This is a genomic window from Streptomyces albireticuli (assembly GCF_002192455.1).
In the GTDB taxonomy this organism is placed as follows: domain Bacteria; phylum Actinomycetota; class Actinomycetes; order Streptomycetales; family Streptomycetaceae; genus Streptomyces; species Streptomyces albireticuli_B.
The window spans coordinates 7,272,133-7,387,475 of record NZ_CP021744.1 but is presented as its reverse complement, the minus strand read 5'-3'; the positions used below and the strand labels follow the sequence as shown (position 1 = coordinate 7,387,475).

86 protein-coding genes, 6 pseudogenes and 2 riboswitches (2 of these 94 only partly in view) are annotated in these 115,343 nt (G+C 74.7%); of the genes and pseudogenes, 45 read left to right on the top strand and 47 right to left on the bottom strand.

From position 1 onward, the window contains the following. Positions 1-2,345: the 5' portion of a lanthionine synthetase LanC family protein gene (locus SMD11_RS31700; RefSeq protein ID WP_234366256.1), read on the bottom strand. Its footprint begins 697 nt before the window's first position; the window shows 2,345 of its 3,042 coding nt (coding positions 1-2,345); the start codon lies at positions 2,343-2,345; its stop codon lies beyond the left edge, outside the window. A 264-nt stretch (positions 2,346-2,609) separates the two neighbouring features. On the opposite strand from SMD11_RS31700, the gene SMD11_RS31695 reads away from it, so the two are divergent. Beyond that, a complete protein-coding gene (locus SMD11_RS31695) occupies positions 2,610-3,506 on the top strand; it encodes a trypsin-like serine peptidase (RefSeq protein ID WP_087929710.1) in 897 nt (298 codons plus the stop codon). Positions 3,507-3,659: 153 nt separating this feature from the next. Here the strand turns inward: SMD11_RS31695 and SMD11_RS31690 are convergent, their stop codons facing one another. Then, complete coding sequence (locus tag SMD11_RS31690; RefSeq protein WP_087929709.1) at positions 3,660-4,862, bottom strand: hypothetical protein; 1,203 nt, start codon at positions 4,860-4,862, stop codon at positions 3,660-3,662. A gap of 201 nt (positions 4,863-5,063) precedes the next feature. On the opposite strand from SMD11_RS31690, the gene SMD11_RS31685 reads away from it, so the two are divergent. From SMD11_RS31685 to SMD11_RS31675, 3 genes are all read left to right on the top strand, one after another. Beyond that, positions 5,064-5,873: a 3-keto-5-aminohexanoate cleavage protein gene (locus tag SMD11_RS31685; protein WP_087930851.1), complete on the top strand. Its 810-nt coding sequence runs from the start codon at positions 5,064-5,066 to the stop codon at positions 5,871-5,873. A gap of 74 nt (positions 5,874-5,947) precedes the next feature. Next, a complete protein-coding gene (locus tag SMD11_RS31680) occupies positions 5,948-6,406 on the top strand; it encodes a winged helix-turn-helix transcriptional regulator (protein WP_372478736.1) in 459 nt (152 codons plus the stop codon). 170 nt (positions 6,407-6,576) lie between these two features. Next, complete coding sequence (locus tag SMD11_RS31675) at positions 6,577-6,783, top strand: hypothetical protein (protein ID WP_087929708.1); 207 nt, start codon at positions 6,577-6,579, stop codon at positions 6,781-6,783. A 52-nt stretch (positions 6,784-6,835) separates the two neighbouring features. Here SMD11_RS31675 and SMD11_RS31670 read toward each other — a convergent pair whose 3' ends face one another. Then, on the bottom strand, positions 6,836-7,579 hold the full coding sequence (locus SMD11_RS31670; RefSeq protein WP_087929707.1) for a hypothetical protein: 744 nt from the start codon (positions 7,577-7,579) through the stop codon (positions 6,836-6,838). 424 nt (positions 7,580-8,003) lie between these two features. On the opposite strand from SMD11_RS31670, the gene SMD11_RS31665 reads away from it, so the two are divergent. Beyond that, complete coding sequence (locus SMD11_RS31665) at positions 8,004-8,465, top strand: nucleoside deaminase (RefSeq protein ID WP_234366255.1); 462 nt, start codon at positions 8,004-8,006, stop codon at positions 8,463-8,465. A 5-nt stretch (positions 8,466-8,470) separates the two neighbouring features. On the opposite strand, the gene SMD11_RS31660 is transcribed toward SMD11_RS31665, so the two are convergent. Next, positions 8,471-9,304, bottom strand: coding sequence for an ATP-grasp domain-containing protein (locus SMD11_RS31660; protein ID WP_087930849.1), 834 nt, complete (start codon positions 9,302-9,304; stop codon positions 8,471-8,473). Positions 9,305-9,324: 20 nt separating this feature from the next. After that, positions 9,325-10,221, bottom strand: coding sequence for an ATP-grasp domain-containing protein (locus SMD11_RS31655; protein WP_087929705.1), 897 nt, complete (start codon positions 10,219-10,221; stop codon positions 9,325-9,327). A 310-nt stretch (positions 10,222-10,531) separates the two neighbouring features. On the opposite strand from SMD11_RS31655, the gene SMD11_RS31650 reads away from it, so the two are divergent. After that, positions 10,532-11,020, top strand: a complete 489-nt coding sequence (locus SMD11_RS31650; protein ID WP_087929704.1) for a glutathione peroxidase — start codon at positions 10,532-10,534, stop codon at positions 11,018-11,020. A gap of 199 nt (positions 11,021-11,219) precedes the next feature. Then, positions 11,220-13,699, top strand: a pseudogene (locus SMD11_RS31645) (SpoIIE family protein phosphatase). A 27-nt stretch (positions 13,700-13,726) separates the two neighbouring features. Here the strand turns inward: SMD11_RS31645 and SMD11_RS31640 are convergent. The 3 genes from SMD11_RS31640 to SMD11_RS31630 all read right to left on the bottom strand — a co-directional run bounded on the left by SMD11_RS31640 (position 13,727) and on the right by SMD11_RS31630 (position 18,368). Next, complete coding sequence (locus tag SMD11_RS31640; protein ID WP_087929703.1) at positions 13,727-15,349, bottom strand: alpha/beta hydrolase; 1,623 nt, start codon at positions 15,347-15,349, stop codon at positions 13,727-13,729. A 22-nt stretch (positions 15,350-15,371) separates the two neighbouring features. Further along, positions 15,372-16,820, bottom strand: coding sequence for an MFS transporter (locus SMD11_RS31635; RefSeq protein ID WP_087929702.1), 1,449 nt, complete (start codon positions 16,818-16,820; stop codon positions 15,372-15,374). A gap of 87 nt (positions 16,821-16,907) precedes the next feature. Continuing rightward, entirely contained in the window at positions 16,908-18,368 is a 1,461-nt protein-coding gene (locus tag SMD11_RS31630; RefSeq protein ID WP_087929701.1) for an MFS transporter, read from the bottom strand. 165 nt (positions 18,369-18,533) lie between these two features. On the opposite strand from SMD11_RS31630, the gene SMD11_RS31625 reads away from it, so the two are divergent. Next, the gene (locus SMD11_RS31625; protein WP_087929700.1) at positions 18,534-18,965 is read left to right on the top strand and encodes a winged helix-turn-helix transcriptional regulator; all 432 of its coding nucleotides are present in this window, start codon (positions 18,534-18,536) and stop codon (positions 18,963-18,965) included. 37 nt (positions 18,966-19,002) lie between these two features. Here SMD11_RS31625 and SMD11_RS31620 read toward each other — a convergent pair whose 3' ends face one another. The 3 genes from SMD11_RS31620 to SMD11_RS31610 form a co-directional block, all read right to left on the bottom strand. After that, complete coding sequence (locus SMD11_RS31620; RefSeq protein ID WP_234366254.1) at positions 19,003-20,286, bottom strand: sensor histidine kinase; 1,284 nt, start codon at positions 20,284-20,286, stop codon at positions 19,003-19,005. Further along, entirely contained in the window at positions 20,283-21,023 is a 741-nt protein-coding gene (locus SMD11_RS31615) for a hypothetical protein (protein WP_087929699.1), read from the bottom strand. The genes SMD11_RS31620 and SMD11_RS31615 overlap by 4 nt, the downstream gene beginning before the upstream one ends. Positions 21,024-21,319: 296 nt before the next feature. After that, positions 21,320-21,682 (bottom strand): DUF937 domain-containing protein, encoded by a 363-nt coding sequence (locus SMD11_RS31610; protein WP_087929698.1) that lies wholly within the window; start codon positions 21,680-21,682, stop codon positions 21,320-21,322. 205 nt (positions 21,683-21,887) lie between these two features. On the opposite strand from SMD11_RS31610, the gene SMD11_RS31605 reads away from it, so the two are divergent. The 3 genes and pseudogenes from SMD11_RS31605 to SMD11_RS37405 form a co-directional block, all read left to right on the top strand. Next, entirely contained in the window at positions 21,888-24,164 is a 2,277-nt protein-coding gene (locus tag SMD11_RS31605) for a terpene synthase family protein (RefSeq protein WP_087929697.1), read from the top strand. 151 nt (positions 24,165-24,315) lie between these two features. Further along, on the top strand, positions 24,316-25,422 hold the full coding sequence (locus tag SMD11_RS31600; protein ID WP_087929696.1) for a MerR family transcriptional regulator: 1,107 nt from the start codon (positions 24,316-24,318) through the stop codon (positions 25,420-25,422). A 210-nt stretch (positions 25,423-25,632) separates the two neighbouring features. After that, a pseudogene (locus SMD11_RS37405) lies at positions 25,633-25,734 on the top strand (hypothetical protein); the annotation flags it as partial. Positions 25,735-25,833: 99 nt separating this feature from the next. Here SMD11_RS37405 and SMD11_RS31595 read toward each other — a convergent pair. Continuing rightward, complete coding sequence (locus SMD11_RS31595; RefSeq protein ID WP_087929695.1) at positions 25,834-26,211, bottom strand: hypothetical protein; 378 nt, start codon at positions 26,209-26,211, stop codon at positions 25,834-25,836. Between the two features lie 309 nt (positions 26,212-26,520). Beyond that, positions 26,521-27,084: a CGNR zinc finger domain-containing protein gene (locus tag SMD11_RS31590; RefSeq protein WP_087929694.1), complete on the bottom strand. Its 564-nt coding sequence runs from the start codon at positions 27,082-27,084 to the stop codon at positions 26,521-26,523. 99 nt (positions 27,085-27,183) lie between these two features. Here SMD11_RS31590 and SMD11_RS31585 point away from each other — a divergent pair, with 99 nt between their 5' ends. Beyond that, a complete protein-coding gene (locus tag SMD11_RS31585; RefSeq protein WP_087929693.1) occupies positions 27,184-28,110 on the top strand; it encodes a phosphotriesterase family protein in 927 nt (308 codons plus the stop codon). A gap of 41 nt (positions 28,111-28,151) precedes the next feature. Here SMD11_RS31585 and SMD11_RS31580 read toward each other — a convergent pair whose 3' ends face one another. The 5 genes from SMD11_RS31580 to SMD11_RS31560 are packed head-to-tail and all read right to left on the bottom strand — an operon-like array spanning position 28,152 to position 35,527. Continuing rightward, a complete protein-coding gene (locus tag SMD11_RS31580; protein ID WP_087929692.1) occupies positions 28,152-30,680 on the bottom strand; it encodes an aldehyde dehydrogenase family protein in 2,529 nt (842 codons plus the stop codon). Next, the gene (locus tag SMD11_RS31575) at positions 30,677-31,834 is read right to left on the bottom strand and encodes an acyl-protein synthase (RefSeq protein WP_087929691.1); all 1,158 of its coding nucleotides are present in this window, start codon (positions 31,832-31,834) and stop codon (positions 30,677-30,679) included. The genes SMD11_RS31580 and SMD11_RS31575 overlap by 4 nt, the downstream gene beginning before the upstream one ends. Next, entirely contained in the window at positions 31,831-32,967 is a 1,137-nt protein-coding gene (locus SMD11_RS31570; RefSeq protein ID WP_087929690.1) for a GNAT family N-acetyltransferase, read from the bottom strand. The genes SMD11_RS31575 and SMD11_RS31570 overlap by 4 nt, the downstream gene beginning before the upstream one ends. After that, positions 32,964-34,259 carry an MFS transporter gene (locus SMD11_RS31565; protein ID WP_087929689.1) on the bottom strand — a complete coding sequence of 432 codons (1,296 nt, stop codon included), beginning with the start codon at positions 34,257-34,259 and terminating at the stop codon, positions 32,964-32,966. Before SMD11_RS31565 ends, SMD11_RS31570 begins: the two co-directional genes overlap by 4 nt. Continuing rightward, positions 34,256-35,527, bottom strand: a complete 1,272-nt coding sequence (locus SMD11_RS31560; protein WP_087929688.1) for a phenylacetate--CoA ligase family protein — start codon at positions 35,525-35,527, stop codon at positions 34,256-34,258. The genes SMD11_RS31565 and SMD11_RS31560 overlap by 4 nt, the downstream gene beginning before the upstream one ends. 677 nt (positions 35,528-36,204) lie before the next feature. Here SMD11_RS31560 and SMD11_RS31555 point away from each other — a divergent pair. Further along, on the top strand, positions 36,205-40,122 hold the full coding sequence (locus SMD11_RS31555; RefSeq protein WP_199843996.1) for a type I polyketide synthase: 3,918 nt from the start codon (positions 36,205-36,207) through the stop codon (positions 40,120-40,122). Between the two features lie 194 nt (positions 40,123-40,316). Here SMD11_RS31555 and SMD11_RS35610 read toward each other — a convergent pair whose 3' ends face one another. Further along, positions 40,317-40,682: a DUF6233 domain-containing protein gene (locus SMD11_RS35610; protein WP_159395415.1), complete on the bottom strand. Its 366-nt coding sequence runs from the start codon at positions 40,680-40,682 to the stop codon at positions 40,317-40,319. Between the two features lie 313 nt (positions 40,683-40,995). Here SMD11_RS35610 and SMD11_RS31545 point away from each other — a divergent pair, with 313 nt between their 5' ends. Continuing rightward, entirely contained in the window at positions 40,996-41,697 is a 702-nt protein-coding gene (locus tag SMD11_RS31545) for an SAM-dependent methyltransferase (RefSeq protein ID WP_159395414.1), read from the top strand. Beyond that, complete coding sequence (locus SMD11_RS31540) at positions 41,694-42,440, top strand: class I SAM-dependent methyltransferase (protein ID WP_234366253.1); 747 nt, start codon at positions 41,694-41,696, stop codon at positions 42,438-42,440. The genes SMD11_RS31545 and SMD11_RS31540 overlap by 4 nt, the downstream gene beginning before the upstream one ends. A 92-nt stretch (positions 42,441-42,532) precedes the next feature. On the opposite strand, the gene SMD11_RS31535 is transcribed toward SMD11_RS31540, so the two are convergent. Further along, entirely contained in the window at positions 42,533-43,183 is a 651-nt protein-coding gene (locus SMD11_RS31535; RefSeq protein WP_159395413.1) for an NAD(P)H-dependent oxidoreductase, read from the bottom strand. Between the two features lie 32 nt (positions 43,184-43,215). Then, on the bottom strand, positions 43,216-44,697 hold the full coding sequence (locus SMD11_RS31530; protein WP_234366252.1) for an MFS transporter: 1,482 nt from the start codon (positions 44,695-44,697) through the stop codon (positions 43,216-43,218). 109 nt (positions 44,698-44,806) lie between these two features. Between SMD11_RS31530 and SMD11_RS31525 the strand changes: the two genes are divergently transcribed. Continuing rightward, the gene (locus tag SMD11_RS31525; protein ID WP_087929684.1) at positions 44,807-45,463 is read left to right on the top strand and encodes a TetR/AcrR family transcriptional regulator; all 657 of its coding nucleotides are present in this window, start codon (positions 44,807-44,809) and stop codon (positions 45,461-45,463) included. Positions 45,464-45,713: 250 nt separating this feature from the next. Next, the gene (locus SMD11_RS31520) at positions 45,714-47,006 is read left to right on the top strand and encodes a wax ester/triacylglycerol synthase domain-containing protein (protein ID WP_159395412.1); all 1,293 of its coding nucleotides are present in this window, start codon (positions 45,714-45,716) and stop codon (positions 47,004-47,006) included. A 35-nt stretch (positions 47,007-47,041) separates the two neighbouring features. Here the strand turns inward: SMD11_RS31520 and SMD11_RS31515 are convergent, their stop codons facing one another. Next, positions 47,042-48,007 carry an isopenicillin N synthase family dioxygenase gene (locus SMD11_RS31515; RefSeq protein WP_087929682.1) on the bottom strand — a complete coding sequence of 322 codons (966 nt, stop codon included), beginning with the start codon at positions 48,005-48,007 and terminating at the stop codon, positions 47,042-47,044. A gap of 7 nt (positions 48,008-48,014) precedes the next feature. After that, a complete protein-coding gene (locus SMD11_RS31510; RefSeq protein ID WP_087929681.1) occupies positions 48,015-48,734 on the bottom strand; it encodes an MBL fold metallo-hydrolase in 720 nt (239 codons plus the stop codon). 593 nt (positions 48,735-49,327) lie between these two features. Between SMD11_RS31510 and SMD11_RS31505 the strand changes: the two genes are divergently transcribed. From SMD11_RS31505 to SMD11_RS31490, 4 genes are all read left to right on the top strand, one after another. Then, positions 49,328-49,711 (top strand): hypothetical protein, encoded by a 384-nt coding sequence (locus tag SMD11_RS31505; protein WP_087929680.1) that lies wholly within the window; start codon positions 49,328-49,330, stop codon positions 49,709-49,711. Continuing rightward, complete coding sequence (locus SMD11_RS31500) at positions 49,708-50,628, top strand: transcriptional regulator (protein ID WP_234366251.1); 921 nt, start codon at positions 49,708-49,710, stop codon at positions 50,626-50,628. The genes SMD11_RS31505 and SMD11_RS31500 overlap by 4 nt, the downstream gene beginning before the upstream one ends. A 91-nt stretch (positions 50,629-50,719) precedes the next feature. Beyond that, positions 50,720-51,112 carry a roadblock/LC7 domain-containing protein gene (locus SMD11_RS31495; protein WP_234366250.1) on the top strand — a complete coding sequence of 131 codons (393 nt, stop codon included), beginning with the start codon at positions 50,720-50,722 and terminating at the stop codon, positions 51,110-51,112. Between the two features lie 82 nt (positions 51,113-51,194). Then, positions 51,195-51,569, top strand: a complete 375-nt coding sequence (locus tag SMD11_RS31490; protein ID WP_087929679.1) for a hypothetical protein — start codon at positions 51,195-51,197, stop codon at positions 51,567-51,569. 27 nt (positions 51,570-51,596) lie between these two features. On the opposite strand, the gene SMD11_RS31485 is transcribed toward SMD11_RS31490, so the two are convergent. The 4 genes from SMD11_RS31485 to SMD11_RS31470 form a co-directional block, all read right to left on the bottom strand. Next, positions 51,597-53,408, bottom strand: coding sequence for an ABC transporter ATP-binding protein (locus SMD11_RS31485; protein WP_234366502.1), 1,812 nt, complete (start codon positions 53,406-53,408; stop codon positions 51,597-51,599). A 287-nt stretch (positions 53,409-53,695) separates the two neighbouring features. Continuing rightward, positions 53,696-54,514, bottom strand: a complete 819-nt coding sequence (locus tag SMD11_RS35605; RefSeq protein WP_087929677.1) for a hypothetical protein — start codon at positions 54,512-54,514, stop codon at positions 53,696-53,698. Between the two features lie 32 nt (positions 54,515-54,546). Beyond that, positions 54,547-59,136, bottom strand: a complete 4,590-nt coding sequence (locus SMD11_RS31475) for a tetratricopeptide repeat protein (protein ID WP_087929676.1) — start codon at positions 59,134-59,136, stop codon at positions 54,547-54,549. Positions 59,137-59,142: 6 nt separating this feature from the next. Further along, a complete protein-coding gene (locus SMD11_RS31470; protein ID WP_087929675.1) occupies positions 59,143-59,469 on the bottom strand; it encodes a CU044_2847 family protein in 327 nt (108 codons plus the stop codon). A gap of 263 nt (positions 59,470-59,732) precedes the next feature. Between SMD11_RS31470 and SMD11_RS31465 the strand changes: the two genes are divergently transcribed. Together SMD11_RS31465 and SMD11_RS31460 are read left to right on the top strand one after the other, a co-directional pair. Further along, positions 59,733-60,824 carry a hypothetical protein gene (locus SMD11_RS31465; protein WP_087929674.1) on the top strand — a complete coding sequence of 364 codons (1,092 nt, stop codon included), beginning with the start codon at positions 59,733-59,735 and terminating at the stop codon, positions 60,822-60,824. Between the two features lie 600 nt (positions 60,825-61,424). Further along, complete coding sequence (locus SMD11_RS31460; RefSeq protein WP_087929673.1) at positions 61,425-62,225, top strand: hypothetical protein; 801 nt, start codon at positions 61,425-61,427, stop codon at positions 62,223-62,225. A 334-nt stretch (positions 62,226-62,559) separates the two neighbouring features. Here the strand turns inward: SMD11_RS31460 and SMD11_RS31455 are convergent, their stop codons facing one another. The 6 genes from SMD11_RS31455 to SMD11_RS31430 all read right to left on the bottom strand — a co-directional run bounded on the left by SMD11_RS31455 (position 62,560) and on the right by SMD11_RS31430 (position 71,862). Further along, positions 62,560-64,509, bottom strand: a complete 1,950-nt coding sequence (locus tag SMD11_RS31455) for an Hsp70 family protein (protein ID WP_159395411.1) — start codon at positions 64,507-64,509, stop codon at positions 62,560-62,562. Then, positions 64,502-65,317 (bottom strand): hypothetical protein, encoded by an 816-nt coding sequence (locus SMD11_RS31450; RefSeq protein ID WP_087929671.1) that lies wholly within the window; start codon positions 65,315-65,317, stop codon positions 64,502-64,504. Before SMD11_RS31450 ends, SMD11_RS31455 begins: the two co-directional genes overlap by 8 nt. 81 nt (positions 65,318-65,398) lie before the next feature. Then, positions 65,399-67,234 (bottom strand): WD40 repeat domain-containing protein, encoded by a 1,836-nt coding sequence (locus SMD11_RS31445; RefSeq protein WP_087929670.1) that lies wholly within the window; start codon positions 67,232-67,234, stop codon positions 65,399-65,401. After that, a complete protein-coding gene (locus SMD11_RS36935; RefSeq protein ID WP_087929669.1) occupies positions 67,221-69,776 on the bottom strand; it encodes an AAA family ATPase in 2,556 nt (851 codons plus the stop codon). The genes SMD11_RS31445 and SMD11_RS36935 overlap by 14 nt, the downstream gene beginning before the upstream one ends. Positions 69,777-69,793: 17 nt before the next feature. Then, positions 69,794-71,173 carry a hypothetical protein gene (locus SMD11_RS31435; RefSeq protein ID WP_087929668.1) on the bottom strand — a complete coding sequence of 460 codons (1,380 nt, stop codon included), beginning with the start codon at positions 71,171-71,173 and terminating at the stop codon, positions 69,794-69,796. Beyond that, positions 71,170-71,862, bottom strand: coding sequence for a 4Fe-4S single cluster domain-containing protein (locus SMD11_RS31430; RefSeq protein WP_087929667.1), 693 nt, complete (start codon positions 71,860-71,862; stop codon positions 71,170-71,172). The genes SMD11_RS31435 and SMD11_RS31430 overlap by 4 nt, the downstream gene beginning before the upstream one ends. Positions 71,863-72,396: 534 nt before the next feature. On the opposite strand from SMD11_RS31430, the gene SMD11_RS31425 reads away from it, so the two are divergent. The 5 genes from SMD11_RS31425 to SMD11_RS31410 all read left to right on the top strand — a co-directional run bounded on the left by SMD11_RS31425 (position 72,397) and on the right by SMD11_RS31410 (position 78,975). Next, positions 72,397-73,704: a hypothetical protein gene (locus tag SMD11_RS31425; RefSeq protein WP_087929666.1), complete on the top strand. Its 1,308-nt coding sequence runs from the start codon at positions 72,397-72,399 to the stop codon at positions 73,702-73,704. 225 nt (positions 73,705-73,929) lie between these two features. Continuing rightward, positions 73,930-76,179: a HelD family protein gene (locus SMD11_RS31420; RefSeq protein WP_087929665.1), complete on the top strand. Its 2,250-nt coding sequence runs from the start codon at positions 73,930-73,932 to the stop codon at positions 76,177-76,179. A gap of 124 nt (positions 76,180-76,303) precedes the next feature. Next, positions 76,304-77,677 carry an OFA family MFS transporter gene (locus SMD11_RS31415; RefSeq protein ID WP_087929664.1) on the top strand — a complete coding sequence of 458 codons (1,374 nt, stop codon included), beginning with the start codon at positions 76,304-76,306 and terminating at the stop codon, positions 77,675-77,677. After that, complete coding sequence (locus SMD11_RS37400; RefSeq protein WP_418952497.1) at positions 77,674-77,787, top strand: MFS transporter small subunit; 114 nt, start codon at positions 77,674-77,676, stop codon at positions 77,785-77,787. Before SMD11_RS31415 ends, SMD11_RS37400 begins: the two co-directional genes overlap by 4 nt. A 24-nt stretch (positions 77,788-77,811) precedes the next feature. Then, positions 77,812-78,975 carry a CaiB/BaiF CoA transferase family protein gene (locus tag SMD11_RS31410; protein WP_087929663.1) on the top strand — a complete coding sequence of 388 codons (1,164 nt, stop codon included), beginning with the start codon at positions 77,812-77,814 and terminating at the stop codon, positions 78,973-78,975. Between the two features lie 177 nt (positions 78,976-79,152). On the opposite strand, the gene SMD11_RS31405 is transcribed toward SMD11_RS31410, so the two are convergent. From SMD11_RS31405 to SMD11_RS31390, 4 genes are all read right to left on the bottom strand, one after another. Next, on the bottom strand, positions 79,153-80,568 hold the full coding sequence (locus SMD11_RS31405; RefSeq protein ID WP_087929662.1) for a hypothetical protein: 1,416 nt from the start codon (positions 80,566-80,568) through the stop codon (positions 79,153-79,155). Between the two features lie 62 nt (positions 80,569-80,630). Continuing rightward, positions 80,631-81,767, bottom strand: a complete 1,137-nt coding sequence (locus SMD11_RS31400; protein ID WP_087929661.1) for a bifunctional 2-methylcitrate synthase/citrate synthase — start codon at positions 81,765-81,767, stop codon at positions 80,631-80,633. A gap of 18 nt (positions 81,768-81,785) precedes the next feature. Continuing rightward, positions 81,786-82,691 (bottom strand): methylisocitrate lyase, encoded by a 906-nt coding sequence (prpB, locus tag SMD11_RS31395; protein ID WP_087929660.1) that lies wholly within the window; start codon positions 82,689-82,691, stop codon positions 81,786-81,788. Next, positions 82,691-84,214: an MmgE/PrpD family protein gene (locus SMD11_RS31390; protein ID WP_087929659.1), complete on the bottom strand. Its 1,524-nt coding sequence runs from the start codon at positions 84,212-84,214 to the stop codon at positions 82,691-82,693. Before SMD11_RS31390 ends, prpB begins: the two co-directional genes overlap by 1 nt. A 207-nt stretch (positions 84,215-84,421) precedes the next feature. Between SMD11_RS31390 and SMD11_RS31385 the strand changes: the two genes are divergently transcribed. Continuing rightward, on the top strand, positions 84,422-85,882 hold the full coding sequence (locus SMD11_RS31385; RefSeq protein WP_087929658.1) for a short-chain fatty acyl-CoA regulator family protein: 1,461 nt from the start codon (positions 84,422-84,424) through the stop codon (positions 85,880-85,882). A gap of 85 nt (positions 85,883-85,967) precedes the next feature. Here the strand turns inward: SMD11_RS31385 and SMD11_RS31380 are convergent, their stop codons facing one another. The 5 genes and pseudogenes from SMD11_RS31380 to SMD11_RS31360 form a co-directional block, all read right to left on the bottom strand. Further along, positions 85,968-86,741 carry an enoyl-CoA hydratase gene (locus SMD11_RS31380; protein WP_087929657.1) on the bottom strand — a complete coding sequence of 258 codons (774 nt, stop codon included), beginning with the start codon at positions 86,739-86,741 and terminating at the stop codon, positions 85,968-85,970. Then, the gene (mmsB, locus tag SMD11_RS31375; protein ID WP_418952496.1) at positions 86,738-87,667 is read right to left on the bottom strand and encodes a 3-hydroxyisobutyrate dehydrogenase; all 930 of its coding nucleotides are present in this window, start codon (positions 87,665-87,667) and stop codon (positions 86,738-86,740) included. Before mmsB ends, SMD11_RS31380 begins: the two co-directional genes overlap by 4 nt. After that, entirely contained in the window at positions 87,664-88,755 is a 1,092-nt protein-coding gene (locus tag SMD11_RS31370; RefSeq protein WP_087929656.1) for an enoyl-CoA hydratase/isomerase family protein, read from the bottom strand. Before SMD11_RS31370 ends, mmsB begins: the two co-directional genes overlap by 4 nt. Beyond that, positions 88,752-89,905, bottom strand: a pseudogene (locus SMD11_RS31365) (acyl-CoA dehydrogenase family protein). The gene SMD11_RS31370 and the pseudogene SMD11_RS31365 overlap by 4 nt, the downstream one beginning before the upstream one ends. Continuing rightward, positions 89,902-90,117 (bottom strand): annotated as a pseudogene (locus SMD11_RS31360) (aldehyde dehydrogenase family protein); the annotation flags it as partial. The pseudogenes SMD11_RS31360 and SMD11_RS31365, both read right to left, overlap by 4 nt. Positions 90,118-90,315: 198 nt before the next feature. Here SMD11_RS31360 and SMD11_RS36670 point away from each other — a divergent pair. Beyond that, positions 90,316-90,873, top strand: a pseudogene (locus tag SMD11_RS36670) (RNA-guided endonuclease InsQ/TnpB family protein); the annotation flags it as partial. An 8-nt stretch (positions 90,874-90,881) separates the two neighbouring features. Here the strand turns inward: SMD11_RS36670 and SMD11_RS31350 are convergent. Continuing rightward, the gene (locus SMD11_RS31350; protein WP_087928233.1) at positions 90,882-91,631 is read right to left on the bottom strand and encodes a transposase family protein; all 750 of its coding nucleotides are present in this window, start codon (positions 91,629-91,631) and stop codon (positions 90,882-90,884) included. A 116-nt stretch (positions 91,632-91,747) separates the two neighbouring features. Between SMD11_RS31350 and SMD11_RS31345 the strand changes: the two are divergent. From SMD11_RS31345 to metE, 5 genes and pseudogenes are all read left to right on the top strand, one after another. After that, positions 91,748-92,374: pseudogene (locus SMD11_RS31345) on the top strand (RNA-guided endonuclease InsQ/TnpB family protein); the annotation flags it as partial. Positions 92,375-92,429: 55 nt separating this feature from the next. Continuing rightward, positions 92,430-92,616, bottom strand: a riboswitch (cobalamin riboswitch). A gap of 216 nt (positions 92,617-92,832) precedes the next feature. Next, positions 92,833-94,116, top strand: a complete 1,284-nt coding sequence (gene aceA, locus SMD11_RS31340; protein WP_087929655.1) for an isocitrate lyase — start codon at positions 92,833-92,835, stop codon at positions 94,114-94,116. A 296-nt stretch (positions 94,117-94,412) separates the two neighbouring features. Next, positions 94,413-95,999: a malate synthase A gene (gene aceB / locus SMD11_RS31335; RefSeq protein ID WP_087929654.1), complete on the top strand. Its 1,587-nt coding sequence runs from the start codon at positions 94,413-94,415 to the stop codon at positions 95,997-95,999. Further along, on the top strand, positions 95,996-96,865 hold the full coding sequence (locus SMD11_RS31330; RefSeq protein WP_087929653.1) for a 3-hydroxybutyryl-CoA dehydrogenase: 870 nt from the start codon (positions 95,996-95,998) through the stop codon (positions 96,863-96,865). Before aceB ends, SMD11_RS31330 begins: the two co-directional genes overlap by 4 nt. A gap of 167 nt (positions 96,866-97,032) precedes the next feature. Continuing rightward, positions 97,033-97,217: riboswitch (cobalamin riboswitch) on the top strand. A 183-nt stretch (positions 97,218-97,400) separates the two neighbouring features. Then, positions 97,401-99,722 (top strand): 5-methyltetrahydropteroyltriglutamate--homocysteine S-methyltransferase, encoded by a 2,322-nt coding sequence (gene metE, locus SMD11_RS31325; RefSeq protein ID WP_087929652.1) that lies wholly within the window; start codon positions 97,401-97,403, stop codon positions 99,720-99,722. 262 nt (positions 99,723-99,984) lie between these two features. On the opposite strand, the gene SMD11_RS31320 is transcribed toward metE, so the two are convergent. The 3 genes from SMD11_RS31320 to SMD11_RS31310 form a co-directional block, all read right to left on the bottom strand. After that, positions 99,985-100,842, bottom strand: coding sequence for a GNAT family N-acetyltransferase (locus SMD11_RS31320; RefSeq protein WP_087929651.1), 858 nt, complete (start codon positions 100,840-100,842; stop codon positions 99,985-99,987). Between the two features lie 104 nt (positions 100,843-100,946). Further along, positions 100,947-102,398 (bottom strand): amino acid permease, encoded by a 1,452-nt coding sequence (locus SMD11_RS31315; protein WP_087930841.1) that lies wholly within the window; start codon positions 102,396-102,398, stop codon positions 100,947-100,949. 233 nt (positions 102,399-102,631) lie between these two features. Next, complete coding sequence (locus SMD11_RS31310) at positions 102,632-103,588, bottom strand: hypothetical protein (protein WP_199843995.1); 957 nt, start codon at positions 103,586-103,588, stop codon at positions 102,632-102,634. A 385-nt stretch (positions 103,589-103,973) separates the two neighbouring features. Between SMD11_RS31310 and SMD11_RS31305 the strand changes: the two genes are divergently transcribed. The 10 genes from SMD11_RS31305 (at position 103,974) to SMD11_RS31260 (ending at position 114,134) form a co-directional block, all read left to right on the top strand. Next, positions 103,974-104,180: a type II toxin-antitoxin system VapB family antitoxin gene (locus tag SMD11_RS31305; RefSeq protein WP_087929649.1), complete on the top strand. Its 207-nt coding sequence runs from the start codon at positions 103,974-103,976 to the stop codon at positions 104,178-104,180. Between the two features lie 49 nt (positions 104,181-104,229). Continuing rightward, entirely contained in the window at positions 104,230-105,210 is a 981-nt protein-coding gene (locus tag SMD11_RS31300; protein ID WP_234366249.1) for an endonuclease/exonuclease/phosphatase family protein, read from the top strand. A 1,206-nt stretch (positions 105,211-106,416) separates the two neighbouring features. Continuing rightward, positions 106,417-106,983 (top strand): MauE/DoxX family redox-associated membrane protein, encoded by a 567-nt coding sequence (locus tag SMD11_RS31295; protein ID WP_087929648.1) that lies wholly within the window; start codon positions 106,417-106,419, stop codon positions 106,981-106,983. 71 nt (positions 106,984-107,054) lie between these two features. After that, on the top strand, positions 107,055-107,606 hold the full coding sequence (locus SMD11_RS31290; RefSeq protein WP_087929647.1) for a TlpA family protein disulfide reductase: 552 nt from the start codon (positions 107,055-107,057) through the stop codon (positions 107,604-107,606). After that, on the top strand, positions 107,603-109,537 hold the full coding sequence (locus SMD11_RS31285; protein WP_087929646.1) for an ABC transporter ATP-binding protein: 1,935 nt from the start codon (positions 107,603-107,605) through the stop codon (positions 109,535-109,537). The genes SMD11_RS31290 and SMD11_RS31285 overlap by 4 nt, the downstream gene beginning before the upstream one ends. Before the next feature lie 31 nt (positions 109,538-109,568). Next, a complete protein-coding gene (locus tag SMD11_RS31280) occupies positions 109,569-110,066 on the top strand; it encodes a S26 family signal peptidase (RefSeq protein ID WP_234366248.1) in 498 nt (165 codons plus the stop codon). A 46-nt stretch (positions 110,067-110,112) separates the two neighbouring features. Continuing rightward, entirely contained in the window at positions 110,113-110,874 is a 762-nt protein-coding gene (locus SMD11_RS31275; protein ID WP_087929645.1) for a class I SAM-dependent methyltransferase, read from the top strand. 130 nt (positions 110,875-111,004) lie between these two features. After that, positions 111,005-111,853 (top strand): hypothetical protein, encoded by an 849-nt coding sequence (locus tag SMD11_RS31270; RefSeq protein WP_087929644.1) that lies wholly within the window; start codon positions 111,005-111,007, stop codon positions 111,851-111,853. 27 nt (positions 111,854-111,880) lie between these two features. Beyond that, a complete protein-coding gene (locus SMD11_RS31265; RefSeq protein WP_087929643.1) occupies positions 111,881-113,731 on the top strand; it encodes a hypothetical protein in 1,851 nt (616 codons plus the stop codon). A 7-nt stretch (positions 113,732-113,738) separates the two neighbouring features. Continuing rightward, complete coding sequence (locus SMD11_RS31260; protein ID WP_087929642.1) at positions 113,739-114,134, top strand: DUF5955 family protein; 396 nt, start codon at positions 113,739-113,741, stop codon at positions 114,132-114,134. 303 nt (positions 114,135-114,437) lie between these two features. On the opposite strand, the gene SMD11_RS31255 is transcribed toward SMD11_RS31260, so the two are convergent. Beyond that, a protein-coding gene (locus SMD11_RS31255) for an aminotransferase class I/II-fold pyridoxal phosphate-dependent enzyme (protein WP_087929641.1) crosses the window boundary here: on the bottom strand, positions 114,438-115,343 show its 3' portion. Its footprint extends 570 nt past the window's final position; only the last 906 of its 1,476 coding nucleotides appear in the window; its start codon lies beyond the right edge, outside the window; the stop codon is at positions 114,438-114,440.

The following is a 115,343-nucleotide window of genomic DNA, read 5'->3' as shown; positions in this document are numbered from 1 at the left end:
GCGACGCCGTGGCCGAAGCCGTACGAGGCGGAGCCCGCCAGCTCGGCGCGGTGGCCGGGGCCGAGCGGCCAGTCCACGCCACGGGCGCCCGGCCGGGTGGTGAGGCGCAGCAACCGGTCCGCGCACTCCGACGCCCGGTCGGCGAAGCGCGGGTCGCCCGTGGTCCGCCAGAGGCGGAGCTGCGCGAGACCGGCGCCGGCGAGGCCGTGGCAGATGTCGGGGTTGTGCCAGTCGAGGGGGATCCGCAGCGCGTACTCCCGGGCCCGCTCGGCCAGCGCGCGGTCGCCGAGGGTGCGCGCGGCGTCGTGCAGCGCCCAGACGGCGCCGGAGCGGCCGAAGTAGAGGCCGGGCAGGATCCGGCTGGGCAGGGTGAGCCGCTCGTCCAGCCAGTGGGCGGCGGTCCGCAGCACGGGCCCGGCCTCGGGGTGCGCGCCGGAGCGGACCGCCCGGTCGAGCACGGCCAGCACACCGGCGGCGCCCAGTTGGACGTTGCAGGGGTCGCCGTACGGGAGGGAGCGGGGCGGCTGCCACAGGTACTCGCCGGAGGGCGTGAGGGTCGCGGCGAGGTGGGCGAGGCCGTCGTGGAGCAGGCGGTGGAGCCGGGCGGGGGTGTGACCGGTGGCGGGTGGTGGTGCGGCTGGTTCCGGGCACGCGGCCGCCCCTGGTGCGGCGGGGCCGGTCCGTACGGCTGGGCCCGCGTGCATGGTCGGGCCGACGTTTACGGCCGGATCGGCGTTCACGACCGGACCAGCGCATACGACCGGCTCGGAACGTACCACCGGTTCCACCTGTAAGGCCGCTTCGGTACGTTCCACCCGCTCAGCCCCCTCCTCTCGTACGACCGCCTCGGCTCTCAGGAAAGCCGCCGCCTTCTCCAGCGGCCAGCGGGCCGGCGCGTCCGCCGTGAGGCCGAGGACGAGCGGCGCCAGTGCGCGCAGCGATGGGCAGTCCGGTGCGGCGGCCTCGACGAGCGCGGCGAGCCGTTCGCCGGCCGGGCGTCTCGGGGGCGTGTCCGCGGCGAGGACCGGGTTGATGCCGGAGGTGGCGTGGAGGAGGGTGGCGCCGAGGCTGAAGCAGTCGGCTTCGGGGCCGGGCGCGGGAGGCGGGACGCCGCTGTCGCGGCCGGGGTCACGGAGGGATTCGGGTACGGGCCTTCCGGCGGCCGGGCGGCCGGCCGCCGGGACGCCACCGAGGTCCTCGGACACGGCGGCGCCGTCCGGGCACTCCGCCGCCGCGCCGGCGTCGCGGTCCTCGGCCACGACGAGGCCGTCGAGGTGTTCGAGGTGCTCCGGTGCCGTGAAACCCGGGGTGCCCGCCGGGGCCGCCCGGCCGCCGAAGCGGACCGCGCACTCCAGGTCGACGAGTACGGGCGCGCCGTCGGGCGTCATCATCACGTTGCTCGGCTTGAGGTCGCGCACCACGAAACCCGCCGCGTGCACGTCCCCGAGGAGGCCGGTGAGGTCGCGGGCGAGGCGCCAGGCCACCGGCACGGGTAATCGTCCGCCGTGGCGGGCCGCCCGCTCGGCGGCCCATTCGTGCAGGGGCGCGCCGTCGATCAGGTCCTCCGCCAGGAAGACGTGCCCGGCCGCCTCGAACACCTCGCGGACGGCCGGGGTGACACCGAGCGGTGCGAGCCGGGCCAGGACGTCCGCCTCGTGGCGCAGCGCGTCCCGGGCGTCGCCGCCCCGGCCCGCGGCGATGTGCGGGCGCGCCTCCTTGAGCAGGACGCCGGTGCCGGTCCGCCGGTCGTGCGCCCGGTAGACGCCGCCCCGGTTGGAGTGCCGTACCGCCTCGCGGACGAGGTAGCGGCCGGCGAGGAGCACGGGGTCGCCGCGGCGCCGGGAGGGGCCCGGGCGTACGGGCGGGGGGAAGGGCGGCGGGGCCCAGGCGGGCGGCGAGAACCAGGGGTTGCGCTCGTCGGTGACGAACGTCCCGTCGGGGGCTCTCAGCCGGCCCGCGTAGAAGCCCTCGTCGTCGAGCTCGCGCGGCCGGGCGAAGCATCCGTAGCGGTAGTGGACGAGGCTGTCCGGCCGGTAGCGCCGGTCGGAGAGGATGGCGGGGCCGGTGAGGCCGAGGGTGGCGCGGTGGAGGGTGGCGGCGAGCTCGCGCAGCTGATCGTCGTCGTCGGGGTAGGCGGTGAGGAACTTTCCCGACTGGGGCCGTGGGGCGCGTACGGAGGTGAGTTCGGCGAGGACGCGGGGCGAGGCGGCGAACTTGAAGGCGCAGGCGTGGGCCACGAGGACGGGGACCGCGCGCTCCAGCACGTGCGGGGCGGAGTCGGGCGTCGCGGAGAGGTGGAGCTTCCAGCCTTGCTGCCGGCGCGCGTAGTGCGGCGGGGTGACCACGCACCAGGTGTCACCGTCCCGGAGTGTCCATGGCGGCTCCTCACCCTCGACACATCTCTGTGTGATCGCCCGATAACTCGTTGCCACGGATGCAGCATGGCACCCCCGCGCACCGGAGGCGAGGGCAGGTGTCGGACAGCCGTCGCCGCGCGGTGTGCGCGGGCGCGGGCAACCCCGCCGTCCGGGGCACCGTCTCCCCCGGGTGGAACACGTCTTCCCCAGGCGTGTACTGACGCCCCTTCACATAAGGAGGAACACCCTCGTATGCGTGGTTCGATACTGCTCCGCAGGCTGTCCGCCGTCGCTCTCGCCTCGCTGGCGGCGGTCGGTGCGGCGCCCTCCTTGGCCACGGCCGCCGCACCCGCCTCCCCGGCCCCTGAGGTGGCCGAGGTGACGTACACGGCGAAGGAGCGGAAGGACGCGCTGGCCTACTGGACGGCGGCGCGGATGAGGAAGGTGAGCGAGAGCGTGGACCTGGGCCCCACGGGGCCGTTGACGAAGGAGTGGCGGGGCGCGCCGGTGAAGACGGTCGGCCGGCTCTTCTTCGTCAACGCGGACGGTGCCGACACCTGGTGCACGGCCACGGCGGTGAAGAGCGGCAACCGCTCCGTCGTGATGGCCGCCGGTCACTGCGTGCGGCGGGGCGCCTCCCCCTTCAACACCTACATGGACCTCGTCTTCGTGCCCGGCTACGCCAAGGGCTCCCGGCCGTACGGGGCCTTCCCGGTGCGGGCCACGGTGACGCCGAAGTCCTGGGCCGAGGAGTCGCGGACCGACATCGCGGCGCTGACCGTGGACCCGGTCGGCGGCAGGCGTCTGACGGACGTGGTCGGCGGCCAGCCTGTGGGCTTCGACCGGGCGCCCGCCGGCGCGGTGACGTCCTTCGGCTACCCCGCGACGCACCCGCAGCGCGGCGAGGAGCTGCTCCACTGCTCGGGCCCGGCCGAGGCCGCCCCGGACGACGAGTGGCGGATGCCGTGCGACATGTCGGGCGGCGCGAGCGGCGGTCCGTGGCTCGCGGACTTCGACGCGAGGAGCGGTCTCGGCACGCTGGTGTCGGTCAACAGCCACGGTGACGCGCTGGACGGCAGCACGACGATGTCCGGCCCGGCGCTGGGGGCGGCGGCGCGGCAGGTGTACGAACGGGCGCAGCGGGTCTGAGCCGTTCCGCGGGATCCACGGCCGCCGGGGCCACGTGCCGGAGGATCCGGGCCCGGGGCCCGTCCGGCCAGGCCACCGGCGAGGAGGGCCGGCCTTCGTGGGAAGAGAGCCGGTCCTCGCCGGAGGGCGGTCAGCCCTCGCGAGAAGACGGGGTCAGTCCTCGTAGTTCGTGAGGACGCAGCCCTTCACCACCGCCTTCTCCAGGCGGTACCCCTCCGGCGCGGTGAAGCCCGGCCGGCAGTTCAGGTGGAGGAACTGCTGCTGGTACAGGCCGTGCCGGGAGGCCTGGTCATTGGTCTCGACGGCGATGTCGGTGCCGATGAGCACCTTGCTGCGGGTGGCCCTGATCCGGCCGTTCTCCTTGAGCTCCGCCAGCTGGGCGGCCTTCTCCCGGTTCTGGAAGGCGAGCATGTCGTGGACGGTGTCGAGCCAGACCAGGCCGTGGGCGCGGCGGGCGCCGCCGGGCTCGCCGCAGATGCCGCGCTCGCGGACGCCCCACGCCTTGTGGTCGCCCTCGACGGCGGGCAGGTAGTCGATGGAGCGGATGGACACGGTCTCGGGGTCGGTGGTGAAGCGGGAGCAGTCGACGCTGTGCTCGACGAGCTTCCTGAGCCCGGTGAGGCTGCCCGCCGAGGGCAGGCCGAGGCTCGCGCCCGGGGCGCGGCTCGGCAGGGGCCGCGCGGACTCGCCGCGTTCCTTGCCCTCTTCCTCCGGGGTCTGGTGGTTGACGCTGCCCTTGCCGTCGTCGCTGTTGACGAAGTCGCTGAGGACGCAGTGTTCGACGAGCGCCTTCTCCTTCTTGTAGCCCTTGGGGACCCCGAAACCGGCGTTGCAGGTGAGGATCCGCAGCCCGGACTCGGCGAGGGCCACGGCCGTCTCCGTCCGGCTGGGGACGACCACCAGGTTCCCGCCGACGAAGACCCTGCTGAACAGGCCGTACGTGGGCTCGTCCGCCCGGTTCCGGTCCATGACGCGCTGCTTGTACGCCTCCTGGAAGGCCTTCATGTCCGAGGTCAGGTAGAGGGTGATGCCCTCGCGCCCGTCCCGGTCGGCGCACACGCCCCGCTCGGTCACGGACCAGGCGCCGACGGCCGTCAGGGGCGTGCGGGGCAGGCGCTTGTCCTCGGGGCTCGCGCTCATGTTCTCGCAGGGGGCGTACTGCTGGACGTACTTCTGCGCCTCGGCGAGGGTGCTGACCTCGGTCGGGCCGGGCAGGGCGCCGGGGCCGCGCGGGGGTGCCGTGGCCGCGCCCGCCGCGCCGCCCCGGCCGCCCTCCCGCTCGCCGTCCTCGCACGCCGTGAGGGTGGCGAGCGCCGTAAGTACCGCCGCCGTGGCGAGTATTCGCTTGATGCGCATGTGGTGCTTTCGTCGGTGGGGAAGCCGCCCCGCGCGAGACCCGGGCCAGCATGTCGTGCGCATGCTAATGCGCGATCAGGAGCGGTGTGCGCGCACCGCCGCGCGGACGGCCCCCGCTCCCACATCGGGTCCACGAGTCCACGGGAGGCGCCCCGGGCCGCCGGTGGGCGGTTGTCAGTGCCACCTGCCACCATGATCATCATGTTGCAGGTTTGCCTGAACGGCTCCCGAAACCGGGTCGACCACCCGGCCCTCCCCGTCGCGGCCGCCGAGCTCGCCGAGGCGGCGCGCGCCGCGGTGGCCGCCGGCGCGGAGGACGTCCATCTGCACCCCCGGTCGGCCGGCGGCGCCGGCACCCTCGACCCCGGCGCCGTCGCCGAGGCGCTGCTGGCCGTACGGGCCGCCGTGCCCGGTGTGCCCGTCGGCGTCACCACGTCCGCCCGGACCGCGCCCGACGCGCGGCGGCGGGCCGAGCTGGTGCGGGCCTGGCCGGTCCTGCCCGACCACGCCTCGGTCGACTGGCACACGGACGGCGCCGATCTGGTGGCCCGCGCCCTGTGGGAGCGGGGCGTCGGCATCGAGGCCGTCATCCGCTCCGGCACGGACGCCCTGGACCGCTTCCGCACCTCCCCCTTCGCCGGCCGGATCCTGCGCGTCCGCGCCGAGGTCGCCGACACCGAGCCGCTGACGGCCCTGGCGTCCGCCACCGCCCTGCTGCGCGCGCTCCGGCCGGGGCTCAAGGCGCCCGTACTGCTGCACGGCGAGGACGGCGGCGCCTGGCCCGTGCTGCGCCGGGCGACCGCGCTCGGGCTCGACCGGCGGGTCGGCATGGAGGACGTGACGCACACGCCGGACGGCCGCCCCGCCGCGGACAACGCCGCGCTCGTCCGGGCCGCGCTCGCCGTTCCCGGCGTGAACAGGCCCTACGCGCGCGGCCCCCGGCCGCTGGCGTGGTCGGCGCCGCGCGCCTCGCGCTTCACCTGGGACGCCGGGCGGAAGTGCGGCGTGTAGCCGGGAGACACGGGTTGGAATCCTGGATTCACCTTGTCCCCAAGGGTTGGGGATGCAAAACGGGCTGCTTTACGATGGGGGCCATGACGACATCGCGCCCCTGTTCGATCGCCGACGCGCTCGGCGTGGTCGGCGAGAAGTACTCCCTGCTGGTGCTGCGCGAGGTCTTCTTCGGCGTCCGGCGCTTCGACGCCATCGCGCGGAACACCGGAGCCCCCCGCGACATCCTCGCCTCCCGGCTGCGCCGCCTGGTCGAGGCGGGCGTGCTGGAGAAGGTGCCGTACAACGAACGCCCGGCGCGCTTCGAGTACTGCCCGACGCCCTCCGGGTACGACCTGCGGCCGGTCCTCCTCATGCTGATGCGCTGGGGCGACCGTCATCTCGCGGAGCTGGCGCCGACCGTCTTCGAGCACTCCTGCGGCTCCGACCTCGACCCCGCCGTCGTCTGCCGGTGCTGCGGCGAGGAGATCGACAGCGCCTCCATCACACCCCGCTTCCAGGTCCCGGGCTGGACGGTCGAGGGCGCGGCCTGAGGCCCTCGCCGCCGCCACCCGACACCCCGTCACCAGCCGTCGCCACGGCCACTCCCGGCGCGCCGACCGGCGTGGACGGCGGGTAAGACGGGCCTTCCCGCCCGGCGCCGACCGGCCGGTTCTCCCCTAGACTTGAGGCATTCCGTGCGCCAGGTCATCCGGGGGCTGTCGTGAGCGTGTTCGCCGAGGCGATGCGGCAGCGGGTACGTGACGCGCGGGCCGCGCTGGCCCTGGCGCGCGCGGAGGGTGACGCCTACGGCACGGCCGTGGCGGCGGACGAGCTGGACGACGCCCTGCGGACGGCGCTCCGGCACGGCGTGGACCCCGACGCTCCGGAATCCCCCGACGGCGGCGAGGCGTCAGCCGGTCGCGCGTAGCCCACGCCCGGCGCTGCCGGTTCAGAGGTCGTTGCCCACGCGCGATGCCCGCTCACCAGCCCACCGCCAGCGTCAGCAGGAGGGCGACGAGGCCGCAGAAGCCGTAGCCGAGGTAACGGTGCGCGCGGACGGGGGCCGGCCCGCGCACGGCCCCGCCGAGCCGGTCCAGGGCGGCGATCAGGGGCCGGTTGAGGCGGTGTTCGATCCGATCGGGGACGCGCCGCCGGAAGCGCACCCGTCCGACGAGGCGGGTGGACGGGCGTGACGTCGCCGCCTTGCCCGGGTGCGAGGACGTGGCCGAAGACGCGCTGGAGGGGCTCGGCGAAGGAGGTCGCGGTGTACGCCGTCCGGGCCGTGGGGCGCCACCCCCGCGGTCCCACAGCTTGCGGCCGCGGCGCGCGGCGACGCGGACGAGGGCGAGGGCCGCGAGGAGCCCCACGGCGAGGGCGCCGGCGGCCGGCACCGGGCGGGGGTGCGGCATGGTGGCCACCGTGCGCCGCTGCGGCTCGGACGTGTTCCGGGTCACCGGGCCGGTGACCGGGGCGACGTCGGCGTGGCGCGGTGAGGTCAGCATGGCGGCGGCCACCGTGCACCGCGGCAGCCCGGACGTGTTCCGGGTCACCGGGCCGGTGACAAGGGCGACGTCGGCGTGGCGTGATGACGCGGCGAGCCGCGCTCCGTACCGCTCCGCGTCGTGGACGGGGCCGAAGGCCGCGGCGGTCCCGGTCTCGCGGCCGTCGCACGAGCCGGCGTCCACGCACCGGACCTGTACCGGGCCGCCGAGCGCGGCGGCCACGCGCGGGCGTCCCCCGGCCGGGCACGGCGGGGCGTCCTCCGCCGTGCCCGGCCGGTGTCACGGATCGTGCGCGGCAGGCTCATGCGGTCTCCTCCGCCCGGCGGCGTGCGGCCTCGCGAAGGTGCGGCGGCCGTCTCCCGCCGTCACAGCGCGGCATCGCGCCAGGAGACGGCCGCCGGTCGGTGCAGCCCTGTCGTCGAGGACCGGTCTGTGTGGTGAACGGGCCGCCGGGGCGACGGGTTACGCGAAGATCTCCTTAGCATGACATGACGGACTTGTGTGGCGGTTGGGTCGAATCCAGGTACCGCGTACGGCCGTCCCTGCGAGCGGCCCGGGGCGCCGGGAGCGGGCGAACGGCCCGTGGTGGGACCTCCCGGCCGGTTCCCGACGGGCGAGGCGGCCCGGGAGGGGGCAGCATCTCCCCATGACAGATCTCCCCATGACGGATGCTGCACGAGGGATGCTGCGGGTCGCCCTGGAGCAGGCCCGCACCGGGCTCGCCGAAGGAGGGATCCCGATCGGCGCCGCCCTGTTCACGCTGGACGGGCGGCTGCTCGGCGCCGGGCGCAACAGGCGGGTGCAGGACGACGATCCCGCCACGCACGCCGAGACCGCCGCGTTCCGGGCGGCGGGACGGCGGACGGGCTACGGCGGCACCGTGATGGTGACGACGCTGTCGCCGTGCTGGTACTGCTCCGGACTGATCCGCCAGTTCGGCATCGGCCATGTGGTGATCGGCGAGGCCACGACATTCTCCGGCGCCCACGAGTGGCTGGCGGACGCCGGTGTCCATCTGCTGGTCCTCGACGACGAGGAGTGCGCGGAGCTGATGCGCGGGTTCGTCCGCGACCGTCCCGAGCTGTGGCGGGAGGACATCGGCGCCTGAGCGGCTCAGACGGCGACCGGCACCCGCGGGGCGTGGGCGCCCCCGGCCGTGCGCAGGGCGAGGGCGGCCAGCGCCTCGGGGGCGCCCTCCCTCCCGCGGATGCCGGGGAAGGCGTTGACGTCGACGATCAGCGGCCGGCCGGCCACGTCGAGGAGGTCGACGCCGTACACGTCCAGGGCGAAGGCCTCGCCGGCGCCCCGCACGGCGTCCAGCCAGGACGCGGGCAGGTCGCCGGCGGTGAGCGGCCGGGTCCCGCCGGGTACGGGGGTGGCCAGCTCGGAGCGGCGGAGACCGGCGAAGACGCGGTCCCCGACGACCCAGAGCTTGTGGTCCCAGCCGCTGTTCGCGGAGAACGGCTGGACGACCACCGGCTCGTCGGCCCAGCGCCCGGCCAGCGCCCGCAGCGCGGCCGCGTCGTCGGCGCGGGCCACCAGGTCGTGGCGGCGGCTGTGGCGGCTCTTGACGACCACGGGGTACGCCGGGGCGCCTCGGTCCAGGAGGTGCGCGAGCGTGGGCGCCGTGTCGGTCGTGACGAACGGGAGCCCGGCCCGCAGGGCGGTCTCCGCCATGGCGGTGCGGTCCTGGACGAGCGCGGTGGCGGCCGCCGAGTTCAGCACGGGCGCGCCGAGCTCCTCCAGGCGCCGGGCGTGGGCGAGGGCCCGCGGGGTGCGGGTCTTGAGCAGGTAGACGTCGGCGAGGCCCTGGGGCGCGAGCGCCGGGTCCGGTGTCCCGGGGTCGTCGGGGTCCTGCCACTCCACCTGGTGGCGCGGGGTCAGCAGGGCGGTGGCGGCGGCCAGCAGCGGGTGGTCCGGGGCGGGCGTCAGCAGGCAGATCCTCATGCGGTCGGTCACACGCTCGCTCACGCGGCGCCGCCGACCGGGGCGGCCGTCCGGTCCGGCGCGAAGGGGGCCGGGCCCGGTGCGGTCGCGGCCGCGCCGGCGCGGGTCGGGCCGGCGTCGGCCAGCCGCAGGATCGCCCACGCCACCCGGGCCACGGCGTCGGGCACCTGACGGAAGCTCGGGAAGTCGTTGACGTCCACGAGCACGGGCCCGTCCGGGCCGCGCACGATGTCCAGTCCGTACAGGTCGAGGCCGAAGACGGCGCCGACCTCGGTGGCGATGGCCGCCACCTCGGCGGTGAGCGGCACCTGGCGCTCACGGACCGGCTGCCCGGGGTGCAGCAGGGAGCAGCGCTCGGTCGCGTAGAGCTCGCCGTCGACGCAGTACACCTTGAGGTCGACGCCGGAGTTGGGCACGTAGGGCTGGGCTATCAGCATGCCGCCCATGCCCTCCTCGCCGGCGGTGGGCAGCCGGTCCGGGGACGGCACCAGGCGGACGGCCCGCCCGGAGCTGCCGTCGGCGGGCTTGACGACCAGTGGGTACGCGGCGTCGGGTATCTCCGCGAACTCCTCGGGCCGGGCGGCGGCGTAGGTGACGGGCACCGGCAGGCCGTGGTGTTCCGCGATGACCGCGGCCAGCGCCTTGTCGCGCACCCCGCGGATCGACCGGGCGTCGTTGACGGTGGTCAGGCCGACGTTCGCGGCGGCCTCCAGGAGGGTGAGGCCGGGTCCGCCGGACACCGTCTTGAGCACCCACGCGTCGTGTTCGCCCGCCCGCACGGTCTCCGAAAGCTTCAGGAGCGAGCCCCCGGGGCGGAGCACGTCCACCCGGTGACCCCATGCGGAGAGTTGGCGGATGACGTCCACCGGCATGCCGTCGTGCCGGTACTGCTCCTCCACCAGGAAGCAGATTCTCATTGGTGCATCCTCGTAATCCCCGGACGTCCGCCGATCCCGTCCGGCAGAACTGTGACGGCTCAGGATGTCATGGGCACCAGGGCCGGATCGCCCATGACTGTCTCAATTCCGTAGCAACTCGATCGTAAGTAGTTGGAATTTCTCCGTATCCGACCGACTGGTGCCGGTGTCAGGGGATCTGCGGTACGGCTCATTCACGAGGGTCACCCCACCGGAAACGCGCGGGAAGAGCGGGCCCACCGGGACGGTTGACGAGAACGCGCACGCGTCATGAGCGCGTGTCATCCCATTTCCGCCCGAGGAGTTCCCCATGAGTCTGTACGACATTCCGCTGCGCACCCTCTCCGGCGAGCCCGCTTCCCTGGCCGACCACCGCGGCAAGGCGCTGCTGGTGGTGAACGTGGCGTCCAAGTGCGGGCTCACCCCGCAGTACGAGGGGCTGGAGCGGCTCCAGCAGCGCTACGCCGCGCGCGGCTTCACCGTGCTCGGCTTCCCCAGCAACCAGTTCGCGGGGCAGGAGCCGGGCTCGGCCGAGGAGATCGCGGCCTTCTGCTCGGCGACGTACGGCGTCAGCTTCCCGCTGTTCGAGAAGGCGGACGTCAACGGCGACGGCCGCCACCCGCTGTACACCGAGCTGACGCGGACGCGGGACGCGGCGGGCGAGGCCGGTGACGTCCAGTGGAACTTCGAGAAGTTCCTGCTCTCCCCGGAGGGCGAGATCGTGGGCCGGTTCCGCCCGCGCGTGGAGCCCGAGGCGGACGAGGTCGTCCGGGCCATCGAGGCACAGCTGCCCGCCTGACCTGGCACGGAGCATCCCGGTGACGCGACTGACCAGCGGTCATTCGCGCCACCGGGACGCCCCCGGCGCACGGCCTTGCCCAGCCGACGCGTGGGCGGTCATACCGGTGGGAAAGATAATGAAGGGGGACGGAGGAGACAGCCGGAACGGAGACGGCGGCGGACGGCCCGCCGCGCACCGAGAACCGAGATGAGCGCCGATGGACGCCTATGCCGACCCCCCTGCCCCCGCGGCGGCGGTCCCGGTCGCCGCCGTCGACGCGGCCGGCGCCGTCACCCTCTGGAGCCCCGCCGCCCGGCAGTGGCTCGGCTGGTCCCCCGACGAGATCGTCGGCCGCCCCGCCGCCGGCCTGCTGGCCGCCCCGCTGCCCGGCCCGGCCCGTACCGCCCTGGTCCGGCACCAGGAGTGGAGCGGCACCGTCCGGGCCCGTCACCGGGGTGGCGACACCGTACGGATCCCCGTGCGCGCCTGCCCGTGCCGCAGCGGCCCGGACACCGTGCTGTGGCTGCTCCTGGCCCCCGCGCCGGACGGTCGCGACCCCCGGGCGGAACCGGCTGATCCGCTCCGGGAATGGGCGTACACCCAGTCCCCCATCGCGGCCTCCGTCTACGACCACGAGAATCGTCTCGCGGGCGCCAACGACGAAATGATCCGTATCTCCGGCCGCCCGGAGAGGGAGATTCTGGGGCTGCGCCTCGCGGAGATCCACCCCGGCCCGCCGTTCGAGGAATTCGGCCGGATGATGGACGAGGTCCTGCGCACCGGCGAGCCCATCCGCACGGACGCCTATTTCCGGGCGCCCGGCGAATCCCGCGAACGCGCCTGGGCCTCCTTCTTCACCCCGCTCAAGGACGCCGCGGGCACGGTGCGCGGGGTGTCCCTCGCGGCACTCGACCGCACCGAGCAGTACTGGGCCCGGAAACGGCTGGCGCTGGTGAACGACGCGGGGGCGCGGATCGGCACCACCTTGGACGTGACCCGCACCGCCGAGGAGCTGACGGAGGTCACCACCGGCGGTTTCGCCGACTTCACCGGCGTCGACCTCCTGGAGTCCGTCGCCCAGGGCGACGAACCCCGCCGCGACGACGACACGGGCGCCGCCACGCTGCGCCGCGCCGCCGCCCGCCGCTCCTCCGGCGCCCCCGTGACGGGCGCGGCCGGCCCGGGCGCCGCGCACACCTATCCGCCGCACTCGCCACCGGCCCGCGCCCTGGCCTCCGGCCTGCCGTGCCTGCGCCACGCCGACGACCCGGCGCTGCGCGCCTGGCTGGCGGGCACCCCCGCGCTCCCCGACGACGTCCTGGCCCGGGGCGTCTGGTCCGTCCTCGCCGTGCCGCTGAGCGCGCGCGGCACCGTGCTCGGGGTGGTCACGTTCGTCCTCCACCGGGGCCCCGGCGCGGTCGGCGCGTTCGACCCCGCCGAGGGCGCCGACGCGGGCTTCGACGCCGACGACGTGCTGCTCGCCGAGGAGATCGCCGCCCGGGCCGGCACCTGCCTCGACAACGCCCGGCGGTACGCCCTGGAGCGCGAGGTCGCGCTCACCCTCCAGCGCAACCTGCTGCCCAGCCGGCTGCCCGAACAGGGCGCGGTCGAGGTCACCTCCCGGTATCTGCCCGCCGGCTCCCAGGCCGGCATCGGCGGCGACTGGTTCGACGTGATCCCGCTGTCCGGGGCCCGCGTCGCGCTCGTCGTCGGCGACGTCGTGGGCCACGGCCTCCAGGCCTCCGCCGTCATGGGCCGGCTGCGCGCCGCCCTGCGCACCCTCGCCGACCTCGACCTGGCGCCCGACGAGCTCCTCACCCATCTGGACGACCTGGTGATCCAGCTGGCGCAGGACCAGGCGGTGGAGGCCGCGGGACCCGGCGCGCACGCCGTCCGGGAGACGGGCGCGACCTGCCTGTACGTGGTGTACGACCCGGTGTCCCGGCGGTGCGTCATGGCCCGGGCGGGCCATCCGGCGCCCCTGCTGGTCACCCCGAGGGCGCCGCCCGCTATCTGGACATCCCGAGCGGTCCCCCGCTCGGCCTGGGCGGGCTGCCCTTCGAGTCCGCCGAGCTGGAGCTGCCGGAGGGCAGCCTGCTGGCGCTCTACACCGACGGGCTCGTCGAGGGGCGCGACCACGACATCGGCGCCGGCCTGGAGACGCTGCGCGGGACCCTGTCCGGGCCGGCCGCGCCGCTGGAGTCCACCTGTGACGCCGTGCTCGCCGCGCTGCTGCCCGACCGGGCGGAGCGGCCCGCCGACGACATCGCGCTGCTGCTCGCCCGCACCCGCTCCCTGGGCTCCGCGCACGTCCGCGACTGGGAGCTGCCCGCCGACCGGGCCGCCGTCGCCGACGCCCGCAAGCGCGCCTCGGAACAGCTGGCCGCGTGGGGGCTGGAGGAGCTGTCGTTCACCACCGAACTGGTCGTCAGCGAGCTGGTGACCAACGCCGTGCGGTACGCCTACGCGCCCATCCGGCTGCGGCTGATCCGCGACGTCGCCGCGCTGATCTGCGAGGTGTCGGACGCCAGCAGCACCTCGCCGCGGATGCGGCGGGCCCGGGTGTTCGACGAGGGCGGCCGGGGCCTGCTGCTGGTCGCCCAGCTCACCGAGCGCTGGGGAACCCGGTTCACTGCCGACGGCAAGACGATCTGGGCCGAGCAGGCGCTGCCGGCCGCCCCCGGGACGCCGGACTGACCGTTGGCGCCCGCCCGGCGCCTCCGGTCAGGTGCACCGGGTGCCGTCCCGCGGCAGGGTGCCGTCCAGCAGGAACGCGTCGATGCGCTCGTTGACGCAGGCGGCGTCCGCGGAGCCGTAGACGCTGTGCCCGCCGCCCGGGTCCGTCATGGTGACCGCCGCCGGGCCGACCGCCCGGGCCATCCGGGGCAGCCAGTCGACCGGGGTGGCCGGGTCGTACTCGCTGGTGTGCATGAGGATCTTCGGGGCGCCGGGGGCGCCGACGTCGCGGGCGGCGTCGTCGCCGGCCCCGGGCCAGCCGGTGCACAGGGCCATGCCCGCGGCCATGGACGGGCCGAACACGGGCGAGGCCCGGACGAAGTCGTCGTAGGCGTCGAGGACGTCCTCGGTGCGGTACCGGCCGGCGGTGTCGGCGCAGTTGATGGCGGTCAGCGCGTCGTCGGAGTTGTCGTACCTGCCGTCCGCGCCCTTGCCGTCGGCGCGCTCGGCGGCGGCGCGGGCCATCGTGGCGGACTCGCCGGGGCGCACGTGGTGGACGAGGGCGGCCAGCAGGTTCGGCACCTCGGGCAGCCCGGCCCGGGAGCGCAGCAGGCCCATGGTCTCGGCGACGGCGGTGTCGCGGTCGAGCCGCCGGCCGTCGGGCCAGTCGCGCGGCTCGTCGTCGAGCTCGTCGAAGGCCTCCTCGATCTCCTCCATGGCGTCGTCGGTGTCGGCGCCGAGCACACAGTCCTCGTCGCCCTTCCGGGTGCAGGTGTCGACGGCGTGGCGCAGCGCCTTGTGGTAGGCGGCCGTCTGGGCGAGCGTCGTCTCCTTCATGTCGGGGGCCGGTTCGTCGACGCCGTCCATGACCATCCGGCCGACCTTGCCGGGGAAGTGGTGGGCGTAGACCGCGCCGAGCCGGCTGCCGTAGGAGTAGCCGAGGTAGTGCAGCCGGTCCTCGTCCAGGGCGGCGCGCAGCACGTCCAGGTCGCGGGCGGTGTTGACGGTGCCGACGTACGGCAGGACGCTGCCGGGCTCGGTGCGGCAGCGCTTGAGGGCCTTCTCCTGGGCGGCGAGGTAGTCGGCCATGCCGGCGCGGCTGGTGCCGTCCTCGCCGGTGCGGCGGGGGTCGCGGTCGTCGTCGCAGCGGACCGGGGAGCTGGCGCCGACGCCGCGCGGGTCGAAGGTGACCAGGTCGTAGCGGGTCCCGGCCTTGCTGAAGCCGTCGGGGCCGTAGGCCGTGAGCTGTTTGAGGCCGGACTCTCCGGGGCCGCCGAAGTTCACCACGAGGGAGCCGGCCCGGTGGTCCTGGTCCCGGGTGCGGTAGCGCATGACCGCGAGCCGCAGTTCGCCCTTGCCGGGGTCGGCGTAGGTGTACGGGACCTTGAGCCAGCCGCACTCGGCCCGGGTGTCGGACTTGTCCGTCTCCCGGTCGACCTCCCGGTCGCGCTCCTGGGCGCAGGGCTTCCAGGAGACGCTCTGCTCGTAGTAGGAGTCGGTGTCCGGCCCGGCGGCCGCCTTCTCGTCGGGACCGGCGCAGCCGGCGAGGCCTTGGGCCAGCACGGTGGCGGCGGCGAGCGGCAGGGAGACCGTGGCGGCGCGGGGCAGGCGCGGGCGGGGTCCGGGGCCGGACAGGAGGGGGATCCGGGGCCGGCGGTGTACGGGCGTCATGTCGCGGACGGTAGTTCGCCGTTCAGCGCCCGGCTTTCCGGGAAGGGCGTCCGGGTGACGACGCGCGGCGCAGGGGTGGGCGGGCCGCCGCCAGGACGAGGAGGGCGACGCACAGCAGGGCCGCGAGGGTCAGGCGGGGGCCGCCGGTGCCGGAGTGGTGGAGAGTCAGGGTGACGAGCGCGATGCCGAGCGCGGTGCCCAGGCCCCGGACCATGTTGACCAGGCCGCCGCCGGTGCCGGCCGAGCGCGCCGGGAAGGCCCGCATGATCAGGGCGTTGTTGGCGGGGGTGTAGGTGCCGAGGCCCAGGCCCAGCAGGAGCAGCAGCGGCACCAGGGCCGGGGCCCGCAGGGGCAGGGCGAGCATCGCGGCCAGGGCGCAGGCGGCCGCGCCCGCGCCGAGGGCGCAGCGCGACCGGTCGGAGAGGCGGGCGGGGAGCAGCCGCTCGGCGCAGGTGGCGGCCAGGGCGAAGCCGGCGGGCAGCGCCGTGAGGACGAGTCCGGCGTGCAGCTCGGAGGCTCCGGCGTCGGTCAGCACGAGGGGGACGAGGACCAGGGGGCCGAAGAGCACCAGGTAGTCGCCGAGGGCGCCGGCGAGGCCGGTGGCGACGGCCGGTTCCCGCAGCGGCGCCGGGTCGACCAGAGGGTTCGTGGCGTGCCGCTGGCGCCGGACGAAGCCCCAGCCGGCGGCCACCGCGACGGCGAAGAGCGCGACGGTGACGGCGGTGGGCGCGCCCAGGCCGGAGAGGGCGGACAGGCCCAGCAGGAAGCCGGTCGTGGCGGTGGCGAGGAGGACGGGGCCGGCCGGGTCCAGTCCGGTGACCCGGCTGCGGCCGCGGGTGCGCGGCAGCAGGTACTGGCCGGCGATCAGGGCGACGATCCCGACGGGGACGTTGATGGCGAAGACCCAGCGCCAGCCGAGCGAGGCCACGATGACGCCGCCGAGGGTGGGGCCGAGGGCGAGCCCGAGGGCCTGCGCGGCGGCCTGCACGCCGAGCGCGGCGCGCAGGTGGCCGCGGGGCGCGCTGGTGGTGACCAGGGCGACGCTGTTGGCCTGGAGCATGGCGGCGCCGACGGCCTGGGCCACCCGGCAGCCGACCAGGGCGGCGAGCGAGGTGGCGAGGCCGCAGGCGGCGGAGGCGGCGGTGAAGACGAGGAAGCCGTAGAGGTAGCAGAGCTTGCGGCCGTGGGCGTCGGAGAGCCGTCCCACGGGCACGAGCAGGGCGACGAGGGTGAGCAGGTAGGCGAGGGAGACCCATTCGACGGCGGCCAGCGTGGCGTGGAACTCGGTGCGGAGGCTGCCGTACGTCAGGGTGACGATGCTGGCGTCCAGCTGGCCCATGAAGGCGCCGAAGCAGACCGTGCCGACGGCCAGTTTCCAGCCGTTCCCGCTCCGCCGTATCCGCTCCGGTCTGGCCCGCTCCTCCACCAGGGCCGCGGGCCAGGTCCGGTGCCGTCGGGGAAGCGGTGACATGGGGCGGGCCGTCTCCGTCCTGACGTCGGCTGCGGACACGGCGAGGCTACACCGGAGGCCGCGGCCCTTCTCGCCGAGCGCCTGGACTCACGGCGTCCGGGGGTCCGCCTTCTCCTCGGTGGGGGCGCGACGGGTCCGCAGTCCGGACGCACCGGCGAGCACGGCGAGGAGGGCGGCTCCCAGCGGGACGAGCAGGGCGGCGTGGTGGCCGGCGAGCCGGTCCCCGGGCGTCCCGCCCTCCCCCGCGACGGCGGTCTGCACGGCCGTCACCGCCGAGAGGCCGAGCGCGGCACCGAACTGGAAGGAGGTGTACAACAGGCCACCGGCGAGGCCCTGTTCCTCCTCGTCGACCCCGTCGGTCGCGACGATGACGAGCGGGCCGTAGACCAGCGAGAAGGCCACGCCCAGCAGGATCATGGTCGGGAACATCGCGGCGTACGACCAGTCGGCGCCGACCGGCAGGAACAGCGCGTAGGCCAGTGCGGTCAGCAGCAGGCCGCCGAAGATGACCCGGGCGTTGCCGAAGCGGGCGACGAGCCGGGGGGTGAGGAGGGGTGAGAGCACCGCGTCGGCGCCGATCGCGAGCAGGGCGAAGCTCGTCTGGAGCGTGGACCAGCCGCGCAGTTCCTGGAGGTAGAGCACGGCGACGAACTGGAAGCCGAAGAAGCTCCCGGAGAACAGCAGCCCGACGAGGTTGGCGCGGACGAGCGAGGGGGTGCGGAAGATGCCGAGGCGCACCAGGGGCGTCGCCGACCTGCGCTCGATCAGGACGAACAGGCAGAGCAGCGCGAGGCCCGCGAGGGCCGTGCCGAGCGTCCGGGCGGCGGAGACGTGGGCGGCGCGTTCGACCGTGGTCACCAGCAGCAGGATCGCCGCCGTCACGCTGAGCGCGCCGGCCAGGTCGGCGCCCCGGCCGGCGCGGTCGGGGCGCTCGTCCTCGGGGACGACGGCCATGGCGGTGAGGAGGATGAGCAGGGCGAGGGCGACGGGGGCGAAGAACACCCACCGCCAGTGCAGCGCGGTGAGCAGTCCGCCGGCGACCAGGCCGATGGAGAAGCCGCCGGCGGCGGTGCCGGAGTAGATGAGGAGCGCCTTGTCGCGCCGGGGTCCCTCGGCGAAGTTCGTGGTGATGAGGGACAGTCCGGCGGGTGTCATGAAGGCCGCGGCCACGCCGGTCACGAGCCGGGCGGCGATGAGGGTCCACCCTTCGGTCGCGAAGCCGCCGAGGCCGGAGAAGAGCACGAAGACGGCGAGCGGGACGAGGAACATCCGGCGCCGGCCGAAGAGGTCGGCGGCGCGCCCGCCGAGCAGCATGAAGCCGCCGTAGCCGAGCACGTAGGCGCTCATGACCCACTGCAACTGCCCGGTGGACAGGCCCAGATCGGCCCGTATCGAGGGCAGGGCCACGTTGAGCATGGCCACGTCGATGCCCTCCAGGAAGACCGCGCCGCTCAGGACGAGCAGCAGCGCCCGGGCGCGGCCGGTGTACTTGGGGGCGCCGGTGCCGCCGGGCGGTGCGGACGGCTCTGCGGTGACGGTGGAAGACATGGGGGACCCCTTGGTCGTCTGAGGAGTGGCCGGTCCGGTGAGGGCGCGGGGCGGGTCCGGACGGGCGTGGGTGCGCCCCGACTCGGCGCGCACGCTGGAGGGTTACGGATCCGCCTGCCGGTTCCCTCTTGTAACCACCGTCATCCTGCGGCACCCTGGACGATCATGGAAGAAGGCACTTCGAAGTCACCGACGCACTGCGTGGATACCGCCCCCTACGACGACTACGACGCCCGCCAGTGGGACACCCGCGAGGGCTGCGAGGTCCGGCAGATCCTCGACCGGGTCGCGGACAAGTGGTCGCTGCTCGTCATCGCCCTGCTGGAGCGCCGGAGCCTGCGCTTCACGGAGCTGCGCCGCGAGGTCGACGGCATCAGTCAGCGCATGCTCACCGTGACACTGCGTCACCTGGAGCGCGACGGGCTGGTGCGGCGCACGGTCCACCCGGTCGTACCGCCGCGGGTGGACTACGCGCTGACGCCCCTGGGGGCGACGCTGCACGACACGATCCAGTCGCTGGTCACCTGGACGGAGGCGCACCAGGGGGAGATCGCGGCGGCCCGGGCGGCGTACGACGAGGCGGCGGCCGGCGCGTGAACCGGCCGGCGGCCGGGCGGGGCGAGGGCCCGCCGGGTCAGCCCTCGGTGTCCTCCGGCAGTACGAGCGTCGTGACGGCGCCACCGTCCGGCGCGTTGGCGAACGTCAGCTCCGCGTCGATCGTCCGGGCCTGGCCGACCGCGATCGTCAGGCCCAGGCCGTGGCCCTTGCCGCCGCCGGACGTCGGCTCCGTGCGGAACCGCTGCGGGCCGTGTTCGAGGAGGTAGCAGGGGTAGCCGGGGCCGTGGTCGCGGACGGTGACCACCGGGCCGTCGACGGTGAGGGTGACGGGCGGGCGGCCGTGCCGGTGGGCGTTGGCGAGGAGGTTGCTCAGCACCCGCTCCAGCCGGCGCCGGTCGGTGACCACGCAGGCGTCCTTGACGATCCGCACCTCGGCCTCCAGGCCGGAGGCGCGTACGGCCCGCTCGGCCAGCTGCCCCAGCTGGTGGGCGTCGAGGTCGGGCCGCTCCGTGAGCGAGTCCAGCCGGGAGATCTCCAGCAGGTCCTCGGTGAGCCGGCGCAGGGCCTGCACCCGGTCGCGGACCAGCTCCGTGGGCCGGCCGGGCGGCAGCAGGTCGGCGGAGGCCTGGAGCCCGGCGAGCGGGGTGCGCAGCTCGTGGGCGACGTCGGCGGTGAACCGCTGCTCGCTCTGGAGCCTGGCCTGGAGGGTGCCCGCCATCGCGTCGAGCGCCTCGGCGACGGCGGCCACCTCGTCCTGCGCCTTGGAGGGGTCGGTGGTGCGCGGGTCGGCGACCCGGGCGTCGAGGTCGCCCGCGCTGATCCGGCGCGCCACGTCGGCGGTGCGGTGCAGGCGGCGGGTGACGCGCGAGACGGCGAAGACGCCCACGAGCAGGGTGCCGCCGATGGCCAGGGCCGAGGAGCCGACGATGGCGCGGTCCAGGCCCTCGATGGTGCCCGCGCTGTGGCGGTAGTCGAACCGGGCCGCGAGCACCCCGCCGTCGGCGGGGCCGGCCGCCCACATGGTGGCGATGCCGTGGTCGTCGCCGAGCGCGGTGCCGCGCTTGCCGCCGAGCGCCATCGTCCGCAGCTTCTCCGGGAGCTCCGGCGGGTTCAGCGTGGCCTGGTGGCGGTTCAGCTCGCCCGCGGCGTAGGCGCGGCCCGCGGAGTCGAGCCGCGAGAGGGCCTCGGCGCGCGCCTGGTGGACGGTCTGCCGGGTGACGATGACATGCACCAGGATGCCGAGCACCGCGGCGACGACACAGCACATCACGGCCAGGAAGAGGGTGAACTTCCCGTACAGCGAGCCGAACCGTGAGACGCGGCGCAGCCGGGGCCGTACCGGGCGCGGGCGGGCGGTCACCGGTGGCGCTCCTGGGCCCGGGGCGACGGGGTGGCGCCGACGCGGCGGATCTCGTCGCTCTTGAACTCCATGTAGCGGCGGTGCGCGTCCCACGCGTAGACCGAGCGCACGGCGTAGTGCGGGGTGCCCGCGGGCTCCCAGACGATCAGGTCGCGGCCGGCGATCTCGATGGACGTGGGCTGCACCACGGTGGCCATGACGCGGGTGAGCCGGCCGCCGGTCACGGTGTAGCAGCGCAGTCCGACGAGGTGGTCGGCCATCTCGATGCCCATGACCAGCTCGTCGTGGCCGTCGCCGGTGAGGTCCCGGTAGACGGGCGGGCGCAGCGGGCAGTCCCGCGTGCGGCCGTCGCAGGTGGCGAGCTTCGCGGCGGTGGCCTCGTCGAGGCCGTCGGCGCCGGTGACGTCGTGCCGGTGCGCGGCGACCTCGGCCTTGATCACGGCGTAGGGGTCCACCTTGCGGATGTCGCCGGAGGGGACGGCGGGGAGGCCGGGGACGTTGGTGGCGCTGTCGTCCTCGTGCTGCTCGCCCGTCGGTGTCGGGGCCGGCGGCCGGTCGGCCCACAGCCGGGACGGGGCGGCCACGGGGGCGGTCGTACCGGCGCTGACCGGCTCCCCCACGCTCGCGCACCCGGTCGCCGCCACCGCGAGCAGCGCGGCCGCCGCGAGCGCCCGGACGGGACGTCGGCGGGCGGGTGCGGCGGTGCGGGTACGGCCGGGCTGGGCGGATCGGGGCACTGCGGTGGTCCAATGTCGTGGCCGGGCGGATGCCCGGCGGCGGGCCCCGTAAGGGGTCGGCATGCACGACCGATGTTAAGCGAGTGGCGGACGACGTCCTCGGGGCCGGGTGGGCGGGCGGCTCCCCGCGGGGCTATTCCCGTGTCCGCGCCGTCCCGGTGTCCTGGGGCCCTCCCGGCATTCTCGGGCCCCTCCGGTGTTCTCAGGCCCTTCCGACACCCTCGGGCTCTTCCGATGCGCCTCGGGCGCCGGACGGGCCGGATGTCAGCCCGTCCGGCGCCCGGCCGGGGCCACGGCTACCGCCGCCTCCGCTTCGCGATCGTCGTCATCACCACGGGCAGCAGCAGCTCCAGCGCCCGCGCCACCGACGCCTCCGGCAGGCCCGTCTTCTTCGCCACCGCCTTGGCCACCGGCCCCGTGACCTTGCCGAGCACGCCGGACAGCAGGCCGCCGCCGAGCCCGGCCCCCAGGCCGCCCAGGCCCACGGCCCCGGCGGGGGCGGGCGCCGCGCCGGTGAGATCCTCGGGCAGGGCGTCCACGGTGGCTTCCACGACCTGTTTGGCACCGTCGCTGTCGGTGCCGAGCTCGCCCGCGAGCTCCTGGATGCGGTCCTCGCCGAGTTCGTCGAGTACGTCCTTGCGCAGCGCTTCATCACCCATGCGCACGACCCTAGCTCCGGGAACCGGGTCTCGGTACTCAAGGTGATTCCCTGGTCACCCCTGGGATCCGGGCCTCCGGCGGTGCCGTGCCTGGCAGACGGCCCACAAGATCCTTAAGCGGGGCGGCCGGTGCTTTCACCACATCGAGCGGAAGTACGACTTCACGATCTATGCGCGCCACCCGTACGTCCTAGCGTGGTCGTCCATGTCACAGCCCTTCGCGCTTCCCCGCTTCTACATGCCGTACCCGGCGCGCCTGAACCCCCATCTGGAGAGTGCCCGCGAGCATTCCAAGGCGTGGGCCCGCGAGATGAGGATGATCGAGGGATCGGGCATCTGGGACGAGGCGGCGTACGACTCCCATGACTACGCGCTGCTGTGTTCCTACACCCACCCCGACGCCTCGGCCACGGAGCTCGCTCTGGTGACCGACTGGTACGTCTGGGTGTTCTTCTTCGACGACCACTTCCTGGACGTCTTCAAGCGCCCCGGCGACACCCCCGGCGCCAAGGCCTATCTGGACCGGCTGCCCGACTTCATGCCGATCCGCCTGGAGGAGGGCTTCCCGGAGGCCACCAACCAGGTGGAGGCGGGCCTGGCGGATCTGTGGGCCCGTACGGTCCCGGTGATGTCGGAGGCCTGGCGGCGGCGCTTCAAGGAGAGCACCCGGCACCTCCTGGAGGAGTCGCTGTGGGAGCTCGCCAACATCACCGAGGGCCGGGTGTCCAACCCCGTCGAGTACATCGAGATGCGCCGCAAGGTGGGCGGCGCCCCCTGGTCGGCGAACCTCGTCGAGCACGCGGTGGGCGCCGAGGTGCCCGCGGCGATCGCGGCGACGCGCCCGATGCGGGTCCTGAAGGACACGTTCTCCGACGGAGTGCACCTGCGCAACGACCTCTTCTCGTACCAGCGCGAGACCGAGAGCGAGGGTGAGCTGGCCAACGCCGTCCTGGTGCTGGAGAAGTTCCTCGGCTGCGACACCCAGCAGGCGGCCGACTCCGTCAACGAGCTGCTGACCTCCCGGCTCCAGCAGTTCGAGCACACGGCGCTCACCGAGGTGGGGCCGCTGTTGCAGGAGCACGGCATGGACCTCGCGGCCTGCACCGACGTCCTCGCCTATGTGAAGGGCCTCCAGGACTGGCAGTCCGGCGGGCACGAGTGGCACATGCGCTCCAGCCGGTACATGAACGGCGCCCCGGCGGCGGGCGCCACGCACACCACGGACGCCGGCGCGGCCGCGGGGGAGCTGCTGGGCGGCCCGGCGGGCCTCGGCACCTCGGCGGCGCGGCTGGTGGACTCGCTGGTCGCCTCGGTCCCCGGCCGGGCGCGGCGCTATTCCCATGTCCCCTTCCAGGCCGTGGGGCCGCTGCCGCACCCGGACTTCGGCATGCCCTACCCGACACGGCTGAGCCCGCATCTGGAGGCGAACCGCCGCCACAACCTCGAATGGAGCCGCCGCACCGGCATCCTCGACGCCGTGCCGGGCATCCCCGGCTCCGGCGTCTGGGACGAGGCCAAGCTCAAGGACTACGACCTCCCGCTGTGCTCCGCGGGCATCCACCCGGACGCCGGCGCCGAACAGCTGGAGCTGACGACGGACTGGCTCACCTGGGGCACGTACGCGGACGACTACTACCCGATGCTGTACGGGCGCACCCCCGACATGGCCACCGCCTGGGCGGGGCACCAGCGGCTGCTGGCACTCATGCCGCTGGACCTCTCCCCCACAGCCCCGCCGCTCGGCCCGCTGGAGCGCGGCCTCGCCGACCTGTGGCCGCGCACGGCCGCCGGCATGGACACGGACGGCCGCCGGGCCTTCCGCGCCGCGGTCGTGGCCATGCTGGAGAGCTGGCTGTGGGAGCTCTCCAACCAGAAGCAGAACCGCATCCCCGACCCGGTCGACTACATCGAGATGCGGCGCCAGACCTTCGGCTCGGACATGACCAAGAGCCTCTCCCGGATCGGCCACGGCGACACCGTGCCGCCCGAGATCTACGCGGCGCGCCCGGTCACGGCCATGGAGAACGCCGCCATGGACTACGCCTGCCTGATGAACGACATCTTCTCATACCAGAAGGAGGTCGAGTTCGAGGGCGAGTTCCACAACGCGGTCGTGGTGGTGCGGAACTTCTTCGACTGCGGCGTCACCGAGGCGCTCGGGATCGTCGCCGACCTGCTGAACTCCCGGATGCGCGAGTTCCAGCACATCGTCGGCGTCCAGCTGCCCGCCTTCTACAAGGACTTCGGGCTGGACGAGGCCGTGCGGACCACCCTGGACGGGTACGCCGAGGAGCTCAAGAACTGGATGTCCGGGATCCTCCACTGGCACGACGGCTGCCGCCGCTACGCCGAGGAGGACCTGCTGCGGCACGCCGCCCCGCCGGCCCCGCCCGTGGGGACACCGGCCGGCCTGGGGACCTCGGCCGCCCGGCTCACGGAACTCCTGCGGGCACCGGCGGCCGGGGTGCGCACGGCCGTCTGACCGTCAGCGGGAGGGGCCCCAGGCCCCTCCCGCGCGCGTGACCGGGCCGCCGCCCGTGGCCTTCCCGGCCATGGCGGCGGCCCGGGCCGCCGGAGCGGCGGGCGAGCGTCCGTTTGACCTTCAAGCTGGCTGAACGTCCAGAATCACGGCCATGAACGACACCACCGAACTGCTGGGCATCAGCGCCTTCGCCCGCCGGGTCGGCCTCGCGCCGTCCGCCCTCCGCTTCTACGACGACTGCCGGATCCTGACCCCCGCGCGGGTCGACGGCACCACCGGCTACCGCTTCTACAGCCCGGCCCAGACGGACCGCGCGCGGCTGCTGCGGCGGCTCCGGGAGGCGGGGCTGCCACTGGCCGGGATCGCCGTGGTGCTCGACGGCCCCGAGGAGGCGGGCCGGGAGTTGCTGGAGCGGCACCTGGGCACGGTGCGGGAGCAGTCGGAGGCCGCGCGCGCCGCGATCGCGGCGGTGCTGCGCCGGTGGGACGAGGCGGCGGCCGGGAAGGGCGGAGCCGGCTGCCGGGTGCGGCTCGGGGGCGCCGAACTGGCGGGCGCCGTACGGCAGGTGGTGCCGGCGGCGTCCACCGACCCGGAGTACCCGGAGCTCGGCCGCGTCCTCGTCGAGGTCGACGCGGGCGAGGTGCGGCTGGTGGCCACCGACCGCTTCCGTCTGTCGGTGCGGGTGCTGCAACCCCTGGAGACGGAGGGCGGGTCCGGCAGTGTGCTGGTGCCGGCCGCCGAGCTCGTCGGGCTCGGGCAGTGGGCCGCGCGGGCCGTCGAGGTGACCCTGGAACTCGGCCCGGAGGGGGCCCGGGTCCGCACCGCCACCGGGGAGGAGCGGGAACTGCCCACGGCGGAGGGCCACTTCCCCATGTACCGCGGGGTGCTGGACGCCATGGCCCCGCCCGCGCACCGGGTGATCGTGGGCCGTACGGCGCTGCGCGACGCGGTCGAGAGCTTCGGCGAGGCCGCGGCCGTGGCGCTGACCTGGGAGCGGGACGAGGTCACCGTCTCCCTCCGCGACGGGTCCGCCGACGGTGCCGGCACACGGACGCTGCCCGTGATCTGCCAGGACGCGCCGCCGCCGCGGCTCTTCTTCGACCCGGCGGTGCTGGTGCCGGCGCTGGAGACGAGTGTGGGGCCGGATGTGCTGCTGGAGGTGGCGACGGTGGCTACGCCGGTTGTGGTGCGCTCTGCGGATCAGGGGAGCTTCACGACTTTGGTGATGCCGGTGGCGCCGGGGGTCGTGGGCGGCTGAACCCGGCGGATCGTCGGATCGACGTGAGGCAACGCTTGTGGGGACCGTGCCGCCCTCAGCAACCGACGCTCCTGCCGGGGGGCCGAACGGGCTTGGAAGCCCGTTCGGCCCCCACAGTGCCCGGACCGGGCCCGGCCCGCCGGCTCGGGCCGTCGTCAGCCCGCCTGGCCCAACTGGTAAGAGGCGCACGACTGCCCGCGGCCCCTCGCGACGGGAGGGACCGACGCGGACGGGAACGTTCAAGTGCTGTGCCGGGAGTGCCACGGGCTCAAGACCGTAACGGAGTTCGGAGCCACTGATCCGCCGTTCTGAGCTGGGCCGGCTGGTTCCCGGCGTGCCGGTCGGTGATCTGGTTGCACACCGGTTCGTCTACTGCCCTGGCAATAAGGTGAGGTAGCCGATGCGTGGCGGTTAGGTGATCTTCCAAGTGATCTCCTCGCGGAATTCGTGGGTGACTGGGTCGAGCGCGTGGCCGGTGCCCGACTTGCCGCGGCCAGGGAGCTTGCCCGGGGCCCCGATGAAGCCCTGCAAGGCGACGACCAGGCCGCCAGACGCGCCGTCGGTAAGGGCAGCGAATTCTTGCCCCGCCCTACCGTCCCAGGCGAAGGTTCCCCCTTTGGACAGGATGAAGACGGGTGCCCCACGCCACGTGCCGTCCAGCTGGGTAGCGCCAGGCGGAACGGTTTGGATGGTCATGTTCACGAACTGAGATGTGCTGGGGTTGTTTTTGACCGCGAGTTTCACATCGACGTTGAAGTCGAAGGCGTCTGTCCCCGTCTCGTCGGCCATATCTCCGTTACTCATGCCGCCCTCCCTGTTCTCGCAGCCGCCTCCAAGATGCTGCTCGGTCTTTCTCTGAGGCTGCCCCGCGCGCTTCCCGGTACGCGCCATGTCACCCGTACGTGACTGAGCAATCGAACCCCGCCCTATCCTTCGGACAGCCGGGCTGAATTTGCCCGGTTCCGGGCGGCAATTGAGCCCGTCCGGCGTTTGAGGACCGGGGTCCGGGGCGGAGCCCCGCACGCGGCGGAGCCGCACATCGGATGCGGCGGGAAGGGGCGGGGCTGGGGAAAAGGCCGCCCGCAGGGCACCCCGCCCTCACTCACCCACCCGCCGCCGCTCGCGCAGCGCCCGCACCCGCCCCCGGCTCGCGCAAGCCGACGACGGGCACCACCTGCGCCGCCCCCCGGCGTTGACGAAGACACCCCGGCAGTCGTGCTCCGGGCAGACGGCCAACGCATGGCGTTCGGGACCCGCGAGGTGGTCGACCGCCTGCCGGGCGATGCGGACGAGCGCGGCGGCGGTCGTCGCCGGGGGCTCACGCCGCAGGCGGTCACCAGGGACGAGGCGTACGGGGTCGGGGGTGGCGGAGAGGAAGCGTTCGAGCGCGGCCAGGGCGGCCGCCGGCGGGGGCTCCTCGGCGACCGTCGCCAGGGCGAGCGGCCGCAGGATCTCGCGCAGTTCGCGGGCCCGCCGGAGATCGGCCTCGTCCGGCGGCCGGACGGGGGAGAGTTCACTGCGCTCCAGCCACTCCCCCAGCCGTTCGGGGGTGGCGACGCGCTCGACCGGCCGGGCGCCGAAGGCCTGGCCGCGGGTGGCGAGGAGGTTGAGCCAGGTGGCACCGCAGTCGAAGCGGAAGGCCTGCTGCGCGTCGTCGGTCATGGGAGCAAGCGTAACGCTTCACCCGTTACAGTGAATCCGTAACGGGTGAAGCGTTACATCCGATGCCCCACCCCCGGGGGACGAGCGAGAGGGAACGGCATGAATCCACAGGAAGCACCCCCGGCGGGACCGGCCGTCCGCACCGTGCTCGGCGATCTCCCGCCCGGCGAGCTGGGGGTCTGCGACGCCCACGACCACCTCTTCCTCCGCAGTCCGCTGCTGCCCGGCCAGGAGCTCGCCGATCCGGTGGCCGCCGGCGCGGAGCTGCGGGCGTTCCAGAAGGCGGGCGGCGACGCCGTCGTGCAGTGGACGCCGCGCGGGATGGGGCGCCGGCGCGCGGAACTCGCCGCCCTGGCGCGGGCCACGGGCGCGCGCCTGGTCGCGGCGACGGGCCTGCACCAGGCGGTGCACTACGACCCGGAGCTGCTCGGCCGCGTGCGGGGCGGGCTCGCGGAGCTGTTCGTCGAGGACCTGACCACCGCGCCGGTCCGGGCGGGTCTGATCAAGGTGGCGGGAGGGTTCCACGGGCTCGACGCCCACGCCCGGTGGGTGATGGCGGCCGCGGCCGAGGCGCACCACGCGACCGGCGCGCCCGTGGCCGTCCACCTCGAACTGGGCACGGGCGCCCAGGCCGTGCTGGATCTGCTCTGCGATGAGGGCGAGGTGCCGCCGGACCGGGTGATCCTCGGTCATCTGGGCCGGTCCGCCGATGTGCGGGCGCAGCTGTCGGCGGCGCGCTCGGGCGCGTACCTCGCCTTCGACGGCCCTTCGCGGGCCCATCACCCCACGGACTGGCGGCTCTTCGACTCACTGGCCGCGCTCGCGGAGGCCGGGCACGCCGACCGGATCCTGCTGGGTGGTGACACGACCACGGCGGCCGCCCGCGGGGTCGGCGGTGGCGGGCCGGGGATGCCGTATCTGCTGAACACCCTGCGGCCCGCGCTGGCGGCCGGGCTGGGCGGGGAGTTCACCGAGCGGGTGTTCGTCGGGAACCCGGCCCGCGCCTTCGCGGCGCACTGGCGCTGAGATACGGGCCGGGGGCACGGGCCGTGCCCCCGGCCGTCCGGCTACAGCCGGGTGTCGACCACCGACCGCAGCTTGCCGCTGGTCGCGGTGCGCTCCAGGCCTGCGCCGTCCACCGTCTCGACGGTGAGGTCGAGCAGCCGCTCGTCCACCGCCGACCGCAGCTCGGGGTAGTCCGCCAGGAAGGCGTCCCGTGCCTCCTCCGGGCTCGCGGCCAGGGTGCGCTCCACGCGGACCGTGAGGGCCTCGCGGGGTCCGCTGTTGGCGAGCAGGACCTGAAGCTCGCCGCTGTAGCGCAGGCGCTCCTGCGCGATGGCCGTGAACCGGCGGTGGTTGAGGAAGTACGTCGCCACCCGCATCACGTCGCCGAGCCTGCCCAGCAGTTCGAAGCGCGGTGCGCGGCTGCCGCAGGGGCAGCGGCCGGGCAGTTCCCGGCCGAGGTCGCCGATGACGTAGCGGCCGAGGTTCTGGCCGCGCCGGGCGTGGGTGGTGAACACCAGCCGACCGGTCTCCCCCGGGGCCACGGGCCGGTCGGCGTCGACGTCGAGGATCTCCAGGGTGTGCAGATCGGCGTGCAGGTGGTGGACGCTGCCGCCGCTCTCGGTGCACTGGTAGCCGAGCGGGCCGAGGTCGGTGCTGCCGTAGGTGATGGAGTGGACGACCTCGACGCCGAACTTCTCGGTGAGGGTGCGGCGCTGTTCGTCGGTGAAGTGCTCGCCGCCGTAGAAGATCTTGCGGATGCCGCCGTACGCGCGCAGCGGCTCCTCCTGCTCGTGCAGCAGCTGCCACAGGTAGGACGGCATGCCGAAGAGCGTGTCGACCTCGTACGCGACGAGCATCTCCGCGGTGGCCCGGTGGTCGGGGCCGGCGGCCATCGGCATCTGGGTGCCGCCCAGCCGCTCCAGGATGGAGAAGAAGCTGATGAAGCCGCCGTACATGCCGCCGCAGTAGAAGAGGTTGGCGGTGCGGTCGCGGGCCGGGTCGTAGCCGGCGGCGAGCAGGCCGCGGGCGGCGGCGCGCATCTGGGTGTCGTAGTCGTCGTAGGTGAAGAGCGATAGGGCGGGGGTGCCGGTGCTGCCGCCGCTGCGGAAGTACAGCTCGGCGTCGCGCCGGTCGACGCCGTCGTTGAGCTCCTGGACCGCGGCCTTGTCCAGCAGGGGCCCGGAGGGCGGCGGGAAGGCGGCCGGGCGGGCCAGGTCGTCGAGGCAGGCGGTGGTGGCGAAGCGCTCGTCGGCCTGGACGGCGACGCGGCGGCTGTAGCGCTGGAGGGCGTAGACGCCGTCGTGCGGCTCACCGGAGTAGCCGGCGGTCATGGCGCCTACCGGGGTGACGCGGGTGGCGCCCGCGGCCAGCACCGTGGCGGCGAGCTCGGCGACGTCCGTGCGGCCGCCCGCGAGGCCCGCGGTCTGGAGGTAGCGGCGCATGGGGCGCAGGGTCGCTATGAGGTTCTTGCGGGGCAGCGGCTTGACCCAGACGCTGCGGTGCAGCGGGGAGGCGGTGAGCGCCGGGCGGACGTCGGCCATGACGCGCCAGGTGCCGTCGGGGGCGGCGAGCACCTTGGTGAGGCCGAGGTGCTCCTCCAGGCGGGCGAGGTGCTCGGTGGTGGTGAGCTCGGCGTACTCGGCCGGGTCGAGGTCCTCCTCGGCCGGTGCCGGGCACGCGGCGAGCGCCTTCGCGAGGCGGCCGGCGAAGGCGTGGAGCTCCTCGGTGTCCTCGGTGTCGAGGTAGACGACCTGCGGGCTGGAGCAGGCCTGCTGTTCGAAGAGGCAGACGTCCTGGGCCAGGGCGGTCAGGGTGGCCTCGTCCGCCCAGGCGTCGCGGGTGAGGTAGGCGAAGGAGATCTTGTGGCCCCACTCCACCAGGCGGCAGCCGGCCGGGACGTGGGCGGCGACGCCCTCGACGGCGGCCTCGCCGCCCCACACCGCGACGGCGTCGGCCGGGGCGCACATCTGCCGCAGCCAGTCCTGCCGGGAGGAGGAGAAGCGCAGCACGATGACGCGGTCGGCGACGGCGCCGGTCGGGTCGAGGGCGGCGAGCTCGGCGAGCAGGTGCTGGGCGAGGAGGGTGTCGGCGCTGCTGGTCTTGAGGATGTTGACGTTGCCGGCGAGCAGCCCCTCGATCAGGCTGAGGGGGGCGACGGTGGCGGCGTTGCCGGGGGCTATGTGGGCGACGAGGCCGACGGGCGCCCAGGCCTCGTAGACCGTCTCCTTGGCGTCGGGCCGGGTCAGCCGCTCGGGCGCGGTGCCGCCCAGCTCGCGGCGGAGCTTGCGGGTGAGCGCGGCGCGGTCCAGGAAGGCGGCGAGTTCGGCGAGGACGTCGCCTTCCTCGTCGGCGGGCAGGTGCGGGGCGAGCCGCGCCCTGACGGTGCCGTCGGGGTCGCGCAGGGCGGCGGCGAGGGCGTCGCAGGCGGCCAGGACGGTCTCGGTGTCCAGCGGCGCGGCGAGCGCGGCCTCGACGGCGGCGGGCAGCGTGGCCAGGCGGCGGGCGGCCTCGTCGTCGCCGATGAAGGCGCCCTGCCAGTAGTGGTGGGGCGTCGAGGACGCCGTGGACGGCGAAAGCGTTGCGTCGGTCATGACATTCCCTTCATCAGTTCGGCGGCGGCCACGGCACAGCTGCGGTTGCGGCTGACCCCGGCGCGGCCGTGGATGGTGAACCACGGGGTGGTCAGCTCGCAGCCGCACTCCTCGCCCGGGTGGAGCGAGGCGAGGTCGCCCATGACGACGCTCTGCGCCGGTACGGAGGTGATGTACGGCGACACCAGGTGCAGGTAGCCCTTCTCGCCGTACGGGAGGGGTTCGAGGGTCCGTGTGCACCGGATGAACACGCGGGACCAGACGGGCGCGTGGAGGTTGTGGTGCGTGCACTCGATGTAGGGGATGCAGTGCTCGACGGAGCCGAAGGTGTCGCGGATCCGCTCGGAGGGGACGCCCAGCTGCTCGGTGACGCGGGCGTAGAGCTCGTGCTTGCCGATCTGCCGGTCGGTGTGGCCCTTCCAGCCGCCGCCGAGGATGATCAGCGAGCCCTCGGGCAGCCGCAGGGGCGGCAGGCCCATGGCGCTCATCCGCTCCAGGGTGAACCAGAGGAAGGCGGGGAAGCCGAGGATGCGGACGGGCACGTCGTCCTCGGCGAAGCGGCGCAGCGCGGCGAGGGAGCCGAAGGGGTCGAACTCATGGCCGTTGCCGGTGTTGCGGAGGGCGTACTCGACCTGCCGGGCGGGGGCGAAGTCGCACAGGTAGTTGTCGGTGAACGAGGTGCCCAGCTTGAGGTCGCGGGCGGGCTCGTAGCTGTACAGGAGGTAGTTGACCTCCTGGTCCGGGGTGATCCAGCCGTTGTGGTCGAAGATCCGGGCGACCATGCGCTGCGCGGAGCGGATGGTCCACCGGTCGAAGAACATCTGCGACTTCTGTCCGGTGGTGCCGGAGGAGGTCAGGTGCAGGTCGACGTCGTCCATGGGGATGGACAGCACTTCGTGGCGCTTGAAGAAGTTCGCGTGGATCAGCGGGGCGTCGTACGGGGTGTCCGGCCGCTCGCCGTCGTACAGGCTTCGGAAGAACGGCGAACGGTCGCGGTGCCAGGCGTTGGTCTCCGCCATGGCGGCGGCGAACAGCTCGTCCTCGGCGGGGCCGGAGACGTAGGGCTCGGTCAGGTCGCACAGCTGCTGCACCCGGGCGAGCGCCGCCGCGTCGGGGACGTCGACGGGGGCGAGGTGGGGGTTCGAGGGGGTCATGAGGCAACCTCACGTGAGGGCAGATACGTCGACGCCCAGGCCGACACATAGGAATCGAGGAAGGGCTGGAGGGGCGCGTCGACGACCACGCCGTGGAAGTCGATGTGTTCGGTGGTGCGGGACATCACGACGTAGTCGTGGAAGCCGTCGCCGTCGCGGCGCATGGCCGGGTAGAGGGCTCCGGCGATGAAGCCCTGGGCGGCGAAGGCGGAGAGCGCGCCGTGGTGGTCGAGGGGGACGAGCGCCTCGACGTAGCCCGCGCCGGCGCGGGTGAGGGTCCGGGTGACCGGTTCCAGCCAGCCGGCGGCGACGGCCGGGTCGGGGTGGGCCGTGACCAGGGCGCAGTAGCCGCCGACGCGGTTGAGGTAGGCGTACACCTCGAAGCCGCCGTCGTCGGGCGTCAGCAGGATGTTGGGGGTGTGCAGGGGGTAGAACCAGCGGTCGGCGTCGGGGAACCGCTCCTGGAAGCGGCGGCGGACGAACGCCGGTGCCTCGATCATCTCCAGCCGGGCCGTCGCGGGGCCGGGGGGCGCGGGCCGCGGCGCGGTGGCGCGGGTGCCGGCGTAGCTGATGCCGAGGCTGTCCTCGACGGTGCGCAGCAGCGGGCTCAGGGAGGCGGGGACCTCGGTCACGGGGACGCGCCGGTCCAGGACGCCCTCGGCGTGACGCGCGTAGAGTGCGAGGCTCTCACGGCAGTTGAGGTCCACGGCGTTGGGCAGGATGCCGAGCGGCCGGAAGCCGTGCCGGGAGACGACCCGCTGGGGTCCGGCGCTGACGGTGCGCACGGTGGCGTACACCGAGTCGAGCCGGTCGGTGGCGAACATCCGGGCGCACAGGGCCTCGGTGAGCGCTCCGGCCAGGCCCGAGCCGCGCTGGTCGGGGTGGACGGCGAGGCCTTCGAGGCGGCCGAGGCGGCTGCCGGGCTCGCTGTGGATGGCGGCGGAGCCCGCGAGGGCGTCGCCGGGGCCGCCGCGGGCGACGAGCCAGAGGGTGTCCGGGTCCTGGATGAGGCGGGACATCTCGGCGGGGTCGGTGCCCAGCGCGGTCGGGTAGTGCGGGCCGTAGACGGCGTAGTAGAGCTGGCGCAGGTCGGCGATGTCGGCGGTGGTGGCGCGCTCGACGGTGACGGTCATCGCGCGCCTCCCGCGGCGTCGGCGACGAGGGCGGGCTCGGCCCCGGCGGCTTCCGTCTCCCGCGCGTCGTCCCGCGGGTTCTCGCGCAGCAGGGCCAGCGCGAGGGCGGCGGGGACCAGTCCGGCGGCCTGGAGCAGGCAGAGGGTCTGTACGGGCAGGTGGTCGCCGAGGAAGCCGAACAGCAGGGAGGCGACGGGGAAGGTCGCGCCGAGGACGGCCTGCATCACGGCGAAGAAGGCGGGCTTGTCGGTGGCGGGCACGAGGCGCTGGAAGAGCGCCACGAAGCGGACGCCGATGACGCCGACGCACCAGCCGGCGACGGCCAGGCAGCCGGCGATGACGGGCCGCTCGCCGACGAGGCCGGGGAGGCCGAGCGCGACGGCCATCGCGGCCAGTGCGCAGGCGCCGACGACGGTGGGCCGGCCGGGCACGCGGGCGCCGGTGAAGGAGCCGATCAGGGTGCCCGCGCCGAGGGAGGCCTCCAGCAGGGCGACGGTGCCGCCTCCGCCGTGCAGCACGGACTTGGTGTAGAGCGGGATGACGACGAAGACGGCGGTGGTGAAGAGGTTGGCGGCGGTGAAGCTGATCAGGATCTTCCGGACGAAGGGCAGTCCGGACAGCACCTGACGCAGCGTCCGCGGCTCGGGGGCGGCGCCGTCGCCGTCGCCCGCGCCCTGCTCAGGGGTGCGGAAGCGTACGGTCGCGAGGAGTGCCGCGGCCGTCACGTAGGCGGCCGCGCAGCCGACCGCGAGGCCGGCCACCCCGGCGCGGTCGACGATCAGGGCGCCGAGCAGGGCTCCGCCGAGGCTGGCCAGCGACTGGGTGGACAGCTCGAAGCCGGTCGCGGCCTCGATGTCCTCGTCGTCGACGAGCTCGGGCACGGAGGTGGTCAGGCAGGGGTCGAAGAACGCCTGGCAGGTGGCCAGGGCGAGGGTGGCGGCGTAGGCGGCGGCGATCGGCAGGTCGCTCGCGCAGGCCCAGACGGCCAGTGCCGTGGCGGCGGTGCCCGCGGCGGCGGCCGCGCCGCGCAGCAGCGAGCGGTGGGCGACGCGGGCGATGGCACGGGCGACGACGGGCGCCAGGGCCACGGCGGGCAGGGTGCTGACGGCCATGAAGAGCCCGGAGGCGAGGCCGTTGCCGCCGCTGACGGCGTAGGCCACCAGCCACCAGGAGATGCCGACCTGGAACATGCGCACGGCGGCCTGGGTGAGGACCTGGCCGAGCCATACGGTGCCGAAGGCGCGGTTGCGCAGGACCAGGGGCAGTGCCCGGTCCGCTGTGGGCGCGGTCATGCCGTCGGCCTCTCGTCGAGCACGCGGATGAGCTTGCCGGAGCGGGGGTTGACGGCGAGGTCGCGGTGGCGTGCCCACTCCACCTCCAGCGGGTGCACGTAGCCTGCGGCCATGCTGTCGGGGTAGAGCGGACGCGCGGTGTACAGGCCCTCGACGATCTCCTTGGCGAGGACGTCCAGGCCGGCGGGGTCGTCGTCACCGGGGGCGGTGGCGAGGCGGAGGACGAGGCCGTCCTTGCCGTCCCAGCGGCGCACCACGAGCTGGGTGCCCATGACGCGGCCCGCGGCGTCGGCCTCCTCCACGGCGGCCTGCGCGTCCTGCGAGTAGAGCGAGACGGGGCCGACGCGGACGCCTTCCTCGGCGCGGCCGAGGATGCGGAAGTGGCCGGCCTCGGTGTCGGTCCACTCGGCGCGGTCGCCCGCAGGGTAGCGGATGATCGGCATCAGGGTGCGGAACAGCATGGTCACCACGACCCGGCCGGGGCGGCCGGGCTCGGTGACCGGCTCGCCGGTCGTCTCGTCGAGGATCTCGACGATCGAGTGCGGGGTGAAGGCGCGGTGCACGCGGGCGTCGGGGCCCGGCACGGGGCGGCCGAGCAGCCCGGCGTCGACGCTGGCGTAGCCCAGCGAGCGCGCCTCGGCGTTGGGGAAGGCCCGGGCCAGCAGCCGGCGCTGGTCGGGGAAGAGCGCCTCGCCGCCGAAGAAGAGGAGTTCCACGGCGGGCAGCTGCCGGTCCTGGGCGACCAGGTGCTCGGCGAGGCGGCAGAGGGTGGTCGGGGTGCCGGCGACGACCTGGGCGGCGAAGTCCTCCAGGGTGGGGACCGTCGACTCCAGCGGGGCGCCGCCGCCGATGGGCAGACGGACGTTGTCCACGGGGGCGTGGGCCAGGGAGTCCAGGATGAAGAGGAAGCTGGCGTACAGCTCGCCCGCGTAGAACAGGTCGGCCACCCGGTGACCGGGCTTCAGGCCCGCGTCGACGAGTCCCGCGCCGAAGGCGGTGACGAATTCCCGCCATTCCTCGCGGGTGTAGCAGGAGAATTTCGGGGCACCGGTGGTGCCGCCCGTCTTGTAGACGGCGGCCTCGGCGAGCGGTGCGGTCAGTACCTGGTTGTCGTGCAGGGTGTTGGCCGCCCAGAACTCTCCCTGATCAACCACGGGAAGATCTGTGAGGCAGTCCACATCGGGTGCCAGGGAAGCGTAGAGATTCGCGTAGAACGGCGAGTTCTCACGGGCGAAACGTATGAGGTCCGAAAGCTGATGGACGGGCATGATGCCTTGCCTAGATACGGGAAGAGGGTGTTCCGGCCCGGCGAGGGGGTCGGCACTCGCCATGGCCTGTTGAATACTCAATGAGCCAGGTGCAGTGGGCTCGTGTCACTTGAACGTCGCAACTGACGCACGATCACCCATCATGGAACACGTCGGAACGTACCGCCAAATCGGCGACGGGCCCGCCGGGCGTGAATGGCCGGAAACAGCGGTGATATAACGGAGTGACCGCGGCCGCCGTGGCGGCCGGCCCCGGGCACCGGGGCGCCGCCGCCGTACCCACCGCCCGACCACACCCCCGGCCTGCGGATTGGCCTGATGTGGAGGTACCGGGCCAGGGCCCGGCACACCTCCCGCGGAGCTTCGCCGGCCCGTGGCGCCGGGCCGCTACGGGCCCGGTCCCGATTCGTCCCCGCTCCGTCCCGAGTTGACAATTTCCCCGGACTCGCTTGGACCGCGGACGAACGACGTGTGAACGTGGAAATCATCCGCTCCGCCCTTCAACGAACACTTTCCCGGCGGAAGTTGCCGGGCGCCCCGCGGTGCCCGCCCCCACGGTTCTCCGGCGCACCGTGATCGCGTACGAACTCCCCCGGCGCCCGCTCCGCCGCGCACTCCCCCATTCCGCTTCTTGCGTCATGCACGAATCCCTTCCGAGACGAACGGAATTGACAGGCATGCAGAATCAAGAATCAGTTGCCCTCGTCGGCATCGGGTGCCGGTTCCCGGGCGGAATCGACTCGCCCGAGGCGTTCTGGGACTTCCTGTCCGACGGCAAGGTGTCGGTCGAACCGACGCCGGAGGACCGGTGGCGCCCGTACACGAAGGTCGGCCCCGAGTTCTCGGAGGCCCTGCGAAGGGCCGACCGGCCCGGGAATTTCCTCGGTGACGTCGACGGCTTCGACGCCGAGTTCTTCGGCATCACCCCGCGCGAGGTCGAGCTGATGGATCCCCAGCAGCGGCTGGTCCTGGAGGTCGCCTGGGAGGCGCTGGAGCACGCCGGCATGGCGCCCCGGTCGGTGGCCGGCTCCGACGCCGGGGTCTACATCGGCACCTGCTCGGACGACTACGGTCGGCGGCTGCTGGAGGACCTGCCCCGCATCGAGCCGTGGACCGGCATCGGCGCCCAGCTGACCGGGATCGCCAACCGGGTCTCGCACGTCCTGGACCTGCACGGCCCGAGCTTCGTCCTCGACTCCGCGTGCTCCGCCTCGCTGGTGGCCGTGCACCTGGCCTGCCAGAGCCTGCTCACCGGCGAGACCTCCCTCGCCCTGGCGGGCGGCGTGAACATCATCCTCTCCCCCGCCTACACCCTGACCCTGGAGGCGGCGGGCGCCCTCTCCCCCGACGGCCGCAGCAAGCCCTTCGACGCCGAGGGCGACGGCTACGGCCGGGCCGAGGGCTGCGGCGTGCTGGTCCTCAAGCGGCTGTCGGACGCGCGCCGCGACGGCGACCGGGTGCTCGCCGTGATCAAGGGCACGGCCGTCGCCCAGGACGGCCGTACCAGCGGCATCATGGCCCCGAACCCCGACGCCCAGCGCGACCTGCTGAGGCTGGCCTGGCAGGCGGCGGGCCTGGACCCGGCCACCGCCGGCTACATCGAGGCGCACGGCACCGGCACCCGGCTCGGCGACCCCGTCGAGGCCTCCGGCCTGCACGCCGTCTTCGGCGCCGGCCGCCCCGCCGACAAGCCCTGCTGGATCGGGTCCGTGAAGTCCAACATCGGCCACGCCGAACCGGCCTCCGGCGTCGCGGGCATCATCAAGGCCACGCTGATGCTGCGGCACGCCGAGATGGCCGCGACGGTGCTCACCAGCGAGCCCAGCCCGGACATCCCCTGGGAGGACTGGGGGCTGCGGCTGGTCACCGAGCACCAGGTCTGGCCCAAGGGCGACACCCCGCGCCGCGCGGGCGTCTCGGGATACGGCTACGGCGGCACCATCGGCCACGTCGTCCTGGAGGAGGCCCCCGCGACGGACACCGGCCGGGGCGCCACGACGAGCCGCTGCCCCGGGGAGCCGCACCCGGCCGTGCCCGAGGTCTTCCCGCTGTCCTACCGCTCCCGGCCGGGCGTCACGCAGTACGCGGGGCGGCTCGCCGACTGGCTGGAGCGCCACCCGGACACCCCGCTGTGCTCGGTCGGCCACACCCTGGCCCTGCGCCGCAGCCACCTCGACCACCGCGCCGCCGTGGTCGCCTGCGGCCGCGCCGAACTGGTGACGGCCCTGCGCGCGCTCGCCGAGGACGGCGCCGAGGACCTGGAGGCGGTCGGCGTGGCGGAGGGCGCCGTACGGCCCGGCGCGGACACCGGCACCGTATGGGTGTTCTCCGGACACGGCTCCCAGTGGGCCGGCATGGCGTCCGAACTCCTGGCGACCCGACCCGAGTTCGGGGAGGTCATCGACCGGCTGGAGCCCATATTCCGCAGCGAGCTGGGGTTCTCGCCCCGGCAGGCCGTCGTCGCCGGGGACTTCGCGTCCACCGACCGCGCCCAGGCCATGATCTTCGCGGTGCAGGTGGGCCTCGCCGAGGTCTGGCGCGCCTTCGGGCACCGGCCCTCCGCCGTCATCGGGCACTCCGTCGGCGAGATCGCCGCCGCCGTGGTCGCCGGGGCCCTCGGCCTGGAGGACGGCGCCCGGCTCAGCGCCCGCCGTTCCGCGCTGCTGCGCCAGGTGGCCGGCAAGGGCGCCATGGCCATGGTCGGACTGCCCTTCGAGGAAGCGGCCGCCCGGCTCGGGGACGACGGCCCGGTCTGCGCGGCGATCGCCTCGTCACCGGCCACCTCCGTGGTGTCCGGGGACGCCGGGGCCGTCGCCGCGCTCGCCCGCGACTGGGCCGCCGAGGGGGTGCCCGTACGCTCCGTCAACTCCGACGTCGCCTTCCACAGCACCCACATGGACCCGCTCACCGAGGCGCTGCGCGAGGCACTGGCGGGCCTCACGTCCCGTACGCCCGAGGTGCCCCTGTACAGCACGGCGCTGGACGACCCCCGGGCGCGGGCCGGGCACGGCGCCGACTACTGGGCGGCGAACCTGCGCAACCCCGTCCGCCTCGCCCAGGCGGTGACCGCCGCGGCCGAGGACGGGCACCGGCGGTTCCTGGAGGTCTCCCCGCACCCGGTGGTCGCCCACTCGGTCACCGAGACCCTGGACCACCTCCGGATCACGGGCGCGCACGTCGGGCACACCCTGCGCCGCGAGCGGCCCGAGCTGCGCACGCTGCTGCTCAACCTGGGCGCGCTGCACAGCCACGGCGCCGACATCGACTGGTCCCGGCACCACGCGGCCGCCCCGACCATCGCCGAACTGCCGCCGATCGCCTGGCAGCACCGGCGCTACTGGCGGGACGCGGTGCTGCCCGCCGGCGCCGTCGTCGCCCACCAGCACGACGTCACCGGGCACACCCTGCTCGGCCGGCCCGTCGACGTCGCCACGGAGGGCCGGCTGCGGCTGTGGAACACCTGTCTCGACGACGCGAGCCGCCCCTTCCCCGGCGGCCACGCCCTGCACGGCGCGTCGATCGTCCCCGCCTCCTCGATCATCCACACCTTCCTGGAGGCGGCGCCCGGACAAGGCGGCAGCAAGGCGCTGTTCGACGTCTCCCTGAAGTTCCCGATCGCGCTCGCGAGCCCGCGCGAGGTCCAGGTCGTCCAGGAGGGCCTGACCCTGCGGCTGAGCACCCGGCCGGCGGCCACCTCCGACACGGCCCGGGGGCCGGGCAACTGGCTGACGCACACCACTTCCTCGACGATGGCGGAGAACTCCGCGCCCTTCCCCGCCGAACTGGTCTCCGTACCGGCGCCCCAGGGGCTCACGCCCGCGGACCCGTCGATCGTGATCGGGCGGCTGGACGCGATCGGCGTGGAGGGCATCGCCTGGCCGTGGACGGTCGAGGAGCTGCTGACCGGCGACGGCGTCATCCGCGCCCGGGTGCACGCCCCGGCCGTGCCGGGTGACCAGGTGACCTGGGCGCCGCTGCTGGACGCCGCGCTCGGCATCGTCCCGATCATCTACGGCGGCCCGCCCATGGTCCGGATGCCGGCGCAGATCCGTGAGGTGCGGGTGGTGGGCGAGGCGCCCGAGACGGGCATCGTCGACATCCGCCTCGTGGACCGGGCCACGGACACCGTGGACATCACCGTCAGCGACGAGGCCGGGCGGCTGCTCGCGTGGCTGCCGGGGACGCGGTTCGGGGCGCTGCGCGCGAACGGGGCCGCGACGGAGGAGGCCGCCGGTACCCCGGTGGCGGAGGCCGCGGCGGAGACCGGCGCGGCTGCCGGTGCCGGGGACGACGGCCCGGAGCAGTGGGGGAACCTCCCCGGGGACGTGCTCGCCGCGCGCGTCCGCGAGGAGATCCTCGGGCGGCTCGCCCGCGAGATGAAGATGCCCGTCGACGAACTCGACCCGGAGCGGCCGCTCACGGACCTCGGCCTCGACTCGGTGATGTCGATGCGGGTCTGCGCGCAGCTGGAGAAGCGGATGGGGGTGCGGCTGCCGGTGACGGTGCTGTGGAACTATCCGACGGCGGCGGGGCTGACGGGGCATGTGGTGTCGCTGCTGACACCGGGCGGGGTGGAGGTGGAGGTGGCGGCGTGAGGTAGCGGTTCAGGGTGGCCCGTGCGCGGATCCGTAGTCCGGTCCCGCGTGCGGGTCGCGCCAGTGGCGGGCCTGTTCCCCGCCCGCCCCTTCCCGCCGTGTGCGGGGCTCCGCCCCGGACCCTGGTCCTCAGTCTCCCCCTGCCACCGCAGGGGGAGACTGAGGACACCGCGCGTCACCACGGAACGCCACGCCTACACCGCCGGCGTAAGGAACCGTTCCGGCAGGCACGCGTCGCACGCCCCCGCCTCCCCCGCCAGCAGCGCCTGCCGCGCCTGCGCCGTCGTCATCGTCTTCTCGTCGCCCTTCGGCACCCAGCACCCCGCGTGGTGCAGCTCCAGCAGCGGGCGGCCCGACCGGCAGTGCTCGGTCATCGGCCAGCGGGCGTGCTCCAGATCGGGCCGGTACGGGGCGCCTGTGGTGGCCGGTTCGTCCTCGTAGAGGTCCTCCGTGAGGTATTGGAGGACGGCGCCGCGGACCCAGTCGCGCGGAGCCATGCCCGCTTCCTCGGCTGCCGCCGTGATGAGGGCGAGTTCGTCGTGGCTGAAGAGCTGCTCCATGTCGCGGGACGGTAGCAGCGGCGCGGGGCCGGTGGGGCGGGGTCGCGCGGCTTGCCCCGACCCGGCATATGCCCCTGTTCGGCGGGCCCGCCGGGACACCAGGAGTCCGCCCGACGCTCCGGGCCCCCGGGCCGGTTCCCGGCGGGCGGAGAGTTCCCCCGAAAGAGGGCCATCGTCCGGTTCCCCCGGCGGAGTTGACGACCTCTTCCCCGGCACCGGGGAGCCGCTCCCCGCCCGTCCTACGATGCCGGGAACCGGCCCTTCACCCCTTGCGCCGGCCCGTCCGCACGTGCTCCCCGACAGGAGGCCCAGCATGGACACCAGCCACCCGATAGCCGACCGGTACACGGTCGCGCGCACCCGGGCGACCCCCTTCGACGAGGCCGGCTACGACGCCGTCCTGCGCCGCGACTTCCACGACCACTACGCCGGCGGCCGCGACCTGTGGACCGGCGAGGAGGCCATGCGCCGCGTCCCCGGGCTGCTGATGGACGTGCTCGGCGGGCCCGGCGGCGCGCGGGTGCTCGACCTCGGCACCGGGCACGGCCGCGACGCCGAACTCCTGCTGGCCGGCGGGCACCGGGTGACCGGCGTCGACATCGTCGCCTCGCCCGCCTGGGAGATCATCTCCGTCGAGTGGCCCGGCCGCGCCCGCTTCCTGGCCACGGCCGTGCTCGACCTGCCGGGCGCCGCGGAGTACGAGGCGGTGCTGGACAACGGCTGCTTCCACCACCAACACCCCGGCGCCTACGGCCCGTACCTGCGCCGGATCCACGAACTGCTCTGCCCCGACGGCCTGTTCGCCCTCTCGGTCTTCCACGCCGCGGACGGCGCCGGCGGCCTGTACGCCAACGAGGGCGACCGCCTGTACCGGGAGTTCACGGTGGCGGAGCTCACCGCCCTCGTCGGCGCGCACGGTTTCGCGCCCGTCGCCACGCACCGGGTGCCCCGGGCCGTCGAGGGCCTCGCCTACCTCGTCGGGATATTCCGCCGGGTGGCGGGGGACGGCCGGTGACCGGGGGCGGCACGACGCAGTACGACGGCATCGGAGAGGTCTACGAGGGCTTCAAGGCGCTGCCCCTGGCCCGCCACCCCGAGCGGGGCAGCTTCCTCGGCATGCTCGGCGACGTGCGCGGCGCCTCGGTCCTGGACCTGGCCTGCGGCACCGGCTTCTACACCCGGCAGGTCCGCCGGCTCGGGGCCGCGGAGGTCCTGGGCGTCGACGTGTCGGGCGAGATGGTGGCGGCCGCGCGGGCGATCGAGGAACGGGCCCCGCTCGGCGTGCGTTACGCGGTCGCCGACGCGGCCCGGCTGCCGGCCTTCGAGCGCCCCTTCGACGCCGCGACCGCCGTCTACCTCCTCAACTACGCGCGGGACGCGGCGGAGATGACGCGCATGTGCCGCGCCGTGCACCGCGTCCTGCGGCCCGGCGGGGCCTTCCACGTCCTCACCCAGGCCCCCGGCTTCCGCTTCGACGGTCCGCCGACCGCGAAGTACGGCTTCCGCTACGAGGCGGTCGGGCACGGCCCGATCGGCCCGAAGGCGCGCATCACGGCCCTCCTCGAACCGCCCGTCTCCTTCGTCACCCACTACCCGCGCCGCGAGGTGTACGAGGAGGCGCTGGCGACGGCGGGGTTCGGCGGGGTGACGTGGGTGCCGATGTCCGTGCCGGAGGAAGGGGTGCGGGAGTTCGGGGCGGAGTTCTGGGCGGACTTCCTGGCGAATCCGCCGCTGGCGATGCTGCGTTGCCACGCGTAGCGCGGCCCTGCCCGTACCCCGTCCACCGGCGGGGCCCCGGCCGGGCAGGGGCGGGGCGGGCCGGGGTAACGCCCCCGTCCGCCCCGCCGCGTTCAGAGCGGCCACGGCCGGTCCCCGCCCGCGGGTGGCGCCCCCGCGTTCCGGCGGACCTCCGCCGCCGTCCGCTGCAAGTGGAACAGCGACCGCACGGCCGCCCCGGGATCGTCGATGGACACCCGCCCGTCCTCCGTCCCGCGCAGCGCCCGGTCCGCCCGCCCGATCACCGTGCGCGGCCCCACCACCGTGGCACCGGCGCTCCAGAGCATCCGCTCCACCTCGCAGTACGGGTCCGTGGAAGTACCGGCGTCGTGGGTGGTGGTCATGACGGCCACCGGCCTGCCGGCCAGCGGTGAGCTCTCGGCCGGCCAGCTCAGCCAGTCCAGCAGGGTGCGCAGCGACGCGGGCGGCACGGCGTCCGACTCGGGCGCGGTGACCACGAGGCCGTCGGCGAGCGCGGCCATCTGCCGCAGCGCGTAGGCCACGGGGTGCGAGGCGACGGGGGCGGCGCCGGGCCGCGCCAGTACGGACGGTGTCGCGCTGACGACCAGCCGGAGGCCCGAGGCGCCGGGCACCGAGAGGGCCCTGAGCAGAAGGTCTCCGAAAGGGTCGTCCTCGGCCGGTGCGCTCAGTCCGAGCAGCAGCACGTTCTCCACGGCGGGTGTCCCTTCCTGGTCGGGCGGTGGTTCCGGCTGTGGTTCCGGCACCGGCTCCGGTCCTGCCCCCGTCTCCCCGCCCGTCACCGCGCCGGCGCCGGGCGCAGCCGCCGCGAGAGGAGGACGCCGGCGAGGGCCAGCGCCGCGGTGAGGACGAAGGTGCACACGAGGGCGAGCTCGGTCGTCGAACCGTGGTGGTGCGCCATGGCGATGGCCGCGCCGCCGAGGCCGGCGATCAGGCCGGTGGCGAGGGTCTGGGCGAGCTGGAGCGAGCCGCTGACGAGGCCCTGCTGCTCGGCGGGGGTCTGCTCCAGGGTGTCGGTGGTGGCGGCGTTGAACGCGATGCCCATGCCGATGCCGCCGACCGCCCAGCCGGCCACGGCGACGAGGGCGGGGATCGCCGTGACGAGGACGGCCAGGGCCATGACCACCACGCCGGCGAGGAGGACGGCGAAGCCGAGGGTGACGCTGCCGGTCCGGCCGCGCTCGCGGCCGTCGGTCCGCGCCTGGTAGGCGGAGCCGAGCACCCAGGTGATGGCGCCGGCGGAGAGGCCGAGGCCGGCCATGGCGGGGCTCACGCCGCGCAGTTCCTGGAGGCCGAGCGGGAGGAAGGCCTCGCTGCCGAAGTAGACGGCGCACAGCAGGAACCTGATGCCGATGCCGGCGCCGATGCCCGCGCGGAGGCCGAGCGTGCCGGCCGGGGTGACCTGACGCAGCGTCGGCACGGCGACGGCCACGCCGAGGACGGCGAGCGGGATCAGCAGGGCGAGGTTCTTCAGCAGGAGCGCCTGGAGGAGCAGGGCGGTGCCGGCGGTGAGGAGGACGCTGGCGGCGAGCGGGCCCTTCCACCAGGGGCCGTCGGGTGCGGCAGGAGCGGCGGCCGCCGGTCCCCCGGCGCGGCTCATCCGGCGCAGGCCGGGCAGAGTGAGCGCGGCGGCGACGGCGATCAGCGGCAGCATGAGCAGGAAGACGCCGCGCCAGCTGGTGTGTTCGGCGAGGGTGCCGGCGATGACCGGGCCGATGAGCGAGGGGACGGTCCAGGCGGAGGAGAGCAGGGCGAACATCCGCGCCCGCAGGTGTTCGGGGTAGGCGAGGCCGATGACGGTGTAGGCCATGCTCATCACCGCGCCGACGCCGAGGCCCTGGAGGGCCCGGCCGAGCAGGAAGAGCGGCCAGGACGCGGCCGCTCCGGCCACGGCGCAGCCCACCGCGAAGACGGCCATGCCGACGGCCATGGACCGCTCGGGGCCGTGCCGGTCGGCGGAGCGGCCGGCGACCACGGTGCCGATGATGTTGGCGAGCATCAGGGCGGACAGGCCCCAGCCGTAGGCGCCGAGCCCGTTCAGGTTCCGGGCGATGTCGGGCAGCACGGTGGCCACGCCGAGCGATTCGAAGGCGACCATGCTCACCGACAGGATCACTCCGACGGTCAGGGCCCGGTACGCCCCGGAGAAGACGCTCTCCGCGGCGGCGGGCGGGCCGGCGGCGGGTGGCGCGGCGGGCCGTACCTCCATGACCTGGTTGACATCCTGCTCCACGACGACCTCCTGGGACTGCGCTTCCACGGGCGTTTTCGCGAGGTTCCCCTCGGCGTTCCCCCTCAGGGTTCCCACCTCGGGAGATTTTCATTCCGTTCCGGAACGGAATGTATCTCAGCCTACCTATACTGGCCGCATGGTGAACACCCCGAACAGCGCCCTGGCCGCATCGCGCGAGTCCGGCCGGCAGCGCGCCGGCAGGCCCCGGGACGAGCGCATCGACGCGGCGGTGCCCGCCGCGGTGATGGAGATCCTGGGCGAGTCGGGCTACGGCAGCCTCACGCTGGAGGCGGTGGCCGCGCGGGCGGGCACCAGCAAGCCCGCGCTGCGCCGCCGCTGGCGCTCCCGGCAGCACCTCGTCGTGGACGCGCTCGTGACCACGGTGGGCACCACACCGACCCCCGACACCGGCTGCACGCACTGCGACCTCATCGCCGGGATCGCCACGCTCAGCCACTCCTTCGGCAACCCCCTGGGCCGGCGGGTGCTCCCCGCCCTGATCGCCGACCTCGCCGACACCCCGGACCTGGAGCGCGCGTTCCTGGAGAAGTTCTTCCACACCCGCAGGGCCTCGACCGCCGAGGCCCTGCGGCGCGGCATCGAGCGGGGCGACATCCGGCCCGACGCCGACATCGACCTGCTCCTCGACATGCTGGCCTCGACCACCTACTACCGCGTCCTGTTCGGGCACCTGCCGGTGACGGCGACCCTGGCCGAGGAGGTCGTCGGGGTGGTGCTGCGAGGCGTGGCCACGGCCGAGTGGCGGTGCCTCCACGCCGACGGCCCGCGCTGACCGGACGTCAGCGGGCGTACGGGCGGGGCGCCACCGGGACCGCCCGCGGTGGCCACGCCGGACGGCGGTACGCCCCCGGCACCTCTCGCACCCGCCGGGCGGCGTACCCGCGCGTACCGACCGGAAACGATCTGTCTGCGGCATGCCCGGAGCACTACCTTCCGGGCATGCCCCTCGCCTGCGCACTCCATGTCCCCGAGGCGGTCGAACGGCCGCGCGAAGCCGGGCCCGTGCCCGCTCCGGACCACCGATGACCGTTCCGTCCCGGACCCCGTCCCACCTGGCCGCCCCCTCCCTCACCGACCGGGCCATGCGCGCCTTCCCCGTGCACCACCCCGACTCCCGGCTGCGCATAGGAGCCCTGCTCCAGCTGCTCGGCACCGCGCCCCGCCGCGAACACCTGCGCGACCACATCTTCGAACGGCTGACCGCGCTGCCGGCCCTGACCCATTTCCTGGCCGACGCGGGCACCCGCTGGGAGGCGGCCCGGTACCCCGATCCGGCCACCCATGTGGTCGACCATCCGCTGCCGCCCGGCGCCGGGGAACTGGACCGCGCCGTCCAGATGCTCCTGCGCGAACCACTGCCCGAGGGCGTGCCGCCATGGCGGATCTGGCTGCTCCACGGCCACGCCCCGGGGACGTACGCCGTGCTCTACCTCGTGCACCACACCGTGCAGGACGGGGCCGGCATGCTGCACACCCTGGAAACCCTCTTCACCCCGCACGGTGTCCCCGACGAACGGTCGTCCGCGGTGTTCCCCGGGCTGCGCGACGCCCCGGCCCCGACGCCGCGCGACCGCCTCCACGCCCTGGCGGCCACGGTGCGCGCGACCCGCCGGACGGAGATGTGGGACTCCGCACGGCACCCGCTGTCCGCCCGGCGCACCTTCCGCTGGGCCAGGGTCCCGGCCGCGTCCCTGCGCACGATCGCCCGTACCGGCGGGGGCAGTTCCAACGACGCCTATCTCGCCACCGTGGCCCACGCGGTGCAGGGCTGGTCGGCGGAGCACTGGCCGCCCGCGCACCGCTCCCCGGAGCTGGCGCTGACCATGCCCACCAACATCCGCCGCCCGGAGGAGGCGAGCGCGCCGGGCAACCGGACGGCGATGGTCCGGGTCGTGCTGCCGGGTGGCGACGTCCCCCTGACGGCGCGTCTGGAAGGTGCCATGAGGGAGACCGCGCCGCTGAGGTCGCGGCGGCACCGCGAGGCCCTGCGCCGCGCCGCCGCCGGGCCCCGCCTCCCCTCGTGGGTGCTGCGCCGCATGACGCGGACCCTCGCCGCGGACCCGGCCCACGCCGCGGTCGGCGTCTCGGGGCTCGTCGCCCGGCACGCCCTCGGGTTCGGCGCGGATCCGGTGATCTCGGTGATGCCGGTCGGCTGCCTGCCCGAGGGCAGCCCGATGGGCGTCCTCATGCTCACCTACCGGGGCACCTCCACGGCCTGCTTCATGGCGGACCGTGCCCTGCCCGGCCTGGACGCCCTGCACCTCCGCTGGCAGCGGGCCGTCCGGTGCCACGCCACGGGCGCCGCCGACGGCTGACGGCCGGGTGCGCCCGGGCCTCCCCGGCGGCGCGGTCAGCCGACGCTGATGGCGCGGAGCTTCTCCCGCAGGTACAGGTGGGAATCGACCGGCTCGTGCGCGACCCGCCCGACCGGGGCGGGCAGCGAGGCGACGCGCGTGCCGGGGTCGCACTCGTAGAAGTACACCAGGGAGATCAGCTCCTCGGTGGGCGCGTCGGCCGGCGGCGGGAGCACCCGGTGCCGGCCGGAGCGCCACCGGTCGCCGGTCCAGCGGGCCATCAGGTCACCGATGTTCACGGTGAGGGCCTCCGGGTCGTAGGGGGCGTCCTGCCAGCCGTCCTCGTCCGTGTGGACCTGGAGCCCGCCCTTGCCCCGCTGGCGGTCGAGCAGGGTGACCGTGCCGAAGTCGGTGTGCGGCCCGATGCGGAACTGACCGGGCAGCGGGGCTCCCACGACCTCGGTGCCGGGGTACCAGTTGAGGTTGAACCCCCAGGTGGGGTGGGACGTGTGGCGGGTGAAGAGGTCCGGGGGCTGCCGGAGGGCGGTGGCGAGGAGGACGAGCAGCTCGTCGGCGAGGGCGCGCGTCCGGGCGAGGTACTCCGTCACCAGCGGCTCCAGGTCCGGCACTTCGGCGGGCCAGACGTTCGGCCGGAACCACTCGGCGTCGACCGCGGCGTCCCCGGTGGGCTCCTCGGCCGCGCAGGACCACGACTCCTTGAGGTCGGGCGGGCTCTCGGTGCCCTCCGCGTAGGCGTTGGCCTCCGCCCCGGGCCCGAGCCAGCCGCGGCCGCCGACCGCGACCGCGTAGGGCCGCTTGACGGCGGCCGGCAGCCGGAAGAAGGCGCGGGCGGCGTCCCGGACGGCCGACCGCAGCGAGGGGTCGATCCCATGACCGGTGACGAGCAGGAAGCCCGCCGACCTCAGCGCCTCGTCGACCTCAGCGGCGACGCGTGCGCGCACCGCCGGGTCCCCGGACCGCCAGGGTCCGAGGTCGATCACGGGAATCCGGGCTCCGGTCATCTCGGCCTCACCTCCGCTGCGATGCGGTGAACCGTACCTCGTAGGCGTCGGCGAGGTCGCGCAGCGCCTGGGGGCAGTCGCCGGTGTACGACGGGCCGTGCATCAGGCCGAGAGCGGCCGGGGCGAGGCCGGCGAGCCGGCGCATGGTGGGGGCGGTGTCGGCCGTGAGGCAGGAGGCACCGAAGACGTCCTCGGCGGCGAGCGCCGGGCCGACGATCTCCGACTCGGTCAGGGCGGGGGCGTCGCCGACCCGGGTGAAGAGGTCACCGCACAGGAGGGTGCCCGTCGTCTCCTCGAACAGCAGCCCGGCGTCCCAGCCGTGCGGCACGTGCGGGGTCGCGAGGTAGCGCACCCGCTTCCCGCCGAGGTCGAGCACCTCGCCGTCGTCGAGCGGCCTCGGCGGCCGGTCGGCCATGTCGTTGACGGACACGAGGCAGCCCATCGCGCCGTGCGCGACCTCGGCGCGCGGGGCGTCGGCCAGCCAGGAGTTCATCGCGCCGCACTCGTCGGCCTCGACGTGCCCGAAGGTGAGCCAGCGGAGACCCGCCACCGGGGTGACCCGCGCGACCGCGTCGGACACCAGCGGGAACAGCGTGCGCAGCCCGCAGTGGAAGAGCAGCGGCTCCTCGGCGTCGATCAGGAACTGGTTGAACAGGAAGTCCGCGTCGCTGATGTACGTGGAGAGCCGGTAGACGTCCGGCGCGATCTCCGTGACCGTCGTTTCCATGGGCACCGCCTTTCTGCCGTGGTGCCCAGTGTGGGGCGGGCGGGGCCGCGTTCGCGGGGGCGGCGCGGGGGGTTCCGGATCCTGGGGTGGCTGGCGGGCCGTTTTCGCTCCGACGGGCTAGGGGGCGGTGGGTTCTTCCCCCGGTCCCGCCCCTTCCCGATACCGGAGGCCGCGCCCCCGGACCCCTGCCGCGCTCCGCGCGGTGTCCTCAAGCGCCGGACGGGCTGGATGTGCCCGGTTCCGGGCGGCAACTCAGCCCGTCTGGGGGCACCTCCCAGCGGTAGCTGGGGGAGCTTGAGGACCGGGGCCCGGGGCTGAGCCCCGCACGCGGCGGAGCCGCACATCGGATGCAGCGGGAAGGGGCGGGGCCGGGGAAAGATCCACCAGACCGCGGCGCCGCATGTTCCCACACCCCTTCCTATGCCGAATGAATTTGCCAAAAACCGCCTCACCCGGTTCCGTTTTCGATTACCTTCCGTCGCAGCCGACACGCCGTTGGTAGCCGCCACAGGCGGCCCGTGTCCGCAGCAGAGTCCGCAACAGTCATGAGCAGCCACGGCGGCACGCCTCGTCGTGGGGCTGGAGAGGTCCGAGTGTCCGGTATAGACGCGTGCTTATCCGAGGCCATGGCGATCCCCGGGGTCCGGGGGGCGAGCCTGGTGGACTGGACCAGTGGTCTGACCCTGGGCGCGGCGGGCGACGGGCCGAACCGCGACCACGAGACCGCAGCGGCCGAGGCCGCCGAACTGGCCCGGCTCGCCTTCGAGAACAGCGCGTTCACGCGCGCGACGGAGGACGCCGGGCCCGTGGAGGACCTCATCGTCACCGCGCGCGGCAGCTACCACCTGATCCGCTTCGTGGAGACGTCCTTCGACAGCAGCGTCTTCCTCTACCTCTGGCTCGACCGCGCCGAGGCCAACCTCGCGATGGCCCGCTTCCGGCTCCAGGGGCTCACCGCCGGACTGGTCCTGCCGTGACCGCCGACACCCGGACGGCGCCCCTGCCGCACGCGGCGGGAGGGACCCCCGCACCCTCGGCGCCACCCGCCGGGGCCACCGCCCTGGGCCGGCTGGCGGACGAGCGGGCCACCGGCGCGCTGCACGGCCCCGTCGGCGCGCTCTACCTGGCCGACGGCGCGGTCGTGCACGCGGAGAGCCCGGCCGCCCCCGACGTCGGCCGGCGGCTCACCGCCGGCGGCCGGCTGTCGCCGGAGACCTGGGAGGAGGCCGTCTCCCGGGGCGGCCCGGGGTACCGGGCCGGGGGCTTCCTCGTCGAGCACGGCCGGCTGAGCCGCGGCGAGCTCGAACTGTGCCACCTCAGCGCCCTGTTCGACGCGGCCTTCTTCGTCCTCTGCCCGCTGGAGGCGGACCGCCGGCCCCCGGAGCGGTTCCTGCGCGAGGCACGGCACTGGCTCGGCCCGGTGCGCCCGGTCCCGGTGGCCGCCGTCCAGCGGGAAGTGCGCCGCCGCCGCGAGCTCCTGGAACGGGCCTGGCCCTGCCCGGCGGTCGACGCCGCGCCGGTCGTGCCCGTACCGGACGCCGCCCGGCGGTGGGGGCCCGGCACCGACCCGGCCTGCGGCCGCCGGGCCGTGCTGGAGGCCGCGGACGGCAGGCGCACCCCGGTGCAGATCGCCCGGGTGCTCGGGCGGTCCGCCTTCGCCACGCTCCTGGACGTACGGCGCCTGGCGGCGCAGGGGCTGATCCGCACCCCGGCGGGCCCCGGCCCGTCCGGGGGCTCCCCGCGGGACCCGGAACCGGCGGGCCCCGCGAAGGCCGGCGCGGAGCCCGTGGCGGCGGGTCGCGGAGCCGGTTCCGGATCCGGACCCGATGCCGGTGCCGGCACCCCGGAGCTCTCCCTGCTCTACAGGATCCGCGACGCCTTGGAGGCGCTGTGACCGTGCCGTACCGCAGCCGGAACTCCCGTCAGGTCCCCCCGATCCCATGATGAGACGCGCCTTGAGACAGTTCACCGGAAGGAGACAGCCGATGACGGCCGTGCCCGAAGTGCTCACCGAGCTCCAGGGGTTACGCGTACGCGTCCCGCACCTGACCGGGGCGCTGGTGGCGAGCACCGACGGCCTGGTGATCGCCCACCATGTCAGCGACATGGAGCCCGACGGGGTGGCCGCCCTCACCGCCGCCGCGCTGGGCGTCGGCTCACGGCTGACCGACGCCGTGGGCCACGGGGACTTCCGCGAGCTGCTCGTACGCGGCGAGAACGGTTACGTGGCCACCTACGCCGCCGGCGCCTCGTGCGTCCTCACGCTGCTGGCGTCGGCGGACGCCAACGTCGGGCGGCTGAACCTGGAGGCCCGCAGGGCGGGCGCCCGGGTCGCGGAACTCGTGGAGAGCGCGCTGGAACGCCGGCGCGAGACCTGACCCGGCGCCCGTACGCACCTCCCTTGCCCCCTGTTCCTTTCCCTTCCTCACTCCATCACCTCTCTACGAAAGCGGGATTCCCATGGCGAACACCGAAGCCGCCCTCCAGGACGCGATGACGTCGATCGAGGGCGCCATCGGGGTGGCCCTCGTCGACTACGGCAGCGGCATGGCCCTCGGCACCCTCGGCGGGGCCCAGGGGCTCGACCTGAACGTCGCGGCGGCCGGGAACACCGATGTGGTGCGGGCCAAGCTGCGGGCGATGGAGATGCTCAACATCCAGGACAGCATCGAGGACATCCTCATCACCCTCGGGTCGCAGTACCACCTGATACGGCTGCTGACGGGCCGGGGCGGGAAGGGTCTCTTCCTCTACCTCGTCCTGGACGCCAAGCGGGCCAACCTGGCGATGGCGCGCCACCAGCTCAAGCGGATCGAGGCGGACCTGGAGGTCTGACGGCCCCCGGCCCCGCCCGGAACCGTCTCAGGGGCCGCCGCGGTGGGGCGTTCCGGCGGGTCGCGCCGGAACGCCCCGGTCGTTCTGGAGCTCCCACAGCTCCCGGAAGAGCCCTTCGGCGGCGACGAGTTCGCCGAAGGTCCCCTGCTGGACGACCCGGCCGTGGTCGAGGACGACGATGCGGTCCGCGACCGCGACGTTCGCCAGCCGGTGGGTGACCAGGACGACCGCGCGGTCCCGCGCGACCTCGCGCAGCCCGGTGAAGATGCGGTGCTCGGCGCGGGCGTCGAGGGCGCTGGTGGGCTCGTCCATCACGAGGAGACCGGCCCGCCGGTAGAAGGCGCGGGCGATGGCGACGCGCTGCCACTGCCCTCCGGAGAGGTCCACTCCGCCGAACCACTCGCGGGCCAGGAGGGTGTCGAGGCCGCTGCGGAGCCCGTGGACGACTTCGTCCGCGCCCGCGTGCGAGGCCGCCAGCAGGACGGCGTCGTCACCGCCGCCGTGCGGCTGACCGAGCGTGATGTTCTCGCGGGCGGACATCGGCCAGCGCGCGTAGTCCTGCGGCACCACGGCGGTGCGCCGCCACAGCGCCTGCGGCTCGAAGGCGCTGATGTCCGCCTCGTCCCAGGTGACGCGGCCCTCGGTGGGCAGGTAGAGGCCGGCCAGGAGCTTGCTGAGCGTGGTCTTCCCCGAGCCGTTCTCCCCCACCAGGGCCAGTACCTCACCTCGGCGCACCTCCAGGCCGACCTTCTCCAGGGCCGGGCGGTCCGCGCCGGGGTAGCAGTAGGTGAGCCCCTCGGCCCGGACGGCCAGCGGGCTCGCGGGGGCCTCGCCGCCACGCCGCATCCGGTGGCCGCCGGCCTCCTCGATGAACTCCGCCCAGTCGTCGAGGTACAGCCCGGTGCGGAACAGCCGCGTGCCGTAGCCGACCATCCCGCGCAGCGACGAACCGACCGTCCGCAGCGCGAAGACCGCCGTGCCGGCCGAGGCGACCGACATGTGCCCGGAGCCGAGCAGCAGCGCCAGCGCCACCCATACGAGCCCGGAGGCCACCCCGCCGGCCAGCGAGCCCACCAGGGCGTACCGCGCGCCCTGGTGCACGGCCTTGTCGGTCGCGCTGTCGATGCGGTCGCCGATCGCGCGGTAGCGGCCGAGCAGGAAGGCGGCCATCGTGCCGGAGCGCAGCTGGTCGGCGAACAGCTTGTCGGTCGCGTACCAGCGCAGGTGGCTGAGCACCCGGCGGTCGCCGCTCAGCGCCCGCGAGGTGAGGTAGTGGACGCGGGCGCCCTTCACGCTCGCGATGCCCTGCGGGAGCGTGGCCAGCACGAGCAGCGGGAGCAGCGCCGGGTGCAGGAGCGTCACCACGCCGGCGGCGGCGACCAGGGAGGCGACGCAGGCGATGAGGTCCTGCGACTCGGTGAGCAGGTCCTGGGCGACGTCCGCGCCCCGGTCGGCGGCCTCGCGCTTGTCGTTGAAGCCGGGGTGGTCGTAGGCGGCGAGCTCGGCGTTGATCGCCGCGTCGAGCATCTGCATCTCCGCCTCGCGCGAGATGCGCGGGGCCAGCCGGCTGGAGATGTTCTGCACGGCGATGCCGAGCAGCGCGCGGGTCCCGACCGCGGCGGCGAGCACCACGAGGGAGGGCAGCGCCTCCACGAGCCGGTCCTGGATGTGGCCCGAGGTGATCAGCGCGGTGATCGTCCGGGTGGTGGCCAGCAGCCCGAACGCCTCGAAGACCCCGGACAGGATCTGGCAGCTCAGCAGCGCGACCACGGCGCGCCGGTCCACGCGCCAGGCCAGGGACAGCGCCTTGCGGACGAGCCGGGGCAGGCGGCGGCTCATCGACCGTGCGGTCAGCGGTGTCTTCTCGAACACCGTGAGGGTGGGGGAACGGAACCGTAATTCCTCCGCGGGCGTTCCGGTGGCGTCGGCGGCCAAGTTGTCCCTCCCGGTGGCTGGGCGAGTGGCGGCATGAGCGGTTGCACGATGCCGTACGGCCTGCCGGAACCGGGTATGAAAAGCAGCAATCCACTCAAACGTGGGTCCTCCGTGTAAAGCGGAGGGAAGGGGGACCATGCCGGTGGAGGGGGTGGGAGAACGAGGCCGCCGTGACCGGCGGGTCGGCGGGGTCAGTGGGGGCAGTCGTCGATCACGATGTGGATGGCGGCGGGGGCCGGTTGTCCGGGTGCCTCCTCCGTGGGGCCGGGGCCGGGGCCGGGGCCGGGGCCGGGGAACGGCCGGGCCTTCAGCACCTCCGCGGCGATGCTGTGGTAGAGCTTCCACGCGAGAGCCCGGCTTCCCGGATCGGTGGAGTCCTCGCTGATCCTCCGTTCCAGCACGGTGGCCACGGCGAGCAGGCTCGGCCCGGAGACGGCCACCTGCACGGCCGACTCCTTCTCCTCCACCTTGCCGGGGACCCTGAAGTGCGTTTCACGGCCGGCCTGTTCGACGACGAAGGCCCAGGTGTCGCGGTGGCAGACGAGGGTCGCGGCGCTGACACCGGCCGCCGCTCGCAGCAGCTTCCGGTGGTCGATCCGCTCCTCTTCCTCCGGCTCCCCCGGCAGGCCGGACCCGTCATCCCTACGCTCGGGGGGCCGCTGGTCCCGTTCCCGCGGTCCCGTTCCGGCGACCGGCCGCGGACCGGGAGGCTGTGGGCCGAGAGGCAGGGGCCCGGGAGGCCGCGAGCGGTGGGTCTCCCACTGCTCCTCCATCCGGCGCAGGCGGTCGTGGGCCGCCTCCGTCCTCGCCGCCAGGTCCACGAGGTCCCGGTGCGCGGCGGCCACCTCGGTGTGCACCTGGCCGACGAGGTCCTGTAACCGCTTCAGCTCCGCGCCCAAGGTGTCGCGGTGATGCTGGAGCGCCTCATGGGTCTTGAGCCGCAATTCCTTGTGCAGCGAGGCGATCGCTTCCCGCAACGCCTCGTCGTCCCTCTTCCCCCCACCGAACATCCCGTCCCCTTTCTGACGTGACCATGGCCGTGTCAGGAGGGTTCCTCCCCGTGCTCCTGACCCGTGATGCGGTCGGGAGAGGGCGTGCGGGGGCGATTCGACGCCTCCGCCAGGTCCTCCGGAAGCGCCCCGGCGGCCGGATCCGGCGCGTGACCCGCCTCGCGCGCCGCCTGTCCGGCCCTCTCCAGCCAGTACCGTGCCTCGCCGGGCTGTCCCTCGCCGTACGCGACCTGGGCCAGCAGGACGAGCAGGGGTGCGGGCAGACCCGGCTCCCGGGACACCGGGGGCGGAGGGGACGGCGGCGAGGGCGGCGGGGGCTGTGGGGCCGAGGACGGCTCGACGACCGGCGCCGGTCCGGCCACCGGCTCCCGTACCGGCACCGGCTCCATCCCGGCCACCGGCTCCGATTCCCGCTCCCGCTCCGGCCCCGCCCCCAAGGACGCCCGGGTCTCCCCCAGCGCCACGCGCGCCGCGGCCACCACCGTCGCGTCATCCGTCTCCACGGCCTGCCCGAACCACGCGCGCGCCTCGGCGTGCGCGCCCTCGTCCGCCGCCAGGCGGCCCAGGAGCAGCAGCGCCTGCGGCCGTTCCTCCTGGTCCGCGGAGCGCGCGAGCGGCACCAGGACCGCCTTCGCCTCCTCGTACCTCTCCAGCCGGGCCAGCGCGCTGCCGAGGTAGCGCCGCGCCAGGTGCTCGGCCGGCGGGTCGCCGGCCGCCATGGCCTCACGCAGGGCGCTCTCCAACAACGGGAGCGCCTCGGCGAATTCGCGGTGGGCGAGCCTCGCCATGCCGAGGCCGGCCCGGGCCCGGGGCACGACCTCCGCGTCGCCCAGGTCGAGGGCGCGGGCGAGGTACTGCTCGGCGGCCCAGATCTCGCCGGCGTCCAGGAGCTCCATGCCGCAGCCCAGGAGGACGGCCGGCAGGTCGTCGGCCTCCTCGGGGGTCAGCGGCTCGTCGAACATCTCCAGTGCGGCTCCGGTGTCCCCTCGGTTCAGCCGGACCGCCCCCAGGTGGGCCTTGGCCAGGGGGGCCAGGTCGGCGGCGACCGCGCTGCCGGAGGCGAGGACCGCCTCGAAGAGGTGCTCGGCCTCGGCCAGGTCGGGGGCGTCGGCCGCCATCTTCCCCAGCTGGAGCCGGGCGATGTCCACGGCCTCCGGCGAGTCCGAGGCGGCGGCCGACTCCAGCAGCTCGCGGCCGGCCACCGGGTTCCCCTGGTGCACGCGGAGCTGGCCGAGGAAGCAGCGGGCGAGCGGGGAGAGGAAGGACTCCGCCTCCACCTCCGTGACCAGCAGGGCCTCGGCCTCGTCGATCTTCTCGGGGACGTCGCTGTCCAGCAGCATCAGCGCGAGGTCGATCCGCGCCACCCGCGACCAGTGCGGGTGCCCGGAGCCGATGGCCCGGCCGTACGCGGCCTCCGCGCCGCCGTGGTCGCCCCGGCGGGCGAGGAGGTCGCCGAGCAGATCGGCCGCGCGCGGGGCGTGGTCGGCCTCGGCCGAATCCGCGATCTCCTGGAGCGCCCCGCGCGCCCGCTCGTCGCCGCACACCACGAGCATCATGGCCAGGTCGAGCCGGGCGAGCGGGGCCCACACGGGGTGCCGCGAGCCGATCGCCCGGCGGTACGCGCCCTCCGCGCCGGCCCACTCCCCCTGTGCCGCGAGGGCGTCGCCGAGCAGATCGGCGGCGCGCGCCGACTGTTCGGGGTGGCCGGACCGGGCGACCTCGGTGAGCACGCGCGCCGCGCGCTCGTGGTCGCCGTCCGCCGTCCAGACGGCCCCCAGGTCCACCCGGGCCAGCAGGGCCCAGCTCTCGTGCCCGGAGTCGGCCACCCGCCGGAGCTCGGCGGCGGCGCCCTCCCGGTCCCCGTCCGTCGCGAGGAGCAGGGCCAGCTGGTGCCGGGCGCGCAGGGACTGCGCCAGGTCGCTGTGGTCCGCGACCCGTTCCAGGGCGGCCCGGCCCCGCTCCTTGTCGCCCTGGACCCACAGCATCCAGCCGGCGGTGATCTGGGCGTTCTGCGCGGCGAAGACGAACGGGGAGGCGGCCGCGGCCTCGACCAGCGGGCGTGCCAGGTCGAACTCCCCCTGCTGGGCGAGGAGCCGGCCGAGGCCGTCCTGTGCCAGGGGCAGGACCATCGGGTTCGCGGAGGCCAGCGCCGACTCCAGCAGCGTACGGGCGCGGTCCAGCTCGCCCCGGTCGAGGAGCAGCGCGCTGAGGTTCACCTGGGCCAGCGGCACGGCCTGGGAGAGTGCCGAGTCGCGCACCGCCCGGGGCAGGGTGATGGGTCCGGGCGGCTCGCCGCGTGGCCGCGGGGCGGGTTCGGTCGTACGGGACGTCGCGTCGGCCGGGCGGGACAGGGGTGGTGAGGGCGGGTCCTCGGGGGCCGTCCCCGGTTTGCCCTTGGCGGCCGCGCGCGGCGCGGACATCTCGCCCCGCCGGAGCAGCAGGCCGCCGAGGTTCGCCTCGGCCAGCGGCACGCTCTGCGGGTCACCGGAGGCCAGGGCGCTCTCCAGCAGGCCGCGGGCGCGCTCCGGTTCGCCCTGTTCGATGAGCAGGCCGCCGAGCCCGGCCTGGGCCAGCGGCACGGCCTGGGGGTGGTGGGAGGCGAGGGCCAGCTCCAGTTGGTGGCAGGCCTCCTCGCACCGGCCGAGCAGGTTCAGCACGGCGGCGAGGTCGACCTGGGCGAGCGGGACGACGTCGGCGCGGCCGGACCCGGCGGCCTCCTCCAGCAGCGCCCGGGCCCGTGCGACGTCCAGTGCGTTCAGCGCGACCTCGCCCAGCAGGAGCGACGCCCAGGCCACGACGTCTCCGTCGCCGCTGTCGTGGGCGCGTTCCAGGGCGAGGACCGCGATGTCGCCCTGTTCGCGGGTGAACGCGGCGAAGGCCACGCCGAGCAGGTCGCCCGTCGGCACGGTGGCCACCGCGTGCCGCCAGGCGTGGTCCGGGACGGCCGTGGGCTCGGGGACGGGCCGGTGGTCGAGGTAGCCGGGCAGGTAGGCGAACGCACGGTAGGAGGGCTCCGTCCCGCCCGGGAACTGGCCCAGGAGGGTGATGCTCCCGGCGACGGGCCGCATCGCCCAGGCGAGGCCGGTACGGAACGCCTCGTCCGTCAGGACCCGGTGCGGCGGGGCGGCGGCGCGGTAGCCGGCGGCGAGCGCGCGGAGCGTGCTCTCGGTGAGGGGCGCCCCGCAGCCCATGCGCTGCCAGTCGACGGCGGCGCGGACGACCGCCCAGCCGTCGGGGCAGCCTTCCCGGCCGCCGTTGTAGGTCTCCTCCAGGAGCGGGGCGGCGACCATGCGCTCGCCGATGCCGCGGTCGGTGAAGTCCTCGTCCTCGTAGAGGCGGCGGGCCTCCGGGAGGTCCTCCTCGTGGAAGAGCCGGGAGAGCTCGATCCGGGTGGCCCGGCCGAGGACCGTGCGGGCGGTGCGGCTGACCTCGTCCTTCGCCGAGAGGACCCGGGTGAGCCGCTCGGAGGTGAGGGTGGCGACCACCGTCACGGGCGGGTCGAGCCGGGCGAAGCCGCCCAGGACCTTGAGGTCGACGCCGCCGGGCTGGAGGTAGTCGTCGAGGTCGTCCAGCCAGAGCACGGCGCGGTCCCCGCCGGTCGGCAGCCGCAGCCGGGCCAGCGCGCCGGGGGCGGACGGGGTGCGGTCGGGCACCACGAGCCGGGCCTCCGGGAGGCGGCGGCGCAGCAGCTCGATCAGGGTGCGGGACTTGCCCGCCTTGGAGTCGCCGGTGACCAGGATGAAGGGGGCGGAGGCCAGCGCGCGGTCGAGCAGGGCGTCCTCGCGCCGCCGGGGGGCGTACGGCGGGTCGGGGTCGCGGTCGAGGTCCTTGGAGGGGGTGACGCCGATGTCGTAGAAACGGATCTCGCGGATCTTCGGGAGCTGTCCGTCGGCGCGCAGCGGCAGTTCCAGGAGGCTTTCCAGGCGGTCCTGCCGGTCCTGTTCCGCCTGCCTCTCCCGGCGTTCGGCGGCTTCCGGCCGGCGGATCAGTGCGGTGAGGGGCGGCCAGTAGTGGGCGAGCCTCTCGACCGGGATGGCGTAGCCGGTCCTCGGGTCCCGTTTCTCGCCCGGCCTGTCACGGGTGACGACGATGCCGATGACGCCTTCGAGCGTCATGTCCCATACCGGTGATCCGGAGAATCCGGGGGCGATTTCCTGGCCCAGCGCGGAACCGGCCTGGAGTTGTATCCATTCCGTTTCCGCAGGGCCTACGCACCGCCCGTCCGTCGACACGCCGCCCCATTTGTGAGTGCCTTCGGGATATCCGTAGGCGTGGAAGGTGTGGCCCCATATGCCGTCCTGGGTGGACACCAGGGGCGCGGGGCGCGCCTCGGGCGGCAGGGGGCCGCGCAGTTCGAGGACGGCCACGTCGCCCGTCCAGTCGCGGCTGTCCTGGGGGTGCCAGCCGCCCTCGGCCACGACCGCGGGGACGGGGTCCGCGGCGGTGTGCTGGAAGCGGACGTAGACCGGTCCGTCAGGGGGTTCCCTGCGGCCCCGGGGCACGGTGACATGGGCGCAGGTGATCACGTGCCGGTCCGTGACCAGCACTCCCACGCCGTTCGGGGCGCCGTCGCGGGTGCGCCGGACGCCGACGACCCAGGGCAGCCGCTCCCACGGCACCACGGCCGGTCACCCGGCGCCGGTGCCGGCGCGCCGCCAGCCGAGCCTGACGTTGAAGTGGCCCTCCGTCGCGGACTTGGCCACCACGACGCCCGCCTCGGCGTTGAGCTTGATGCCGAATTCGATGTCGTACTCGTCGGGGGCCAGTTGGCGCAGCAGTCCGAGCAGTGCCTCGATCGCGGGTTTGCTGCCGGAGAGGATCTGGTCCAGGCGCCTGCCCGCGGTCAGCAGTCCTTCGTCGTCGCGGGCGACATTCTCCAGGCCGGGCGCGGTGTCCTCGACCTCGACAATCATGGACGAGCCGTCCTGCGTCTCGAAGCGCACGAGATCGCTCATCGCCGTTCCCCCGTTTCCCCCGTCGAACGGAACGGGATCGATTCTAGGGCTCGCCGCCCGATATTCCTCCGGGTGTGCCGTCATCTCCCGGGAAACTTACGGAAGATGAGGGTCCGGGTTAACCTGGGCGCGTGTTCCTGGGAATGGACGTCAGGACGGGAACGGTCGCGATACGCGACGCGGACGGCGCGCGTTTTTCGGAATGCGCCCCCTATGGGATGGCGGCATACGTCCGCGAGCACGCGGAAAGAGCGGCGAACGGGATGGCCGGTGCCGTGATCGCCGTACCGGAGGAATGGTGCGCGGAAAGCGGCTGCGCGCGGCGGGAGGCGCTTTTCGCCGAACTCTCCGCCGTGCCGGTTCCCGTGCCGCGATTCGTACCCGCCGCGGTCGCCGTCCTGGCCGGCTCGGCCGGGCCGGCTCCCGTGGACGGCCCGGTCGAACGGCTGGTCTGCGACATCGGGCCGGAGCGGGTCGGCGTCACGCTCTGCCGCGTCTCCGGTGCGCCGGGGGCTCCGGGCGCCGTCGTCGAGCATGCCGACTCGGCGACCGCCGGCCCGGCCGGGGTGCCGCGCGAGGGCGGCCCCGCCGCCCACGCCCTGGCCCACCGGAGGGCGGGCGGCGATCTCGCGCGGAGGGCCGAGCTCCTGCTGGCCCGGGCCCTGGTCCTGCCGCGCTACCGGGACGCTCCCCTGCACCCGGCCGACGGCCCTCCCACGTCACCGGCCGTGACGGCCGGTCAGGCGATCGACGCCTTCGCCCCCGTGGCGGACGCCCTGCGGGCCGCCGGCGCCGCCCTGTCGGCCCGGTGCTCCCCCCACGCCGGCGCCCCGGACCGGGTCGTCGTCACCGGCGCGCTGGCCGCGCACCCGCTCGCCCGGCACGCCGTGGACCGGTGTCTGCCGGCCATGTGGGGGGCACCGCGCGTCGACGTCCCGGCGCCCGGCGCGGCGGCGGCCGGGGCCCTGCTGATCGCCGAGGGGGCCGTCCGGGCCCCCGAACCGGCGCCGCACACGCTCGGCCTGCCGGCCCATGAGATCCGCCGGGGCCGGCTGGTCGCCCGCCGGATCCCCCTCACCGAGGCCGGTTCCCCGGCGCCCCTGACGGTGACGGCCGACGGGGTCCCGGTGGTCGTCGAGATCCCACGGGCCGAGGAGTTCAGGCTCCGCGTGGAGGTCCAGGAGTACGGGCGCGGGGCCCGCCGCGCCCTCACCCCGCCCTGCGCCGCACCGCCTGCGGGCAAGTACCACGTGGGACTGCACCCGGTGCGGCACGGGTTCGGTGTGCTCGTCCTCCGCCCGGTCGGCGGGGGCGAGGCGGCACTGGTCCCGCTGGGCGCGCCGGCCGGCGGGTGAGTCGCGGGAAACAGCGAGGGAGGCGGACCTGTGCCGGATCGGGTGGAGGAAGCGAAGGAAGGGCTCGCCACGGCGCTGGCCCAGGACGGCGACCTGGGGGCGCTGCACGCCCTGCGCTGGGCGCTGGTCTGGTCGGCGCGGGCCATGGGAAGACTGCCGGACGGAGGCCCGGAGGGAGACGGCGGGACAGAACGCGATGAGCGGGCGAGCGGCCTGCCGACGCGGGCCGCCGTCCCGCCGCACACGGTGACTGCGCGAGAGGCCGCGGACCTGGCGGAAGGTCATGCGAGCCCGCAGCCGGAGGCCCCGGGGACAGCCGGGAAGCGGACGGGGTCTACGGAAGGCCGGCCGCCGGAAGAGGCCCCGCGAGAGGCCGAGGCCCCGACGGGATCCCGTGCGAGCCGGCTTCTCGAAGCCGGGAGGCGGACAGGGCCCGAGGGAAGCAGGCCGCCGGGAGACGCCGCGGGGAAGGCCGCGGAACCGACCGGACCCCGTGGGCCAGGTTCGGCGTCGACGCCGAGCCGGTCCTCCGCCGAGGCCCTGGAAGACCCCGGGGAGCCCGCCCGGCCCGCGGGGCCGTCCGCGCGCTGTCTCGAAGCGGTGTTCCTTCTCGACGACGCGCTCACCGAGGCCGAGGGCGTGTCGCGGGCGGCCGGGCCGCTGCTGGCGGCGGCGCGGCCGGGCCCGTCCACCGAGGCGTACCTGCGGGACAGGGAGCGCGAGCTCGGCGAGGTGAAGCGGCGGACTGCCGCCGCCCGCGCGGACTTCGACAGCCTCGCCGAGGCCGAGGAGGAGCTCCGCGGCCGGCTGGCGGAGCACGCGGCCCTGCGGGAGCGCGTCGCCGAACTCCGCCGTCTGGAACGGCTGATCGAGGCCCTCGACGCGCTCGCCGGCCAGCGTGCCGCCGTCGCGGAGCGGCTGGCCTTCCTCCGGTCCCGCGCCGACGGGACCGAGGAGGCGGTGGCCGAAGGCTGCGCGGAACTGCTGCGGCTCACCCAGGACCAGCTGGCCCTTCTCGCGCCCCGGGCCCGTACGGCGCTGGAGGCTGCCGCGGCCGCGCAGGCGGAACTCGCCTTCGAGGAGGGCCGACTGGCGTGTTCGGAGGCGCGGCTCGCCACGGTGTCCGCCCGCCTGGCGGAGGTCGGCGTCCTGCACCGGGAGCGCGTGGCGGCCCTGTCCGCCCGTACCCGGGCCGACCGGGAGCTGGCCGACGCGCTGGCGTCGCTGCCGGAGCCCTGGAAAGGCGCGTACGCGGGCGGCGGCGACGGCACGGCCCCGGAGCGGGCCCGCGCGCTCCTCGACGGTGTCGAGGAGCGGCTGCGGGACGTGGAGGAGGCGCTGCGGCGGGCACTGGACGAGGAGGAGGGAACGCCGATGCCCGGCCGGACGGTCCTCTCCTGACGCGACGAGGGGCCGGGCGGGGCCCCGGCACGCTGAACTCCGGGCCGGGTCGACCGGCGGCCCGGGGCGGCCGGGACCCCGCCACGGCGAGCCCCCGGGCGGGGCATCTGACGGCCCGATCAACCGAGACCCCGGCACGGTGAACTCCCGCGCGGGGCATCTGGCGGACCGAGGCAGCCGAGACCCCGGCACAGTGAACTCCCGCGCAGAACATCCCGCAGGCCGGGGCAGCCGGGACCCCGGCGCAGCGAGCCCCCGCGCGGAGCGTCCCGCGGACCGAGTCGGTCAAGGCCCCGCACAGTGAGCCCCCGGGCAGAGCGCCCAGCGACCCCGCTCAGCGCACGAGCAGTTCCGCCTCGTCCGCCAGGGCCTCCAGGTCCTCGGCGATGCCCTTCGAGATCTCCTGGGCGAGCCGCTGCCCGCCGTCCTCCAGGAACTGCTCGCCGAACGCGCGGGCCAGCGCCGCCTCCTGGGCGGCGGCCTCCCGCTGGAGCTTGGCGACCATCCTGGCCTCGCCGCCGACCTTGCGCGCCATCGGCGGGATGTTCGCCTCCCGGGCCTTGGCGAGCGCCCTCTCCTTGCCCTCGCTGAGGCCGGCCCACAGCAGGGCGAAGGCCACGATCACGGCGAACGGCCCGGTCGCGGCGATGATGGCGGTGCCGGCGCCGAAGAGCGTCGTCGCGACGATGCCCGCGACCACCACGTTGACGACCGAGGCGATGTTGTCCAGGACCTCGGTGGCGGCCGCCGCGTCGACGGGGACGTCCAGCCGCCCCTCGTTCACCCGCACGGTGGGCAGTGCCATGGCCGACGGTTCGAGGTGCCAGCGCCGGCAGATGGGCCGGGTGAGCTCCTCCAGGTCCGGGCGCAGGGCGTTCTGCCAGGTGGCGATCGCCTCCTGGAGCCGGGTGTTGTCCGGGTCGGTGAGCTCGGCGTGCAGCGACCGGGAGATCCCGGCGGCCATGTCGTCCAGCGTGGTGATGTGCCCGTTCCGCCAGCGCCTGAAGGCCGGGATCACGTGCCGCTCCGTCATCCCGTCGGCGACCGCCTCGCCCAGCCGCTCGGCGAGCTGCGGCAGCCGGTCCTCCACGAGGGAGCCGATGCGGTCGCTGTCCAGGAGCCGGCGGATGTCCGTGCGGAATCCGGCCGCCCGGATGCTCATCCGGCCCGCCAGGGCGAGTCCCCGGGCGATCGCCACCTCGGGTTCCGTGCCCAGGAACACCCGGTCCGCGCCGAAGACCTCGCGGGTCTGTTCCTGGACGAAGTGCATCCGGGAGGCTCCGCCGGTCAGCAGCACGGCGTCCGGCGGACCGCCGAGTCCCGCCGCCGCGCCGTCGAGGGCGTCCCGGTACGCCTGCCGCCAGGAGCGGCCGTCGAGGGTGGGCTGCGGGGCGTCCAGCACCGCGGCCATGTCCCCGGCCGTCAGCTCGATGTGGAAGTAGAGGCTTCCGCCGCGCGTCTTGACGGGATGTATGGTGCCGACCGTCGCCTCGGGGTCGGCGGCGAACTTGCCGCGGTCGGTGCGGAAGAAGATCTCCTTCACCTCCCTGCACATCAGTTCGAGCACCAGCCGGACAGAGCGGTCCTCCTGGAGCAGTTCCCGCAGCGCCTCACCCTGCGGGTTGCGGTCCAGCTGTTGTTCCAGGATCGTGCGGTCGATCAGCCCGGCGCCCAGCGGGAGCCCGGTGTCGAGGGGCGGGCCCGTGCGGTGGCCCAGGACGGTGGTGAAGTCGGTGGTCGACGACCCCAGGTCCACGACGAGCACCGCGCCCGCGAGCCGCCCCGGTTCGATCTTCACCTCGCCCGATTCACGGGCGTAGAGCAGGGCGGCCCTCGACTCGGGGACCACGTCCACCCGCGGCAGCCCCGCCGTCCGCAGCAGTTCCGCGTACTCCCCGCGCAGCTCCCTGTTCCAGCCGGAGGGCGCCCCGAAGACCCAGCGCACCGGGCGGCCGCCCTTCAGGTCCTGGTCCCGCTCGACGGCGTCCCCGGCGACCTTCCGCACGAAGAGGGTGGTCGGCCGGCGCACCTCCTCGCGGCCGAACTCGGGTGACTTGAAGGCCAGCTGGAGGCCGGTGGTCCCGTTGTCCATGGCCGCCCGGCCGACCAGCACGCCCCGCGTGGGGTGTTCGGCGACCATGGTGACGTGCTGCCTGCCGCCTCCGGTGGCGCCGAGGTCCATGACGGCGGGCACCGAGTCCTTGTCGGCGTAGGCCTTGGCGAGCGCGGTCTCGCCGTGACCGAGGTCGAATCCGACGATCACGGTTCCTGAGCTGTCAGTCATCGTCCCGTTCCGTTCCTTGCTCGTGTCCCCCGGTGGGGAACGGTGTCCTTGCGGGCCCCCTCACCTCCCCCGGACGCAGCACCCGGCCGTCCGCGGCCACCAGTGCGGGCCGGGACGTCACGAAGTTCCGCTCCTCGGGGTCCGGGTGGACGACGAAGGAGAACAGGGGATCGTTCGTGCCGTCGAAGTCGACGACCGCGATGTCGTGCCGGAGCGCGAGGTCCTTGCGGAGCCTGTCGATGTGGCGCAGGGCCAGTTCGCCGTCCCGCTCGGCGTGCGCGGACAGCAGGTCGCGCAGCAGGTTGAGCACGTCGCGGTCCTCCGACCAGCGCAGCGGTACGCGTTCGGGGGCGGGCGGCTCGGCCTCGGCGAGCAGCCGGTCGGCCGCTTCCGCGGCGGCCTGGAGCTGATCGAGGAGCGTGGGGGTGTGCACGGTGGGCCGGGGCGGCCGGGGCCGCTCCTCCCGGCGGTCCTCGTCGCCGAGGCCGAGCGGGAGCAGGCGCAGCAGCGGGGACAGCGGGGACGAGGGGCGCTGGGGCTGCGCTCCCGTGGTGGCGGGCGCGCGGACGGCCGCGAGGGTGCCCAGGGACACGGCGCGCAGGAGGTCCACGGCGGCGGCGAGCTGGCGCCGCGAGTTCGGCGTGTCGCCCCGGTCACCGTCGGGCGCGGCCGCCGAGGTCGGGTCAAGGCGTTCCAGGGCGGCGCGCAGGGCGGCGGTCGCGGTCTCGGTCGTGGCGTGGTCCTCCAGGCGTATGTCGAGCTGCGGCCGCTGCCGCTTGAAGGCCGTCGCCAGGATGTCTCGGCTCACGGCGCCCTCCCTTGTGGATGCCGGTGGGTGGTCGTGGGTGACGGTGGTCGGTCGCTCGGGCGGCCGTGGCCGCGCGGGTGGTCAGAGGGGGTCGGGAAGCCGCCAGGCCCGTACGAGCCCGTCGGCGGAGGCGCTCAGCAGGTGTCCGGCCGGGGTGGCGGCCAGTCCGCGCACGGCGGCGGTGTGCAGGCCGACGGCCGTGCCGCGCGGCACCGGCCGTGCCCGGTCCGCCGGCCGGACGCGGATCGCGCCCGACTCGTCGCAGGCGGCCAGCAGGCCGCGCGGGCCGAACGCCAGCTGCCGCACGGCGCCGGTGTGCCCGGTGAGTTCGTCCGGCGCGGCCCGGGTGCGCAGGTCGTGGACGTGGACGCGGCCGTCGGCGCAGCCGACGGCGAGGAGCCGGTCCGCCGCGTCCAGGGCGAGCCCGGTGACGGAGGCTCCGGTGGCCAGCCGGCCCAGGCGGTGGCCGGAGACGGCGTCCCACAGCCCCACCCCGGTGGCGCCGCCGACGGCCACGGTCCGCCCGTCCGAGGTGACTTCGAGGGCGGTGGCGGCCGACCAGCCGACCTTCAGCGGGTAGACCGTGCCGTCGGGGGCGCCCAGCAGACGGGAGGGGTCCGAGCGGCGCAGCAGGCCGTCGTCGCCGAGGCTGAACACCGCGCCCGCGCGCAGCCGTACGGCGTTGACCCAGCCCTCGTGCCAGGCGAGGGCGCGGGAGCGCCCGGACCCGCCGAACGACCAGAGCCGGACCGCGCCGTCGCTGCCGCCCGTGACCAGGGCCCTGAGGGAGGGCGCGAGGTCCAGGGCGGTGACGCGGCCGGTGTGCAGCGCGCGGGCGGCGAGCGGCTCGGCGGCGCCCGGTACCCAGACCGCGGCCGAGCCGTCGGGGCAGCCCACGGCGAGGTGCGCGGTCGCCGGTTCCGGGCCGGGACCGCAGGTGAGGGCGGAGATTCCGGGCGCGTGGCGCAGCACCTGGCGCGGGGGCCGGCCGGGGTCCGGCGGGATCCGTACGGCCACGGCGTCCGGGTGCCGGCGGCGGAGCACCGTGAGGACGCGCTCGGGTACGGGCCAGCCGGGCAGCCCGCACGCCAGGACGGGCGGGGCCGTGCCGGGGCGTGGCGGGTCGGGCAGGGCCCGTGCGAGCGCGGGGGTGGTGGCGAAGTCCGGGGGCGGCCTTTCGCCGATGCCGCCGGCGAGCAGGAAGCGCGCGTGGTCCGGGTCCGCGGGCAGGGCGGGCAGCAGTGACGCCCAGGGCCAGGAGGTGGTCTCCGCCCGCTCGTACAGATCGCCGTCGTCGGCGCGGGCGAATCCGACGGCGGTGAGGCCGTCGGCCGCGATCTCGAAGGCCGCGACCTCGACGGCCACGGCCCCGGTGGCCTCGCGGAGGTGCGCCTCGCGCAAGTGAGTCTCACGCAGCTGCGCCTCTCGGAGGTACGCCTCGACCGCTTCCCGGAGGGTCCGGGCGGGTGCCTCCTCCCGCCAGGGGCCGCGCAGCGCCTCCGCCGCCTCGCCGGGGCGCGGCGGCCCGTCCCTGACGAGGCCCTGGAGGCGGGCGTAGAGCACGTCGTCGCCGTGCCACGGGTGGCCCGCCGCGCGGGCGGCCGCGGTGAGGTCGTACCGCCGCCGGGCGGTGGCGAGCCGTTCGCCGAAGGCACGCAGGAGCTCCTCGGTGAGGGGCCCGAGCACGGGCCCCGCGCGGAGGGGCCAGCGGCAGTCGGGGCACTCGGCGGGCCCGCCCTCCTCGGTGACGGCGGCGCCGCACACCGGGCAGCCGGTGGCGGTGTCCGCGGGCGCCTCGGCGGTGGAGGCGGTGGGCGGCACGCCGGTGCTCATGCCGGAGGTGGCCCCGGCGTCCGGCTCGGTACCCGCTCCGGCGGGCCGGCCCGCCGGGGCGGCCGCCCGGTCAGCCGTCGGCATCGGGAACGTCCTCCGGGGCGAAGGCGAGCGGCGCGCCCGGTGCCGCCGGGGTGTGCCCGAGGCGGCGGGCGAGGCGTGCCTCCATGCGCTCCAGCAGGACGCGTACGGCCCTGCCGTTGCCGAAGTCGGCGGGGTGGGCGGCGCGTTCGCGCTCCAGCCGGCGCAGGGCCCGGTCGGCGGCCGGGCCGGGCAGCTCGTACCCCTGCCCGGCGGCCGTGCGGCGGAGGATCTCCACCAGCTCCGGTCCGGTGTGGGCGGGGAAGGTGACGCGCTCGGTGAACCGGGAGCGCAGGCCCGGGTTGCGGGCGAGGAAGCCGTCCATCTCGGCCGGGTAGCCCGCGGCCACGACGACGAGGCGGCCGCGGTGCTCGTCCATCTCCCGGGTCAGGGTGTCGACGGCCTCGGTGCCGAAGTCCCCGCCGCCGGGCCGGCCCCGGGTGAGGCTGTACGCCTCGTCGACGAAGAGGACGCCGTCGAGCGCCGACCGTACGGCCCGCTGCGTCCTGACGGCGGTCCGGCCCTCGAATCCGGCCACGAGTTCGGCCCGGGTGACCTCGACCAGGTGGCCGCGCGCGAGCAGGCCGAGCGTGTGCAGGACGCGGCCCGTCAGCCTGGCGACGGTGGTCTTGCCCGTGCCGGGCGGGCCGACGAAGAGCATGTGGGGCGGCGGGAAGCCGCCGGTGCCCTGGTGCCGCCGGAGCCGGAGCCGGTCCACCAGGTCGCGGATCAGCTCCTTGACGGGGGCGAGGCCGACGAGTCCGTCGAGCTCGGCGAGGGCCTCCTCGACGGTGGCCACCGGCCGCCGCAGGTGGGTGCGGCAGCGGTCGGGCACGTCCTCGGGCGTCAGGGGTTCGCCGACGACGGCCCGCACCCGCCGGGCCCAGCGGGCCTTCATCTCGTCGGCGAGGTCGCGCATGGCCCGGCCGTTGCCGAAGCCGGCGCCGCGGGTGGCGTGCATGCCCTCGGTGACGTCCCGGAGCGCCTCCTCCAGGGCGGGCGTGCAGGGCAGGCCGAGGGCGCTCAGCCGGCCGAGCAGGATGGCGTGGAGCTCGGCGGGCGAGTAGTCGGGGAAGTGGATGACGTTGGCGGCGGGGAAGCGGCTGCGCAGCCCGGGGTTGGCGGCCAGGAACTCCTCCATCCGGTCGGGGTAGCCCGCGGCGATCAGGACGAACCGGCCGCGGTCGTTCTCCATGCGGCTCAGCAGTGTGTCGATCGCCTGCCGGCCGTAGCTGTGCTCCGGGTCGCTGAGCCGGTACGCCTCGTCGACGAAGAGGACGCCGTCGAGGGCCCGGTCCACGGCCTCGTTGGTCCTGATGGCCGTCTGGCCGATGAACCCGGCCACCAGGTCGGGGACCTCGGCCTCGACCAGGTGCCCGCGGCGGAGCAGGCCCTGGTCGCGGTAGAGCTCGCCGACCAGGCGGGCGACCGTGGTCTTGCCCGTGCCGGGGTTGCCGGTGAAGACCAGGTGCGGGGAGGCCGGTTCGGCATCGCCGCCGTGCCCCAGGGCGCGCAGCCCGGCGTCCGCCGCCACGGTCCACCGCAACCCCTCCAGGTGTTCCTTCACGGGCCCGAGGCCGACCATCGCGGCGAGGCGCTCGGAGACGCCGCGGGTGTCCTCGCTCCCGCCGCCGATCCACTCCCGGCGGTGGAGCTCGGCGAGGCTCAGCGCCGCGCCGCGCGGCAGGCCGCGGAGCCGGGACTGCCAGTTGCTCAGGGTCACGGGCATCGCGGCCATGGCCCTTACGAGGGCGGGAAGTTCCCGCCAGTCCTCGATCCGCAGCCCGTGGCGGACCCGCAGCAGGTGCACCAGGCGCTCCACCTCGGCCGCGTGCGGGTGGCCGACGTAGGCGGTGCTGCGCCCGGTGGGGCGCTGCATCTGGTCGTACAGGTAGCTCTCCAGCCGGGGCACGCTGCGCAGGTCGGTGACGAAGCGGGCCACCTCCTGGAGGCTGTGCTTGCGGAACAGCAGGACGCAGAGGTTGCGGTCGCCGCCCCGCTCGACCCAGTCCGCGAGGGCTCCGGCGAGCCGGCGGCCGGCGCGGTCGTAGCGCAGCGACTCCTCGGCGTGGCCGAGGACCACCGCCGTCCTGTGGTCCGTCTGCCGCATGAAGTGGTCGAGCATCATGACCCGGTGCTCGTCGGTCAGGGTGGCGGGCGCGGCGGTCCTGGGGTCGTCACCGGCGCCCGGGCCGCCGGGGTCCGGGGCGCGCAGGATCCGGTCCCCCAGCGGGCCGCGGAGCTCGGGGCGCATCCGGCCGGCCGGTACGGGGGAACGCCGGCGCGGCCGGGCCAGGTCCCGGGAGACGGGGTCCCTGAAGTACAGCGGCCGGGACAGGGAGCTGAAGACGACGTGCGCGAACCCGGCGTCGCGCAGCAGGGTCCACAGCAGTTCCTCCACCCCCCGGCGCCGGTGGTCGTGACCGACGAAGACGTCGTCGAGGCCCTGTCCGTGCAGGATGAACAGGGGGTCGCCGGCGGGCAGCGTGAGGCCCGCCAGCCGCTCGGCGGAAGGGCCGTACCGGGACGGCCGCGGTGGTGCCATGGCGGGTCTCCCCCGGCTCAGGTGTCGGTGGCGGTGCGGGGCAGGGCCCGCCGCAGGGTGTCGAAGTCCTGGTAGGCCGGGTCGGGTTCGCCGTCCTCGGCCTCGGGGTCGGAGGCGGCGATGCCCCGGGCCCGCAGTCCCCGCGTCACCTCGTGGCCGCGGGTGGTCAGCTCGTCCCGGGCGGTGGTGTCCCGGTCGTACGACAGGACGCGCAGGACGGAGGCGCCGCTGCCGGTGCCCGCCGGGGCGACCTCGATGACGATCTCGTTGCCGTTGCGGTGGACGAGCTTGGCGAAGAACGCCTCCCGCTGGTCCTCGCCGGAGTACGTGCCGTCCGTCAGCTCGTAGCCGGTGATCTCCTCCAGCGTGCCGGCCACGGAGTCGGCGAGGTTGACCCGCAGCTGGGACTCGAGCCGGCGGCGCCCGGCCCGCTCGACGGTCTCGGCGAGCCTCTGTTCGAGCTCGGGGACGCGGTGTTCCAGGATGTCGCGGAGCTCGCCGGTGTCGGGGGGCCGTTCCTCGTCGCCGACCCGCTCCTGGAGCCGGGCGGTCTCCGCGCGGAGCCGGGACAGCTCGCCGCCCGACCAGTACTCGACGTCGAGGACGGCGTCGGCCGATTCCTCGTCCTCGGGCTCGTGGGCGGCCTGGACGGCGTTCGCCTTGATCAGGTGCTGTACGTGGAGGAGGAGTTCGCCCGCGCGGACCCGGTGGCGGCGGCGCTCCCGGTCGTGCCGCTCCAGCTCCTGGAGGAGGTCGCTCAGCTGCTGGTAGGCGATCTGGGCGGTGGCGAGCGCGGCGTCGGGCCGGCCCTGGCCGAGGGTGTCCGACGCCCGGTCCAGCTGCTCGGCCAGGCTCTCCGTGCGGCGGGCGTGGGGGTGTACGTCCGCCGGGAAGGCCGTGTGGACGAGCCGGTGCATGGCCCGGGCGTCGGAGATCGCCTCGCGGGCGAGGGCCGCCGCCCGCTCGCGGTCCTGGATCATCTCGCCGACCTCCTCGGCCAGCCGCCCCACGTCCCGGCGGCGCTGCCGGCGCTCGGCGTCGATCTCCCCCTGGAGCCGGCGTTCCCGCTCCGCGAGGTCCTCGGCGGTCTCCCGGCGCAGCGCGCCGGCGGTGGCGCGGAGGTCCTCGGCCGTGCGCCGGGCCTGCGCGCGCAGCCGCTCCTGGGTCCGGCTCTCCATTGCGCGGGTCCGCTCGCTCAGGCCCTGGACGGCCTGCTCGACGGTGCGCTGCCGGTCCTCGACGACGCCGAACACCCGCTCCAGGTCGGCGTGCGTCTGCCGGCGGATGTCGTCCAGCATGCCGGGCAGAGCGCGCTGGACGCCCTTCAGGCGGGCCGCCTGGCGGCGCGTCCGGAACCACTCGGACTCGTCGACCTGGATGCGTTTCCGGCCGCTCACGGGGTGCCCCAGGCCGTGGACCGGCCGGACCGGTCGACGGCCGCGTCGAAGACGGTGAGGAGGTCCGGGGGCGGGACGCCGATGAGGAAGGCCTCGCGGCCGCCGACGGCGATCTCGGCGGTGCGGTGCCGGTCCTCGAAGTCGTAGCCGCTGCCGGAGAGCCGGCCGGTGAGGTGGTGCACCCGCTGGTTGGTGCTGCCGCGCAGCCCCCGGCCGTCGTCGCGCCCCTGGACGTACGGGCCGTCGACGAGGACGTCCACCTCGGCGAGCAGCCGGGGGACGCCGGGCGTCGGCGGGTGCGCCCGGAGCCGCTCCAGCCGGTGGCCGGTGAAGCAGACGACGGACAGGCCGGGGCGCGCGCGCCGTGCGAGGCGGGCCACCTCCGCCAGCCCGTCGGCCTGTTGCATCGGTTCGCCGCCGGAGAAGGTGAGGCCGTCGACCGCCGGGTCGGCGAGGAGCTCCGCGCTCAGCTCGGCGGGGGTGACGGTGCGGGCCGGCGCGGCGGGGATCCAGTCCGGTGACATGCAGCCGGGGCAGCTGAAGGGGCAGCCCTGGACCCAGACGACGGACCGCCAGCCGGGCCCGAGGTCGGCGGTGCCGGCCCAGGTCGCCGCGACGTTGAGCGGTGCACCGGCCGGGAGCGGGGTGTCCGCCGGGGTCCTACGTCCGGGCGCGCGCCGTCGTCGCACAGCGGAGTCGACCGTTTCTCGTACCCTGTCCACTGAGTCCCCCGTACATGAGCCCCGGCTCGTTCTACGAGCGTTTTCGGGCTCCTCAGAATCCACCTGGCCAGAGGGGCGGTCAAGGGGCGCGGAGCGGAATGGCGCACGCCCCTGGCAGCCTTTTCACGCCTGTCGCCGGTCACCCCTGAGCCCCAGGGGAATACGGGGCCGGAGACGGGATCCCATGCCCCCGCGAGCCCCTCACCGAAGGAGCGCCGGAAGGTCACCCGCTTTCCCGCGCGGGGGATTTACGACCGCCACGCCGCTTTCACGCCCGGGGAAGTGCGCAGGTGCCGGTGGAATGCATGGTGCCGATTTCCCGCGGCACTTCCGGAACGCTCATCGCATCAACAGTTCAGATGGCGGTAATTGCCTCTTGAACCCAATTGTCCCCGCGTGCTTCACTGAACCGCCTCGTGTCCCTAAGGCGCCCAGGGTGAGACCAGAGCGGCACGGCCGACGGCCGGGCCGCGCAGCTGCGGACGCGGAGCCGGGGAGCGGATGGCGGGCATTCGGGTGGAGCACGACGGGGCACCGCTGCACGGCACGGTGCGGCTCGACGGCGGGAGGCACGCGTTCGCGCACTCGCTGGCGTGCGCGGCGCTGTGCGACCGGGGCAGGCTGACCGAGGTGCCCGACCATGTGGACGCGCGGGCGCTGCGGGCCGCGCTGGCCCTGGCCTTCTCCCATGTGCGGTACGACCGCGCGGCCCGCGAGCTGACGTTCTCCGGGCCGGTGCGCCGGGACCGGGTGGTCGTCTCCAGGGGCCTGGCGGAGCGTTCCCGCAGTCTCTTCTGCCTGCTGCCGGCCCTGCTCACGCGGGCGGCGGAGGTGGTCGTGGAGGGCGCGCCGCAGGGGTGCTGGAGCGGGGCGCGCCCGGCCGACCGCCACCTCACGGTGCTCGCCCGGTTCGGGGTGCGGACCCGGTTCGCCGGGACCACCACGGTCCTCTCCTGGCCCCGCCGGGTGCCCGCGCGGGTGGTGTTCGAGCGTCCGACGGCAGCGGGCACCGTCCTCGCGCTCGCCGCCGCGGCCGCGACGCCCGGCCGCAGCACCGTGCTCGGCGCCTCGGTGGAGCCGTCGTGCGGGGAGCAGCTGGCGTGCCTGCGGGCCATGGGAGGGCGCGTCGAGGGTGAGCCGCCCCGGGTGGAGATCGGCGGGGCCGACGGGTACGCGCGGGTCGGCTGGGCGATCGCGCCCGACCGGGTGCACGCGGTCACGTATCTGACGGCGGGCCTCCTCACCCGGGGCGAGGTGACGGTGACCGGCTCGGGCCCGCTGCGGATCCCCCGCTTCGTCGCGTTCCTCCGGGACGCCGGCGCTCGGGTCACCGAGCGGTCGCACAGCCTGACGGCCGGGTTCCCGGCGGCGGGGACCCTGCGCCCGGCCCGGGTGGCGGCGGGTCCCGAGCCGGCGTTCAGCGGCGACTGGGTGGGCTTCGCCTCGCTGCTGCTGGCGATGCGGGCGAGCGGCGGGAGCGTGGTCGGCGGGGAGGTGCCGGCACGGCGGTTCGACTACGCCGGCAATCTCGCGCCGCTCGGGCTGGACGGGGTGCGGCTGCGGACGGAGGAGCGGCACGGGCGCCCCTTGGTCCTCGCCGACATCCGGCCGAACAGCAAGGCGTCCCTGCGGGGTGGCGACCTGGGCGGGTGCGCGGACATCCGGGGCGCCGCGGCGCTGCTGCTCGCGGCCCTGACGGCGGAGGGGCCGTGCGTGCTGCGGGACGACTTCCCGCTGCGGCGCGGCTACACCGATCTGCCGCGCGGCCTGACGGCGCTGGGCGTGAAGTGGATCGGGGACGCGCCCTGAGCGGACCGGCGGACACCGGCGGCCGCCGGCCGGGCGGCGGCGCGCCCCGGCACTTCCGGAACCCTGGAAAACCCCCGCACAACAAAGAAAGCCCCGGACCGCATTGACGGTCGGGGCATTCCGTTGTGTACATTGGATGTTTCCATGTCTTGCGTGAACACAGGCCATGGAGAAGCTTTATGAGGCCATCATATCCGGGCGGGAGTCGAATTGTCAAACAAGGAAATGCGGCAGGAGCAGGAATTCATCGATCTGCTCCACGAGCGCCTCGCCGAACTGCGCGCGGGGGCCGAGGCGGCGGTACGGGCCGCGCTCGCGCCGGGCGGGACCACCTTCCAGGCGCGGCTGGAGCGCGATGTGCTGGTGGCCGAGCAGTCCGGGCTGCTCGCCGCGTTCGACGCCGGGGAGAACGGGCTCTGCTTCGGCCGGCTGGCCTTCCGGGACGGCCGCGACCACCACATCGGCCGCATCGGCATCCGGCGTGACGACGCCGACCGCACCCCGCTGGTCCTGGACTGGCGGGCCGAGGTCGCGCGCCCCTTCTACCTCGCCACCGGGCACACCCCCATGGGACTGCGCCGCCGACGTCACATCAGCACCGAGGGCAGGCGGGTCACCGCCCTGCACGACGAGATCCTGGACCTCACCGACACCGACCGCACCGGGCACGAGGGCGCGGACGCGGACGCCGTACTGCTCGCCGCGCTGGACTCGGCCCGTACCGGCCGGATGCACGACATCGTGCAGACCATCCAGGCCGAGCAGGACCGCATCATCCGCGCCCCGCACCAGGGCGTCCTCGTGGTCGAGGGCGGTCCCGGCACCGGGAAGACCGTCGTCGCCCTGCACCGGGCCGCGTATCTGCTGTACGCGCACCGGGAGCAGCTGGCCCGGCGGGCCGTGCTGATCGTCGGACCCAACCCCGCGTTCCTCGGCTACATCGGCGAGGTGCTGCCCTCGCTCGGCGAGACGGGCGTCCTGCTCGCCACGCCCGGCGAGCTGTTCCCCGGCGTGACCGCCACGGGGACCGACACCGCCGCGGCCGCGGCGGTCAAGGGCGGCACGGCGATGGCCACCGCCCTGGCCCGCTTCGTCGAGGACCGGCAGACCCTCCCGGAGCCCGCCCGCGTCATCGACCACGAGGACGGCGAGCTGCTGCTGGACGCGGACACGGTGGCCGAGGCGCGCCGCCGGGCCCGGGACACCCGGCTCCCGCACAACCTCGCCCGCCCCTACTTCGCCTTCCACGTCATCGACGCCCTCACCGCCCAGCTGGCCGACAGGCTCGGCGCGGACCCGTACGGCGGCCCGAACTTCCTCGGCCCCGACGACATCGCCCAGCTCGGCAAGGCGATCGCCGTCAGCCGTGAGGTGCACGCCGCGATCGACGAGCTGTGGCCCGCCCTCACCCCGCAGCGGCTGGTCGCCGACTTCCTCGCCGACCCCGTCCACCTGCCGGAGGCCGACGCGGCCGCGATCCGCCGCGCGGGCGGCGCGTGGACGCCCGCCGACGTGCCGCTGCTGGACGAGGCCGCCGAGCTGCTCGGCGAGGACGACTCGGCGGCCCGCGCCCGGGCCGAGGCCGAGCGGCAGGAGCGGATCCGGTACGCGCAGGGCGTGCTGGACCTCTCCTACGGCTCCCGCACCCAGGAGTTCGAGGACAAGGAGGACGAGGACTCGGAGGTGCTGGCCGCGCACGACCTGGTCGACGCCGAGCGGCTCGCCGACCGGCACGAGGAGGCCGACCACCGCAGCGCCGCCGAGCGCGCCGCGGCCGACCGCACCTGGGCCTTCGGGCACATCATCGTCGACGAGGCGCAGGAGCTGTCCCCGATGGCGTGGCGGCTGCTGATGCGCCGCTGCCCGACCCGTTCGATGACGCTGGTCGGCGACCCGGCGCAGACCTCCGAGCCGGGCGGCTGCGGCGCGTGGGGCCCGATCCTGGAGCCGTACGTCGGCGACCGCTGGGAGCACATCAGGCTCGGCGTCAACTACCGCACCCCGGCCCGGATCATGGAGCTCGCGGCGGGGGTGCTCCGGTCGGCGGACCCCTCCTTCGTACCGCCGCGCTCGGTGCGCGGGACGGACGCCCTCCCCTGGGCGGAGCGCACGGACGACCTGCCGCGCGCGGTCGCCGGTGCGGTCGCGCGCGAGCTCCACGCGGAGGGCCGCCTCGCGGTGATCGCCCCCCGCGCCCACCACGCGGCCCTCGTCCCCGCCCTGCCCACCGCGTCCACCGGCCCGGTCCCCGACCTGACCAGCCCGGTCGTCCTGCTCGACCCCCGGCAGGCGAAGGGCCTGGAGTTCGACACGGTGATCGTGGTGGAACCGGCGGAGTTCGGTCTGAGCGACCTCTACGTCGCCTTGACCCGGGCGACGCAGCGGCTGGGCACGGTGCACACCGGGACCCTCCCGGCGGGGCTGGAAGGGTGCGCGGACGTGCCGTCGGCGGGCGGGGGCGTGGCATTGGGCTAGGCACACTCCCGGCACGGGGCCGGCCTCGGTCCGGTCCGGCCCATGGAGCGGTCGAGGTCCCGGGAAGGGGCGGGGGTGGGCGAAAAGGCCCGCCCGGCCCCGCGGATCGCTGTACGTTCCCTCCATGCTCGCGCGCTCCCGAACCGTCGCGCCGCCCGGATGGAGCCGCTGGCTCGTCCCGCCCGCCGCGCTGTCCATCCATCTCGCCATCGGCCAGGCCTACGCCTGGAGCGTGTTCAAGCCGCCGCTGGAGTCGGCGCTGGGCCTGTCGGGCACGGCGTCGGCGCTGCCCTTCCAGGTGGCGATCGTGATGCTCGGGCTCTCGGCCGCGTTCGGCGGCACGCTGGTGGAGCGGAACGGGCCGCGGTGGGCGATGGCCGTGTCGGCGGTCTGCTTCTCCTCGGGGTTCCTGGTGGCCGCGCTCGGGGCGGCGACGCGTCAGTACTGGCTCGTCGTGCTCGGGTACGGCTTCATCGGGGGCGTCGGCCTGGGCATCGGGTACATCTCGCCGGTGTCCACGCTCATCAAGTGGTTCCCGGACCGCCCGGGCATGGCCACCGGCATCGCCATCATGGGCTTCGGCGGCGGCGCCCTCATCGCGTCGCCCTGGTCGGCCGGACTGCTCGACACGTTCGGCCGGGGCACGCCGGGCATCGCCCGCACGTTCCTGGTCATGGGGGCCGCGTACGCGGTCTTCATGACGCTCGGCGTCCTGCTCGTCCGGGTGCCGCCCGACGGCCACCCGCCGGACGGGCGCACGGCGGACGGGCGCACGGCGGACGGGCCGCGTCCGCTCGCCGCCACCGCGCGGGTGTCGGCCCACCGCGCCCTGCGCACCCCGCAGTTCTGGTGCCTGTGGGTGGTCCTCTGCACGAACGTCACGGCGGGCATCGGCATCCTGGAGAAGGCCGCGCCGATGATCACGGACTTCTTCGCCGGCACCTCCTCGTCCGTCGGGGCGGCGGCCGCCGCGGGGTTCGTCGGGATGCTCTCGCTGGCCAACATGCTCGGCCGGATCGTCTGGTCCTCCGCCTCCGACCTCGCCGGCCGGAAGAACGCCTACCGCCTCTACCTCGGCGCGGGCGCGCTGATGTATCTGGTGATCGCCCTGGCTGGTGACGCCTCCAAGGCCGTGTTCATCTCCTGCGCGGCCGTCATCCTCTCCTTCTACGGCGGCGGTTTCGCCACCGTCCCCGCCTACCTCAAGGACCTCTTCGGTACGTACCAGGTGGGCGCGATCCACGGGCGGCTGCTGACCGCGTGGTCGACCGCGGGGATCCTCGGGCCGCTGATCGTCAACGCCGTCGCCGACGCCGGGAAGTCCGCGGGCCGGAGCGGCGCGGACCTCTACACCACCTCGTTCTTCGTCATGATCGGCCTGCTGACCGTGGGCTTCGTCGCGAACGAGCTGGTGCGGCCCGTGCACCCCCGGCACCACGAACCGCCCCCGCCGGAGGAGGAACCGGCCGCCGTGCCGGAGAAGGGAGCGGCACCGTGACGGGCTCGCGCAAGGCACTGCTCGCGTTCTGCTGGCTGTGGGTGGGGGCGCCCTTCGCCTACGGCGTGTACGAGCTGGTCCTCAGGCTGAGGCAGTTGTTCACGGGCTGAACGAGGCCCGGAAGGAGGTGTCCCGTGTCCCGTCCGTTCTCCGGGGTCCGTGTCCTGGACCTCACCCATGTGCTGGCCGGGCCGTTCGCCACGTACCAGCTGGCCCTGCTGGGCGCGGAGGTCATCAAGATCGAGGCGCCCGGCCGGCCCGACATCGCGCGCACGCGGGGCCCCGACGAGGGCCTCAACGAGCGGCTGCGCGGGGTCAACTACCAGGCGCAGGGCGGCAACAAACGGGCCATGACGCTGGACCTGCGGACGGAGGCGGGACGCGAGGTGCTCCGGCGGCTCGTCGCCACGGCGGACGTCCTCGTCGAGAACTACCGGGCCGGCGCCCTCGCCGGGCTGGGGCTGGGGCCCGAGGAGCTGTCGGCGGTCAACCCCTCGCTGGTGCACTGCTCCATGACGGGGTTCGGGCAGCGGGGCCCCCGGGCCCGGGTGAACGCGTACGACAACGTGATCCAGGCGGCGTCCGGCGTCATCCCGCGCTCCGGCGGGCGCAAGCCCGGCGTGGCGTTCGTCGACTACGCGAGCGGCTACAACGCGGCCTTCGCCATCAGCGCCGCCCTGTTCGCGCGGGCCCGGGACGGGCGGGGGCAGCGGATCGACTGTGCCATGTTCGACACGGCGCTGATGCTGATGGCCCCGTCCGTGGCGGCCGAGCTCCATCCGGTCACGCGTGGGCCCGCGGTGGAGGCCGGGCTCGGCAGTTACGCGACGGCCGGCGGGGAGCTGATGCTGGGCGCGATGACGCCCGAGCAGAACCGCCGGCTGTGGCGGGCCCTCGCCCTGGAGGGCCACGACCACCCGCGGTTCGCGGAGCCGACGACCTCGTCGGGGCTCCGGGCGCTGGGCGAGGAGATGCGGCGGGTGCTGCGGGAGGTGTTCGCGACCCGCGCCGCGGCCGAGTGGGAGGAGCTCCTCCACGGCCACGGGGTGCCGGCCGAACGGGTGCGGACGCTCGCCGAGGCGCTCACGGAGGAGCAGCTGGCGCACCGGTCCTTCCTGGCGGCCGGAGCCCCTGGCGACCCTGCCGTGCCGGTGGCGGCCTTCTCGTTCGCCCATGACGGCCCCCGGTGGGACAGTCCGGCGCCCGCGTTCGGGGAGCACACCGACGAGATCCTCGGCGAACTCGGGCTGTCCACGGCGGACATCGACGGGCTGCGGGGCGCCGGCGTCATCGCCTGAGGCAGGGCGCCGGCGGGCCCGGGGCGCGGGTGCGGTCCATGGCCGCGGACCGGGCGCCGGCGTCCTGGTCCCGCCGGGCGGCGCGCGGGGCCGCTCGCCCGCGGGCAGTCACGGCGGCCACGGGCGGGACGTCCGCCGTGGGCACCGGCCCCGCGCCCGGCGCATGGCCGGAGCGGGTCACCTTCCGGCGCTGTAACTGAGGGCGCCCTCGTGCAGCGTGAGGCCGCGGGACGTGCCCTCGCCGCCGGTCAGGTGCGGCCGGGCGGCGCCCTGGAAGGCTTCGGTCCGCAGCCGGAGGGCGGCGGGCCCGTCGTTCCTCATCACCCGCAGCCGCCAGGGCCCGTCGGGGGCGTCCCGGGGGTGCGGCGGCAGGGCCAGGTGGAAGGTGGCGGAAGCGTCCCGGCGGACTCCCCCGGCGGTCCGCTCCGCCGTGTAGGCGGCCAGGCGGAGCTCCGCCGACGTGGGCGGGCCGGCGGACGGCGCACGGGCCGGCGGACGGTCCGGTTCGGGCGGGAGCGCCAGTTTCCGGGCCTCGTCCCGGGCGGCCTCAGGGGCGTACGGGCTGTCGGCGATCTCCCGTACGCGCGTGGTGAACCAGGACGCCAGCGCGGGGCCGCCGCGGCGGATCCAGTACGCGGTCAGCCCGCGGAAGGCGAAGTCGCGGCGTCCCTCCGCCGGGTGGGAGCCCGCGGCCGGCACGTAGTCGCCGGCGCCCGCGAAGGCGCGGCAGAGGTCCCGCACCAGCGCCTGGTCCGCCCCGTGCCCGCGATGGGCCGCGCGGATGTCCAGCATCGCCGCGTGCAGCAGCGTCGCGGCGACCCGGGCCGCCCCGTCCAGCCGCTCCTCCGGTTCCGGGGAGACACGCGGCGCGGCGCGGTCGTCGGCCGGCGGTCCGGCCGCCGGCGGGTGCCGGTACGGGTCGTCGACGCGGAGCGTGGCCGCGTCCGCCCTGAGCATGCCGTGCGCGCCGATGCCGATCGCGACGCCGTCGGGTCCGGCGTCGAGAGCGGCCCCACGCAGGTCGTCGGAGTCGAAGCGCACCTCGGTGAGGTCCCTCGTCTCCACCACCAGCCGTGCGGCTTCGGGCGGCGCCGTGCCGGTGCGGCGGGCGCGCGGGACGGACAGGGAGAGCAGGCCGGTCAGCCGGGTGCCGACCCGCTCGACGCGGAGGTCGCGGACCTCGGCCGCCCGCAGGTCGTAGCCGGCGGCCAGGGCGGCGGGGGTCCCGTACGTCACCGGCGCCGCCCGGCCCAGGCCGTCGGGGGAGGACGGGGACGGCTCGGCCGGCGGCAGCCGTTCACCCAGGGGGTATCCGAGGGCCGCCGCCTGCTCCACCGCCCAGGCCCGGCACCACACGTCCCGTCCGGCCATCATTTCCAGGGCCTCCGCCGCCCGCCGCTCGCGCTCCCGCGGGGTGGCGGCGGTGGCGGCGAGGAAGAGCCGGAACGTGCCACCGTCCCAGGCGCCGGAGAGCGCGCGCACGGTCTCCCGGTCGAAGCGGCGGGCGTCGGCCACGGCGTCGGCGATCCGCGGCAGCGACCGCTCCAGCAGGGCCCCCAGGACGGTGAGGGCGGCGACATCGGATGCTCCCATACCAAGATCGTCGCACGGCGGGCGGAGCGGCCGGAGGGGCGGCCCCGCCCCTCCGGCCGGGGTCACACCGCCGCCGGCACCGGCCGCTGTTCCGGCCCGTCGTACGCGCCCAGGGGGCGGATCAGCGCGTTGTGGGTGAGCTGTTCGGTGATGTGGGCGGTCCAGCCGGTGACGCGGCTCATGACGAAGATCGGTGTGAAGGCGGGGATGTCGAAGCCCATCAGGTGGTAGGCGAGGCCCGCCGGGTAGTCGAGGTTGGGGTGGATGCCCTTGCGCCGGAGCACGGCGTCGCGCAGGGCCGTGTGCAGCGCGGCCAGCCGGGCCGCCCCGGGGCCGCCGGTGCGGGCGACGAGCCGGTCGGCGGCCTCCTGCATGAGCGGCACCCGGGAGTCGCCGTCGCGGTAGACGCGGTGGCCGAAGCCCATGATCCTGTGCTTGGCGGCCAGGGCCTCGTCCAGCCACTCCTCGACCCGCTCCACGTCGCCGATCTCGGCGAGCATGTGCATCACGGCCTCGTTGGCGCCGCCGTGCAGGGGTCCCTTGAGCGCGCCGACGGCCGCGGTGACGGCGCTGTAGAGGTCGGAGAGGGTGGAGGTGACGACCCGGGCGGTGAAGGTCGAGGCGTTGAAGCTGTGCTCGGCGTACAGGATGAGCGAGACCTCGAAGCAGCGGACGACCTCGGGGTCCGGCACCTCGCCGAAGCACATGTGGAAGAAGTTCTCGGCGAGGCCGAGCGAGGGGTCGGGCTGGATGGGCGCGAGGCCGCGGCGGCGCCGGTGGTCGGCGGCCACCACGACGGGGAGCTTCGCCAGGAGGGTGAGCGACTTGGCGCGGTTCGCGGCGGGGCTGCCGTCGTCCTCGGTGGGGTCCTCGGCGCCGAGGAGGCTCACGGCGGTGCGCAGCACGTCCATGGGGTGGCAGGTCCCGGGCAGCCGGGCCAGCAGCTCGGCGGTGCCGCGGCCCAGCGGGCGCAGGGCGCGCTCGCGGGCGCGGAAGTCGGCCAGCTGCCCCGGGCCGGGGAGCTCGCCGTGCCACAGGAGGTGGGCGACCTCCTCGAAGGAGCGGTGGGCGGCGAGTTCCTGCACGGCGTAGCCGCGGTAGGTCAGCGAGTTGGTCCGCTGGATGACGGTGGAGATGGCGGTGGTGTCGACGACGACACCGGCCAGCCCCCGGTGGATACCGGACGGGGTGACGGACATGGTGTGCCCTTCTGCGGGTCAGGTGCCGGGCGGGAGGGTGAAGTCGAAGACGGCCGAGTCGAAGGCCGTGTACTCCTCGTAGCCGAGGAGCTCGTAGAGGCGCGAGCGCGTCTGCATCCGTGGCAGGAGCGACTCCTGGGTGCCCTGGGCCGCGAGGACGCGCAGGCCGTCCTCGATCGCTCCCATGGCGAGGCGCAGCAGCGTGACCGGGTAGAGGGCGATGTCGTACCCGAGGTTCTCCAGCGTGGTGACGTCGAGGAGCGGGCCCTTGCCGAATTCGGTCATGTTGGCGAGGAGCGGTACGTCCACGGCGGCGCGGAAGGCGGCGAACTCGGCCTCGTCGGCGAGCGCTTCGGGGAAGACGGCGTCGGCGCCCGCGTCCACGTACGCCTTCGCCCGGTCGATCGCGGCGGCGAGCCCTTCGACGGCCCGCGCGTCGGTGCGGGCCATCAGCAGGAGGTCCGGGTCGCGGCGGGCGCCGGCGGCGGCCCGGATCCGGCGGGTCATCTCCTCGCGGGGCACGACGCGCTTGCCGTCGAGGTGGCCGCAGCGCTTGGGGTTCTCCTGGTCCTCCAGATGGAGGCCGGCCGCTCCGGCCTCCTCCAGGAGCGCCACGGTGCGGGCGGCGTTGAGCGGTCCGCCGAAGCCGGTGTCGGCGTCGACGAGGACGGGCAGGTCGGTGGCCCGGGTGAGCTGCTGGAGGCGGGCCGCGAGCTCGGTGGAGGTGGTCAGTCCGATGTCGGGCAGGCCCAGGTCGGCGGAGAGCCCGGCGCCGGAGAGGTAGACGGCGTCGAAGCCGGTCTCCTGGACGAGGCGGGCGGAGAGCGGGTTCAGCGCGCCGGGTACGCGCAGCAGCCGGCCCGAGGCGAGCTTCTCGCGCAGGTCACGGCGGCGCTCCGCGGGTGTGGTGCGGGTGTGGAGCATCAGAACAGGCCCTTCGGCAGGCGTGCGTCGGCGGCGGCGAGCGCGTCGGTGTCGACGGCGGGGAAGAGGGCGTCCAGGCCGGCGGTATCCAGCTCGGCCAGCCGGCCGGCCGCGTCCAGGAACCGGTCCTGCGCCGGCCGGGTGACGGCGCCGTCGGCCAGGGTCCGGAACTTCCGCGTGTAGCCGTCCCGGTCGAAGGGCCGGGCCCCGGCGGGGTGGGCGTCGGCGACGGCCAGCTCGTCCTCGATCACGGTGCCGTCCTCCAGGGTGAGCACGGCCCGGCCGCCGAAGGCGCGGCGCGCCGGGTCGGGGTCGTGGTAGCGGCGGGTCCACTCCGGGTCCTCGACCGTGGAGATCCGCCGCCACAGCCCGGTGGTCGCGGCGGCGCGGGCGCGTTCGGGGGCGTAGCTGCGCTCGTGGTGCCAGCCGCCGTCCTCCAGGGCGACGGCGAAGATGTACGGCACGGAGTGGTCCAGGGTCTCCCGGCCGGCCCCGGGGTCGTACTTCTGCGGGTCCTCGGCCCCGGAGCCGATCACATGGTGGGTGTGGTGGCTGGTGTGCAGGACGATCCGGCGGATGCGGTCCAGCGGTCCGGTCCTCTCCCGCAGCCGCCGGGCGAGGTCGATGAAGGCCTGCGCCTGGTACTCGGCGGAGTGCTCCTTGGTGTAGGTGTCGAGGATGGCGCGCCGGGGTTCCCCGGGGCCGGGCAGGGACACGGTGTACGTGGCGCCGGGCCCGGCCAGCATCCAGGCGAGGAAGCCGTCCTCCCCCTCGTAGACCGGGGAGGGGGAGCCCTCGCCGCGCATCGCCCGGTCCACCGCCTCGACGGCGGCCTTCCCGGCGAACGCCGGTGCGAACGCCTTCCAGCTGGAGATCTCGCCCTTGCGGGACTGCCGGGTGGCGGTGGTGGTGTGGACGGCCTGCTGCACGGCCTGGTACACGGTCGCGGTCGGCAGCCGGAGCAGCGCGCCGAGGCCGCAGGCCGTGGCCGCGCTCAGGTGGGCGACGTGGTCGACGCGGTGCGCGTGCAGGCAGATGCCCTTCACCAGGGCCACGTGGACCTCGTAGGCGGCGACGATGCCGCGCAGCAGGTCGGCGCCGTCGCGGCCGGTGTGCTGGGCGACGGCCAGCAGCGGCGGGATGTTGTCGCCGGGGTGGGAGTAGTCGGCCGCCAGGAAGGTGTCGTGGAAGTCCAGTTCCCGGACGGCCGTGCCGTTGGCCCAGGCGGCCCACTCGGGTGAGACGCGGACGCCCGGCGCGGCCCCGAACACCGAGGCGCCGGGGAGGCCCGGGGCGGTCCGGTGCGGCAGGGCCTGGGCGCGGGCGACGGCGACCGGGCGGCGGCCGAGGGAGGCGACGGCGACGGCGGCGTTGTCGACGACGCGGTTGACGGCCATCGCGGCGGTCCCGGCGTCGACGGCGGCGTCCTGGCCGGTGGCCACGGCCGCGAGCTTCCAGGCGAGCTGCTCCTCGCGGGGCAGCCGGGCGGCGCTGGGGTGTACACGTACCTGGTGGTCGATCACGGGGCTCCTCGCGGCGTGCGGTGCGTGCGGGGTACGGGACCGAGCCTGCCCGCCGTACGCGACCGCCGCGACCGCTCCAACCTGCGGATTCCGTACAGCCGGTGGCTGCGGATCGGCGAATGTCGCGAAAGGTGCGGATGCTACTTTCGCAAGAGGGTCCGCGGGAGGAGCGGGCCGCGGGTGGTGCCGAACGGGAGGGGGCCGGGCATGGCGCGGTCGGCCGGCCGGAAGATCTACGCCCACGCGAAGCTGCGCAGGCTGCGCCGCGAGCGGGGGATGAACCAGGTGGAGCTGGCCCGCGCGCTGGGCATCTCCACCAGCTATCTGAACCAGATCGAGCAGAGCCAGCGGCCGCTCACGGCCTCGGTGCTGCTGCGGATCGCCGAAGTGCTGGGGGTGGACGCGGAGTTCTTCTCCCAGGCGGACGAGGAGCGGCTCACCACCGATCTGCGGGCCGCGCTCGGCGACGAGGCGTGCGGGGCGCCGCCGCCGGCCGGGGAGATCGCCGAGGTGGCCCGGGACCACCCGGAGTTGGCCCGCGCCCTGGTCGCCCTGCACCGCCGCTACCGGGACGCCGCCGAGCGGGCGGCCGCGCTCGCCGCCCCCGGTGACACCCACGTCCTGCCGCCGGCCGAACCGCACGACGAGGTGCGGGACTTCTTCTACGAGCACCACAACCACTTCGGCGCCCTCGACACCGCCGCCGAGCGGACCGCGGGCGAGCTGGGGCTGCGGCCCGGCCGCTCGGCCGACGCGCTCACCGCGCACCTCGCGGGCCGCCACGGCGTGAAGGTCGTCCGGGCCGCCCCGGCCCGGTCGGCCGACGCCCGGCGCTTCGACGCGGAGGCGGGCCTGGTGTTCCTGTCGCCGTGGCTGAGCGACGGCCAGCGGGCGTTCCAGCTCGCCACGCAGCTGGCCCTGCTGGAGCACGGCCCGCTGCTCGACGCGCTGGCCGGGAGCGCGGCGCCGTCCTCCCCGGAGTCGCTGGCGCTCGCCCGGATCGGCCTCGCCGACTACTTCGCGGGCGCGCTGCTCATGCCGTACACGGCGTTCCACACGGCGGCGGAGGAGCTGGGTTACGACGTGGAGCTGCTCCAGGCCCGGTTCGGGGTGGGCTTCGAGTCCGTGTGCCACCGGCTCAGCACGCTCCAGCGGACGGGCCGGCGCGGGGTGCCGTTCTCGTTCCTGCGGGTGGACCGGGCGGGCAACATCTCCAAGCGGCAGTCCGCGACGGCCTTCCACTTCTCCCGGCTCGGCGGCACCTGCCCGCTGTGGACGGTGTACGAGGCGTTCTCCGCTCCGGGCCGGATCCTCACCCAGGTCGCGGAGATGCCCGACGGGACGCGCTACTTCTGGATCGCGCGCACGGTGACGCGCGGGGGCTTCGGCCATCACGCGCCGCGCGCGGAGTTCGCGGTGGCCCTGGGGTGCGAGCTGCGCCACGCGCACCGGCTGGTCTACGCGGCGGGGACCGACCTGGGCGATGCCCGCGCGGCCACGCCGATCGGGCTGGGGTGCCGGATCTGCGAACGGCGCGACTGCGCCCAGCGGGCCCGCCCGCCGGCGGGGGGCCGGCTGGCGATCGACCCGGACCGCCGGGCGCGGGTGCCGTACCCGGTGCTCGGGAGGGCTGAGGGCCGTCCGGGGCCCGCCCGCCCCGGGATCTGAGGCCGGACGTCCGGTGCCCGGCCCCGGGCACCGGACGCCGGCCCTGGGCCTGGGCGCGGTCGTCGACGGCGCCCGGCCAAGGCGCCTACCGGTGGCCGAACACCGGCGGGCGCTTCTCGGCGAAGGCCGCCATCCCCTCCTTCTGGTCCGCGACGGCGAACACCGCGTGGAACAGCCGCCGCTCGAACCGCACGCCTTCCGCCAGGGTCGTCTCGAAGGCCCGGTTCACGGCCTCCTTCGCCATCATCGCGACGGGCGCCGACATCCCCGCCACGGTCTCCGCGACCGCGAGGGCCTCGCCGAGGAGCTCGGCGGCCGGGACGACGCGGGAGACGAGCCCGGCCCGTTCGGCCTCGGCCGCGTCCATCGTGCGGCCGGTCAGGCAGAGTTCCATCGCCTTGGCCTTGCCGACGGCGCGGGTGAGCCGCTGGGAGCCGCCGATGCCCGGGATGACGCCCAGCTTGATCTCCGGCTGGCCGAAGACGGCGGTGTCGGAGGCCAGCAGGATGTCGCAGAGCATGGCGAGTTCGCAGCCGCCGCCCAGGGCGTAGCCGGAGACGGCGGCGACGGTCGGGGTGCGGAGCGCGCCCAGCCGGTCCCAGGCGGTGAACCAGTCGCTGAGGTACATGTCCATGTAGCTCCGCGGGCGCATCTCCTTGATGTCGGCGCCGGCCGCGAAGGCCTTCTCCGACCCGGTGAGGACGACGCAGCCGATGTCCGGGTCCCGGTCGAGCTCCTCCGTCGCCGCGACGACCTCGTTCATGACCTGGAGGTTGAGAGCGTTGAGGGCCTTGGGGCGGTTGAGGGTGACGAGAGCCGTGCGGCCCTTGCGTTCGACGAGGATGGTCTCGTACGTCATGACGCGCGCGTTCCGTTCTGCTCGGCGACCGGTGCCGACCGCTCCCTGATGGCCCGGACGATCCCGGAGAAGTCCTGTGCGGCGCCCGCGCCCTCGGCGAACTCCGCGTACATCTCGGCGGCCCGCAGGCCGAGTTCCGCGTCGACGCCGCCGGCCCGCACCGCCGCGGCGGCGAGTCCGAGGTCCTTGGCCATCAGCGGGGCCGCGAAGCCGGGCCGGTAGTCGCGGCCGGCGGGGCTGCCCGGGACGGGGCCGGGGACGGGGCAGTTGACGGAGAGGGCCCAGCACTGCCCGGAGGAGGTGGCGGCCACGTCGTACAGGGCCTGGTGGGACAGGCCGAGGCTCTCGCCGAGGACGAAGGCCTCGCTGACGGCGATCATCGAGATGCCGAGGATCATGTTGTTGCAGATCTTCGCGGCCTGTCCGGCGCCCGGCGCGCCGCAGTGCACCACCTTCCCGCCCATCGCGGACAGCAGCGGCGCGGCCCGGGCGAACTCGCGCTCGCCGCCGCCGGCCATGAAGGTCAGGGTGGCGGCCTCGGCGCCCGTCACACCGCCGGAGACGGGCGCGTCCAGGGCCTGGTGGCCGGCCGCGGCGGCGGCCTCGTGCGCGGCGCGGGCGTCGGCGACGTCGATGGTGGAGCAGTCGACGAAGAGGGTGCCGGGCCGGGCGGCCGCGAGCAGCCCCTCGTCCCGGTAGAGGGCGAGGACGTGGCGCCCGGCGGGCAGCATGGTGATCACCACGTCGGCGCCGGCGGCGGTGGCGGCCGCCGACCCGGCGGGCTCGACCCCGGTGCGGGCGGCCGCCGCGAGGGAGCCGGCCGACAGGTCGTGGCCGAGGACGCGGTGGCCCGCCCTGACGAGGTTGGCGGCCATCGGACCGCCCATGTGACCGAGGCCGACGAATCCGACGGTGAGGGGGCTCACCAGGGCACCTCCTGACCGGAGCCGTCGGCGGCGAGGGAGAGTTCCCGCGCGCCGAGCGGGGCGAAGAAGCGGTCCACGTCCGCTTCCGTGACCCCGGCGAGGGTGGCGGGCGACCACCGCGGGTCGCGGTCCTTGTCGACGACCTGGGCGCGGATGCCCTCGACGAGGTCGGGCGAGGACAGGGCCGCGCAGGAGACGCGGTACTCCTGCTCCAGGACGCGCTCCAGCGGGCCGAGGTCGCGGGCCCGGCGCAGGGCGGCCAGGGTGACCTTGAGCGAGGTGGGGGACTTGGCGAGGATCGTCCCGGCGGTCTCCTTCGCGGCGGTCGCGCCGTGGTCGAGGAGCCGCTCGACGATCTCCTCGACGGTATCGGCCGCGTAGCAGTGGTCGATCCACTCCCGGTGCCCGTCCAGCTCGCCCTCCGGCGCCTCGCGGACGTACCGGGCGAGGACCTCGGTGACGGACCCGGTGGCGAGGGCGGCGAGGAGCGCGGGGAGCTCGTCCGACGGGACGAAGTGGTCGGCCAGCCCGCACAGCAGGGCGTCCCGGGCGCCGACCGGTGTCCCGGTGAGGCCGAGGTGGGTGCCGAGCTCGCCGGGCGCGAGGGCGAGCAGATAGGTGCCGCCGACGTCCGGGACGAAGCCGATACCGGTCTCGGGCATGGCGACCTTGGAGCGCTCGGTGACGATCCGGACGCTGCCGTGGGCCGAGACGCCCACTCCCCCGCCCATCACGATGCCGTCCATGACGGCGACGTACGGCTTGGGGTAGCGGGCGATACGGGCGTTGAGGCGGTACTCGTCGTACCAGAAGGCCGCCGTGGCCGTGCCGTCGCCGTCCCGCGCGTCCGCGTGGATGGAGCGGATGTCACCGCCCGCGCACAGGCCCCGTTCGCCCGCGCCGCTGATGACCACGGTCTCGACGGCGGGGTCGTGCTCCCAGGTGGTGAGGGCCTCGTCGATGCGGCGCACCATGTCGTGGCTGAGGGCGTTGAGGGCCTTGGGGCGGTTGAGGGTGAGATAGCCGGCGTGGCCCTCGGTGCGCAGGAGGACGGGGTCGTCGCCGGTCACCGGTGCGGTCGGGGTCATCGGCGGGCTCCGGTCAGGCCGCGGGCCACGATCAGGCGCATGATCTCGTTGGTTCCTTCCAGGATCTGGTGGACCCGGAGGTCCCGGACGATCTTCTCGATACCGTATTCGCTGAGGTAGCCGTAGCCTCCGTGGAGCTGGAGGGCGCGGTCGGCGACGGAGTACCCGGTGTCGGTGGCGAAGTGCTTGGCCATGGCGCACAGCTGGGGGGCCTGGGGGTCGTCCCGGTCCAGGGCCTCGGCGGCCTGGTGGACGAGCGCGCGGGCGGCGGCCAGTTCGGTGGCCATGTCGGCGAGCCGGAACCGGAGCGCCTGCGCGTCGAGCAGGGGGGCGCCGAACGCCTCCCGGTCCGCGAGGTGGGTCAGGCTGCGCTGGAGGGCGCTCTGGGCGCCGCCGAGCGAGCAGGCGGCGATGCCGAGCCGGCCGCCGTTGAGGCCGCTCATGGCGATGCGGAAGCCGTCGCCCTCGGCGCCGAGCCGGCGGCCGGCCGGGACGCGGACGCCGTCCAGGACCACCTGGCGGGTGGGCTGGGCGTTCCAGCCCATCTTCTTCTCGTCGGGTCCGAAGGACAGGCCGGGGTCGTCCCGTTCGACGACGAAGGCGGAGATCCCGCCGGGTCCGTCGCCGCCGGTGCGGGCCATGACGAGATACACCCGGGAGGCGCCGGCCCCGGAGATGAACTGTTTGACGCCGGTGAGGACGTAGTGGTCGCCGTCGCGCTCGGCGCGGGTGCGCAGGGCGGCGGCGTCGGAGCCGGCGCCGGGCTCGGTGAGGCAGTAGCTGCCCAGGGACTCCATCGAGCACAGGCCGGGCAGCCAGCGGGCGCGCTGGGCGGCGTCGCCGTACCGGTCGATCATCCAGGCGACCATGTTGTGGATGGAGAAGTAGCCGGCGAGGGAGGGGCAGCCGGTGGCGAGGGCGGCGAGGACGAGGACGCCGTCGGAGCGGGTCAGCCCGGAGCCGCCCTCGTCCTCCCGTACGTAGAGGCCGCCGAGGCCGAGTTCCGCGCCCTTGCGCAGGACGTCGAGGGGAAGTGCTTCTCCTGGTCCCAGGCCACGGCGTGCGGGGCGAGGTGTTCGCGGGCGAAGTCGAGCGTGGTGTCGACGAGCGCGGTCTGGTCCTCGGTGAGCAGGGTGGTCACGGCCGTCATCCCATCGTCGGAAGGGTGAAGCTCGCGCCCTCCTTGACCCCGGAGGGCCAGCGCGAGGTGACGGTCTTGGTGCGGGTGTAGAAGCGGATGGAGTCGGGGCCGTGCTGGTTGAGGTCGCCGAAGCCGGACCGCTTCCAGCCGCCGAAGGTGTGGTAGGCGACCGGCACCGGGATGGGGACGTTGACGCCGATCATGCCGGTGTCGACGCGCCGGGCGGTGAAAGCGGAAGCCGGGCAAGGAACTTCCGTGCGCGACCGCCCAATGACGTCTTCCCGCTTCGGGCAGCAGGCGCGCGCGGATTGTAGATGGTGCGGTGGCCAGGTGCCGGCGAAAGCGCCATTCCCAGCGCGGCCATGCCCAGCGGACGCAGAATGGTCATGTCGGTCCGGACTGAAGGGGGGTGGGGCCGGGTGATCCGTGCGTACAAGTTCCTCCTGCGACCCACCGTCCGGCAGGAAGGCGCGCTCGCCGGAATGCTGCGGGATCATTGCTCGCTGTACAACGGCGCGCTGCTGGAGCGCCGGGATGCCTACAAGCACAACTCGAGGACCCGGATCCGATATGGCCACCAGTCCGCACAGCTCAAAGAGATCCAGGCGTTTGACCAGGAGCGTCAGGGCCGCTGGTCGTTCTCGTCGCAGCAGGCGACATTGCGACGGTTGGACAAGGCATTCACGGCGTTCTTCCGCCGGGTGAAGACCGGCGAGAAGCCTGGGTTCCCACGCTTCAAGGGTGCGGGGCATTTCGACACGGTCGAGTTCCCCAGGGACGGGGACGGGTGCCGGTGGGATTCCACTCCGCAAGCCCCGGTGACCAGGGTCCGGTTCCAGGGAATCGGGCACATCCGCGTGCATCAGCACCGTCCTGTTGCAGGCAGGGTCAAGACCGTCAGCGTCAAGCGTGAGGGCCGCCGCTGGTACGTGGTTCTGACCGCGGAGCAGGCCACGCCGGATCCGCTCCCGTTCACTGAGCCCTTTCAGCGTTGCCGCTCCAGGGTGAGGACGGCTGCGGCGATTGCCGACATTCGATTCGGGCTGTACCGGGCCTTGCGGAAGATCCGCCAGGACTTCAGGCGGGCCACGCCCCGCTCGACTGGTGCCCGTGCTGCGGAGAGCGTGCGGTTGACGGTCTGCTGGGTCGGTGACAGGTCGCCGCCCGGCGGTCGCCGGACGGGTGTTGTCACCCATGGGCCGGCGCCCAGGTAGGCGCGGTCGGCGAGTACTGGGATGCCCTGGCGTTCGCAGATCCGGATGATCCGGTGGGTGCGGGCGGCGGTCAGGTCGTGGGCGCGGCCAGGCAGTGCGGGCGAGATCCACAGCAGCCTCCCCGCCGGGTCGGTCACGACCTGCACGTTGACTCCGTGCCGTCGGTGCTTGTGGGAGTAGTCGGCTCGGCTGTCGCCGACCCGGTCGCACTCCGCGAGAGTGCCGTCGAGCAGGACGTAGTCGGGGTCGGCTTCGCGCAGGGCGCGCAGCAGCCCGGGCGCGCGGTCGGCGAGTAGCCCGACGACTGCTGCGGTGTAGGCGTGGGCAGTGCCGACTGCGATGCCGAAACCGGCGGCGAGCTGGGTGAGGGTGTCGTGCCGGCGCAGGTACGCCAGCCCCACCAGGGCACGCTGGTGCGGTGGAAGTTTGCAGCGGCGGTCACCCTCGCGGGTGACGATGAGCATGGTTACCCACTCGACCAAGGCATGAGGCAGGTCGAGTGCGGCAGGATAGGGAACCAACGAGGCTCCTGTGCCGGTGGGTTGAGACTTCGAACACCTCCCTCAACGGCACGGGAGCCTCGTGTGTTGCGGACGCCACCGCCCTCACCCGATCAGTGGCCACGCTGAAAGGGCTCACTGGCTCGGTGATCGGCATCGACATGGGCATAGTCAACTTCCTCGCTGATTCCAATGGTGGATTCGTTGCCAACCCCCGGTACGGGCAGAGAGCCGCTGCCGATCTCAAGGAAGCACAGCGAGCACTCGGCCGATGCAAGCGGGGCAGCAAACGCCGCCGCAAGGCCGTAGCCAAGGTCGCTGCTTTACATCGCAAGGTACGGCGCCAGCGACTGGACCACGCACACAAGACCGCTTTGGCTCTGGTCCTCGAACATGACGTGATCGCACATGAAGGTCTCAAGGTCCGCAACATGTGCAAGGCTCCCTCCCCCAGGCCGGATAACAAGGGCCGGTACTTACCCAACGGAGCCACCTCGAAGGCCGGGCTCAACCGGTCCATAGCCGATGCCGGTTGGGGGGTGTTCCTCGCGATCCTGCACGCCAAGGCTGAAAGTGCCGGACGGGAAGTGATAGCGGTGGACCCCCGCAACACCTCCCGAAGGTGTCCCGAGTGTGGGCACACCGCAGCGGAAAACCGGCCCACGCAGAAGGAGTTCCGCTGCGTCAACTGCGGGCACACCGCGCACGCTGACACAGTGGGTGCTCTCAATGTCCTACGGGCCGGGCTGGTCCGTCGCGACGCCCAAGGGCATAGCGAGAAGCCACCCTGTTCAAGGGATGGAGGAGTCACCCTCGTGGACAACACGGAACGCCTCTCGTCGGTATTCTGACCCCCCGACCATCACCCGCCCGCCTTCCCGACTTCTCGCTCGTCAGTGGCGTGTGTACGGCGGCGCACTCCCCGGTCACAGTGGCGGGACCGTGCCGGATTCACACCGGCTTCCCTGCACCGCGGGCTCTGGTCACGAACATATAGTTGGACGTCCTACTAAGTCCAGGGCTCCCGGCCGGCGCGTCCCGCGCGGGACCTTCGCAAGGCGCGCGGCGCGGCCTTCGCAACATTGGCCGAACGGGCGGCGAAGTTTCGCGGAACTTGGCAAGGATCCACGGTTGTTGGCACTCAGTGCCGCTGTCAGAGTCGTTGTGCGGCCCGCAGTGTCGGCGCCGAGCAGAGTTCTCACACGCGGAACCGGGAGACGTCATGACGCAGTCAGGGAAGACGACGGCCGAGGAACTCGCAGGACGGTGGGCGACGGACCCCCGCTGGGCGGGCGTCGAGCGGACGTACGGCGCCGAGGACGTCGTCCGGCTGTCCGGCAGCGTGCGCGAGGAGCACACCCTCGCCCGGCGCGGCGCCGAGCGGCTGTGGCGGCAGCTGCACGAGCGCGACTACGTCCACGCCCTGGGCGCGCTCACCGGCGGCCAGGCCGTCCAGCAGGTCAAGGCCGGGCTCCAGGCAATCTACCTGTCCGGCTGGCAGGTCGCCGCCGACGCCAACCAGGCCGGGCACACCTACCCCGACCAGAGCCTCTATCCGGTCAACTCGGTGCCCACCGTGGTCCGCCGGATCAACAACGCCCTGCTGCGCGCCGACCAGATAGCCACCGCCGAGGGCACCGGCGACGCCGTCGACTGGCTCGCGCCGATCGTCGCCGACGCCGAGGCCGGCTTCGGCGGCCCGCTCAACGTCTTCGAGCTCACCAAGGCCATGATCGCCGCCGGTGCGGCCGGCATCCACTACGAGGACCAGCTCGCCTCCGAGAAGAAGTGCGGCCACCTCGGCGGCAAGGTCCTCGTCCCCACCTCCCAGCACATCCGCACCCTCAACGCCGCCCGCCTCGCCGCCGACATCGCCGACGTGCCCACCGTCGTCGTGGCCCGCACCGACGCGCTCGCGGCCAACCTCCTCACCAGCGACGTCGACGAGCGCGACGCCCGCTTCTGCACCGGCGAGCGCACCGCCGAGGGCTTCTACCGGGTCGAGAACGGCATGGCCCCGGTCATCGCCCGCGGCCTGGCCTACGCCCGGTACGCCGACCTCATCTGGGTGGAGACCGGCACCCCGGACCTCGCCCAGGCCCGCGAGTTCGCCGAGGCGATCCACGCCGAGCACCCCGGCAAGATGCTGGCCTACAACTGCTCGCCGTCCTTCAACTGGCGCGCCGCGCTCGACGACGACCAAATCGCCAAGTTCCAGCGCGAACTGGGCGCGATGGGCTATCGCTTCCAGTTCATCACCCTGGCCGGCTTCCACTCCCTCAACCACGCGATGTTCGACCTCGCCCGCGGCTACGCCGAGCACGGCATGACCGCGTACGTCGACCTCCAGGAGCGGGAGTTCGCGGCGCAGAAGCACGGCTTCACCGCCGTCAAGCACCAGCGCGAGGTGGGCACGGGCTACTTCGACCTGGTGTCGACGGCGCTGAACCCGGCGGCCGAGACGGTCGCGCTGCGCGGCTCCACGGAGGAGGAGCAGTTCCACTAGGCCCCGGTCACGGCGGGCGGTTCTCCGCCCCTCCCCCCTCTGTTCCCCCTGCTCCCCCTGCATCGAGGTGCGGCTCCGCCACGTGGCGGGGGACTTCGCCCCGGGCACCTCGCCGCGCCACCGCGCGCCGCCCTCGCACACCTTCCCCGGACGGGCCGGAATCCGGCCGGACCGGCCCTCCGCCGCAAGGCCGGAAGGCCCGGGCGACCGCTTCCGGCCCGTCCGGGGACGCGCGAGGACCCCGGCGCCGGGGCGGCACCCCCACCGGTGGCCCGCACCGCTCCCCAGGAGACACCATGACCACAGCCACCCACCGCGTCCAGGTGCTGGCCGCCCCCGATCCCCGCTTCGAGGAGATCCTCACCCCCGCCGCCCTCGACTTCCTCGCCGCCCTCGACGCCGCCTTCGCCGGCCGCCGCGCCGAACTGCTCGCCGAGCGCCGGCACCGGGCCGCGCTGCTCGCCATGGGCGACACGCTCGACTTCGTCCCGGCCACCGCCGGCATCCGGGACGACCCCCACTGGCGTGTGGCCCCGCCGGCGCCGGGGCTCACCGACCGCCGGGTGGAGATCACCGGCCCGCCCGAGCGGCGGATGACCGTCAACGCCCTCAACTCCGGCGCACGGGTATGGATGGCGGACTTCGAGGACGCCACCTCCCCCACCTGGGAGAACATCATCGGCGGCCAGCTCAACCTGCTGGACGCCGTCCGGCGGCGGATCGACTTCACCACGCCCGGCGGCAAGGAGTACCGGCTCGGCGAGCGCCTCGCCACCCTCGTCGTACGCCCCCGCGGCTGGCACCTCACCGAGAAGCACCTACTGATCGACGGGCGCCCCGTGGCCGCCTCCCTCGTCGACTTCGGCCTGTACTTCTTCCACTGCGCGCAGCGGCGGATCGACGCGGGCTCCGGGCCGTACTTCTACCTCCCCAAGCTGGAGAACCACCTGGAGGCCCGCCTCTGGAACGACGTCTTCCTGCTCGCCCAGGGGCTCCTCGGCATCCCGCGCGGCACCGTCCGGGCCACGGTCCTGATCGAGACCGTCACGGCGGCGTTCGAGATGGAGGAGATCCTCCACGAGCTGCGCGAGCACAGCGCGGGCCTCAACGCCGGGCGCTGGGACTACCTCTTCAGCGTCATCAAGAACTTCGCGCACCGCCCCGACTTCGTCCTCCCCGACCGGACGCGCGTCACCATGACCGCGCCCTTCCTCCGGGCGTACACCGAGCTGCTGGTCCGCACCTGCCACCGGCGGGGCGCGCACGCCATCGGCGGGATGGCCGCCCAGATCCCCGGCCGGGGCGCGCGCGCCGACGAGGCCGCGCTGGCGACCGTCAGACTCGACAAGGAGCGCGAGGCGGAGGACGGCTTCGACGGCTCCTGGGTCGCCCACCCCGGGCTGGTGCCCGTCTGCCGCGAGGTCTTCGACTCCGTGCTCGACGGCCGGCCGCACCAGATCGAGCGGACCCGCGCCGACGTGGAGGTGACGGCGGCCGACCTGCTCGCCGTGCACCGCACCGGCGGCCCGCCCACCCCGTCCGGCGTCCGTGCCGACATCGCCGTGGCGCTGCGCTACTTCGACGCCTGGCTGCGCGGCAGCGGCGCGGTCGCGCTGTACGGGCTGATGGAGGACGCGGCCACCGCGGAGATCGCCCGCTGCCGGATCTGGCAGTGGCTGCGGCACGGCGTGATCGACCGCGCGGAGGTGCTCACGGTGCTCGACGAGGAGACGGCGGCGCTGGCGGCGGACGACCCACGGGCCCTCGCCGGGCAGGCGCGCGACGTCTTCGTCCGTACGGCCCTCTCCGGCGAACTCCCCGGCTTCTTCACCACCGACGCCTACACCCGGCACCTGGTGCGCCGCCCGGCGGTGCGCTCATGAGCGCGCGCTTCGGCAGGGCCGGGGTGGTCGGCGGCGGCCAGATGGGCGCCGGGATCGCCGAGGTGTGCGCGCGGGCCGGCCTCGACACCGTGCTCTGCGAGGCCGACGGCCCCGCGGCCCGGCGGGCGCGCGAACGGGTCACCCGGTCCCTGGAGCGGGCCGTCGAACGCGGCAAGACCGACCGGTCCGCCGCCGAGGACGCGCTGGCCCGGATGGTCTTCACCGGGGACCTCGACGACCTGGCCGACCGTCAGCTCGTCATCGAGGCCGTCGTCGAGGACGCGGAGACCAAGACCCGCGTCTTCGGCGCCCTCGACAAGATCGTCGAGGATCCGGCGGCGGTGCTCGCCTCCAACACCTCCTCGATCCCCGTGATGCGGCTCGGCACGGCGACCCGGCGCGCCGACCGGGTGCTGGGCCTGCACTTCTTCAACCCGGTGCCCGTGATGCCGCTGGTGGAGATCGTCACCTCGCTGCACACGAGCGCCGAGGCGGCCGCCCTGGCCGAGGAGTTCGCGACCGCGACCCTGGGCAAGACGGCGATCCGGTCCCAGGACCGGGCCGGGTTCGTCGTCAACGCGCTGCTCATCCCCTACCTCCTGGCGGCCGTGCGGATGGCGGAGTCCGGCTTCGCGTCCGCCACGGACGTCGACGAGGGCATGGAGCTGGGCTGTGCGCACCCGATGGGGCCGCTCAGACTGGCCGATCTCATCGGCCTCGACACGGTCGCCGCCATCGCCCAGTCCCTCTACGACGAGTTCAAGGAGCCCCTGTACGCCCCGCCGCCGCTGCTCCGGCGGATGGTCGAGGCCGGGCTGCTCGGACGGAAGTCGGGCCGGGGGTTCCACCGGTACGACAGAGACTGACCCGGGCTGAGGGGCCCGGGTCACCGCCGGGGGGCGGCGGCGCCGGGTCGGCGGCCGCCGCCGCCTTCCGGCCCGCGCCGGCGGCCCGCCACGTGTCCCAGATCACCATCCGGTGGGTGGACGGGGCTGTCAGGGGCCGGGCCCAGCGCCTAGGCTGACGGTGCAGCTGGTTCGCCCTGCCCGCCAGGCAGGCGCGTCGCAAGAGGGAACCCGGTGGGAATCCGGGACTGCCCCGCAGCGGTGAGCGGGAACGACCGCCGTCATCAGCACTGGCCCGACGAGGGCCGGGAAGCGACGGCCAGTAGGAGCCTCGTGTCCCACGAGACGTGCCCGCGAGTCCGAAGACCTGCCACTGCCCGCGCGCACGGACGCGCGCGGAGATCCCGGTGACCTCGAGGGCGGGTCGGCGCACATATCAGGCGGTCGCACACGGCGGTTTCCCTCCGTCGTCGTGGTCCCGCCCGGTTCGCCGTCCCTTCGCGCCCTCACCCCGTCCCCGGGGTCGTATCGGAAGAAGCTCGCGAAGGAGAGTTCCGTGACCAGCAAGTCCGCAGCCGCGGCAGCACGGGCCACCGTGTACGGCTACCCCCGCCAGGGCCAGAACCGGGAACTGAAGAAGGCCGTCGAAGGTTATTGGAAAGGCCGTGTCGACGCCGCCGAACTGCGCCGTACGGCAGCCGGGTTGCGCGCCACGGCCTGGCGCCGGCTCGCCGAGGCCGGCGTCGACGAGGTGCCGACCGGCGACTTCTCGTACTACGACCACGTCCTGGACACCAGCGTCATGGTGGGCGCGATCCCCGCCCGGCACCGCGCCGCCGTCGAGGCGGACGCCCTGGACGGCTACTTCGCGATGGCCCGCGGCACCCAGGACGTGGCGCCGCTGGAGATGACCAAGTGGTTCGACACCAACTACCACTACCTCGTCCCCGAACTGGGCCCGGACACCGTCTTCACGGCCGACTCCACCCGGCAGGTCGCCGAGTTCGCGGAGGCCGCCGCCCTGGGCCTGACCGCGCGCCCCGTCCTCGTCGGTCCGGTCACCTACCTCCTGCTGGCCAAGCCCGCGCCGGGCGTCGCGGCCGGCTTCGACCCGCTGACGCTCCTGGACCGGCTGCTGCCCGTCTACGCCGAGGTGCTCGCCGACCTGCGGGCCGCCGGCGCGGAGTGGGTCCAGCTGGACGAGCCGGCGCTCGTCCAGGACCGCACCCCGGCCGAGCTCAACGCCACCGCGCGCGCCTACCGGGACCTGGGCGGGCTCACCGACCGGCCGAAGCTCCTGGTCGCCTCCTACTTCGACCGGCTCGGCGCGGCCCTGCCGGTGCTGGCCAAGGCGCCGGTCGAGGGGCTCGCCCTCGACCTGACCGGCCCCGCCGCCGCCAACCTCGACGACCTCGCGGCGGCCGGCGGTCTGCCCGGCAAGCGGCTCGTCGCGGGCGTCGTCGACGGCCGCAACGTCTGGATCAACGACCTCACGGCGTCCCTCGCCACCCTCGCCACGCTCCTCGGCCTCGCCGGCCGGGTGGACGTCGCGGCCTCCTGCTCGCTGCTGCACGTCCCCCTGGACGCCGCCGCCGAGCGCGACGTCGACCCCCAGATCGCCCGCTGGCTGGCCTTCGCCCGGCAGAAGACCGCGGAGATCGTCACCCTGGCCCGGGGCCTCGCCAAGGGCACCGGCGCCATCGCGGCGGAACTCGCCGCCAACCGCGCCGACCTGGCCTCCCGGGCCGGTTCCGCGCTCACCCACGACCCGGCGGTGCGGGCCCGCACCGCCGCGGTGACCGACGCCGACGCCCGGCGCTCCCTGCCGTACGCCGAGCGGGCCGCCGCCCAGCGCGCCCGTCTCGGCCTGCCGCTGCTGCCCACGACCACGATCGGCTCCTTCCCGCAGACGGGCGAGCTGCGCGCCGCCCGCGCCGGTCTGCGGGCCGGCCGGATCGACACTGCCGCGTACGAGCGCCGGATCGAGGACGAGATCCGTGAGGTCGTCTCCTTCCAGGAGAAGACCGGCATCGACGTCCTGGTGCACGGCGAGCCCGAGCGCAACGACATGGTGCAGTACTTCGCCGAGCGGCTCACCGGCTACCTCGCCACCCAGCACGGCTGGGTCCAGTCGTACGGCACCCGCTACGTCCGGCCGCCGATCCTCGCCGGGGACATCTCCCGCCCGGAGCCGATGACCGTGCGCTGGACGTCCTTCGCCCAGTCGCTGACCGACCGCCCCGTGAAGGGCATGCTCACCGGGCCCGTCACCATGCTCGCCTGGTCCTTCGTCCGCGACGACCAGCCGCTCGGCGAGACCGCCCGCCAGGTCGCGCTCGCCCTGCGGGACGAGGTCGGCGACCTCGCGGCCGCGGGCAGCCCGGTGATCCAGGTCGACGAGCCGGCGCTGCGCGAGACGCTGCCGCTGCGCTCGGCGGACCACGCCGCGTACCTGGCCTGGGCCACGGAGGCCTTCCGCCTGAGCACGTCCGGCGTCGGCCCGGACGTCCAGATCCACACCCACATGTGCTACGCGGAGTTCGGCGACATCCTCCAGGCCATCGACGACCTCGACGCCGACGTCATCAGCCTGGAGGCCGCCCGCTCCCACATGCAGGTCGCCGGCGAACTCGCCACGGCCGGCTACCCGCGCGAGGTCGGCCCGGGCGTCTACGACATCCACTCGCCCCGCGTCCCCGGCACGGCGGAGGCGGCGGCCCTGCTGCGCAAGGGCCTGGAGGCCATCCCGGCGGAGCGGCTGTGGGTGAACCCGGACTGCGGCCTGAAGACGCGGGGGTGGCCGGAGGTGCGGGAGTCCTTGGAGAACCTGGTGGCGGCGGCGCGGCAGGTCCGTGACGGGCTGCCGACGACGTCCTGAGGGCGGGGCGCCTGCGGCGGGCTTGTTCCCCACCCCGCCCCTTCCCGTAACCGGGGGCTTCGCCCCCGGGCCCCCGGTTCCGCGCTGACGCGCGGTGTCCTCAAGCGCCGGACGGGCTGATTTTCAGCCCGTCTGGGGGCACCTCCCAGCGGTAGCTGGGGGAGCTTGAGGACCGGGGTCCGGGGCGGAGCCCCGGTTCGGGAAGGGGCGGGGCTGGGGAAAAGCCCCGCGCAGCGGCACCCGTCCCCCGCTGCCCCGCCCCCTACCCCAGCTCCAGACTCGTCACCCCGAACCCCCGCTCCGCCCGAACCTCCCGCACCGCCCCCGTATACATCCGCACCGTGTGCGAACTCGCCTTCAACCCCCGCCCCAGAACCAGCGCATGCCCCGCCCCATGCGGCTCCGGCACGTCCACGCACACCTCCTCGTCCGCCCCCACCGCCCCCACGAGCGCGTCGAACAGCGCCTCCGCCCCCTCCGCCGTGTCGGCGAACAGCGGCCCGACGCGGTGCCCGCTGCGCGCGGGGCGGATCACGCCGTATCCGGCGATCTCACCGTCGCGCAGGTAGGCGTAGGCCGTGTGGCCGGGCGCGCTGAGCCAGCGGGTGAGGAAGGCGCGCCGGTCGGCGGGGAAGCACTCCTGGTCGTAGGCGGCGATCGCGTCGAGGTGGGCGGGGGTGACGGGCACGACGCCGGGCGCCGTCGGGGCGCCGGTCCGCTCGGGGCGGCCGGAGTAGCGGATCGTGTCGTGGGCGGTGACGAAGCCGGAGCGCCGGTACGTCGCCTGCTGCGCGGGCACGGCGTCCAGGCCGACCGTGCGGTCCCCGGCGTGCGGGAAGGCCGCGCGCCAGGTGGCCAGGCCCAGCCCCTTGCGCCGGTGTCCGGGGTGGACGAGGTAGTAGCCGAGAAACGCGTACCGCGGCGAGTAGGTGACGATCGAGAGCGCCGAGACCGGCTTGTCGTCGATGCGGCCGAGGAAGAACCCGGCGGGGTCGGTGGGGTGGAAGCAGGCGGTGTCGCCGGAGCCGGGGTTCCACCCCTCTTCTGCGGCCCACTCCGCCACGTGGTGCCAGTCGTCCAGCGAGGCGCGGGTGACGGTGAGCGCGTCGAGGGGGTTCATAGTGTTCCGTTCGTCCCTTCACACAGGTTTCGGGTGCGGTGCGGTCCGCCGCGCACGGCCTGGGCCGTGCGCGGCGACCGGGTCGGTCGGGCTTCCGCCGGGGCTCAGATGAGGTCCATGGCGGCCACCTCGTCGGGGCGGCCGTAGCTGACGGGCCCCTGGAAGCGGTGCCGGGCGCTGGCGAACCACCACACCGTGGCGATGAACAGGACGACGCCCAGGGCGATCGGCGCGTAGTTGAAGGAGGTGGCGGTGATCGGGGAGGCCTGGGGCAGCATGAACAGCACGTTGCTGATGACGATCCAGGTCACGGCGATGCCCGCGACGAGCTTGCCGTAGCGGCCGAGGTTCCAGGGGCCGGGCTGGAAGTCGTCCAGCCGCAGGCGCAGGAAGATGGGCACGCCGTAGGCGAGGAAGAGCCCGACGACGTTGACGCTGACGACGGCGGTGAAGGCGGTGTGGGACCACCAGCCGGGCAGGACCAGCACCAGGGGGCAGGCGGCGGCGAGCCACACGGCCTTGACGGGGGTGCGGGTGCGCGGGGAGACCGAGTGCCACCAGCGGGAGCCGGGCATGGCGCCGTCCCGGGAGAAGGCGAAGATCTGCCGGGTGTTGCTGGTCATGTTGGCCAGGCCGCAGAACAGCATGGCGCCGATCACGATCAGCAGGAGCAGCTTGGCGGTGCCGGCGCCGAGCGCGTCGACGAGGATCTGCACCGGCGGCGCCGAGGCGGCCGCCTCCTGGGCGTAGTCGCGGATCGCGTAGACGAGGGCGAGCATGAGGATGAGGCCGGCGAGCGCGGAGCAGGCGATGGCCCGCATGATGCCCCGGGGGGCGTTGACGGTCGCCTTCACGGTCTCCTCGGACATGTGGAAGCTGCCGTCGAACCCGGTGAAGGTCCAGCTGGTGACGAGCAGGCCCAGCATTCCGCCGTAGATGCCGTTGGTGAAGCCGGTGTTGTTGACGAAATGGGTGACGAAGGACGCCGACTGGTGCTGGTCGGGAATCACGGTCAGGGCGGCGACGATCACCACCATGCCGATCAGCAGCCACCACACGGATATCCGGTTCACTATGGCGACCAGCTGCACCGTATAGGTGTTGGCCAGCGCCTGGAGGACGAGGATCACGGCGGTGATGCCGACGGCGTGCCGCGGGTCCGGGTGGTAGGAGGGCCACTGCATGGCGATGAAGGCCTGGATGAAGGTGGCGGCGGCGTAGTTGGTCGCGGCCGTGCCGCCGACCTGGCCGACGAAGTTCAGCCAGCCCGTGTACCAGGACCAGGCGCCGCGGTGCCGCTTGGCGAGCTTGCCGGCGGAGAAGTAGAGGGCGCCGCTGGTCGGGTAGGCGGAGGCGATCTCGGCCATCGCGGCGCCGACGAAGAGCACCATCACCGAGACGCCGATCCAGCCGAAGACGAGGACGCGCGGGCCGCCGGCGCCCATTCCGAAGCCGAACGAGGAGAAGATGCCGGAGATGATGTTGATGATGGTGAAGGAAATCGCGAAATTGTCGAAGGCCCGGAAGCGGCGGGTCAGTTTTCGCGGGTAACCCATGGCGTGAAGTGTGGCGTCGTCGTCGAGGACGACGGGGACCGCGGGCGAGTGACGGGCTCTCGTGCGGGCGAGAAATCCGGGACCGGACACAACCGCGACCTTTCCTGAGGAGTGGACAGAAGGCGGGGACAGAAGGCGGGGACAGAAGGCGGGGACAGGGCAAGAGAGTTAAGAAACAAGAAAAGGGGACAAAAGCAGGAGTGGGCGGACCGTACCCGCGCGGGCGACGTCCGTCAGGCGGCCCCCGGCACCGGAAGTCCGCACATGCGCCGGACCTTGGTCAGCTGCTCCTCCGGGTCGCCGAACATGCTCCAGGGCATTCTGGAGGCGTACGGGCCCATGGCCGTGAGGACGGCCCGCGCCTCGAATTCGCACTGCGCCATGAACAGCGCGTGCGCGAGATAGGCGAGGTCCAGCACGGGGGTGAAGCGGTATGCGGACACGTGGGGCAGCCAGTCCCGGTAGACGCCCAGGGCCGTCGCCCGCCAGGGCGGCTGTTCCCAGGTGTGGTTCACCAGGGGTGAGGCCGGGTTGTAGTCCTCGACCAGGGTGACCAGCGGCAGCAGCCGCAGGGGCGAGGAGGAGGGCGCCCGCTGGCCGAGAAAGGCGGCGACGTCCCACGCCGCGTTCGCCGAACCGCCGTGGCGGGCGAAGAAGAAGGACAGGAAGCGGTGGTGGGCCTCGCGGTGCCAGGGGTCGAGCCGGAGGATGTGCGCGAACAGCGACCAGGGGCCGGGCGGCGCGGTGAGCAGCCCGCGCGGGGCGGGGTCGCGCGGCCGGTGGATGCGGGCGAGGGTCAGCTTCGCCACCCACGGGGTGGGGTCCTCGGGCGCCAGCTCGGCGGCCCGGTCGCAGGCGGCGACGGCGATGCGGCCCAGCGGCAGGGCGCGCGAGTCCTCGGTGTCGGCCGCGCGGACGGCGCGCAGCACCGCGACCCGGGCCCAGAGCAGGGCTGACCCGGCGCCCGGCTCCTCGGCGAGCCAGCGCTCGGCCAGGTCGGAGTCGGCCGCCTCGGACGCGAGGACGGACGACCGGTGGGCGCGCAGCCCGAAATCGCCCCGCGTCTCCTCCAGGGCGTCGTGCGCGCTCAGGTAGCGTCCCGCCCGGACGTCGACGCACGCCCGCGCCAGCCGGCGGTCGTCGGCCGCCGGATGCCACACGTACTGCCCCTCGAATAAGTCAGCGGTCATGTTCTCCTGCCGATCCTGCCGACGACTCTGCCCCGCCCATGTCGAATTGAGCCGGATTCCCTCCCCAGCACCACGGCGGCAGGCCATACCCTACTGAGCATCAACTCGAAACGGAACTGGCCATCCGAAATACCTGGTTCCACATCATTTCCCGTGCAGGACAAGGAAGACGGGCCCCCACCCATTCCTCCGCCCGGCACCGCGCCGCGCATTGGTACGGAGTAACAGCGCGCCCTCCGAACCCTATTCGACGTCCGGCGGCCGGGCTCCGCCAGGGGCGCCGTCCGGGCATGCGCGCGGGAGCGGATCGGGACGGGTGCCGGGCGTCCGTACCCTTGCTAGAGTCCGGCTCCGACGCAGCCGTCCCGGGAAGGGGGCCCCGCCGATGGCGAAGGCCAAGGTCACTGTCAGCCTCGACGCCGAACTCGTGGTGGAGGTCATGGTCCTGGCGGGGGTGAGCTCGCCCCAGGACGCCGTCGAGGCGGTCGTGCGCGACTACATCGCCCGCGGTCACCGCACGGAGGCCCGTACGGGCAGCCAGGACCTCACGCCGCGCGAGACGGGGAGCGAGCGGCGGGAACAGCAGGGCTGAGAGCGGCGGCCGTTTCCGACCAGGAGTCCCGCGAGTCCCAGGAGGTTCCGTGTCCGCATCCGTACCGCCGCGCACGTCACGTCTTCCGCTGGGGGCTCCGCTGACCCGGCGTACCGCGCTGCGCGTGACGGCGGCGACCGTCACCGGCGCCACGGCCGCCGGCACGCACGCCGCCCCCGCCGGGGCCGTCTCCACCTCCGCTCCCGCCACGGAGACGGCCACGGTGGGCAGCGGACCGGCCACCGGCGCTCCACGCGGCCTCCGCGTGATGACGTTCAACCTCCGCTACGCCTCCGAGACCGGCCCGCACCCCTGGTCGGAGCGCCGCCCGGTCATGCGCCGCCTGCTGCGCCGCGAACGCCCGCACCTGCTGGGCACCCAGGAGGGCCTCCACGGCCAGCTGCGCGACCTCGCCGAGGACCTCGGCCCCCGCTACGGAAGCGTCGGGCTGGGCCGATCGGGCGGCAGCCACGACGAGTTCGTGGCCGTCCTCTACGACACCGAGCGGCTCGTCCCCGAGGAGTACGACCACTTCTGGCTCTCCGCCACGCCGTCCCTGATCGGCTCGGCCACCTGGGGCAACACGGTGGTGCGCATGGCGACGTGGGTCCGCTTCACCGACCGGCGCACGGGGGCCGGGCTCTACGCCCTCAACACCCATCTCGACCACGCCCATCAGTACGCGCGGGAGCGCTCCGCGGCCCTGCTCACCGAGCGGCTGCGCGGCCTGGACCCGGCCCTGCCGCGCATCGTGACGGGCGACTTCAACGTGCCCGCCCACCGCAACCCCGTGTACGACGCCATGCTCGACCGCGGTGCGCTGGCCGACACCTGGGACACCGCGGCCGAACGCGGCCCGCAATACGCCACGTTCCACGGCTACCGCCCGCTGGTCCCGGACGGCGACCGCATCGACTGGATCCTCGCCTCGCCTTCGGTGCGGGTGTCCCGAGCGGACATCAACACCTTCTCCGAGCACGGCCGTTTCCCCAGTGACCACCTGCCCGTGCAGGCGCTGCTGGAGCTGTGACCGAGGGCGCGCCGCCCGCCCCCGGCCTCCCGGGCGGCCGGGACCGTCCAGAACCGGCCTCCGGCGGCCGGAGCGAGGCCGTCCGCCGGAGACGTCGCCCCTGCGGCCGAATCCCACGTCACCGCCGCCCTGACGCCCGTACCGCGCCCGGGGCCCCGTCCGGCGGCCGGCGGCGAGCGACGCGGACGCGAGCCCTCCGTGGACCGATTGTTCGAAACCCGGAGCCGGCGTGACGGCCCGTGCGTCTACGCGGCGCCCGGGAACGGCGGCCGTCCCGCTGTTCCCGCCCTCGTGAGGCCCGCCGGGCCCGTGTCCACGGCGCCCCGCGGCGGCGCGGCGATGTCCTGAACCAGCCCTGGCGTCCGGCGGCTTCCGGTGGAGGGAACAGTCCCCGAGTGGGCGCGGCGCGCCCCTGGCGCCCCGGCCGGAAAGCACCGCCACGGTGCGGCGCGGCCGCCGGGCGGCGTGGCGGAGAACCGTGGGCACGGAGGGCTCTGGCCATGGCTTCGCCTCCACCCTCCGCACGGAGGCGATGGTTCACCTTCGGGAGGGGAATGTGCCGGTCCGGGGGCTGCCGGACCCACCCGGCCCGCCCGGAACCGCCGCCGGGGCCGGGCCCGTCACCACCGCCGCGGGTGCCCGGCAAGGGCCGTTTCCGGTTGCCCGCCCGCCGGCCGGACCGGCCCGCGGGCTCCGCGCGCACGGCTGGAAACGGCACTTCCCGCCCCGCCGCAACCTCGTGAAACTCAAGCGTCGTAAGCACGGGACGCCAGCCCGATCAAGTGAGGTGTGTGTCAATGTACGGAAGGCTCACGGCACTAGGCAGTCGTCTTCTCGGTAGGTTCGTCCCCGAGATCGACGCGGCCGCGGCGGAGATCCTGGCCTGCCGCAACTACGGGGCCTGCTGGCAGTGCGCCGGCAAGTGCGGCTACAACGCGCCCTGCTACGCGTGCTGCAACTCGTCCGGCTGCCCGACGGTCATCTGTCACTGCTAGCCGGCACGGCACGGTCCGAACCGTACGAACCGCCGACCGGGGGCACCGCCCCCACCGGGCACGGGTCACGGCACGGCCCTTCCCTGCCGGACCCGCGCTCCGGGGCCCGGGGCCCCGGCCGGCGCGCGCGGCCCGCCGTCGACGACGACGCGCGGGCCGCCCCGCTCGCCCGCTCCGCCCGACCGCTCCGCGACAGGAGGAGGAACTCCAGGTGGGATATCTGGCACTCGGGATCCGCTGTCTGATCGGCGCGGTGTTCCTCGCCTCCGCCGTCAGCAAGGTGGGCGGGCGGGGGGCGTCCGGCCGCTTCGTGTCCTCGGTGCGCGACCTGAGGCTGGTCCCGCCGCGCGCGGCCCGGCCGGTGGCGTGGTGCGTGGTGGCCGCCGAGTGCGCCGTGTGCCTGCTGCTCGCGGCGCCCGGTCCGGGTGCCGTCGCGGTCGCGGGGTTCGCGGTGGCCGGTGTCCTGCTGGCCGGTTTCGCGGCGGCCATCGCGCTGTCCGTGCGGCGTGGCGTGCGGACGCCCTGCCGCTGTTTCGGCGCGTCGACGAGGCCGCTCGGCCTCAGACACGTCGTCCGGAACCTCGCTCTCACGGCCGCGGCGGGCGCCGGCGCGGCCGCTGTGCTCGTGGCCGGCGCCGCCCGCCCGGACGCTCCGGGCGGTGTGGTCGTGGCGGTCGTCGGCGGCCTGCTCCTGGGCGGGCTGGTGGTCACCCTCGACGACATCCTCGACCTGTTCCGGCCCGTCGGCCCGGCACCGGGCCTCGCCCGCGGCCGGTGACCGCGCACGGATACGACCGAGGCCCCGGAACCCCGGGCGGCCTCGACTGGACCTCAGAGGAGAGGACTCCGATGCCCGTCCTGATCGCGGCGGTGGTACTGGTGGGATCGCTCTGTACGCTCGATCTGCTGCTCACGCTCGGTGTGGTGAAGCGGCTGCGGGAGCACACCGAGCTGCTGGCCAAGGTGTCCGAGAACATGCCGGGCATGCCGCCCGTCATCGGTGTCGGCGAGGAGGTCGGCGAGTTCACGGCCGTCGCCGTCGACGGCGCGGTGCTGACCCGCGAATCGCTGCGCGGGGACACCCTGGTGGCGTTCTTCTCGCCCAACTGCGAGCCCTGCCACGAGATGCTGCCGCACTTCGTCGCGTACGCGCGGGCCAGGGGCGGCGGCCCGGAGCGGGTGCTGGCCGTGGTGGTCGGCGCCGCCGACCTGGCCGCGGAGCAGGTCGAGGCCCTCCGCCCGGTGGCGCGGGTCGTCGTCGAGGGCAGTGACACCGCCCTGACCACCGCGTTCCGGGTCAAGGGCTTCCCCACGGTGCTCCGGCTCACCCAGGACGGCCACGGCCACGCCGTGGTCGCGCAGAACAGGGTGAACCTGGACTCCCCCGCCGTGGCGGCATGAGCGAGCGGGACCACGGCGGGCCGGGGCCCGAGGGGCCCGCCCGCCGGGCCGCGGACGAGGCCGACCGGGAGCCCGTGGGCCCCGCCGGCCCGCTGGCCGTGCTGCGCCGGACCGCCGCGGCCGCCGCCCTGGTGGCCCGCGCGGCGCCCGGCGCGCTCACCCTCCACCTGGTGCTCACGCTGGCGGTCGGCGCGCTCCCCGTGACGACGGCCTGGCTGACCAAGCTGCTGCTGGACGCCCTGAGCGCCGACGCCCCTTCGGGCCGGCTGGTCGGCCTGGGCGCGGGGCTCGCCGCGTCCGGGGTGGTCCTCGGGGTGGTGCCCCAGGCCGGCCAGTACCTGCGCGCGGAGCTGGACCGGAAGGTCGGGCTGCTGGCCGAGGACCGGCTGTACACGGCGGTGGAGGGCTTCGCCGGGCTGGGCCGGTTCGAGAACCCCCTCTTCCTCGACCGGCTGCGGCTGGCGCAGGGCGCCGGTGGCGGCAGCCCCAACCAGGCCGTCGACGGGGCCGTCGGCATCGCCCGCGCCGCCCTGACGATCGGCGGCTTCCTCGGATCGCTGGCCCTGCTCAGCCCGCTGATGACCGGTCTGGTGCTGGCGGCGGCGGTGCCCACGCTGCTGTCCGAGGTCGCGATGGCCCGGCGGAAGGCGCGGACCCTCTGGGAGGTCGGCCCGGTCGAGCGCAGGCAGATGTTCTACGCCGAGCTGCTGTCCAGCGTGGAGGCGGCCAAGGAGATCCGGCTCTTCGGCATCGGCGCCTTCCTGCGCGGCCGGATGCTGGCGGACCGGCGGACGGCCGACGCCGCGAAACGGGCGGTGGACCGGCGGGAGGCCTGGGTCCAGTCGGGGCTCGGGCTGCTGGCCGCGGGCGTGTCCGGCGGCGGGCTGCTGTGGGCGGTGGGCGCCGCGCACGCCGGGACCCTGTCGCCCGGTGACGTCGTCATGTTCGTGGCCGCGGTGGCCGGGGTGCAGGGCGCGCTGGCCGGTCTGGCGGGCGAGGTGGCCCGTGCCCACCGGGCGCTGCTGATGTTCGACCACTACCTGGCGGTGGAACGGGCGGGGCCCGATCTGCCCGTGCCCGTACGGCCCGTGGCGCTGCCGCCCCTGGCCCGGGGGATCGAGCTGCGCGACGTCTGGTTCCGGTACTCGCCCGAGCACCCCTGGGTGCTGCGGGGCGTCAGTCTGCGTATCCGGCACGGCGAGGTGCTGGCGCTGGTGGGGCTGAACGGCGCGGGCAAGTCCACGCTGGTGAAGCTGGTCTGCCGGTTCTACGACCCGGACCGCGGGTCGATTTTCTGGGACGGCGTGGACATCCGCGCGGTCGACGTGGCGGAGCTGCGGCGGCGGATCGGCGCGGTGTTCCAGGACTACATGCACTACGACATGACGGCGGCGGAGAACATCGCCCTCGGCGATCTGACGGCCCTCGGCGACCGCCCGCGGATCGAGGCGGCGGCGGAGCGGGCCGGGATACACCCCAAGCTGGCCGGTCTGCCCCACGGGTACGACACGCTGCTGTCGCGGAGGTTCTTCATGGAGTCCGACAAGGACGACCCGGAGACCGGTGTGGTGCTCTCCGGCGGCCAGCGGCAGCGGCTCGCGCTCGCCCGGGCGTTCCTCCGGGACCGGCGGGACCTGATGATCCTGGACGAGCCCTCGGCGGGCCTGGACGCCGAGGCGGAGCACGAGATCCACACGGCGCTGCGGCGGCACCGCGGCGGGCGGACGAGTCTGCTCATCTCGCACCGGCTCGGGGCCGTGCGCGACGCCGACGTCATCGCCGTCCTGGAGGACGGGCGCGTCGTGGAGCGGGGCCCGCACGCCGAACTGATCGGGTCCGGCGGGCGGTACGCGCGGCTGTTCGCCCTCCAGGCGGCGGGGTACCGCGCGGAGCCCGGCGGCGAGCCCGCGTTCACCGGGGAGCCCCGGTGAGGCGGGGGCGCCCGGCGGCCGGGGGTGCCCGGTGACGGCGGAGCTCGCCTGGTGGACGACGCTGGGCTGCGCGGCCGTCGTGGCGGCCGTCCTGGGGCTGGTCGCCCTGCTCTCCCTGGCGCGCGGTCTGGTCGTGGTCACCGTGCGCGGGGCGAGCATGGCGCCCGCCTTCCGGGACGGCGACAGGGTCCTGGTGCGGCGCGGCCCGCGGCCGGCGGTGGGCCAAGTGGTGGTGGCGGAGCGGCCGGCCGGCGGCGGCACCTGGGCCGGTCCGCCGGTGCGGTACGCGGCCGGCGCCGCCGAGGTGCGCGGCCGGGAGTGGCTGATCAAGCGGGTGGCCGCGGTGGCCGGCGACCCGGTGCCGCGCGACCGGGTCCGGTCCCTGGCGGGGGTGCCCGAGGAGCGGGTGCCGGCGGGCCGGGTCGTCCTGCTGGGAGACAATCGGAAGGTCAGCTTCGATTCCGGGGACGTGGGGTACTTCCCGGCCGACCGGGTGCTGGGCACGGTGCTGCGGCGGAGTACGTCCTGAGGAAAATACCTTTGCTTTTCTTCCCCTCCGCCGTAAAGATCCAGGTATGTCACGCACTTTCGACGAACTCGTGGCCGAGGCGGAATCCGCTTCGGTGGACGGCTGGGACTTCTCCTGGCTGACGGGCCGGGCCACCGAGCAGCGGCCGTCCTGGGGCTACCAGCGCACGATGAGCGAGCACCTGGCCCGCGCGTCGGCCGCCCTCGACATCCAGACCGGCGGCGGGGAGGTCCTCGCCGGGGCGGCGAAGCTTCCCCCGCTGATGGTGGCCACGGAGTCCTGGCCGCCCAACGTCGCCAAGGCGACCCGGCTGCTGCACCCGCGGGGCGCGGTCGTGGTGGCCGACCCCGACGAGCCGCCGCTGCCGTTCGCCGACGAGGCCTTCGACCTGGTGACCAGCCGCCACCCGGCGACCGTGTGGTGGGCGGAGATCGCCCGCGTCCTGCGGCCCGGCGGCACCTACCTGGCCCAGCACGTCGGCCCGGCCAGCGTCTTCGAGCTCGTCGAGTACTTCCTCGGGCCGCAGAGCGAGGAGGTCCGCCGCAGGCGCCATCCCGACGACGAGTGCCGGGACGCCGAGGCCGCCGGGCTCACCATCGCCGACCTGCGGTTCGAGCGGCTGCGGACGGAGTTCCTCGACATCGGCGCGGTGGTCTACTTCCTGCGCAAGGTGATCTGGATGGTGCCGGGGTTCACCGTCGACGGGTACCGCGACCGGCTCCGCGAGCTGCACGAGAAGATCGAACGCGAGGGGCCGTTCGTCGCGCACTCGACCCGTTTCCTCGTCGAGGCCCGCAAGCCCGCCTGACCTCGGGGCGCCGCCCTGGGCGGGCCCGGAACCCGGCAACAACAGGAACATCAACTTCCCTCTTTGTCCCACGAGTTGACAACGCGCACCGGAAGGATGACAGTGCGCTGAAGCGACCGGGGGATGTCGGATGGCCGAGGACGACGGCGACGCGCCGATACGCTGGGACAACACGGCACGTGGGGGCGCGGGCGGCTGGGTGACCGCGTCCGGTGACACCGCGCGCGCCGGGCCGCCGGGAGGGGCCGGGGACAGGACGTCCCCGGAGCCGGGGGCCGGTGGTGGCCGGTTCGTGCCGCCGAGGGTCGCCCTGGCCGCGGTCGCCGGTGCCCTGGTGCTCGCCGCGGCCGTCCTGCTCGTCGCCAAGCTCTTCTTCTCCGGCTCCGGCGGCGACCCCGACCCGGCCGGCGCGGCGTCCGGCGGATCCGCGTCCGCCACGCCGTCGGCGCCGGCCGCGCCCGGGGGCGAACCGCCCCGGGCTCCGGCCTCGTCCGGGCCCCCTCAGGCATCCGCGGCGTCCGGCACGGCCGACGCCCAGGCCGCGGCGCTCGACGCGCTGCTGACGAGGAGCGCGGCGGACCGCGAGAAGGTCACCTCGGCGGTGGCCGCCGTCGACTCCTGCGCCTCCCGCGCGTCCGTCGCCGCCGCGGAGGAGGCCCTGGACGCCGCGGCGGTCCGCCGTGACGGCCTGATCGCCGACCTGTCCCGGGTCTCCCTGGACGCCCTCCCCGACGCGTCGGCCGCCGCGGCGGACCTGCGCGCGGCCTGGCGGCACTCGGCGGACGCCGACCGGGCGTTCGCCCGCTGGGCGGCCGACGCCGCCGGCTGCTCCCCCGGTGACGTCCCGCGCGGCTCCGCCTTCGACCGCGCCGCGAGCAGCAGCGAGCTCGCCACCGCGGCCAAGAAGGAGTTCCTGCGGAAGTGGACGCCGATCGCCACGCGGTACGGGCTGCCGGCACGTGACGACACCCGGATCTGACGACCTGACGGAAGGGCCCGCGCCACGATGACCCGACCACCCGGCCCGCAGCCGCCGCCCGGCCCCCGCCCACCCGGCCCCGTACCGCGCGATCCGGACAGCGCGCTGTGGCAGCTCGTCAAGGCCCAGGCGGGCAGCCGGCCCGGGGACGCCACCGCCTGCCTGCGCGGGGCCGCCCACACCGACCGCGCCTTCCGCGACGCGGTGATCGCGGAACTGGCGGAGAACCCGCACCGGGTGCCGCCGCCGTCCTACGGCGTGGACCTGGTGGCGGTGCTCAAGGAGTGCTTCTTCGCACGGCGCCGGGCGGCCCATCGCGGGGCGCTCATGCTCGTCCTCCCCTTGCCGCTGCTCGCGGTCGACGCGGCCGGGGCGCTGCTGCCGTTGCTGCTGGTCCTGGCCGTGCGGTTCTGGCTGTTCGTGACCCGCGTGGTGGCGGGAGCGGTGGAGCGGGGAGCCGCCCGGACGGGCAGCGAGCGCGCGGTGCGCGGCGGCCGGGTACTGACCGGCGTCCTGTGGCTGCTCGTCGTCGTCTTCCTGGCCACCACGGTCCTGGGCGGCCTCGGTGGTCTGGTGCTGGGCGGAACGGTCCGGCACCTGCTCACCGCCCTGCTCGTCCTCGCGGGCTGGACGGTGGTGGCGGCCGTGGACCAGTACCGCCGTACGTGCCTGCTGCACCTCTTCGCCACGGGCCGGGCGCCGGCCAGGCTCGACGGGCACGGCCGCACGGCGGCGCGGTTCCGGCAGCTGGCGCGCCAGCAGGCCGATCCCGACGTCATCTACAGCGACTACGCGCCGTTCGTGGGCGCCGGCATCGAGATGGACGCCTGGTCGTTCGCGATCGAGCTGCTCCCCGACACCGACCGCGCTCCGGACAAGCGGCTGGAGAAACATCCGGACGGGCCACCGGCCGAGCCCGGGGAGCTGACCGTCCCGGCCGTGCACGCGCGGATCCGCGCCGAGCTCCTCCGGCTGGGCGAGGCCGGCACGTACCCCGGCGACCGGCTGCACGGCATCCAGGTGGACGACTACGTCATGAAGAGCGGCCTGCGGCTGGGCCCGGCCGCGGACTGGAGCGGTACGGGGCCGGGCACCGCGTTCCACCGGATGGCTCCGTTCGCCCGGCGCGCCGCGGCCGTCGAGCTCGGCCTGGCGCCGGGCGCCCCCGTACCCCCGACGTGGTGGCCGGACAGCCTGGACATCGCCGCCGAGGAGCGCCTGCGCCACTACCTGGCGGCCCGGGTGGGCAGTTGGGAGGGCGAGGTGGTGCTCACCGTCTTCAGCCGGGTGCAGTTGCAGGGCGGCCTGCTGTTCCTGGAGTCCCGGGCGTTCCTGCTGCCGCCGATCGCCCGCGCGTACCACGCCCTGGACAATGTGATGCCGCCGGCCGACCCGGCGGGCTGGGCGGAGCTCGTGCGGCAGGCGCTGGGCTCGGCGGTCGTCCTGGCCAGCGAGGCGCCGCGCGACCTGCTGCGCGGCCTCCGGACCGCCGCGCTGACGACGCGCAACGAGGACTGGTACGCGCGGATGTGCCGGACCGACCGCGTGGTCGACCACGGGCCCAGGTACTCGGTGCGGGAACTGGCCGCCGAGCCCCATTACCAGCAGCTGTTCCAGGAGATGGACGTCGACCGGTTCCTCACCGGCATCAGCACCCGTACGGTGACGGCGGTGCGCGGCTGTCTCCGCGACGCGGGTTACCGCACCTCGGAGTACGACTCGCGCGCCAATGTCGTCTTCGACAATTCGGTGCACGTCAACGGCACCGTGCACGGCAACGTCCAGACGGGCGACCGGGCACGGGCGAGCTACCGGACGGTCACGCCGCCGCGGCCGCACATCGGCTCCGGCTCCGGGCCCTCCTCACCAGGGAGTTGAGGAAACCGTGTCCACACCTCAGGGCGGTGACCGCCGCGTCCACGTCGCGGGCCAGGTCACCGGCAACATCCAGACCGGTGACCATGCCAGGGCCGAGTTCGTCCAGGAGGGAGCCGCCTCCGGCGGTGCGGCGGAGACGCCCGAGGTCCGGCAACTGCGCCGGGCGGTGGCGGACCTGCGGGAGTGCCTGCGCGCCCTCGCCCCCGACGAGCTGCCGCCCGCCGCCGCCGAGGAGGCCGCGGGGGCGCTGGACGAGCTCGACGACGCGCTGCCCGCCGACGAGGAACCGGGGCCGGGGCGGGTGCGGCGCGCGGTGTTCATGGTGTCCGGCGCGCTGGCCTCGGCCGCCGCCCTGGCGGACGGGGTGAGGGCACTGCGGGACGCGGCGGCGCCCTGGTTCTGACGGCCCGGTGCGTACCGGGGCGCGCCGGCGGGGTTTGCGCCGGGGGCGCGTGGCAACCCGGCCACGGACCCGTCCCTCGTGGAAGGAGTTCCGGTGGTCGCCGTCGTGTTCCTGATGCCTCCACTCCTGCTGTGCGCGGTGCTCGCCCTGGGGCGTTACGAGGAGCGCATGCTGCCCTCGTCCCGCGCCCGGCACCGCGCCCGGCCCCACTGAGCACGCGCGCCTACGGGCCGGCGCGCCGGGGGCCCGGTCCGGCTCCCGGACGCGTCCCGGCCGGGCGGCCCCGCCCGCACCGCCCGTTCCTCACCCGTCCTCCGGTTCCACGGCCACCTTCACGTGCTTCACCTCGGGGTCGGCCGCGTCGGGGACGACCATGCCCGCCTCGACACCGGTGCGCAGATAGCGCAGGACGTGATCGGTGAGGCGTTCGCCGGGCAGGGCGGCGGGGATGCCGGGAGGGTAGGGCGTGAGCATCTCGGCGGCGACGCGCCCGGCGGCCTTGTCCCAGGGGACCCGCTCGGTGTCCCCGAAGAACGCGTCCCGGGGCAGCTCCGCCTGTTCCAGGCGGAGCTCCGAGGGCGGCGGGACGTCGACGGCGGGGGCCGGCCGCAGCGCGTCCGCGTGGTCCGCCAGGTCGCGCAGGGCGTCGAGCAGGACGCCGGTGGTCTCGTCGTCGTCGGCGTGGGTCAGCTGGGCGCTGATCCGCCGGTGGTCGCAGAGGTGCAGGTTGATCCGGTGGTGTTCGCGGAGCCAGTCGCCCGCGCGGTAGCCGGTGGTGCCGAGCGTGGAGATGTCGACGATCACCTGGAGGGTGTCCAGGTCGGCGGCGCGGCCGGGCCCGCAGAAGTCGGCCCGGCCGTGGACGCGCATGCCGTCGATCGCGTCGATCCGGGCGCGCACGTCCTCGGCCCGGGCGAGGGCGTCGTCGTAGAGCGCGCGGCCGTGTTCGACCATCTGGCGTCGCCAGCCGTCGAGGGCGGCGTAGACGAGGACGGAGGGGCTGGTGGTGCCGAGCAGGTCGGCGCAGGCCTTGAGGGCCTTGTCGTCGACGCGGTCGCCCTGGAGGTGGAAGACGGAGCTCTGTTCGAGCCCGGACCCCATCTTGTGCACGGAGGTGACGCACACGTCCGCCCCGGCGTCCATGGCCCACGTCGGGAGGCCGGGGTGGAAGGGGAGGTGCGCGCCCCACGCCTCGTCGACGATCAGGGG

Coding starts and splice junctions, on each gene's coding strand:
- SMD11_RS31695 (WP_087929710.1), top strand. CDS start 2,610: ATGCGTGGTTCGATACTGCTCCGCAGGCTGTCCGCCGTCGCTCTCGCC.
- SMD11_RS31690 (WP_087929709.1), bottom strand. CDS start 4,862: ATGCGCATCAAGCGAATACTCGCCACGGCGGCGGTACTTACGGCGCTC.
- SMD11_RS31685 (WP_087930851.1), top strand. CDS start 5,064: ATGTTGCAGGTTTGCCTGAACGGCTCCCGAAACCGGGTCGACCACCCG.
- SMD11_RS31680 (WP_372478736.1), top strand. CDS start 5,948: ATGGGGGCCATGACGACATCGCGCCCCTGTTCGATCGCCGACGCGCTC.
- SMD11_RS31665 (WP_234366255.1), top strand. CDS start 8,004: ATGACAGATCTCCCCATGACGGATGCTGCACGAGGGATGCTGCGGGTC.
- SMD11_RS31660 (WP_087930849.1), bottom strand. CDS start 9,304: ATGAGGATCTGCCTGCTGACGCCCGCCCCGGACCACCCGCTGCTGGCC.
- SMD11_RS31655 (WP_087929705.1), bottom strand. CDS start 10,221: ATGAGAATCTGCTTCCTGGTGGAGGAGCAGTACCGGCACGACGGCATG.
- SMD11_RS31650 (WP_087929704.1), top strand. CDS start 10,532: ATGAGTCTGTACGACATTCCGCTGCGCACCCTCTCCGGCGAGCCCGCT.
- SMD11_RS31640 (WP_087929703.1), bottom strand. CDS start 15,349: ATGACGCCCGTACACCGCCGGCCCCGGATCCCCCTCCTGTCCGGCCCC.
- SMD11_RS31635 (WP_087929702.1), bottom strand. CDS start 16,820: ATGTCACCGCTTCCCCGACGGCACCGGACCTGGCCCGCGGCCCTGGTG.
- SMD11_RS31630 (WP_087929701.1), bottom strand. CDS start 18,368: ATGTCTTCCACCGTCACCGCAGAGCCGTCCGCACCGCCCGGCGGCACC.
- SMD11_RS31625 (WP_087929700.1), top strand. CDS start 18,534: ATGGAAGAAGGCACTTCGAAGTCACCGACGCACTGCGTGGATACCGCC.
- SMD11_RS31610 (WP_087929698.1), bottom strand. CDS start 21,682: ATGGGTGATGAAGCGCTGCGCAAGGACGTACTCGACGAACTCGGCGAG.
- SMD11_RS31605 (WP_087929697.1), top strand. CDS start 21,888: ATGTCACAGCCCTTCGCGCTTCCCCGCTTCTACATGCCGTACCCGGCG.
- SMD11_RS31600 (WP_087929696.1), top strand. CDS start 24,316: ATGAACGACACCACCGAACTGCTGGGCATCAGCGCCTTCGCCCGCCGG.
- SMD11_RS31595 (WP_087929695.1), bottom strand. CDS start 26,211: ATGGCCGACGAGACGGGGACAGACGCCTTCGACTTCAACGTCGATGTG.
- SMD11_RS31590 (WP_087929694.1), bottom strand. CDS start 27,084: ATGACCGACGACGCGCAGCAGGCCTTCCGCTTCGACTGCGGTGCCACC.
- SMD11_RS31585 (WP_087929693.1), top strand. CDS start 27,184: ATGAATCCACAGGAAGCACCCCCGGCGGGACCGGCCGTCCGCACCGTG.
- SMD11_RS31580 (WP_087929692.1), bottom strand. CDS start 30,680: ATGACCGACGCAACGCTTTCGCCGTCCACGGCGTCCTCGACGCCCCAC.
- SMD11_RS31575 (WP_087929691.1), bottom strand. CDS start 31,834: ATGACCCCCTCGAACCCCCACCTCGCCCCCGTCGACGTCCCCGACGCG.
- SMD11_RS31570 (WP_087929690.1), bottom strand. CDS start 32,967: ATGACCGTCACCGTCGAGCGCGCCACCACCGCCGACATCGCCGACCTG.
- SMD11_RS31565 (WP_087929689.1), bottom strand. CDS start 34,259: ATGACCGCGCCCACAGCGGACCGGGCACTGCCCCTGGTCCTGCGCAAC.
- SMD11_RS31560 (WP_087929688.1), bottom strand. CDS start 35,527: ATGCCCGTCCATCAGCTTTCGGACCTCATACGTTTCGCCCGTGAGAAC.
- SMD11_RS31555 (WP_199843996.1), top strand. CDS start 36,205: ATGCAGAATCAAGAATCAGTTGCCCTCGTCGGCATCGGGTGCCGGTTC.
- SMD11_RS35610 (WP_159395415.1), bottom strand. CDS start 40,682: ATGGAGCAGCTCTTCAGCCACGACGAACTCGCCCTCATCACGGCGGCA.
- SMD11_RS31545 (WP_159395414.1), top strand. CDS start 40,996: ATGGACACCAGCCACCCGATAGCCGACCGGTACACGGTCGCGCGCACC.
- SMD11_RS31525 (WP_087929684.1), top strand. CDS start 44,807: ATGGTGAACACCCCGAACAGCGCCCTGGCCGCATCGCGCGAGTCCGGC.
- SMD11_RS31520 (WP_159395412.1), top strand. CDS start 45,714: ATGACCGTTCCGTCCCGGACCCCGTCCCACCTGGCCGCCCCCTCCCTC.
- SMD11_RS31515 (WP_087929682.1), bottom strand. CDS start 48,007: ATGACCGGAGCCCGGATTCCCGTGATCGACCTCGGACCCTGGCGGTCC.
- SMD11_RS31510 (WP_087929681.1), bottom strand. CDS start 48,734: ATGGAAACGACGGTCACGGAGATCGCGCCGGACGTCTACCGGCTCTCC.
- SMD11_RS31495 (WP_234366250.1), top strand. CDS start 50,720: ATGACGGCCGTGCCCGAAGTGCTCACCGAGCTCCAGGGGTTACGCGTA.
- SMD11_RS31490 (WP_087929679.1), top strand. CDS start 51,195: ATGGCGAACACCGAAGCCGCCCTCCAGGACGCGATGACGTCGATCGAG.
- SMD11_RS31485 (WP_234366502.1), bottom strand. CDS start 53,408: ATGAGCCGCCGCCTGCCCCGGCTCGTCCGCAAGGCGCTGTCCCTGGCC.
- SMD11_RS35605 (WP_087929677.1), bottom strand. CDS start 54,514: ATGTTCGGTGGGGGGAAGAGGGACGACGAGGCGTTGCGGGAAGCGATC.
- SMD11_RS31470 (WP_087929675.1), bottom strand. CDS start 59,469: ATGAGCGATCTCGTGCGCTTCGAGACGCAGGACGGCTCGTCCATGATT.
- SMD11_RS31465 (WP_087929674.1), top strand. CDS start 59,733: ATGGCCGGTGCCGTGATCGCCGTACCGGAGGAATGGTGCGCGGAAAGC.
- SMD11_RS31455 (WP_159395411.1), bottom strand. CDS start 64,509: ATGACTGACAGCTCAGGAACCGTGATCGTCGGATTCGACCTCGGTCAC.
- SMD11_RS31445 (WP_087929670.1), bottom strand. CDS start 67,234: ATGCCGACGGCTGACCGGGCGGCCGCCCCGGCGGGCCGGCCCGCCGGA.
- SMD11_RS36935 (WP_087929669.1), bottom strand. CDS start 69,776: ATGGCACCACCGCGGCCGTCCCGGTACGGCCCTTCCGCCGAGCGGCTG.
- SMD11_RS31425 (WP_087929666.1), top strand. CDS start 72,397: ATGGCGGGCATTCGGGTGGAGCACGACGGGGCACCGCTGCACGGCACG.
- SMD11_RS31420 (WP_087929665.1), top strand. CDS start 73,930: ATGCGGCAGGAGCAGGAATTCATCGATCTGCTCCACGAGCGCCTCGCC.
- SMD11_RS31415 (WP_087929664.1), top strand. CDS start 76,304: ATGCTCGCGCGCTCCCGAACCGTCGCGCCGCCCGGATGGAGCCGCTGG.
- SMD11_RS31405 (WP_087929662.1), bottom strand. CDS start 80,568: ATGGGAGCATCCGATGTCGCCGCCCTCACCGTCCTGGGGGCCCTGCTG.
- SMD11_RS31400 (WP_087929661.1), bottom strand. CDS start 81,767: ATGTCCGTCACCCCGTCCGGTATCCACCGGGGGCTGGCCGGTGTCGTC.
- prpB (WP_087929660.1), bottom strand. CDS start 82,691: ATGCTCCACACCCGCACCACACCCGCGGAGCGCCGCCGTGACCTGCGC.
- SMD11_RS31385 (WP_087929658.1), top strand. CDS start 84,422: ATGGCGCGGTCGGCCGGCCGGAAGATCTACGCCCACGCGAAGCTGCGC.
- SMD11_RS31380 (WP_087929657.1), bottom strand. CDS start 86,741: ATGACGTACGAGACCATCCTCGTCGAACGCAAGGGCCGCACGGCTCTC.
- SMD11_RS31370 (WP_087929656.1), bottom strand. CDS start 88,755: ATGACCCCGACCGCACCGGTGACCGGCGACGACCCCGTCCTCCTGCGC.
- aceA (WP_087929655.1), top strand. CDS start 92,833: ATGACGCAGTCAGGGAAGACGACGGCCGAGGAACTCGCAGGACGGTGG.
- aceB (WP_087929654.1), top strand. CDS start 94,413: ATGACCACAGCCACCCACCGCGTCCAGGTGCTGGCCGCCCCCGATCCC.
- SMD11_RS31330 (WP_087929653.1), top strand. CDS start 95,996: ATGAGCGCGCGCTTCGGCAGGGCCGGGGTGGTCGGCGGCGGCCAGATG.
- SMD11_RS31320 (WP_087929651.1), bottom strand. CDS start 100,842: ATGAACCCCCTCGACGCGCTCACCGTCACCCGCGCCTCGCTGGACGAC.
- SMD11_RS31315 (WP_087930841.1), bottom strand. CDS start 102,398: ATGGGTTACCCGCGAAAACTGACCCGCCGCTTCCGGGCCTTCGACAAT.
- SMD11_RS31310 (WP_199843995.1), bottom strand. CDS start 103,588: ATGACCGCTGACTTATTCGAGGGGCAGTACGTGTGGCATCCGGCGGCC.
- SMD11_RS31305 (WP_087929649.1), top strand. CDS start 103,974: ATGGCGAAGGCCAAGGTCACTGTCAGCCTCGACGCCGAACTCGTGGTG.
- SMD11_RS31290 (WP_087929647.1), top strand. CDS start 107,055: ATGCCCGTCCTGATCGCGGCGGTGGTACTGGTGGGATCGCTCTGTACG.
- SMD11_RS31285 (WP_087929646.1), top strand. CDS start 107,603: ATGAGCGAGCGGGACCACGGCGGGCCGGGGCCCGAGGGGCCCGCCCGC.
- SMD11_RS31275 (WP_087929645.1), top strand. CDS start 110,113: ATGTCACGCACTTTCGACGAACTCGTGGCCGAGGCGGAATCCGCTTCG.
- SMD11_RS31270 (WP_087929644.1), top strand. CDS start 111,005: ATGGCCGAGGACGACGGCGACGCGCCGATACGCTGGGACAACACGGCA.
- SMD11_RS31265 (WP_087929643.1), top strand. CDS start 111,881: ATGACCCGACCACCCGGCCCGCAGCCGCCGCCCGGCCCCCGCCCACCC.